100 protein-coding genes, 8 tRNA genes and 1 pseudogene (2 of these 109 only partly in view) are annotated in these 115,343 nt (G+C 60.3%); 31 read left to right on the forward strand and 78 right to left on the reverse strand.

Going from position 1 to position 115,343, the window contains the following annotated elements:
- From pepN to D3879_RS11180, 6 genes are all read right to left on the reverse strand, one after another.
- Nucleotides 1-2,056: the 5' portion of an aminopeptidase N gene (gene pepN / locus D3879_RS11155; protein ID WP_119954310.1), read on the reverse strand. 602 nt of this gene lie to the left of the window's left edge; 2,056 of the gene's 2,658 nt are visible here — the first part of the coding sequence; its start codon is at nucleotides 2,054-2,056; its stop codon lies off the left edge, out of view.
- A 19-nt stretch (nucleotides 2,057-2,075) separates the two neighbouring features.
- Entirely contained in the window at nucleotides 2,076-2,903 is an 828-nt protein-coding gene (locus tag D3879_RS11160; protein ID WP_119954311.1) for a DUF2797 domain-containing protein, read from the reverse strand.
- Nucleotides 2,900-3,160: a YeaC family protein gene (locus D3879_RS11165; protein ID WP_119954312.1), complete on the reverse strand. Its 261-nt coding sequence runs from the start codon at nucleotides 3,158-3,160 to the stop codon at nucleotides 2,900-2,902. The genes D3879_RS11160 and D3879_RS11165 overlap by 4 nt, the downstream gene beginning before the upstream one ends.
- Before the next feature lie 281 nt (nucleotides 3,161-3,441).
- Nucleotides 3,442-4,305: a rhomboid family intramembrane serine protease gene (locus D3879_RS11170; protein ID WP_119954313.1), complete on the reverse strand. Its 864-nt coding sequence runs from the start codon at nucleotides 4,303-4,305 to the stop codon at nucleotides 3,442-3,444.
- Nucleotides 4,302-5,273 (reverse strand): metallophosphoesterase, encoded by a 972-nt coding sequence (locus D3879_RS11175; protein ID WP_119954314.1) that lies wholly within the window; start codon nucleotides 5,271-5,273, stop codon nucleotides 4,302-4,304. Before D3879_RS11175 ends, D3879_RS11170 begins: the two co-directional genes overlap by 4 nt.
- Nucleotides 5,274-5,541: 268 nt before the next feature.
- A complete protein-coding gene (locus tag D3879_RS11180) occupies nucleotides 5,542-6,432 on the reverse strand; it encodes an NAD(+) kinase (RefSeq protein ID WP_119954315.1) in 891 nt (296 codons plus the stop codon).
- 213 nt (nucleotides 6,433-6,645) lie between these two features.
- Between D3879_RS11180 and D3879_RS11185 the strand changes: the two genes are divergently transcribed.
- Complete coding sequence (locus D3879_RS11185) at nucleotides 6,646-7,623, forward strand: DUF1853 family protein (RefSeq protein WP_119954316.1); 978 nt, start codon at nucleotides 6,646-6,648, stop codon at nucleotides 7,621-7,623.
- 152 nt (nucleotides 7,624-7,775) lie between these two features.
- Here D3879_RS11185 and D3879_RS11190 read toward each other — a convergent pair whose 3' ends face one another.
- The 5 genes from D3879_RS11190 to D3879_RS11210 form a co-directional block, all read right to left on the reverse strand.
- The gene (locus D3879_RS11190; protein ID WP_119954317.1) at nucleotides 7,776-8,885 is read right to left on the reverse strand and encodes a cyclic nucleotide-binding domain-containing protein; all 1,110 of its coding nucleotides are present in this window, start codon (nucleotides 8,883-8,885) and stop codon (nucleotides 7,776-7,778) included.
- Nucleotides 8,886-8,969: 84 nt separating this feature from the next.
- A complete protein-coding gene (locus D3879_RS11195; protein WP_119954318.1) occupies nucleotides 8,970-9,887 on the reverse strand; it encodes a 1-aminocyclopropane-1-carboxylate deaminase/D-cysteine desulfhydrase in 918 nt (305 codons plus the stop codon).
- 3 nt (nucleotides 9,888-9,890) lie between these two features.
- Complete coding sequence (locus D3879_RS11200) at nucleotides 9,891-11,258, reverse strand: chromosome partitioning protein ParA (RefSeq protein WP_119954319.1); 1,368 nt, start codon at nucleotides 11,256-11,258, stop codon at nucleotides 9,891-9,893.
- A gap of 216 nt (nucleotides 11,259-11,474) precedes the next feature.
- Entirely contained in the window at nucleotides 11,475-11,903 is a 429-nt protein-coding gene (locus D3879_RS11205) for a nuclear transport factor 2 family protein (RefSeq protein WP_119954320.1), read from the reverse strand.
- Between the two features lie 89 nt (nucleotides 11,904-11,992).
- Entirely contained in the window at nucleotides 11,993-14,029 is a 2,037-nt protein-coding gene (locus tag D3879_RS11210; RefSeq protein WP_119954321.1) for an NADPH-dependent 2,4-dienoyl-CoA reductase, read from the reverse strand.
- A gap of 221 nt (nucleotides 14,030-14,250) precedes the next feature.
- On the opposite strand from D3879_RS11210, the gene D3879_RS11215 reads away from it, so the two are divergent.
- Complete coding sequence (locus D3879_RS11215; protein ID WP_119954322.1) at nucleotides 14,251-15,381, forward strand: carbon-nitrogen hydrolase family protein; 1,131 nt, start codon at nucleotides 14,251-14,253, stop codon at nucleotides 15,379-15,381.
- A gap of 4 nt (nucleotides 15,382-15,385) precedes the next feature.
- Nucleotides 15,386-16,423, forward strand: coding sequence for an AraC family transcriptional regulator (locus D3879_RS11220; RefSeq protein ID WP_119954323.1), 1,038 nt, complete (start codon nucleotides 15,386-15,388; stop codon nucleotides 16,421-16,423).
- Between the two features lie 250 nt (nucleotides 16,424-16,673).
- Here D3879_RS11220 and D3879_RS11225 read toward each other — a convergent pair.
- The 12 genes from D3879_RS11225 to gspE all read right to left on the reverse strand — a co-directional run bounded on the left by D3879_RS11225 (nucleotide 16,674) and on the right by gspE (nucleotide 24,695).
- A tRNA-Asp gene (locus tag D3879_RS11225) sits at nucleotides 16,674-16,750 on the reverse strand.
- A 106-nt stretch (nucleotides 16,751-16,856) separates the two neighbouring features.
- Nucleotides 16,857-16,933: transfer RNA gene (locus D3879_RS11230), tRNA-Asp, on the reverse strand.
- 35 nt (nucleotides 16,934-16,968) lie between these two features.
- A tRNA-Val gene (locus D3879_RS11235) sits at nucleotides 16,969-17,044 on the reverse strand.
- Between the two features lie 270 nt (nucleotides 17,045-17,314).
- Nucleotides 17,315-17,839 (reverse strand): type II secretion system protein M, encoded by a 525-nt coding sequence (locus D3879_RS11240; RefSeq protein WP_119954324.1) that lies wholly within the window; start codon nucleotides 17,837-17,839, stop codon nucleotides 17,315-17,317.
- A 2-nt stretch (nucleotides 17,840-17,841) separates the two neighbouring features.
- Nucleotides 17,842-18,981, reverse strand: coding sequence for a type II secretion system protein GspL (gene gspL / locus D3879_RS11245; protein ID WP_119954325.1), 1,140 nt, complete (start codon nucleotides 18,979-18,981; stop codon nucleotides 17,842-17,844).
- Nucleotides 18,978-19,949, reverse strand: a complete 972-nt coding sequence (gspK, locus tag D3879_RS11250) for a type II secretion system minor pseudopilin GspK (RefSeq protein ID WP_119954326.1) — start codon at nucleotides 19,947-19,949, stop codon at nucleotides 18,978-18,980. The genes gspL and gspK overlap by 4 nt, the downstream gene beginning before the upstream one ends.
- Nucleotides 19,946-20,629 carry a type II secretion system minor pseudopilin GspJ gene (gene gspJ / locus D3879_RS11255; RefSeq protein ID WP_119954327.1) on the reverse strand — a complete coding sequence of 228 codons (684 nt, stop codon included), beginning with the start codon at nucleotides 20,627-20,629 and terminating at the stop codon, nucleotides 19,946-19,948. Before gspJ ends, gspK begins: the two co-directional genes overlap by 4 nt.
- A complete protein-coding gene (gspI, locus tag D3879_RS11260; protein ID WP_119954328.1) occupies nucleotides 20,626-21,015 on the reverse strand; it encodes a type II secretion system minor pseudopilin GspI in 390 nt (129 codons plus the stop codon). Before gspI ends, gspJ begins: the two co-directional genes overlap by 4 nt.
- Nucleotides 21,012-21,548: a type II secretion system minor pseudopilin GspH gene (gene gspH, locus D3879_RS11265; protein ID WP_119954329.1), complete on the reverse strand. Its 537-nt coding sequence runs from the start codon at nucleotides 21,546-21,548 to the stop codon at nucleotides 21,012-21,014. Before gspH ends, gspI begins: the two co-directional genes overlap by 4 nt.
- A gap of 6 nt (nucleotides 21,549-21,554) precedes the next feature.
- Complete coding sequence (gene gspG, locus D3879_RS11270; protein WP_238474244.1) at nucleotides 21,555-21,941, reverse strand: type II secretion system major pseudopilin GspG; 387 nt, start codon at nucleotides 21,939-21,941, stop codon at nucleotides 21,555-21,557.
- 49 nt (nucleotides 21,942-21,990) lie between these two features.
- Complete coding sequence (gene xcpS / locus D3879_RS11275; RefSeq protein ID WP_119954331.1) at nucleotides 21,991-23,208, reverse strand: GspF family T2SS innner membrane protein variant XcpS; 1,218 nt, start codon at nucleotides 23,206-23,208, stop codon at nucleotides 21,991-21,993.
- Entirely contained in the window at nucleotides 23,208-24,695 is a 1,488-nt protein-coding gene (gspE, locus tag D3879_RS11280) for a type II secretion system ATPase GspE (RefSeq protein ID WP_119954332.1), read from the reverse strand. The genes xcpS and gspE overlap by 1 nt, the downstream gene beginning before the upstream one ends.
- Before the next feature lie 322 nt (nucleotides 24,696-25,017).
- On the opposite strand from gspE, the gene D3879_RS11285 reads away from it, so the two are divergent.
- Together D3879_RS11285 and gspD are read left to right on the forward strand one after the other, a co-directional pair.
- Entirely contained in the window at nucleotides 25,018-25,590 is a 573-nt protein-coding gene (locus tag D3879_RS11285; protein WP_119954948.1) for a type II secretion system protein N, read from the forward strand.
- Nucleotides 25,591-25,594: 4 nt separating this feature from the next.
- On the forward strand, nucleotides 25,595-27,562 hold the full coding sequence (gene gspD / locus D3879_RS11290) for a type II secretion system secretin GspD (protein ID WP_119954333.1): 1,968 nt from the start codon (nucleotides 25,595-25,597) through the stop codon (nucleotides 27,560-27,562).
- Nucleotides 27,563-27,643: 81 nt separating this feature from the next.
- Here gspD and D3879_RS11295 read toward each other — a convergent pair whose 3' ends face one another.
- The 11 genes from D3879_RS11295 to D3879_RS11345 form a co-directional block, all read right to left on the reverse strand.
- On the reverse strand, nucleotides 27,644-27,889 hold the full coding sequence (locus D3879_RS11295) for a GlsB/YeaQ/YmgE family stress response membrane protein (protein ID WP_119954334.1): 246 nt from the start codon (nucleotides 27,887-27,889) through the stop codon (nucleotides 27,644-27,646).
- Between the two features lie 261 nt (nucleotides 27,890-28,150).
- Nucleotides 28,151-28,912, reverse strand: coding sequence for an SDR family oxidoreductase (locus D3879_RS11300; protein ID WP_238474222.1), 762 nt, complete (start codon nucleotides 28,910-28,912; stop codon nucleotides 28,151-28,153).
- Between the two features lie 11 nt (nucleotides 28,913-28,923).
- Complete coding sequence (locus D3879_RS11305; RefSeq protein WP_119954336.1) at nucleotides 28,924-30,135, reverse strand: O-succinylhomoserine sulfhydrylase; 1,212 nt, start codon at nucleotides 30,133-30,135, stop codon at nucleotides 28,924-28,926.
- Nucleotides 30,136-30,175: 40 nt separating this feature from the next.
- Nucleotides 30,176-31,681 (reverse strand): amidophosphoribosyltransferase, encoded by a 1,506-nt coding sequence (gene purF / locus D3879_RS11310; protein WP_119954337.1) that lies wholly within the window; start codon nucleotides 31,679-31,681, stop codon nucleotides 30,176-30,178.
- 47 nt (nucleotides 31,682-31,728) lie between these two features.
- Nucleotides 31,729-32,283, reverse strand: coding sequence for a CvpA family protein (locus D3879_RS11315; protein WP_119954338.1), 555 nt, complete (start codon nucleotides 32,281-32,283; stop codon nucleotides 31,729-31,731).
- A gap of 216 nt (nucleotides 32,284-32,499) precedes the next feature.
- Nucleotides 32,500-33,129: an SPOR domain-containing protein gene (locus D3879_RS11320; RefSeq protein WP_119954339.1), complete on the reverse strand. Its 630-nt coding sequence runs from the start codon at nucleotides 33,127-33,129 to the stop codon at nucleotides 32,500-32,502.
- The gene (gene folC / locus D3879_RS11325) at nucleotides 33,113-34,420 is read right to left on the reverse strand and encodes a bifunctional tetrahydrofolate synthase/dihydrofolate synthase (RefSeq protein WP_119954340.1); all 1,308 of its coding nucleotides are present in this window, start codon (nucleotides 34,418-34,420) and stop codon (nucleotides 33,113-33,115) included. Before folC ends, D3879_RS11320 begins: the two co-directional genes overlap by 17 nt.
- Nucleotides 34,417-35,289, reverse strand: coding sequence for an acetyl-CoA carboxylase, carboxyltransferase subunit beta (accD, locus tag D3879_RS11330; RefSeq protein ID WP_119954341.1), 873 nt, complete (start codon nucleotides 35,287-35,289; stop codon nucleotides 34,417-34,419). Before accD ends, folC begins: the two co-directional genes overlap by 4 nt.
- Nucleotides 35,290-35,778: 489 nt before the next feature.
- Nucleotides 35,779-36,399, reverse strand: coding sequence for a phosphoribosylanthranilate isomerase (locus tag D3879_RS11335; RefSeq protein WP_119954342.1), 621 nt, complete (start codon nucleotides 36,397-36,399; stop codon nucleotides 35,779-35,781).
- Nucleotides 36,400-36,446: 47 nt separating this feature from the next.
- Complete coding sequence (truA, locus tag D3879_RS11340; protein WP_119954343.1) at nucleotides 36,447-37,277, reverse strand: tRNA pseudouridine(38-40) synthase TruA; 831 nt, start codon at nucleotides 37,275-37,277, stop codon at nucleotides 36,447-36,449.
- 314 nt (nucleotides 37,278-37,591) lie between these two features.
- Nucleotides 37,592-37,774, reverse strand: a complete 183-nt coding sequence (locus tag D3879_RS11345) for a hypothetical protein (RefSeq protein ID WP_119954344.1) — start codon at nucleotides 37,772-37,774, stop codon at nucleotides 37,592-37,594.
- A 431-nt stretch (nucleotides 37,775-38,205) separates the two neighbouring features.
- On the opposite strand from D3879_RS11345, the gene D3879_RS11350 reads away from it, so the two are divergent.
- On the forward strand, nucleotides 38,206-39,057 hold the full coding sequence (locus tag D3879_RS11350; RefSeq protein WP_119954345.1) for an SPFH domain-containing protein: 852 nt from the start codon (nucleotides 38,206-38,208) through the stop codon (nucleotides 39,055-39,057).
- A 456-nt stretch (nucleotides 39,058-39,513) separates the two neighbouring features.
- Here the strand turns inward: D3879_RS11350 and D3879_RS11355 are convergent, their stop codons facing one another.
- The 7 genes from D3879_RS11355 to leuC form a co-directional block, all read right to left on the reverse strand.
- Nucleotides 39,514-42,375 (reverse strand): FimV/HubP family polar landmark protein, encoded by a 2,862-nt coding sequence (locus D3879_RS11355; RefSeq protein ID WP_119954346.1) that lies wholly within the window; start codon nucleotides 42,373-42,375, stop codon nucleotides 39,514-39,516.
- 165 nt (nucleotides 42,376-42,540) lie between these two features.
- Entirely contained in the window at nucleotides 42,541-43,551 is a 1,011-nt protein-coding gene (locus D3879_RS11360) for an aspartate-semialdehyde dehydrogenase (protein ID WP_119954347.1), read from the reverse strand.
- A gap of 96 nt (nucleotides 43,552-43,647) precedes the next feature.
- Nucleotides 43,648-44,760: an aspartate-semialdehyde dehydrogenase gene (gene asd / locus D3879_RS11365; RefSeq protein WP_119954348.1), complete on the reverse strand. Its 1,113-nt coding sequence runs from the start codon at nucleotides 44,758-44,760 to the stop codon at nucleotides 43,648-43,650.
- Nucleotides 44,761-44,831: 71 nt separating this feature from the next.
- Nucleotides 44,832-45,914 carry a 3-isopropylmalate dehydrogenase gene (gene leuB / locus D3879_RS11370; protein WP_119954349.1) on the reverse strand — a complete coding sequence of 361 codons (1,083 nt, stop codon included), beginning with the start codon at nucleotides 45,912-45,914 and terminating at the stop codon, nucleotides 44,832-44,834.
- A gap of 95 nt (nucleotides 45,915-46,009) precedes the next feature.
- A complete protein-coding gene (locus tag D3879_RS11375; protein WP_119954350.1) occupies nucleotides 46,010-46,774 on the reverse strand; it encodes a class I SAM-dependent methyltransferase in 765 nt (254 codons plus the stop codon).
- Nucleotides 46,775-46,829: 55 nt separating this feature from the next.
- Nucleotides 46,830-47,474 (reverse strand): 3-isopropylmalate dehydratase small subunit, encoded by a 645-nt coding sequence (gene leuD / locus D3879_RS11380; RefSeq protein ID WP_119954351.1) that lies wholly within the window; start codon nucleotides 47,472-47,474, stop codon nucleotides 46,830-46,832.
- 1 nt (nucleotide 47,475) lies between these two features.
- Complete coding sequence (gene leuC, locus D3879_RS11385) at nucleotides 47,476-48,924, reverse strand: 3-isopropylmalate dehydratase large subunit (RefSeq protein WP_119954352.1); 1,449 nt, start codon at nucleotides 48,922-48,924, stop codon at nucleotides 47,476-47,478.
- 138 nt (nucleotides 48,925-49,062) lie between these two features.
- Here leuC and D3879_RS11390 point away from each other — a divergent pair, with 138 nt between their 5' ends.
- Entirely contained in the window at nucleotides 49,063-49,944 is an 882-nt protein-coding gene (locus D3879_RS11390) for a LysR family transcriptional regulator (RefSeq protein WP_119954353.1), read from the forward strand.
- A gap of 117 nt (nucleotides 49,945-50,061) precedes the next feature.
- Entirely contained in the window at nucleotides 50,062-53,358 is a 3,297-nt protein-coding gene (locus D3879_RS11395; protein ID WP_119954354.1) for a sensor domain-containing protein, read from the forward strand.
- Between the two features lie 114 nt (nucleotides 53,359-53,472).
- On the opposite strand, the gene D3879_RS11400 is transcribed toward D3879_RS11395, so the two are convergent.
- The 13 genes from D3879_RS11400 to D3879_RS11460 form a co-directional block, all read right to left on the reverse strand.
- A complete protein-coding gene (locus D3879_RS11400) occupies nucleotides 53,473-53,919 on the reverse strand; it encodes an Hsp20 family protein (RefSeq protein WP_119954355.1) in 447 nt (148 codons plus the stop codon).
- Between the two features lie 119 nt (nucleotides 53,920-54,038).
- The gene (locus tag D3879_RS11405) at nucleotides 54,039-55,013 is read right to left on the reverse strand and encodes a tRNA dihydrouridine synthase (protein WP_119954356.1); all 975 of its coding nucleotides are present in this window, start codon (nucleotides 55,011-55,013) and stop codon (nucleotides 54,039-54,041) included.
- A 277-nt stretch (nucleotides 55,014-55,290) separates the two neighbouring features.
- Entirely contained in the window at nucleotides 55,291-55,740 is a 450-nt protein-coding gene (locus D3879_RS11410; protein WP_119954357.1) for an acyl-CoA thioesterase, read from the reverse strand.
- Nucleotides 55,737-56,387 carry a bifunctional 4-hydroxy-2-oxoglutarate aldolase/2-dehydro-3-deoxy-phosphogluconate aldolase gene (locus D3879_RS11415; protein WP_119954949.1) on the reverse strand — a complete coding sequence of 217 codons (651 nt, stop codon included), beginning with the start codon at nucleotides 56,385-56,387 and terminating at the stop codon, nucleotides 55,737-55,739. The genes D3879_RS11410 and D3879_RS11415 overlap by 4 nt, the downstream gene beginning before the upstream one ends.
- A gap of 33 nt (nucleotides 56,388-56,420) precedes the next feature.
- On the reverse strand, nucleotides 56,421-58,223 hold the full coding sequence (gene edd / locus D3879_RS11420; protein ID WP_338014882.1) for a phosphogluconate dehydratase: 1,803 nt from the start codon (nucleotides 58,221-58,223) through the stop codon (nucleotides 56,421-56,423).
- A gap of 48 nt (nucleotides 58,224-58,271) precedes the next feature.
- Nucleotides 58,272-58,955 carry a 6-phosphogluconolactonase gene (pgl, locus tag D3879_RS11425; protein ID WP_119954359.1) on the reverse strand — a complete coding sequence of 228 codons (684 nt, stop codon included), beginning with the start codon at nucleotides 58,953-58,955 and terminating at the stop codon, nucleotides 58,272-58,274.
- A gap of 117 nt (nucleotides 58,956-59,072) precedes the next feature.
- Entirely contained in the window at nucleotides 59,073-59,909 is an 837-nt protein-coding gene (locus D3879_RS11430; protein WP_119954360.1) for an alpha/beta fold hydrolase, read from the reverse strand.
- A gap of 11 nt (nucleotides 59,910-59,920) precedes the next feature.
- Nucleotides 59,921-60,460, reverse strand: coding sequence for a TetR/AcrR family transcriptional regulator (locus tag D3879_RS11435; RefSeq protein WP_119954361.1), 540 nt, complete (start codon nucleotides 60,458-60,460; stop codon nucleotides 59,921-59,923).
- Between the two features lie 184 nt (nucleotides 60,461-60,644).
- Nucleotides 60,645-60,720 (reverse strand) — tRNA-Glu (locus D3879_RS11440).
- A gap of 82 nt (nucleotides 60,721-60,802) precedes the next feature.
- Nucleotides 60,803-60,878 (reverse strand) — tRNA-Ala (locus D3879_RS11445).
- Between the two features lie 51 nt (nucleotides 60,879-60,929).
- Nucleotides 60,930-61,005, reverse strand: a tRNA-Glu gene (locus tag D3879_RS11450).
- 69 nt (nucleotides 61,006-61,074) lie between these two features.
- Nucleotides 61,075-61,150 (reverse strand) — tRNA-Ala (locus tag D3879_RS11455).
- Between the two features lie 122 nt (nucleotides 61,151-61,272).
- Nucleotides 61,273-62,016: a TrmB family transcriptional regulator gene (locus D3879_RS11460; RefSeq protein WP_119954950.1), complete on the reverse strand. Its 744-nt coding sequence runs from the start codon at nucleotides 62,014-62,016 to the stop codon at nucleotides 61,273-61,275.
- Between the two features lie 223 nt (nucleotides 62,017-62,239).
- Between D3879_RS11460 and D3879_RS11465 the strand changes: the two genes are divergently transcribed.
- Nucleotides 62,240-63,814, forward strand: coding sequence for an MFS transporter (locus D3879_RS11465; RefSeq protein WP_119954362.1), 1,575 nt, complete (start codon nucleotides 62,240-62,242; stop codon nucleotides 63,812-63,814).
- Nucleotides 63,815-63,828: 14 nt separating this feature from the next.
- The gene (locus D3879_RS11470; protein ID WP_119954363.1) at nucleotides 63,829-64,758 is read left to right on the forward strand and encodes a carbon-nitrogen hydrolase family protein; all 930 of its coding nucleotides are present in this window, start codon (nucleotides 63,829-63,831) and stop codon (nucleotides 64,756-64,758) included.
- Between the two features lie 228 nt (nucleotides 64,759-64,986).
- Here D3879_RS11470 and gltX read toward each other — a convergent pair whose 3' ends face one another.
- Both gltX and D3879_RS11480 read right to left on the reverse strand, forming a co-directional pair.
- Complete coding sequence (gene gltX, locus D3879_RS11475; RefSeq protein WP_119954364.1) at nucleotides 64,987-66,468, reverse strand: glutamate--tRNA ligase; 1,482 nt, start codon at nucleotides 66,466-66,468, stop codon at nucleotides 64,987-64,989.
- Nucleotides 66,469-66,546: 78 nt separating this feature from the next.
- The gene (locus D3879_RS11480) at nucleotides 66,547-67,467 is read right to left on the reverse strand and encodes a LysR family transcriptional regulator (RefSeq protein WP_119954365.1); all 921 of its coding nucleotides are present in this window, start codon (nucleotides 67,465-67,467) and stop codon (nucleotides 66,547-66,549) included.
- A 105-nt stretch (nucleotides 67,468-67,572) separates the two neighbouring features.
- On the opposite strand from D3879_RS11480, the gene D3879_RS11485 reads away from it, so the two are divergent.
- Genes D3879_RS11485 through D3879_RS11495 form a run of 3 tightly spaced genes read left to right on the forward strand, consistent with a single transcriptional unit; the run spans nucleotide 67,573 to nucleotide 71,101 of the window.
- The gene (locus D3879_RS11485; RefSeq protein WP_119954366.1) at nucleotides 67,573-68,619 is read left to right on the forward strand and encodes an HlyD family secretion protein; all 1,047 of its coding nucleotides are present in this window, start codon (nucleotides 67,573-67,575) and stop codon (nucleotides 68,617-68,619) included.
- Nucleotides 68,609-70,159, forward strand: coding sequence for an MDR family MFS transporter (locus D3879_RS11490; RefSeq protein ID WP_119954367.1), 1,551 nt, complete (start codon nucleotides 68,609-68,611; stop codon nucleotides 70,157-70,159). The genes D3879_RS11485 and D3879_RS11490 overlap by 11 nt, the downstream gene beginning before the upstream one ends.
- 42 nt (nucleotides 70,160-70,201) lie before the next feature.
- Entirely contained in the window at nucleotides 70,202-71,101 is a 900-nt protein-coding gene (locus D3879_RS11495) for an EamA family transporter (RefSeq protein ID WP_119954368.1), read from the forward strand.
- 204 nt (nucleotides 71,102-71,305) lie between these two features.
- Here the strand turns inward: D3879_RS11495 and uvrB are convergent, their stop codons facing one another.
- Complete coding sequence (gene uvrB / locus D3879_RS11500; RefSeq protein ID WP_119954369.1) at nucleotides 71,306-73,321, reverse strand: excinuclease ABC subunit UvrB; 2,016 nt, start codon at nucleotides 73,319-73,321, stop codon at nucleotides 71,306-71,308.
- 187 nt (nucleotides 73,322-73,508) lie between these two features.
- On the opposite strand from uvrB, the gene D3879_RS11505 reads away from it, so the two are divergent.
- Together D3879_RS11505 and D3879_RS11510 are read left to right on the forward strand one after the other, a co-directional pair.
- The gene (locus D3879_RS11505; protein WP_119954370.1) at nucleotides 73,509-74,705 is read left to right on the forward strand and encodes an amino acid aminotransferase; all 1,197 of its coding nucleotides are present in this window, start codon (nucleotides 73,509-73,511) and stop codon (nucleotides 74,703-74,705) included.
- A gap of 67 nt (nucleotides 74,706-74,772) precedes the next feature.
- Nucleotides 74,773-74,848 (forward strand) — tRNA-Asn (locus D3879_RS11510).
- A gap of 115 nt (nucleotides 74,849-74,963) precedes the next feature.
- Here D3879_RS11510 and ltrA read toward each other — a convergent pair.
- The 13 genes from ltrA to mtnA form a co-directional block, all read right to left on the reverse strand.
- Complete coding sequence (gene ltrA, locus D3879_RS11515) at nucleotides 74,964-76,385, reverse strand: group II intron reverse transcriptase/maturase (RefSeq protein WP_119954371.1); 1,422 nt, start codon at nucleotides 76,383-76,385, stop codon at nucleotides 74,964-74,966.
- A gap of 476 nt (nucleotides 76,386-76,861) precedes the next feature.
- Complete coding sequence (locus D3879_RS11520) at nucleotides 76,862-77,194, reverse strand: ComEA family DNA-binding protein (protein ID WP_119954372.1); 333 nt, start codon at nucleotides 77,192-77,194, stop codon at nucleotides 76,862-76,864.
- A gap of 96 nt (nucleotides 77,195-77,290) precedes the next feature.
- Nucleotides 77,291-79,279: a polysaccharide biosynthesis protein gene (locus D3879_RS11525; RefSeq protein ID WP_420800910.1), complete on the reverse strand. Its 1,989-nt coding sequence runs from the start codon at nucleotides 79,277-79,279 to the stop codon at nucleotides 77,291-77,293.
- Between the two features lie 180 nt (nucleotides 79,280-79,459).
- A complete protein-coding gene (locus D3879_RS11530) occupies nucleotides 79,460-80,083 on the reverse strand; it encodes an MraY family glycosyltransferase (RefSeq protein ID WP_119954373.1) in 624 nt (207 codons plus the stop codon).
- A gap of 491 nt (nucleotides 80,084-80,574) precedes the next feature.
- Nucleotides 80,575-80,859: an integration host factor subunit beta gene (gene ihfB / locus D3879_RS11535; RefSeq protein WP_119954374.1), complete on the reverse strand. Its 285-nt coding sequence runs from the start codon at nucleotides 80,857-80,859 to the stop codon at nucleotides 80,575-80,577.
- Nucleotides 80,860-81,010: 151 nt separating this feature from the next.
- Entirely contained in the window at nucleotides 81,011-82,690 is a 1,680-nt protein-coding gene (gene rpsA / locus D3879_RS11540; RefSeq protein WP_119954375.1) for a 30S ribosomal protein S1, read from the reverse strand.
- Between the two features lie 122 nt (nucleotides 82,691-82,812).
- Nucleotides 82,813-83,502 carry a (d)CMP kinase gene (gene cmk / locus D3879_RS11545; protein WP_119954376.1) on the reverse strand — a complete coding sequence of 230 codons (690 nt, stop codon included), beginning with the start codon at nucleotides 83,500-83,502 and terminating at the stop codon, nucleotides 82,813-82,815.
- Nucleotides 83,499-85,706 (reverse strand): bifunctional prephenate dehydrogenase/3-phosphoshikimate 1-carboxyvinyltransferase, encoded by a 2,208-nt coding sequence (locus tag D3879_RS11550; protein WP_238474245.1) that lies wholly within the window; start codon nucleotides 85,704-85,706, stop codon nucleotides 83,499-83,501. Before D3879_RS11550 ends, cmk begins: the two co-directional genes overlap by 4 nt.
- Before the next feature lie 28 nt (nucleotides 85,707-85,734).
- Complete coding sequence (hisC, locus tag D3879_RS11555; protein WP_119954378.1) at nucleotides 85,735-86,847, reverse strand: histidinol-phosphate transaminase; 1,113 nt, start codon at nucleotides 86,845-86,847, stop codon at nucleotides 85,735-85,737.
- A gap of 28 nt (nucleotides 86,848-86,875) precedes the next feature.
- The gene (gene pheA, locus D3879_RS11560) at nucleotides 86,876-87,970 is read right to left on the reverse strand and encodes a prephenate dehydratase (protein WP_119954379.1); all 1,095 of its coding nucleotides are present in this window, start codon (nucleotides 87,968-87,970) and stop codon (nucleotides 86,876-86,878) included.
- A complete protein-coding gene (serC, locus tag D3879_RS11565; RefSeq protein WP_119954380.1) occupies nucleotides 87,970-89,055 on the reverse strand; it encodes a 3-phosphoserine/phosphohydroxythreonine transaminase in 1,086 nt (361 codons plus the stop codon). Before serC ends, pheA begins: the two co-directional genes overlap by 1 nt.
- A gap of 97 nt (nucleotides 89,056-89,152) precedes the next feature.
- Nucleotides 89,153-91,831, reverse strand: coding sequence for a DNA gyrase subunit A (gene gyrA / locus D3879_RS11570; RefSeq protein WP_119954381.1), 2,679 nt, complete (start codon nucleotides 91,829-91,831; stop codon nucleotides 89,153-89,155).
- Nucleotides 91,832-92,077: 246 nt separating this feature from the next.
- Complete coding sequence (gene mtnA / locus D3879_RS11575) at nucleotides 92,078-93,154, reverse strand: S-methyl-5-thioribose-1-phosphate isomerase (RefSeq protein ID WP_119954382.1); 1,077 nt, start codon at nucleotides 93,152-93,154, stop codon at nucleotides 92,078-92,080.
- Nucleotides 93,155-93,261: 107 nt separating this feature from the next.
- Between mtnA and D3879_RS11580 the strand changes: the two genes are divergently transcribed.
- The 5 genes from D3879_RS11580 to D3879_RS11600 all read left to right on the forward strand — a co-directional run bounded on the left by D3879_RS11580 (nucleotide 93,262) and on the right by D3879_RS11600 (nucleotide 98,185).
- Nucleotides 93,262-94,593, forward strand: coding sequence for a TRZ/ATZ family hydrolase (locus tag D3879_RS11580; protein ID WP_119954383.1), 1,332 nt, complete (start codon nucleotides 93,262-93,264; stop codon nucleotides 94,591-94,593).
- Between the two features lie 101 nt (nucleotides 94,594-94,694).
- Complete coding sequence (gene ubiG / locus D3879_RS11585; protein WP_119954384.1) at nucleotides 94,695-95,393, forward strand: bifunctional 2-polyprenyl-6-hydroxyphenol methylase/3-demethylubiquinol 3-O-methyltransferase UbiG; 699 nt, start codon at nucleotides 94,695-94,697, stop codon at nucleotides 95,391-95,393.
- Nucleotides 95,393-96,064, forward strand: a complete 672-nt coding sequence (mupP, locus tag D3879_RS11590; RefSeq protein ID WP_119954385.1) for an N-acetylmuramic acid 6-phosphate phosphatase MupP — start codon at nucleotides 95,393-95,395, stop codon at nucleotides 96,062-96,064. Before ubiG ends, mupP begins: the two co-directional genes overlap by 1 nt.
- Nucleotides 96,065-96,192: 128 nt before the next feature.
- Entirely contained in the window at nucleotides 96,193-96,933 is a 741-nt protein-coding gene (locus D3879_RS11595) for a YciK family oxidoreductase (RefSeq protein ID WP_119954386.1), read from the forward strand.
- A gap of 325 nt (nucleotides 96,934-97,258) precedes the next feature.
- Nucleotides 97,259-98,185, forward strand: a complete 927-nt coding sequence (locus D3879_RS11600) for a GGDEF domain-containing protein (RefSeq protein ID WP_119954387.1) — start codon at nucleotides 97,259-97,261, stop codon at nucleotides 98,183-98,185.
- An 89-nt stretch (nucleotides 98,186-98,274) separates the two neighbouring features.
- Here the strand turns inward: D3879_RS11600 and rluB are convergent, their stop codons facing one another.
- From rluB to D3879_RS11615, 3 genes and pseudogenes are all read right to left on the reverse strand, one after another.
- Entirely contained in the window at nucleotides 98,275-99,672 is a 1,398-nt protein-coding gene (gene rluB, locus D3879_RS11605) for a 23S rRNA pseudouridine(2605) synthase RluB (protein WP_119954388.1), read from the reverse strand.
- A gap of 149 nt (nucleotides 99,673-99,821) precedes the next feature.
- A pseudogene (gene scpB / locus D3879_RS11610) lies at nucleotides 99,822-100,595 on the reverse strand (SMC-Scp complex subunit ScpB); the annotation flags it as partial.
- Nucleotides 100,596-100,606: 11 nt separating this feature from the next.
- Nucleotides 100,607-101,305, reverse strand: coding sequence for a segregation and condensation protein A (locus D3879_RS11615; protein WP_177412432.1), 699 nt, complete (start codon nucleotides 101,303-101,305; stop codon nucleotides 100,607-100,609).
- Nucleotides 101,306-101,572: 267 nt separating this feature from the next.
- Here D3879_RS11615 and D3879_RS11620 point away from each other — a divergent pair, with 267 nt between their 5' ends.
- Nucleotides 101,573-101,929, forward strand: coding sequence for a PA2779 family protein (locus D3879_RS11620; RefSeq protein WP_238474224.1), 357 nt, complete (start codon nucleotides 101,573-101,575; stop codon nucleotides 101,927-101,929).
- Between the two features lie 99 nt (nucleotides 101,930-102,028).
- Here the strand turns inward: D3879_RS11620 and D3879_RS11625 are convergent, their stop codons facing one another.
- The 3 genes from D3879_RS11625 to D3879_RS11635 are packed head-to-tail and all read right to left on the reverse strand — an operon-like array spanning nucleotide 102,029 to nucleotide 104,797.
- Nucleotides 102,029-103,243, reverse strand: coding sequence for a tryptophan--tRNA ligase (locus D3879_RS11625; protein ID WP_119954392.1), 1,215 nt, complete (start codon nucleotides 103,241-103,243; stop codon nucleotides 102,029-102,031).
- A gap of 47 nt (nucleotides 103,244-103,290) precedes the next feature.
- The gene (locus D3879_RS11630) at nucleotides 103,291-103,920 is read right to left on the reverse strand and encodes an L-threonylcarbamoyladenylate synthase (protein WP_119954952.1); all 630 of its coding nucleotides are present in this window, start codon (nucleotides 103,918-103,920) and stop codon (nucleotides 103,291-103,293) included.
- A gap of 13 nt (nucleotides 103,921-103,933) precedes the next feature.
- Entirely contained in the window at nucleotides 103,934-104,797 is an 864-nt protein-coding gene (locus D3879_RS11635) for a PHP domain-containing protein (protein WP_119954393.1), read from the reverse strand.
- A 214-nt stretch (nucleotides 104,798-105,011) separates the two neighbouring features.
- Between D3879_RS11635 and D3879_RS11640 the strand changes: the two genes are divergently transcribed.
- From D3879_RS11640 to D3879_RS11665, 6 genes are all read left to right on the forward strand, one after another.
- Entirely contained in the window at nucleotides 105,012-105,614 is a 603-nt protein-coding gene (locus D3879_RS11640; protein ID WP_218567824.1) for a septation protein A, read from the forward strand.
- 1 nt (nucleotide 105,615) lies between these two features.
- Nucleotides 105,616-105,915 (forward strand): YciI family protein, encoded by a 300-nt coding sequence (locus tag D3879_RS11645; protein WP_119954395.1) that lies wholly within the window; start codon nucleotides 105,616-105,618, stop codon nucleotides 105,913-105,915.
- 56 nt (nucleotides 105,916-105,971) lie between these two features.
- Nucleotides 105,972-106,391 carry an SH3 domain-containing protein gene (locus D3879_RS11650; RefSeq protein WP_119954396.1) on the forward strand — a complete coding sequence of 140 codons (420 nt, stop codon included), beginning with the start codon at nucleotides 105,972-105,974 and terminating at the stop codon, nucleotides 106,389-106,391.
- An 8-nt stretch (nucleotides 106,392-106,399) separates the two neighbouring features.
- The gene (locus D3879_RS11655; protein ID WP_119954953.1) at nucleotides 106,400-107,077 is read left to right on the forward strand and encodes a response regulator transcription factor; all 678 of its coding nucleotides are present in this window, start codon (nucleotides 106,400-106,402) and stop codon (nucleotides 107,075-107,077) included.
- Nucleotides 107,078-107,195: 118 nt separating this feature from the next.
- Nucleotides 107,196-107,606, forward strand: a complete 411-nt coding sequence (locus D3879_RS11660; RefSeq protein WP_119954397.1) for a Spy/CpxP family protein refolding chaperone — start codon at nucleotides 107,196-107,198, stop codon at nucleotides 107,604-107,606.
- Nucleotides 107,607-107,690: 84 nt separating this feature from the next.
- The gene (locus D3879_RS11665; RefSeq protein ID WP_119954398.1) at nucleotides 107,691-109,025 is read left to right on the forward strand and encodes a sensor histidine kinase; all 1,335 of its coding nucleotides are present in this window, start codon (nucleotides 107,691-107,693) and stop codon (nucleotides 109,023-109,025) included.
- A 111-nt stretch (nucleotides 109,026-109,136) separates the two neighbouring features.
- On the opposite strand, the gene D3879_RS11670 is transcribed toward D3879_RS11665, so the two are convergent.
- Nucleotides 109,137-109,697 (reverse strand): nitroreductase family protein, encoded by a 561-nt coding sequence (locus D3879_RS11670; protein WP_119954399.1) that lies wholly within the window; start codon nucleotides 109,695-109,697, stop codon nucleotides 109,137-109,139.
- A 249-nt stretch (nucleotides 109,698-109,946) separates the two neighbouring features.
- Between D3879_RS11670 and D3879_RS11675 the strand changes: the two genes are divergently transcribed.
- Together D3879_RS11675 and D3879_RS11680 are read left to right on the forward strand one after the other, a co-directional pair.
- A complete protein-coding gene (locus D3879_RS11675; protein WP_119954400.1) occupies nucleotides 109,947-111,401 on the forward strand; it encodes a TrkH family potassium uptake protein in 1,455 nt (484 codons plus the stop codon).
- Nucleotides 111,402-111,528: 127 nt separating this feature from the next.
- Nucleotides 111,529-112,983: a TrkH family potassium uptake protein gene (locus tag D3879_RS11680; RefSeq protein ID WP_119954401.1), complete on the forward strand. Its 1,455-nt coding sequence runs from the start codon at nucleotides 111,529-111,531 to the stop codon at nucleotides 112,981-112,983.
- 190 nt (nucleotides 112,984-113,173) lie between these two features.
- Here the strand turns inward: D3879_RS11680 and D3879_RS11685 are convergent, their stop codons facing one another.
- Nucleotides 113,174-114,205, reverse strand: a complete 1,032-nt coding sequence (locus tag D3879_RS11685; RefSeq protein WP_119954402.1) for an AraC family transcriptional regulator — start codon at nucleotides 114,203-114,205, stop codon at nucleotides 113,174-113,176.
- Between the two features lie 243 nt (nucleotides 114,206-114,448).
- Between D3879_RS11685 and D3879_RS11690 the strand changes: the two genes are divergently transcribed.
- On the forward strand, nucleotides 114,449-114,766 hold the full coding sequence (locus tag D3879_RS11690) for an Mpo1-like protein (protein WP_119954403.1): 318 nt from the start codon (nucleotides 114,449-114,451) through the stop codon (nucleotides 114,764-114,766).
- Nucleotides 114,767-114,877: 111 nt separating this feature from the next.
- Nucleotides 114,878-115,343: the 5' portion of an HD domain-containing protein gene (locus D3879_RS11695; RefSeq protein WP_119954404.1), read on the forward strand. 122 nt of this gene lie beyond the right edge of the window; the window shows 466 of its 588 coding nt (coding positions 1-466); its start codon is at nucleotides 114,878-114,880; the stop codon falls past the right edge of the window.

Genomic DNA, 115,343 nt, shown 5'->3' on the forward strand with positions numbered 1-115,343 from the left:
CTTCGGCGACATATTCACTGTGTCGAGACAACTCGCGATTGGCCTGATAACGCTGCCATAGAGGTGCGAACAAGGCTTCGGCCAGTTGCTGCCGAGCAAACTCGCGGGCGGTATGGATGGCATCGACGTCCGCGCTCTCGCTGATTTCGGTCAGGTAGGCCTCGCTCGGCAACGACAGCATCTCAGCCACCATCGCCTGATCCAGCTGCTGGTCTGCCAGCACGGTGCGTAACGCAGCCACCAGCCGCTGATCGAGCAGCAGTTTCTCGCCACGCTGATGCTGACCGATCAGCTCTTGCAGCACCTGCACAGCCAGCTGCTGGCCCGCCTCCCAACGGTTAAAACCGTCGGAGTCGTGCTGCATGAGGAACATCAGTTGATCACGGTCGTAGGGGAAGCCCAGTTTGACCGGTGCAGACAGGCCGCGCAGTAACGACGGCAATGGCTTCTCGGCCAGATCAACGAAGCTAAACGACTGCTCGGCCTCGGTAACGGCAAGCACTCGAGTCTCGCCCGGCGCCTTGGCTTCACCCGCCAACCGCAGCGGCAGAGCCCGACCCTTGCCATCCAGCAGACCCAACTCGACCGGAATCACGAACGGCAACTTCTGCGCCTGCCCGGGAGTCGCCGGGCAGCTCTGGCGGAAGCTCAGGGTGTAGGTCTTGCTTGCCGCATCATAGGCCTCGCTGACTTGCAGGCGCGGCGTGCCCCCCTGGCTGTACCAGCGCTTGAACTGGGTCAGCTCGACGCCATTGGCGTCTTCCATGGCCTTGATGAAGTCATCGCAGGTCACCGCCTGGCCATCGTGCCGCTGGAAATACAGGTCGGTGCCTTTGCGGAAACCCTCGGCGCCGAGCAGGGTGTGAATCATCCGCACCACTTCCGAACCCTTCTCATACACCGTCAGGGTGTAGAAGTTGGAGATCTCTATGAAGCTGTCCGGGCGCACCGCGTGGGCCATCGGGCCGGCATCTTCGGCGAATTGATGGGTGCGCAGGTAGGCCACGTCCTCGATCCGCTTGACCGTGCGCGAGTTCATGTCCGCAGAGAACTCGGCATCACGGAACACCGTAAAGCCCTCCTTCAAGGACAACTGGAACCAGTCACGGCAGGTCACCCGGTTGCCCGACCAGTTGTGGAAATACTCGTGCGCGACCACCGCTTCAACACGTTGATGCGCGGCATCGGTGGCTGTCTCGGCCTTGGCCAGCACGCAACTGGAGTTGAAGATGTTGAGGCCCTTGTTTTCCATGGCGCCCATGTTGAAGTCGTTCACCGCGACGATCATGAAGATGTCCAAGTCGTACTCGCGACCATAAACCTCTTCATCCCAGCGCATGGACTTCTTCAAGCTGTCCATGGCGTGCTGGCACTTGTCGATATTTTCCGGCTCGACATAGATACGCAGCGCTACTTCGCGCTGGCTCATGGTGTTGAAGGTGTCTTCGATGCACCACAGATCACCGGCGACTAACGCGAACAGGTAGGCCGGTTTCATGAACGGGTCTTCCCAGGTCGCCCAGTGCCGCCCCCCCTCCTCCGGCCCGCTGGCAATCGGGTTGCCGTTGGACAACAGCACCGGGTAGCTGTGCTGCTCGGCGCTCAGGGTGGTGGTGAAACGACTCATCACGTCCGGGCGATCGAGGTAATAGGTGATCTTGCGAAAGCCCTCGGCCTCGCACTGGGTGCAGAACATGCTGCCGGATTTGTACAAGCCCTCCAGGGCGGTGTTGCTTTCCGGGTGGATGCGCACGCTGCTGTCGAGGGTGAAGTTCGCCGCCAATGGCTGCAAGGTCAGGTGGCTGTCGCTCAACTGGTAGTCACCAGCCAACAGCTCACGGCCATCCATGCTCAGCGCCAACAGTTCAAGCTGCTGGCCATCCAGCACCAGCGGCGGCAGACCGGCGCCACGCTCAGGATTGCGGCGCATCAGCAGTTGCGCATGAACCAGGGTGTGGTCCTCGAACAACTCGAAGGTCAGATGGGTCTCATCGATCAGGTACTCCGGTGCCTGATAGTCCTTCAGGTAAATCATCTTCGGTTGTTCGGTGCGCATGGCTTATGGCCCTTTACGTTCAGGAATGCACGGCGAGTTGGTAAGCCGTGTATTTGCGGATATTGATGACGCCGGTATCGAACAGCAGGTATTGGCCCTTGATGCCAAGCAGCGTGCCCTCTGCGATTGGGTCTTTGTCCAGGTTGAAGCTGGTGATCTTGGCCGGGTAAGCCTCGATCGGGTAACGAATCTCGATGGGTTCCAGATCGCTTAGCTGCTGAATCGCCTGCAAACCAAAACGCTGCTGCAACGCCTGCAAACCTTCGCCACAGCTCGCGAACAACTGCTCGCGTATCGCCGGCAGATCCACCGGCGGCGCATCACCTTTAAGCAAAGCCCGCCAGTTGGTCTTGTCCGCCACCTGGCTACGCAGCAGGTCTTCGACGAAGCCGGACTGCTGCCGGGTCGCCACCCGCAAGATCGGTAGCGCCTGAGTCGCACCCTGATCCAGCCAGCGGGTAGGCACCTGAGTCGCGCGGGTAATGCCGACCTTGACCCCTGAAGAGTTGGCCAAATAGACCACGTGATCGGTCATGCAGAACTGCTCGCCCCAGCTCGGCTCACGACAGGTACCAGCATCGTAGTGGCATCTTTCCGGACTCATGATGCAGATATCGCACTGCGCCAGCTTGCTCATGCAAGGGTAGCAATAACCCTGGCCGAAGCTGGTTTTGGTCTTGCGTCCGCAATGACTGCAGTAAATCGCGCCGAGGTACTCCAGACGCAGGGTTTTACCGATCAGCGGATTGACCGGCAGCTCTTCATCACCCAAGCGAAACGCGTACTGCACCGGCGTCTCCAGACGCGCCGACATTTTGCTCAACGCGCCGCGACCAAGCTCGCTCAATGGATTGCTTCCGATTTGAACAGGATATTTGGCACTGGGGCGGATTTCGAGCTGCACTCCTGCGGGCCCATGTAACCGGTGCGCTGTTCCTCGGGCAGGTTTTGCAGCTCCCAGGCGATGACGGCCTGCAAACTCAGTTCTTTCTGCTCCTGGCTCAGCTTGCGGCCATCCGACCATTTGCCGATTTCCACCGCCAGCTTGAGGCTCTGGTAAATCTCGGGGGTGATGTTTTCAATCATTTCAGCAAAAGACGACATGAACGCCTCCAAACATAAAGCGGCAGTTTAACAGGCCGTTGAAAAAGGTAGCGAGCGAAGGCTAGGGCCGCACCCGTTCCCTACGGGTAGCGGCATTCCCCACATCCATGTGGGTCACAAGGCGCAACGCAGCGAAGCGGAGTAACAGCCAAAGGCTGGCCCGCCAGGGCGAGCGCAGCGAGTCAATCAGCCGAAAAAGCGCAGTTTACGAGCTGTAAATGAGCATTTTTAGGCTGATTTCAACGCCGCATAGCCGAGTGCAGTAGTTTTTCAATGGCCTGTTAGCGGCGTAGGCGCGCCAGCGCACCTCCTAGCAGCCCTGTGGCACAACCCACCAGCAAGCCACCGACATGTGCACCGTTGGCAATCGCCCCAAAGCCCAAGGTCTCGGTCACACCGGACAGGCAGACCAGCAACCAGATCAGCATCATCACCACTACACCCTTGGGCAAGCGATAAGCCGCGTTAGGCGCAAGCCACTGGAAAATCCAGCAGTGCCCGAGCAGGCCATACAGCACGCCGGACAGTCCGCCGAACAACCCAGGTCCGGCAGAGACATACTGGACACAGTTGGAGACCAGACCGAACAGCAGCGTCAGCCCCAGCAGCATCACGCCGCCTTGGCGCGCCTCGATCCGTCGCCCCAGCTCCCAGAACCACATGGCATTCATCGCCAGGTGCAACACGCCGAAATGGATCAGTATCGGCGTGATCAGCCGCCACCACTGCCCGGCGGCCAGGCTCTCGGCCAGCGGCGTGAAAACGATGTACTCGCCTTGAATCTGGAAGTCCTGAAAGCTCAGCCAGCGGATGGTGGCGAAGTTATCGCCGAGCAAGGTCACTCCAGCCACCAGCAAGGTCAGCAGCAACACCAAGGTGGTGAGCGGGCTGTCGCGTAGTTGCTGGACAAAGCCGCCCGCCCTCTCCGACACCGGCGCCGGCACCAGTTGGAAATCAGGGTCACCCTCGGGAAACCGCTGATAAAGGCCGCGCACATCCTCAGCCAACTGCTCGCCCGGCACCCACAGTACCTGCTCGCCGGACTCCTCACTGACGCGATGCGGTACTTGCAAGCGCTGCAACAGCGCCACAAAGCCGCCCAGATTGACGCTCAGCGGCAGACGTAAGACCTCAACAGCACTCATTGCATTAACTCCGGCCGCTCAACTTCAACCCAGGCGAACTTGCGTGGGTCGAGGCGGGTTTCTTGATCCAGGCGATAGGCCACCAACTTGCCAGACAGCACTGCGCTGTAATCCAGACAGGCCAGGTTCGGCCGAATCGGCGCCGGCTTGCCACTTCGCCAGTAATGGCCGACAAACAACAGTGGCTCCTTCGGTCCATAGCGCAGCAGTTCGGTTTTTTCCGCGGCGGACAGCGGCGTCTGCGCGACCTGCTCAGGCAAGGCGTCCGGCTGAAACACAATGTCACCGTAGGTCTGCGGATTCTCCTCCCAGAACTTGGTGCGAAAGAACGCGCGGGTAAAGCCATCATCGCTGGTCAGCGTCAACCCGTGAGGCAAGCGCATGTCCGTACCGCGTAGCAGACGGTTAAACACCGTGTCGGCGAAACTGCCTGGCACGGCGGCGGCTTGCAGGAACGGCTCATCCACCCGGCCGTCGGCATACAGCGCGCGCAACGACTCGATCAAGCCGGCATCCCAGCAGGCATGCACGACGCGGAAGCGGCCGGCATCGATAAACAGTGGCAGTTGATAAAACCAGCCAAGAAAATCACGCCACTCGCCCGGATAAGCCTCGAACTGCTGCAGACTTTCTTTGATCAGCCGCGCATGCCGCGGCGTGTGCTCACGGACATAGTGCCGACCGCTCCCCGGCAGCGCCGGGGTGCTCCAGCCAAGCGCATTGAACTCATGGTTACCCATGATGCACAGCGCTTGGCCCGCTTCGACCATGCCGTGCACGATATGCAGCGCCTCACGGATGCGCGGCCCGCGGTCGATGATATCGCCGAGAAATAGCGCCATGCGCCGTGGGTGGCGCCAGCTGCCGGCCTGCCGACGATAGCCAAGCGTATCCAACAGGCGCGCGAGGGTGTGGGCGCAGCCGTGCACGTCACCAATCAAGTCGTAGCTGCGTGCCGGGTCGAACATATAGGGCGTGCTCACAGTAAATGGTGAGCCGCGTTGGCATTGCGCGCGTGCCAGGCAAGGCGCGGAACGCAGGCGATGGTCATTCCCTCGGCAAGGTCCGCAACGCAGTATGGCGCGCGCGCAACGCCCACCCGCAGGGCCGCGCCCCGAAAGGCGCAATTCGGCGTCATTCGTCGTTCATTTGGAGTAACCAAACCTCTCTCCTCATTCCTGGTCTTGCGCCTTTCGGGGCGGCGGCGCGGCCACCATTTACTCTGAGCACGCCCTATCAATCCCCTCCGCCACCAAGCCTGCTGCCCCAGCCCAGTTTGGTCCGGCAGACCTCGTAATAATTGTGTTCCAGCGGGTGAATCAGGCAGAGCTTCTGTGGCTTCTTGCTGACGGTGATGGTGTCGCCGGGTGCACAGGTGAAGTGGTTTTGCGCATCGCAGGAAACCTGCGGGTAGATCTGCATGTCCTTGGAGACGACGATTTTCAGCTCACTGTTGCCATCCACCACAATCGGCCGGCTGGACAGGGTGTGCGGGTACATCGGCACGATGACGATGGCGTCCAGTTTAGGGTGCATGATCGGCCCGCCGGCCGACAGCGCATAGGCGGTCGAGCCGGTGGGCGTGGCGACGATCAGGCCGTCGGCCTTCTGGCTGCAGACGAACTGGCCGTCGATATGCAGTTCGAACTCGATCATCCGCGTGGATTTACCGGGGTGCAGCACCACATCGTTGAGAGCGTCGCCCTGACCTATCGTTTCGGTATGCCGACGCACCTCGGCCTCCAGCAAGAAGCGGTTTTCCACCAGGTACTGGCCATCGAGCACCCCTGCAACCTTCACCTCCAGCTCATCCGGGCGAATATCGGTGAGAAAGCCCAGGCTGCCGCGGTTGATCCCCAACACCGGGACTTTAAATTGGGCCAGCGCCCGCGCGGCGCCGAGCAGGCTACCGTCGCCGCCGACGACAATCACCAGATCGCAGGCCTCACCCAGGCTCTTGCGCGAGGAGGTTTGCAACCCGTGGCCTGGCAACACCTCGGCGATGGTGTCCTCGAGGATCACGTGCAGATGGCGATCGAGCAGGAATTTCTTCAGTCGGCGAATGGTGTCGAGCACCTGCGAACTGCCCAAGCGACCGATGATGCCGATATTGCGAAATTGCTCCATGGGGCTCCTACGGGGCTCTGGGACAGTCAAGATAGGCCGATTATGGGCGAAAGCCGCCGACAGGCAAACCAGAGCCTCGACGTATGAGTGCGGTGAAGCGCTGGCGAGTGGATTTTGTCGCAGCGTGGCAAAAGGTGCAGCCAGGATTCGTTTGAAACAGGTGTATCGAGGCAGCAATGCCTTTTTTGTAAAGACAGGCGCTATGCTCGCAGAATGATGCCTTTCAACGCGCTTGCCGACCTGCCCCGCCAGTTGCACCACCCCCAAGTGCGCGACCTGGCCTGGGTGCTGCTCGCCCCACCGATACTCAGCACCACCCCTTGGCCGCAGCGCCACCCGCTCAGCGCCAGTGCCTGGGTCGCTGCACCGGAAAAACTGGCCGACTGGCTGCAGACCCTCGACCGCAATAGCGCAGCGCTCGAGGGGTGGTTAGCCCAACACTCGGTGCGACGGCTCGGCCTGTACTACGAGCGGCTTTGGCAGTTCGCCCTGTATGCAGCACCCGGCATCGAGCTGATGGCGGCTAACCTGCCGATCCGCCAAGCCGGGCATACCTTGGGTGAACTGGATCTGATACTGCGCGATGACGAGGGCGTGCATCACCTGGAGCTGGCGATCAAACTCTACCTCGGCCCCCAGCACGGCGATGGCACTGCCGCCGCTTGCTGGCTCGGCCCCGGCAGCCATGATCGCCTGGATCTCAAGCTGAACCATTTGAGCCGGCATCAGCTGCCCCTCTCCGCTCGCCCCGAAGCGCAGGCAGTTCTGGCCGAGTTCGGCATAACGCAGATTCAGGCCGAACTCTGGCTCGGCGGCTACCTGTTCTACCCCTGGCCCGGCAGCAGTGAAGCTCCGCACGGTGCTCAACCGCAGCATTTGCGCGGCCGCTGGCTGCACCGTCGCGACTGGCCAGCCTTTCTCGACGCAAGTGCCGCGGGGCGCTGGCAACCCATACCTCGACATACCTGGCTGGCGCCGGCGCGCGTGGTCGCAGAGGACACCTGGACGCCGTTACAACTGGCGCAGTGGCTGACTCAACTGGACGAGCATGCGCCGGCACAACTGCTGGTCAGATTTAAGGAAAACTCAGCAGGGAGCTGGGAAGAAGCCGAACGCTTATTCCTGGTCGCCGATCAATGGCCACAACGGGGTGGCGATGGGAAAGTCTCTGTAACAGCTAATGCCTCGTAGGTTGGTGCTGAGCCAAAGGCGATGCCCAACAACCGGCCTCCAAGGCCGGGCTTCCAATCACCAGACCGGGCATTGGGAGTCGCTAAGCGACTCCTTGTTGGGCATCACTGCGTTCAGCACCAACGGGATCGTCTCTGTACTTAAGTGCGCTGCTAACGGCTACGCTCGGTACGCCCGCCGGAGCGAGCCAGATAGCCCGAACCACTTTCGCAGAGCAACCCATCACGCAGCACCGCCGGCAAGGCGTCCAAACCATCGCGTAGGACATACACCGTGAACCCCAACTGCGACAGTAGAAACACTGCACTGGCGCTGCGTTTACCGCTATCGCAATAACACAGGTAAGTGCGCGCCTTATCCAATAGCCGAGCCTTCAGGCGCAGCAGCTGCAACGGCATATTCAGCGATTCAAGGGCATGGGCGCGTTCGTATTCCTCCTGCAGCCGCACATCCAGCCACTGCGCGCCACCTGACTGCAGCCGCGCTGCCTCACCGAAAGACACCTCGTCGACCACCGGCGCCTTGAGCAAGGCGAAGAAGTCCTGACGATCCAGACGCAAAACCACGCCAGCGTCCAGCATGGTCACGGTGGCATTACGCGGCCGGTCGGCCAGCAGCGCCTCCTCACCGAAACACGCGCCGACTTCCAGTTCGGCCAGCACCTGATGCTCGCTACCCGCACCGCGAATCACCTCCGCGCGTCCACTGTTCAAGAAGAAGCAGCAATCGCCCGCCTCCCCCTCGCGCAGCACCGTGCTACCGGCTGGCAGCTCGATGCGCTGCATACGCTCGAGCATGGCACGCACATTCGGCGGCGGTACTTTGGCGAAGAGTGGGTTTTCCAGCAGCCGCTCGAGCCACTCCACGTCCTCGCCGGCCTGCCCCAACTCCAACAACAGATCCTGGTAGGCCAGGCGCCAGATCAATAACCGCGTCAGGGTCGCGCTATCCAGCGTCAGCAGGCTGGCATCGGTCAGCGCCCGAACTTCATGCAAGCGCGGCAGGCTGGGAGACAGCGGATGGCAGCTGGCTTCACTGCCCGCGAGTAAATGCTCTTCTTGACCCTCGACAGAGCGCAGCAGCAGTTCGCCCGCCAAAAGGTAATGGGTCAGCTGCGCCTGATCACCCTGGCGGAACAGCAATTGACCGGCCAGCAAGGGTTGCGGCACTAGTTGACCGCGCAGCTCGCGCCACTGCTGCTCAGAGAGCACGTTGAGCGGCGTCAGACTGCGCAACTGTTCGGGATTCAGGGGGGCACTCATAAGGGTATTCAGACTCCACCGGTCGAAGCTCTGCACCACCGACCACAGGTTCAGCCAGATCGCGTCAGCGCATCGGCTCGTTGTTCATACGGCGCCCCTGCGACCCTGCAAGCCCCCCGTATGGACGAAGAGCAGGCGCGAGCCCGGGGCAAAGTAACCGGCCTCGACCTGCTGGCGCAATGCCATTAATGCTTTCGCGGTATATAGCGGCTCTAGCGGGACACCGCTGCACGCCTCAAGCTCAAGAATAAAGCGCTCCAACTCTGCATCGACCTTGGCAAAGCCACCGCGACAAGCGTCCAGCAAGTGATAACCACGATCTGCCACGTTGGCCTGGCGCAGAATCATCTGTACCTGCTGCGCCACGCCATGATCGCCCGGCACCGCCACAGCGCCGAACACCGGATGCGCACCCGCCTCCGCCAGCACCAAGCCAGCCAGGGTAGTCCCCGTGCCAACGGCCAGCCACCAGCCGTCATAGTCAGCCCAACCGAGCGCAGCCAACTGTTCACGCGCCTGCATCACCAGCACCGCACAGCCCAACGCACCCGGCAAACCACCACCGCCCTCCGGCACTGCGTGCAGTTTGGGGTAGCGTGCCTGCCATTCCGCCCAGAAATCCGGCCGATGCCGCGCTCGATAACCGCCGTAGCCGAGCCAGTGCAATTGCATGCCCCATGCCTGCAAATCACGCACAGTCGGCGTGTATTGCGGTTCTCCGCGCAGCAAGCCAGCGGTGGGGAAGCTAAAGCGCTTTCCCGCCGCTGCCAGCGCATGCAGATGATTGGAATGCGCCCCGCCCAGGCTGATCAAGCCATCGGCACCCTCAACGGCAGCGGTAACCAAATGCTGGGTCAGCTTGAACCACTTATTGCCGGAGATCAGCGAGTCGATCAGGTCGAGGCGCAACACCGCCAGCTCGACGCCAGCCTGTGCCAGCCAATCGAGATGCAAAGGCTCAAGTGGTGCCCTTGGCGCCCACTGAGGAACAACGAGAGACAAGGCTTAGCTGACAGTGCGCAGGCGGCTGCTGGCCTTATGCCGCGCACAGCAATTGGAATCGCCTGCGACAAACCGACTGGGGCTGTCGACCCGATCGATCGGCATGGCGCAGCGCCCACCGCTGGGCAAGTCCGCCTCGCAGTCCGGCTTCTGGTAATGCGCCAGCCAGTGGCGATATTGCGCTTCGGAAACGAAGCACTTGGCCGCGGCGTAGGCCATTGGATTGTCCTGATAACGGGCGATATCCTGCAGCGGGATAGTCAAGTGGCCGGCACCCGGGTGATAGACGACGAACACCACGCCGAGCTTGGCTAGCCGCTCGAGAATCTGCTCACTGCCCTGGCTGGCAAACGCGTCACGCTCAACCTTGAGGCGCTCGACTTCTTGTTGCAGTTGCGCGTCCAGCTCGTTGCGGTAGGCCAGCTCAACGTCACGAATGGCGATCTGCTCTTTGTACTCCACAACCGCAGACGCGATCTTGGCCTGCAACTCAGCGTCAAACTGCGTGCGCAGGATATCGCTCTCGGTGCGGCCATGCTGCTCCAAAGCCCGCAATTGCTGAGTCATTTCTTCGCGATTTTTCTGGATGCCATCGGCTTGCACGGCTAATTGCGCCTTGAGGCTCGCATTGAGATCCTCCTGCTGGCGCAAAGCCAGGTGCAGGCCATGGATTTGCACCTGCAGCGTTTTATTTTCCTCAGCACTGGCCAATTTGAGTTTGGCCAACTCCTCTTCGTGTTGCTGGCTCAGGCTGCTGATCCGCAGCCGCTGCTGCCTGATCAGTTGTGCGGCTTTCAGGCGGTGCTCCTGATTGATTTTCTCAGCCTGTTTCTCCGCCACTTCCTTGGCAGGATCTGGCGCATGCCATTTATCCTCGGAAGCCATTTGCAAACGTTCGGGAGCGACTATCTGTGCCGAGTCATCCTCGACCAGCAAGCCCAACTGATTACGCTTGGCCGCATCGCGCAGCAGGACGAGGTCGTTCTGCCCCGGTGCCAGGCTGGGGTCCCACAGGTGCATCTGATGCCAGGACACCGGGCACTGGCTGCGGCAGGCCAAACGAATCGGCCCCGCGCCGAGGTCTGGGCCACGCCCGGAGCGCTCGGCCAGATGCCGCAGGGGGATATTCCAACCGCTATCGGGCGAGCCGTTCTCGTCGAAATCCAGATAGAAGAACACCGCCGCCCGCACCAGCAACCGCGGGTTGATCAACACAAAAGCGACGCGCACCTGCTGATCGGCGAACTCCGGCATATTCACGATGCCGTCGAGCAAAGCCTCGAATTCAGGAAAGAGCATTTCCTTGCAGATGCCGCGCTCACTGAAGAACATCACGGCTTCCACCATCTGCGGCTTGTTCTGCATGCTCATCGGTTTCCCTCTAGGCCAACACGGTGATATTCCGCTCGGGCGGGTGACGCTCCTGGCAGATTATGCAGAATCTGCACAAACAGGCGCTATCCCGTGGTTTCGACAAGTCTAGGGGAAAAAGTACCGCGGGCAATGTGACTGGGTTGGCAGTCGCCCGCCGTGGCGCTCAGGCAAACCAGCGGCAGGGCGAAATTGTGATGGGTTTGGTGCAACGACTCAGGCTTTGGCGGCCGCCAGGAAAGGCGCCAGACGACGCCCCATTTCTTCACCGAGGGCTTGCAGACCACTCAGGGGACGAATCATCACTTCGAATTCGACGATTTTGCCGTCTTCATCGAATTGAATCAGGTCGATGCCTTTGAGCTGACGGTCACCGACGCAGGCACTGAACTCCAACACCACGCTCAAACCATCTTCGCTGAACAGCTGCCGATGGTAAGCAAAATCCTCAAACACCTGCGAGACGGTGTTCAGGATCAGCGTCACCAGCGGCGCACCGCTATAAGGTTTGAACGCCATCGGTGAACGAAACACCGCCTGCGGATGCAGTAAGGCAGGCAGAGCACGCAGATCCTGCTTTTCGAGCATGGCATGCCATTGTTCGAGCGTGACGGCAACAGCTGGGTTGGGCGATAAAGCTTGCATGTGCTGCGTACCCCTGATGAAAAGCCTGAAGACCAACAATTAAGCCGTCATACCCACTTTCGCGGGCATGACGGTTTATGCAGAAAGTCTTAGAGTTCAGCCGCTAGACGCGAACCCTGATTGATCGCCCGCTTGGCATCCAATTCAGCCGCTACATCGGCGCCGCCGATCAAGTGCACGCGCTGTCCTGCCGCCACCAGACCGTCCTGCAGCTCACGCAGTGGATCCTGGCCGGCGCAGATGATCACGGTATCCACCGGCAGCACTTGTGGCTCACCCTCGGCGATACGGATATGCAGGCCAGCGGCATCGATCTTCAGGTACTCGACGCTATTGAGCATCTGCACGTTCTTGTTTTTCAGACCGGCGCGATGAATCCAGCCAGTGGTTTTACCCAAGCCGTCGCCGACCTTGGATTTTTTCCGTTGCAGCAGAAACACCTGGCGCGCCGGTGCATGTGGTTCGGCCTTGATGCCCGCAACCCCACCACGGGCCTCCAAATCGGCGTCGATCCCCCACTCCTTCCAGAAGGCTTCGCGGTTCTGACTGGTGGCTTCGCCTTGGTGCACGATGAACTCGGAAACGTCGAAGCCGATGCCGCCTGCCCCGATCACCGCAACGTTCTGCCCGACTGGTTTGCGTTCGAGGATGGCATCCAGGTAGCTAATCACTTTCGGGCTGTCGACACCGGGAATGTCCGGAGTGCGCGGCGCGATACCAGTCGCCAGGATGATCTCGTCATAGCCACCCTTCGCCAGTTCAGCGGCATTTACCCGAGTGTTCAAACGCAGGTCGACTCCGGTGGTTTCCAACTTGCGCTTGAAGTAGCGCAGGGTCTCGAAGAACTCTTCCTTGCCCGGCACACGCTTGGCCACGTTGAACTGACCACCGATCTCGCTAGCGGAATCGAACAAGGTCACCTGATGACCACGCTCAGCCGCTACGGTGGCAGCGGACAATCCGGCCGGGCCGGCGCCGACCACGGCAATTTTCTTCACCGCCTGGGTAGGGATGTAGTTAAGTTCGGTTTCATGGCAGGCCCGTGGGTTGACCAGGCAACTGGTCAGCTTGCCGCCAAAGGTGTGATCCAGACAGGCCTGGTTGCAACCGATGCAGGTGTTGATCTCATCGCTGCGACCTTCGGCAGCCTTGTTGACGAAGTCTGGGTCGGCAAGGAACGGACGGGCCATGGAAACCATGTCGGCGTCGCCTTCGGCCAGCACCTGCTCGGCGACTTCCGGGGTATTGATGCGGTTGGTGGTGATCAGCGGGATGCTGATTTCGCCACGTAGTTTGGCGGTGACCTTGGTGAACGCGGCGCGCGGCACCTTGGTGGCGATGGTCGGAATACGCGCTTCGTGCCAGCCGATGCCGGTATTGATCAAGGTCGCGCCAGCCTTCTCGATGGCTTTGGCGAGCAGAACGATCTCGTCCCAGGTGCTGCCGCCTTCCACCAGATCGAGCATCGACAGGCGATAAATGATGATGAAGTTCGCCCCAACCGCCTCACGCACGCGGCGGACGATTTCCACCGGCAGGCGCATGCGGTTCTCGTAGCTGCCGCCCCAGCGGTCAGTGCGCTGGTTGGTGTGCGCGGCGAGGAATTGGTTAATGAAATAACCTTCCGAGCCCATGATTTCGACGCCGTCGTAGCCGGCCACCTGGGCCAGACTGGAACAGCTGACAAAATCCTTGATCTGCTGCTCGATGCCTTCCTCGTCCAGCTCTTTCGGCTTGAACGGATTGATCGGCGCCTGGATGGCGCTGGGTGCCACTGATTTCGGGCTATAGGCATAACGGCCAGCGTGGAGAATCTGCATGCAGATCTTGCCGCCCGCCTCGTGCACCGCCCGGGTGACGATCTTGTGCTTATCCGCCTCTTCCTGAGTGGTCAATTTGGCCGCACCGGAATACACCCCGCCTTCGACGTTCGGGCCAATACCGCCGGTGACCATTAGGCCGACGCCACCACGGGCACGCTCGGCGAAATAGGCGGCCATGCGTTCAAAGCCACCCGGTTTCTCTTCCAGGCCGGTGTGCATGGAGCCCATCAGGGTACGGTTGCGCAAGGTGGTGAAACCCAGGTCAAGCGGGGCCAACAGGTGCGGATAGTGAGCGGCGGTCATAGGAGCTCCACGACAAGCAGTGTGTTCACGGGATGCCGCGGCCTCAGTACCGATTGTTTTCGGCGCAGGGCAGCGATCAGTTATGCAGCAGACGATAAAGAGCTACCGAACCCCGCTCAATGATCCAAAGTTACAAGTTATTGATCGAAACGAGCAGCACGACTTGGCAAGCGCAGCCCACCGCCCTACCCTAGACATTGAATCCCGCACACGTTTTCCTCATGCGCAAACTACTCAGCCTCGCCGTCATCACCCTCCTGATCGCCGCCATCAGCGTTTATGCCGTGTGGACCGAGCTACGTCCGAGCGGCCATTACCTGTCTGACCTGCGCAGCCAGGTCGCGCTCAACCAGGGTCAGCCTAGCGAGCGAGGCAACCTGCTCGGCATCCAGCCAGAACTGTTCTCCGGCGATTACCAGAGTGTCGAACTGCTGCACCTGAAACTCGCCGCCTACCTGGAAAAGGCCCGCAACGAAGGCCTACTCAACCGCAAAACCATCGCCGTTCTACCGGAACACATTGGCACCTGGCTGATCGCGAGTGGCGAAAAGGCCGAGGTTTATCAGGCCAACACGGTGAGGGAAGCCATGGTATGGCTAGCCGCCAGCCATCCATTGCAACTCGCCCGCGCCCTGCTCGCCGCGCAAGGCGAGGATCGTCTGACTGACGCACTGTTCCGTATGAAGGGCAAGGCCATGGCTCGTGACTACCAAACCTTGTTTGGCGGCCTGGCCAAGGAGTTCGGCATCACCCTCGTAGCCGGCTCGATTGTGCTGCCCGAGCCGCGCGTGGAGAACGGCGCCCTGATGGTCGGCACTGGCCCGCTGTACAACATCAGCCTGGTGTTCGGTAGCGATGGCACGCCACTCGGCCAGCCACAGCGCAAAATCTTCCCTATTCGCGACGAACAAGACTTTACCGCCGCCGCCCCGACTGCTGCGCTGCAGGTGGTGGATACTCCAGCCGGGCGCCTGGGTGTGCTGATCTGCACCGACAGCTGGTACCCGGCCAGTTACGCCGAACTGGCCCGCAGCGGTGTTGAGCTGTTGGCCGTACCGGCGTTTCTCACCGGCAATGGCAATTGGTCGAAGCCTTGGGCCGGCTACAACGGGGCCTCGGCGCCAGCCGACGTCAGCCTGAAACCCGGCGAATTGAGCGAAGGGGAAGCCTGGCAGCGGCTGGCCATGGCCACTCGCCTCTCCAGCAGCGGCGCCCAGGCGGGCATCACCGTCTTTCTGCGCGGTCAGTTGTGGGATTTGGGCAGCGACGGCCAAAGTTTGCTCGCCACCCCCAGCCAACACAGCCTGGCCAGCGACGGCCGCGGCGCCCGTTTGATCAACCTCTGGCTGTAGGCCGATGAAACCCACGCGAGTACGACTTGGCGACCTCTCAGTCGGTTTCGTCCACAGCCTGGCCGAGGCCGTACGCACGCTTGAGCAAGACCCCGCGCCGCTGCTCGACCAATATGGCCTGGATGCAGCGCGCCTGGCCGAGCCACGCGCCAGGCTGTCGATCCCGCGTTATATGCGCCTGGGGCACGCCGCGATTCAGTTGACTGGCGACCCCAGCCTAGGCTTGTTGATGGGTCAACTGAACCGACTCAGCCAAGTTGGCCTGGCCGGCGTCACTGCCGCCCAAGCCCCGACTGTGCGGGAGGCCGCCCGCGCACTGATTCGCTTTGAACCGTTGTACGCCTACAACTATCGCGGCCAGTCGAGCTTGCACGAGGATGCGCAAGGCGCCTGGCTACGCTTTTACTCGATCAACCCGTACAACGCCTACAACCGCTTTGTCGTGGACTCGGTGCTGGCCAGTTGGACCTGCCAACTGAGCAGCTTGGCCGGGCAAAAACTGAACGTCGAAAAGGTCGAAATCGAATTCCCTGCCCCCAGCTACACCGAGCGCTACGCCGAAGTGTTCGGCTGTCCGCTGGAATTTGGTGCCAGCGTTAATCAGCTGCGCCTGAACCAGGCCAACCTGGCATTGCGCAACCCCGAACACTGTCCGAGCACTTGGCGCCATCTGCTGGAAATCTGCGAGCGCGAACTGGAACAACTGACCCGCACCCGCAGCCTGCGCGAGCGCATCAGCCAACTGCTCGGCCCACTGCTGCATGGGCGTGAGCCCGATCTGGAAGAGGTTGCGACACGCCTACAGCTCCCCACCTGGACGCTGCGACGCAAGTTGGCGGAAGAAGGCACGCAGTACCGCGCGATTCTCAACGACACCCGCCGCGATCTGGCGATGGCCTATATCCGCGACACCGAATTGGCCTTTGGCGAGATTGCCTATCTACTCGGCTTCGCCTCGGCGGAAGCCTTTCAGCGCGCGTTCAAACGCTGGAGCGGGCAGACCCCTGGCGAATTCCGCCGTGCTCAACGGCAAACAGGTTAACCGCCCCTGGTCACAACTCCGTGGCGTCTTCCACAGGTTCAGCGGGATCTTCTTGCTCGCCAGCACGGTATTCGAGGAGCTCTTCTTGATACTCGTCCATTGGGTTTATCTCTCGATCTGAAGATATGAGCCTAACAAAGACCATAGCAAACAGCTTAAAGATCCCAGATGAACAACAAATGAAACAAAATCCGAAATATCGCAGGCAATAAAAAGCCCCTAGGCTTTTCAACCTAAGGGCTTTCTAAGATGGCGCAGCGGACGGGACTCGAACCCGCGACCCCCGGCGTGACAGGCCGGTATTCTAACCGACTGAACTACCGCTGCGTGTCGGTTGGACTTGCGTCCAATAGAACTCTTCAAAGCGTCTGACCAGCTAAACCCTGTAGGGCTTTACCAATCTCAGGCCGACCGTAATCGAACCTGGAAAATATGGCGCAGCGGACGGGACTCGAACCCGCGACCCCCGGCGTGACAGGCCGGTATTCTAACCGACTGAACTACCGCTGCGCGTCGGTCGGACTTGCGTCCGAAATTCACAAGAGTGGTGGGTGATGACGGGATCGAACCGCCGACCCTCTGCTTGTAAGGCAGATGCTCTCCCAGCTGAGCTAATCACCCGCTGCTTGCGAGGCGCGAAATCTACGCGTGAGGCGCACCTAAGTCAACACCCTACATAGAGTTTTTCTTCAAAGAGGGTTTTCTATCGGCAGCCTTCGACTTTACCCCGGACTGCCCGCATGCCGGCTCAAGGCCAGGCTGTGGAATTGAAAAACTCCCGGCATCCCCCGGCAGAGACCGCACTCTGCTTGTCGCTCACGGGGATAGCATCGATGAAGATGCCCAGGACTGCGACACCAACGCGGCGCCAGCGACACTGACCCAGCTCAGTCAATGCGCCACGCGCAACATCAGGCGCGCGGCGACCCGACCATCTTCGTCACGATCCAAACCCGCCTCATCAATCCGCACCCCCTGCCCTTCGAGCAAGGCAAACCAGCGCAACAGCTGGGCAAAAGGTGCCGGCTGCAGGCTAACCTGTAGGCCGCCATCGCCCTCAGTATCCAAACGCTCCACCGCCAAGTTCTGCTGCGCTGCACTGGCGGTAATCAGACCTTGCAGATTTGCTGGATCCAGGCTGACTTTGGGTTTGCTGTGCAGCTCACGAGCCAAAGGTGCCCGCGCCTGCAGGTAGGCACTCAGCTCGCGCTGCTGCTCGTAAGCACTGCGCGCGGCAATCAGGCGTTGCTCGGCTGGGCGCCAGAGACTCAGATACAGCAGCAGCGCCAGCAAAAACAACACCAGCAGACTCAACGCCAGACGCTCGCGAGGAATAAGCGCGCGCCAGCGTTGTAACAGCACGGAACGCTCCAGTTGCGCCGAGAAAAGATTTTTCAATGCACTCAAACCGCTCATCCTTAGCCTCCAATCACCAAGCGAGCACTAACCCCAGTCGCTTCACGGCTGGCTGAACCCAACTGCACCACCAGCCCAGCTGCGATCAAGCGCTCACGCAACCGCTCCAGTGCATCGAAACCCGGCGCCTGCACCTGCAGCGCCAAGTCGCCGCGGCTGTCACTGAAGTCCAACTGCTGCACACGCACCTGCGCGCCTTCGGCAATCAGCGCTCCGGTTGCCTGACCGAGCAGATTGAGCAGGCGACTCTGACCACCAGCAGCACCTTCGGCCAAGTGCTGGTCGAACTGGGTACGCAGGTTGACCAGCTTATTGTCCTCAGGAAACAGCTCGCGATAGAGCGCCACATTGGACGCGGCATAAGCCTCGCTCTCGTGCTGCAATTGCCAGCTCTGCGCCAAATTGAAGCCCCATTGCAGCACCAGCCACAGGCCAACCAAGCCCAGCACCGGACGCCAGCGCAGCCAATCCTCCGCCGACTCAGGCGGTGCGAACTCGCCTTGGGCCAGGTTGCAGCCAGCGGACTGACTGGCCAGCCATAGATGGAGATCCGGCTCGCGCTGACACTCGACAATCCCTGCCGGCAGCGCCTGCTCCGGCGGGGCAAAGGCCATGTGCGGTAGTGGACAGACCGGCGCCAATGACGGCCAATCCTCACTTACCAGCGCCATGCGCGTCAGCGTGGCGCCGCCGAGCAACCAACGCTCATCCAGCCAGAGCAATTGCGTGCCCTGCACCGGTAGCAGATCCGCGTCGACCTGAATCGTCGCCGGCCGGGCTTCCGCGCACAGCGTCAACCAGTCCGCCAGCCAGCTACGGCGCACGGCGAACACCCGATGCCGACCGTCCGCCAACTGCTCGCCCAGGGCCAGATGCAGGTGCTCGACCTCTTCAGCCAGCAACTCCTCCACCGCAAACGGTAAGGCCTGACGTAACCAACGGGACTTCTGCGTCGGCAGTTGCACAACACAGCTGGTCACCGCCTCCACCGGCAGCACCAGGCGCCAGGGCGCGCTCAACTCCGCCACGGCAGCGGCAAAGGCTAGCTGCGTGCGGACGCCCGCCTGCACGCGGCACACTTCCAGTTCAGGATCAGCCCCCACACAGGCGGCCGGCGGCAGAAAGATACACACCTGACTCATTGATCGGACTCCTCAATCGGCGCTGGCGCCAAACCAGCCTGCCCTAAATCACGGGCCAGTATCCGTACGCGACCATCTTCACCACGGTGCAAACTGCTCACCAGGACCTGACGACGATCAGCTACTCGAACCTCGCTGACCACCTGAAAATATTGGCTGCCTACGGCCAAACCCTGCCCCGTCACACCGAGCCCGGCCAATGCCGGCTGCCCGAGAAAGCTCTCCAGGCTGCGAAAACCCTCGCTGCCCCGCGCCGCCAGCAGACCTTGCGCAACGCTTGGCGTCAAACCATCTGCCAGGCTAGAAAGTACCAAGGCACTGGCGGTATTGACGTTTAGCGTAGCGTCTTCGGGTAACGCGCTGACATAGGGCAACAGCCGCCGGTAATCGGTCTCACTCATCCCCAATAACAGACGCAGTTCAGAGACATCGCTCAGCAGTTGATTAGCCGCTCGGTAGGCGGGCTTTGCCAGCAGATATTGATTGTCCTCCGCGCCATAGGCACCACTCGGCTCCTGATCGATATCCAGCCAGTCCTGCAAGCGCTCGGCATAGGGCTGCTCAATCTCCAGGCGGAGCAATAAGCGGCTAAACTGTGCCACCGCAGCTTCATCGACCTGACGCTGGCGCACCAGACTGTTGAGATTAAACCGCCCACTCGGGTCCTCGATACGCACCCGCAACTCACCCCCTTCATCCAGCTTAAAGGGCGCCTGGGTTCGCGCCCATGCCTCACCCAAGTAATCCACCGGCTGGCGCGGATCACCCTGGCGCAAGTCGCGCAGCAGGAGCGCTTTGGCTAACGTTTCGCCACCCAAGGCGTAATGCCAGGCCTGACGCGCACTCAACAAGTTGGCACTGCTACGAATAGCCAACTGCTGGCGCGCGATCAGTCCGGCACAGACCACCGTCACTACGGCCACCACCAGCAGCACCGTGATCAAGGCGACCCCCCTTTGGCGCTTCATGAACCGGCCTCCGGCTCAGCTTCGGGGGCTTGTTCTCCACCACCGCCAGCGTCGTTCTGGTCCGCGTCTTTAGGCATGTCCGGCAAGCGCAAGACACGCCGTAGCTGACCATAACGACGATGCGCCAGCACCAACTCGACAGCCTTAGGCAGCTGCTGCAGACGCTTATCGTCAGCGCCTTCGGCCGGCGGCCAGCTCTCCAGCCAGCGCCCCTCGCGATCCATATAACGCACTGCAAAGTGGGTGACACCGTCCAGCGCCTGCTGCACACGCGGCTGGCTGTCCTGGGCCTGATCCAACACCGTCCAGTAGCGTCGCTGCCACTGCTCGCCACTCAACTCCCAGCGGACCCGCTGTAAGCGCGAACGTGGCGCGCCCATGGGGTTGCGCCAGCCATTACGGGTGAACTCCAGTGCCGGGTGATCACCATCCTCTCCGAGCAGGGCGGCACGTGGCTCACCAAACGGATCACGCACCGGCCGCGCCACTACCTGCAGCACGTCGCGCTCTAAAGCCGCCATGGCGCGGATCAACTCGCGTAATTGCTGCTCTTGAACTCGTGTCGCAGTGTCGGTGCGCAGCACGCTGTTGAGCATGCGGTAAGTACCCAACCCCAGCAGGGCAAAGATCGCGATGGCAATCAGCAATTCCAACAGTGTGAAACCCGCGGAGCGCCTCATGGCTCAGCTCCGAGGAATCCGGTCAGGCTCAATACCGCACGCTCTTTTAGCTCGCCACGGGCGCCGCGCTCACCGCTCAGCGCCACCCAGAGCGTGACCCGGCGCATCGTCGGCTCACTGGTTGACTCAATCAGGCTAAGCCATTCCCAGTGTCGCCCGGCGTAGTCCAGCTTACCTTGCGCGCGACCATCGGCCGGCGGCGTTTCTGCCAGTTGCAGCTCGCTCAAACGATTATCGGCAATCCACATGGCCAGGGTCTTGTCTTCCAGGCGCGCGGCCGTTTGCAAGCTACGCGAACTGGCGGTCAGCACGCTGGCCGCGACCAAGGCGAAAATGGCCAGCGCCACCAACACCTCAAGCAAGGTGAAACCCCGTGCGGGCTTCATCCTGGTCGCCCTTTGAGCAATTCAACCTCGACTTTGGGCAGACGAAAGCCATCGCTGGACATTTGCAGTTGCAAGCCATCTTTGCGCCGCTCAGCCAGGCGCAGGCGAAAAGGACTGAGCTCGCCGCTCGAGAGGATCAGTAGCTGCGGGACAGCGGTTTTTGCTTTTTTATCGTCATCAGCAGCAGCGGGGGCCGGCAAGCTCAAGGCTTCGCCATCCAACTCAAAGCTCAGCACCGCCCAACTCGGCAAGCGGTGAGGCGCCTTATCCACCGCCAGCCATTTGCCCTTGATTTCGTCGTAGCGCAGCACTTGATAGGCCTCGGGGCTGAGCAGTAGACCGTATTCGTGGTTGTCCAACACTGCTTCGTCGGCCAACACACCGATCAAGCCGGTCAGACGCTCCGCCTCGTTGCTCAGCTCCCGCGCGGGCCCCGCAATACCGCTGCTGAGCACGGCCAACCCGACCAAGCTGCCGAGGATCACCAGCACGACGAGCAGCTCGATCAGCGTGAATCCCCGCGAGCGGCGCATCGCGACTCACAGATCCCAGTTGCCGATATCGGCATCGTGGTCGCTGCCGCCTTCCTTACCGTCGCCCCCCAGGGAATACAGATCGAAAGGACCTTTGGTGCCCGGCGCCAGGTATTGATAGGGATTGCCCCAAGGATCGACCGGCATCCGCTTGAGGTAGCCGTCTTTATTCCAATTCTTCGCCGGAGGGCTGCCCGAAGGTTTTGTCACCAGGGCTTCGAGTCCTTGCTGGGTGTTCGGATAGGCATAATTGTCCAGCTTGTACATATCCAGCGCGGCGGAGATTGCCTTGATATCGCCCTTGGCCACAGTAACCTTGGCCTGATCCGGGCGGCTCATTACCTGCGGGACGATCAGGGCCGCGAGGATCCCGAGGATCACCACCACCACCATGATTTCGATCAGGGTAAAACCCTGTTGCTTGCGCACGTACTCCACTTGTTTACCCCACCAGTTGGTTCAACGACAAAATCGGCAGGAGGATGGCCAGTACGATCAACAGCACCACCACCCCCATGAATACCAGCATGAACGGCTCGAACAGGCCGACCAGCAAGGCGACCTGGGCGCCCAGATCATTCTCCTGATTGCGCGCGGTACGCGCGAGCATCTGATCCAGCTCGCCAGAGCGCTCACCACTGGCAATCATATGCAACATCATCGGCGGAAACTGTCCACTGGCCTCCAGTGCGCGAGTCAGGCTGCCGCCTTCACGAACCTTCTGCGCGGCCAACACCACTTCGGCACGAATCACTCGGTTGGCAATCACCTGTGCGCCGATGCCGAGGGCTTCGACCAAAGGCACGCCACTCTGGGTGAGGATCGCCAGGGTCGAGGCGAAACGCGCGCAGTCGGTCGCTCGCACCAATCGTCCGGCTAAAGGCACGCGCAGCAGAAAGCCATGCCAACGCTGCTTGACCTGCTCATCGCGCAACGCCCAGCGCAGCCCAAAGCCACCAGCGAGCAGCAGCAATATCATCAGCCAGCCCCAGGTTTTAACCACGTCACTGAGCGCAATCAAACCGCGTGTCAACACTGGCAAGGTCTGCCCGGAGTCGACAAACACTCGCACCACATCCGGCACCACATAGCCCAGGAGAAAGCCGACGATGGCCAGCGAGGTGACCATCAGGATCAGCGGATACAGCAAGGCCAGCTGAATCTTCTGCCGCGACTGTTGGCGCTGCTCGGTGTAATCCGCCAGTTGCTCCAATACCGGGCCCAAATGGCCGGCGTGCTCACCGGCAGCCACGGTGGCGCGGTACAACTCAGGAAAGGCCGCTGGGAACTCTTTCAGGCTAGCGGCCAGACTATGGCCCTCCAGCACTCTGGCGCGCACGGCGAGCAGCATCGCCTCGATACGTGGCGCGGTGGATTGCGCAGCGGCGGCGCGCAAGGCCTCTTCAATCGGCAACCCAGCCTGAATCAGGGTCGCCAGCTGCCGGGTCACTAGCGCCAGATCGCGTGCGGAAAGCCCGCGAACGAAGCTGAAATGCCCATCGTTACTGGCTTGCTCGCGAGTGCGGGTAGCCTTCACATGCAATGGCGCCAACTGCCGCTCACGCAGCAACTGCCGCACTTGGCGTGCGCTGTCGGCCTCCAGAACGCCTTTCTGCTGACGCCCTTTGCCGTCAAGGGCGAGGTACTCGAAAGCAGCCATTACTCTTCCCGTGTCACACGCAGTACTTCTTCCAGGGTAGTAGTCCCCTCCAGCACCTTACGCCGACCATCCTCACGAATGCTCGGCCCAAAGCTGCGCGCATGCCGGGTCATCTCCTGTTCGGAAGCGGCGTTATGCACCAAGGTGCGCAGGTGATCATCGAACACCACCAATTCATAAATACCGGTACGCCCGCGGTAGCCCTGCTGTTTGCACTCGGCGCAGCCACGAGCATGCTCGATCAGCGGCGGTTGCGCACTATCGACCCCCAGCAGCGCACACTCCGCGGCATCCGCTGGGTAGGCCTCTTTGCAGTGTGGACAGAGCACACGCACCAGACGCTGGGCGAGTACCCCCAACAGCGAAGACGACAACAGGAACGGCTCGACGCCCATATCTACCAACCGGGTAATGGCGCCGATGGCGCTGTTGGTATGCAGGGTGGAAAGCACCAAGTGACCGGTCAGCGAGGCCTGCACGGCGATCTCCGCGGTTTCCTTGTCGCGAATTTCGCCGACCATCACCACGTCCGGGTCCTGACGCAAAATAGCGCGCAAGCCGCGAGCGAAGGTCATATCGACCTTGGGATTGACCTGGGTTTGGCCAATGCCTTCCAGGTGATATTCGATCGGGTCTTCGACCGTGAGAATGTTCCGCGTACGGTCGTTGAGGCTGACCAAGCTGGCGTACAGCGTGGTGGTCTTACCTGAGCCTGTGGGGCCGGTGACCAGCAGAATACCGTGAGGTTTGCGCACGGTTTCTTCCATCAGCTTGCGGTCACGCGCGCACATGCCCAGATGCTGCAGCGACAGGCGCCCCGCCTGTTTATCGAGCAAGCGCAGTACCACCCGCTCGCCATTCGCCGAAGGCAGGGTGGACACTCGGATATCCACTTCGCGCCCACCCACTCGCAGAGAAATTCGCCCGTCCTGCGGTACACGTTTCTCGGCGATATCCAGCCGCGCCATGACCTTGATCCGCGACACCAGCAGCGCCGCCAGCTCGCGCTTGGGCTCCAACACTTCACGCAAAATGCCGTCGACCCGGAAGCGTACGACCAAGCGTTTCTCGAAGGTTTCCAGGTGGATATCGGAAGCGTTTTCCTTGATTGCCTCACCGAGGATGGCGTTGATCAGGCGGATGATCGGTGCGTCATCCTCCTGCTCCATCAAATCCTCGGTTTCTGGAATCTGCTCGGCCAGAGCAGCCAGATCCATGCTGCCACCGATATCTTCGGCAAGCTGCATCGAGGCGGAATCGTGTTGGTAGGCATTGGCCAGTGCCAACTCAAAGGCATCGGTCGAAAGCGCTCGTAAGGGCAAACGCCGCCCGGCGAAACGCTGCGCCTCGACCAAAGCTGTCAATTCAACCGTGGGACGGTGCCCCAGGCAAGCCTGACCAAGCTCGACCATCAGCACTACACCGTGGCGCCTGGCGAAACTGAATGGCAACCGGCGCAGCGGCGCCTCGGCAGGGAGAGCGTTCATATTGATCGGGCCTTCAAACGGTAATCTTGAGCGAGTATCACAGGCAAATTTGACTGCTGTACGTCACGACTCCGCATTTTTTGTTGTTATAAATGTTCCCACTACGGGAGAGATCACAGCAATCTATCTTTAGCACATCAGGCTACGACTCATACACCCAAATTGGATGCGGAGCCAGGCCTGCTAACTGCTATGATCGAGCCGCGCTCAACACCACCAATAACAACAAGTTAACGGAGTGACGCCCTTGCCCTTCCTTGGATCTCAGCGCTGGCTGCAATTGCATGCCCCGACCTTAGTCGGTGCAGCGCTGGTCCTTGCCATGAGTGTCAGTTTAGCGTGGCAAACTACCGACTGGTTGCGCCTGCTGCGTGCTCCGGCCCACTCCGCCAGCACTAATACCCCTGCCATGCTCGCAGCACCTGCGCTGGAACGCCTGGAACCCTTGTTCGGCCCCAGCAGCGTGGCCAGCGATGCAGCTCCACCGGCCACCAATCTGCGCCTGAGCCTGCATGGCAGCTTCGTGCACGCCGATCCGCAACGCTCTAGCGCGATCATCCAGCGCGAAGGCAGCAAACCACAGCGTTATGCCGTCGGCGCCGAATTGAACAAAGGGGTGCGCCTGCACGCTGTCTATCGCGACCGCGTGGAGCTTGAACGCAATGGCCGCCTGGAAAGCCTGCCCTTCCCCACCCGCAAGAGCAGTGCAAACAGTGTTAGCGACATCGAGTCCGCACCAGCAGAAGACCCGACCAATCAATTGTCTACGCTGCAGGAAGACAACGCCGCACAGCTGCGCGAACGCATGGACGCTCTCCGACAACAAATGGATGCAGCCGGCACACTGCCTGCTATCGAACCCAACTCAACCGAACAGCCAACGGAAAGCGACTGACACGATGCCTCCGATCCTCTCTCGCCTAACTTTCGCCCTGCTCGCCACCGGCCTGTTTGCCATTGCACTGCCGTCGAGTGCGGCGATAACACCCGCTGCAGCAAGCGCCAACCAACAGGAGGAGCGCTGGACGATCAACCTGCGGGACGCTGAAATCCGCGAGTTCATCGACCAGATCGCCGAGATCACCGGCGAGACTTTCGTCGTCGACCCTCGGGTCAAGGGTCAGGTCAGCGTGGTGTCTAAGGCGCCACTGTCGCTGAGCGAAATCTATCAGCTGTTCCTCTCGGTGATGGCCACTCACGGTTTTAGCGTGATCACTCAAGGCGATCAGGCTCGCATCGTGCCCAACGCCGAAGCCAAGGCCGAAGCCGATGGCGGCCGCGCAGCGCCAAATCGCCTGGAAACCCGCCTGATCCAGGTGCAGCACGGCTCGGCGACGGAGCTGATTCCGCTGATCCGCCCACTCGTACCGCAATACGGTCATCTGGCCGCAGTGACCTCGGCCAACGCCCTGATCATCAGCGATCGCAGCGCCAATATCGCGCGGATCGAAGACCTGATACATCAGCTCGACCAAAAGAGCGATCGCGACTACAGCGTGCTCAACTTGCAGCACGCCTGGGTGATGGATGCCGCCGAAGCACTCAATGCAACCCTCGCCCGCGGCCAGGCCAAAGGCGTCTCAGGTACTCAGGTAATCGCCGATGCACGTACCAACCGCCTGATTCTACTGGGCCCACCAGCCGCCCGCGCCAAGCTGGTGGCGCTAGCACAGTCTCTCGACACCCCCACCACGCGCTCAGCCAACACCCGTGTGATCCGCCTGCGCTATAACGATGCCAAGGCGCTGGCGCAGACCCTCGGGGAAATTTCCGAAGGGTTGAATGCTCCAGCCGCCAGCGGTGAGGGCGCCAGCCAAGCAGTCGGCAAACCGCAAAACCTCATGATTCGGGCCGACGAGAGCTTGAATGCTTTGATTCTACTGGCCGAGCCAGACGTGGTGGCGACGCTGGAAGACATCGTCCGCCAACTCGATGTGCCGCGCGCGCAAGTGTTGGTAGAAGCGGCCATCGTCGAAGTATCCGGCGATATCACCGAAGCCCTCGGCGTGCAGTGGGCAGTGGATGCCCGCGGCAACACCGGCGGGCTCGGCGCGGTCAACTTCCGCGGGACCGGACTGTCAGTCGGCTCCGTGCTGCAAGCCATACAGGACAGCAAGAATGACGTGGATAACACCATTCTGGATACCTTGCCGGACGGCGCGATCATCGGCATCGGCACCGACCACTTCGGCGCGCTGATCACCGCGTTGTCGGCCAACAGCAACAGCAACCTGCTGTCCACTCCGAGCCTTCTGACCCTGGACAACCAAAAGGCGGAAATCCTGGTCGGGCAAAACGTGCCCTTCCAGACCGGCTCCTTCACCACCGATACATCCGGGGCTGACAACCCTTTCACCACCATCGAGCGCCAGGATATCGGTGTCACCCTCAAGGTCACCCCGCATATCAACGAAGGCGCCTCCCTGCGCCTGGAGATCGAGCAGGAGATCTCCTCCATCGCCCCCGCCGCCACCCTTACCGCTCAGGCGGTGGACCTAATCACCAACAAGCGTTCGATCAAGAGCACCATCCTCGCCGATGACGGCCAGGTCATAGTGCTCGGCGGACTGATTCAGGACGACATCACCAAGACCGACTCAAAAGTCCCGCTGCTGGGCGATATCCCCTTCCTGGGCCGGCTGTTCCGCTCGACCAGAGACCAGCACGTCAAGCGCAACCTGATGGTCTTTCTACGCCCCAGCGTGATCCGCGACGGTGCCGGCCTGGCGGCCCTGTCCGGGAAGAAATACAGCGACATTCGCGTGCTCGGCGACCAAACCAACACGGCTCGCCCGGGGCTTCTGCCGCGCAACCCCGGAAAGCTGTTCGACGGCCATGGCGACTCGGCGATCGACCTGCGCCCATAATCGAGCCGCGCCAACAACAGGCGCATAAAAAACGGGCGGCGTGCCTTTCAGCTACGTCGCCCGTTTTTTTTAGGGTCCAGCTCAAGCTTTTTTGATCAAGCCAACGATAAACAACAGCACGACCGCACCAATCACCGCAGTGAGCAGTGAGCCAATCACCCCACCGCCTGCCGAAACACCGAGATAACGGAACAAGTGACCACCGATTACCGCGCCGACGATCCCCACCACCAGATTGCCGACCAGACCAAAACCGCCACCTTGCATCAACTTACCGGCAATCCAGCCGGCGATCGCGCCAATAATCAAGAACAGTATCAGGCTCATATGCGCCCCTTCATGTGTGGCTAGCCCTACAAGGCTAGACCTTACTGAAGCAGGTGCGCCGATGACATACATGGTATGGACACAAGGGTGCCACTAGTGGACTGAGCGGTTGATACCTATCCGGCACCTGTAGGCTGGCGTAAAGCGAAGCGACAAAATGGCAGGCAAGCCGTTTTGCACGGCTTTAGCTGCCCATAGGGCGAGTTGCATGGATGCGCCTCATGAAACCCAGCGCGGTCTGAGCGGTTGATTCGTTGACCTTCAGAGATAAATCATCTTGCGCGTCATCCCACCGTCGACCACAAACTCCTGCCCAGTGACAAAGCCGGCGTTACCCGACAAGAGCCAGGCAACCAACCCGGCGACGTCCTCGACCGTGCCCACCCGGCCGGCCGGATGCTGTGCATGCTCGAGATTGGACAACGGTGCGGTACGGCGCTCGGCAAGATCGCGCGCGTCGATCCAACCAGGGCTGACCGCGTTAACCCGAACATCTGGGCCGAGACTGGCCGCCAACGCGTGCGTCAGAGCCAGCAGGCCTCCCTTGCTGGCGGCGTAAGCTTCCGAATTCGGCTCGGACTGCTGAGTGCGGGTAGAGGTGAGATTGACGATAGAACCGTAATGCGCGCGCAGATAAGGCGCGCAATACTTGGCCAACAGTAGCGGACCGCTGAGATTGACCGCCAACACCCGATTCCACTGATTTAGCTCGAGGCTTTCCAGCGGCGGGTTATGCGGATCGGCGATGGCCGCGTTATTGATCAACGCATCAAGGCGACCGAACTGACCGAGCACTTCGGCCACCCCGACCACCACCTGGCTTTCCTGGGAGATGTCCATCGCGACGAACCAGGCGTTGTCACCCAAGGCTTTGGCCACCTTGGAACCACGCACGCGGTCGGTATCGGCCAACACCACCTGCCAACCTTCAGCGATCAGCCAAGCCGCGATGCCGAGACCTATGCCGCGCGCTGCACCGGTGACTAGCGCAACCTTGCCGTTATTCGGGGTCGCGCGCTCCACTCCCCACTCAATCACAAGGCTGCAAGACCACGCACCAAATCAGCTTTGAGGTCGGCCACATCTTCCAGACCTACGGCAACGCGGATCAGGCTGTCACGAATACCTGCAGCCGCGCGCTCTTCCGGCGATAAACGCCCATGCGAGGTGGTACTCGGGTGGGTAATGGTGGATTTGCTATCGCCCAGGTTGGCTGTGATGGAAAGCAGGCGGGTGGCATCGATAAAGCGCCAGGCACCGTCCTTGCCACCCTTCACTTCGAAACTAACCACCGCACCGAAGCCGCTCTGCTGGCGCTTGGCCAACTCGTGCTGCGGATGGCTGGGTAAACCGGCGTAGTGCACCTTCTCAATGCCGGGCTGTTGCTCCAACCACTCGGCCAAAGCTTGGGCGCCGGCACAATGGGCTTGCATCCGCAGGCGCAGGGTTTCCAGGCCTTTGAGGAACACCCAGGCATTGAACGGGCTGAGCGTCGGCCCAGCGGTACGCAGGAAACCCACGACTTCTTTCATTTGCTCACTACGGCCCGCCACTACCCCGCCCAGGCAACGCCCTTGGCCGTCGATAAACTTAGTCGCCGAGTGCACAACGATGTCCGCACCCAGGGCCAACGGCTTTTGCAGCACCGGCGTGCAGAAACAGTTGTCCACGACTAACGAGGCCCCATGGCCATGCGCCAACTCGGCCAAGGCCGCGATATCCACCAGCTCGGCTAGCGGATTGGACGGTGACTCGACGAACAGCAGCTTGGTATTGGGTTTGCAGGCTTTTTCCCAGGCCGACAGATCCGCGAGCGGCACGTAGTCGACTTGCACAGCGAAACGCTTCAGGTACTTTTCAAACAAGCTGATGGTCGAGCCAAACACACTGCGCGAAACCAGCACATGATCGCCCGCACTGCAAAGGGCCATCACCGTGGCCAGTATGGCCGACATACCGGAGGCCGTCGCGACAGCCTGTTCAGCACCTTCCAGCGCGGCGATGCGCTCTTCAAAAGCGCGCACCGTCGGGTTGGTGTAACGCGAGTAGACGTTGCCCGGCACCTCGCCAGCAAATCGCGCCGCCGCGTCCGCGGCGGTGCGAAATACATAGCTGGACGTGAAGAACAATGGCTCACCGTGTTCGCCTTCCGGCGTGCGGCGTTGACCGGCGCGTACCGCCAGGGTGTCGAAACCTACACCTTCGAGATCGCTGTCCAGCCGGCCGGCATCCCAGTCCTGTGTCATGCCGCTACTCCGTCAATTGTTTTATTGAGCACTCGTTTGATCAATTGTTATACAGGTCGATGATACCGCTGACCGCATGAGCCTTGACCTTGGACGAGTCGTTACGTGCCTGTTCGATCTTGTTCAGATAGGCCTCGTTAACGTCGCCGGTGACATATTTGCCGTCAAAAACCGAGCAGTCGAAGTGCTCGATTTTGACCTTGCCGCCACCCACTGCGTCGATCAGGTCACTAAGATCCTGATAAATCAGCCAGTCAGCGCCTATCAGTTCTGCCACTTCTTCGGTCGTACGGCTGTGCGCGATCAGTTCATGCGCGCTCGGCATGTCGATGCCATACACGTTCGGGTAACGCACTGCCGGCGCGGCCGAACAGAAGTAGACGTTTTTCGCCCCGGCTTCGCGAGCCATCTGAATGATCTGTTTGCAGGTGGTGCCACGGACGATGGAGTCATCGACCAGCATGACGTTCTTACCACGGAACTCCAGCTCGATGGCGTTGAGCTTCTGGCGTACGGACTTCTTGCGCGCCGCTTGCCCTGGCATGATGAAGGTCCGGCCGATATAACGGTTCTTCACGAAGCCTTCGCGGAACTTCACGCCCAGGTGGTTCGCCAACTCCAGCGCAGCCGTGCGGCTGGTGTCCGGAATCGGGATGACCACGTCGATATCGTGCTGCGGACGCTCGCGGAGGATCTTCTCCGCCAGCTTCTCGCCCATGCGCAGGCGCGCCTTGTACACCGAGACACCGTCCATAATCGAGTCCGGACGCGCCAGGTAGACGTGTTCGAAGATGCACGGCGAGTAATGGGGGTTAGTCGCGCACTGACGGGTAAACAGCTTGCCGTCCTCGGTGATGTACACCGCTTCGCCCGGCGCCAGATCGCGGATCAGGGTGAAGCCGAGGACATCCAGCGAGACGCTTTCCGAGGCGATCATGTACTCCACGCCTTCGTCGGTGTGACGCTGACCGAAGACGATCGGGCGGATCCCGTTCGGATCGCGGAAACCGACAATGCCGTAACCGGTAATCATCGCCACCACCGCATAACCACCGCGGCAACGCTTGTGCACATCGCTCACCGCGGCGAACACATCATCTTCGGTTGGCTGCAGCTTGCCGCGTACGGCCAGCTCGTGGGCAAACACGTTGAGCAGCACTTCCGAGTCGGAGTTGGTATTGACGTGGCGCAGGTCGGATTCGTAAATCTCCTTGGCCAGTTGCTCGACGTTGGTCAGATTACCGTTGTGCGCCAGCGTGATGCCGTACGGCGAGTTGACGTAGAACGGCTGCGCCTCGGCAGAACTGGAGCTGCCGGCAGTCGGGTAACGCACATGGCCGATGCCCATGTGGCCGACCAGGCGCTGCATATGGCGCTGCTGGAACACATCGCGCACCAGACCGTTGTCTTTGCGCAAAAATAACCGGCCGTCATGGCTAGTCACGATACCGGCAGCGTCCTGGCCGCGGTGCTGGAGGACGGTTAGCGCGTCATACAGCGCCTGATTGACGTTCGACTTACCGACGATACCGACGATGCCACACATGCGACGCAACCCCTACTCAGTGAATCAGGCTAATTCTGAAAGCTCTATTACGGCAGTTTAGGCTGCAAGAGAGCTTCTTTAAACGGCAGCTCAGCAGGTGCGCTGATACCGCTGGCAAGCCACTGACTGGTAAGCCCCAAAATGAGGTTTTTCGACCAGTCGGCGACCATCAAGAAATGCGGTACCAGGCTCGACTGCTGCCACCAAGAATCCTGTTGTACCGGCGCTAGGCTTAGTAAGCCGACCAACACTACCACCAGCAAAGCTCCGCGCGCAGCGCCGAAGGCCATACCGAGGACACGATCGGTGCCCGAAAGGCCAGTGACACGAACCAACTCGCCAATGAGGAAATTGAGCAAGGCGCCGACCAACAAGGTGGCGACAAAAAGAATGGCGCAGCCAGCAATGACGCGGGCCGAGGGTGTTTCGATAAATTCGACGAGGTGCTGTGAGAGCGCGCCACCGAACATCCAGGCGACGACCCCAGCAATGATCCAGGTTACCAGCGACAAAGCCTCTTTGACGAAGCCACGCTTTAAGCTGATTAAGCTGGAGACGGCGATGACGGCGATAATCGCCCAATCGACCCAGGTGAATGGCACGGTGCAGCCTACGAACGGAAAAGGCGCTGCATTTTAGCAGAGCCCTTCCCATGGGGTAAGCCGGGGATTCAACCGACTCGGATTTATTCAGAGCCTCTGCGCTAAAAACATCCGATACCGGCACGACAAAGCGTCTGATTTAGCACCTTCAGAACTGAGCTAGCGCAACAGGCGCGGCCATCAGAGGCACCTTCTACTCTGCTCGAGAAGCTTTTCTTAGCTGTTCTCTGGTTGGAAGCGAACGATGAACCCCTTGAGCTTTTGTTGGCGAGTCAACTGATCACGCAAACGATCAGCCTCCGCGCGCTCGATCAGCGGACCGACAAATACCCGGTTCATCCCGTCAACACTACGGATATAGGCGTTGTAACCTTGGCTACGCAGGGTTTTCTGCAGACTCTCCGCGCTGGCACGGTTAGACAGACTGGCCAACTGGATCGACCAGCTAACCGGCAGACTGTTCGCATCTAGACGACTCGGCGTCGGAGCAGGAGCAGGAGCAGGAGCAGAAGTCGGCGCCACTGGTGCGCTGGCTTTAACCGGCGGCTGGCTCGGCGCTACAGCGGCCGGCGCTGCTGGCAGCGCTGACGGCGTCTGCTGTGGTGCGGTTGCGACGGGCTCAACCGGCACAGGCTCCTCCGGCAACAACTGCGGCTCCGGCACCGCAACCGGCTCGACCACCACCTGCGGCATAGCCGGTGCTTGCGGCATAGCCGGCGCCTCGACCACCACGCGGCGCAACTCGTCCTCGCGGGACAACAGCATCGGCAGAAAGATCACCGCCAACGCGACCAGCACTAAGGCGCCGACTATCCGTTGCTTGAGTCCTTTATCCAGCAAAGCCATCCCCTACTTCCCCCTTGGCATGGCGGGCCAGCCAGTCCAGGGCCTCGGCCACGCAATAAAAAGATCCAAACAGTAGAATTTCATCATCCACCGAAGCCCGAGCCCACTGCCCCTCCAGAGCTGCCGCCACATCGGCGTAAGCCTTGACCGTCGCGCCCTGATTGAGCAAGGCCGCTTCCAGTTCGGCGGCAGGGCGCGTGCGCGAAGTCGGCAGCGGCGCTACCGCCCAATCCTGCACCTCGTTCAGCAGCGGAGCCAAAACCCCCAGCAGATCCTTATCAGCCAACAAACCAAAGACGGCCAGACGCTTACCAGCTACTGGTCGGCTCGCTAAGCGCTGCGCAAGATATTCAGCGGCATGGGGATTATGCCCAACATCCAGCATCAGCGTGAGTGACTTACCCTGCCAATTCAGCGTTCGTCGATCTAAACGGCCGGTTACCCGAGTACGCAGCAGCGCAGCGGCAATCCGCTCAACCTGCCAAGGCAGATCAAGCAAGGCATAAGCTTGCAGCGCCAAGGCGGCGTTTTCCATGGGTAGATCGAGTAACGGCAGGTCATGCAACTCAAGCACTGCCCCCGCCAGAGTCAGACCACGCCAATGCCAAGCCTGTTCAGCAATGGCCAAGTCGTAATCACGCCCTCGCAAGAAAAACGGGCAATCCAACGCTGCCACTTGCGCCAACAACGGCCGCGGCGGATCAAGATCGCCACACAGAGCAGGCACCCCGGCGCGGAAAATACCAGCCTTCTCAACAGCCACCGACTCTCGGCTATCGCCCAGCCAATCGGCATGATCCAGGCCAATACTGGTAACCAGAGCAAGATCGGCGTCTATCAGATTGACCGCATCGAGCCGACCACCCAGGCCAACCTCCAGCACCACCGCATCCAGACCGCTGCGCTCGAACAGCCAGAAGGCTGCTAAGGTGCCCATTTCGAAATAGGTCAGGGATATCTCGCCGCGCGCGGCCTCAACGGCAGCAAAGGCTTCGCATAGCTCCGCATCCGTGGCATCAACGCCCGCAACCTGCACACGCTCGTTGTAACGAAGGAGATGTGGCGAGCTGTAGACGCCGACTTTTAGCCCCTGCTCTTGCAGCAGAGAGGCCAAAAAAGCGCAGGTGGAGCCTTTCCCATTGGTCCCGGTAACCGTAATGACCTTTGCCGCCGGCTTACCCAGGCCAAGCCGGCGCGCCACTTCGCGCGAGCGCTCCAGCCCCATATCAATTGCCGAGGGGTGCAACTGCTCCAGATAAGCGAGCCAGTCGGCCAGGGTACGTTCAGTCATGCTGTTACAGGTGACGGCAAACGCATCAGTTGCGCCAACAACCTAGCCAGGCGTGGGCGTAGCTCCTCGCGGTGAATGATCATGTCGATCGCACCATGCTCCAGCAGGAACTCGCTGCGCTGGAAGCCTTCCGGCAGCTTCTCACGCACGGTCTGCTCGATTACTCGCGGGCCGGCGAAACCGATCAGTGCGCGCGGTTCAGCGACAATCACGTCACCGAGCATGGCCAGACTGGCCGAAACGCCGCCGTAGACCGGATCGGTCAGCACGGAGATGAACGGTACGCCCTCCTCACGCAGACGCGCCAATACCGCCGAAGTCTTGGCCATCTGCATCAGCGAAATCAGCGCTTCCTGCATCCGCGCACCGCCGGAAGCCGCAAAGCAGACCAACGGGCAACGCTGTTCCAGCGCCACGTTGGCGGCGCGAACAAAGCGCTCGCCGACAATGGCACCCATCGAGCCGCCCATAAAGGAGAACTCAAAGGCGCAGGCCACCACAGGCATTTTTTCGAGGGTGCCACGCATGGCGATCAACGCATCCTTCTCGCCCGTCTGCTTCTGCGCGGCAGTCAGGCGATCCTTGTACTTCTTGCTGTCGCGGAACTTCAAACGGTCAACCGGTTCCAGTTCGGCACCGATTTCTTCGCGCCCGTCCGTATCAAGGAAGATATCCAGCCGGGCACGCGCATCGATCCGCATGTGGTGGTTGCATTTGGGGCAGACATCCAGGGTCTTTTCCAACTCGGGGCGATACAGCACCGCCTCACAAGATGGGCATTTATGCCAGAGCCCCTCGGGTACCGAGCTTTTCTTTACCTCGGAACGCATGATCGAGGGGATCAGCTTGTCTACCAGCCAGTTACTCATGCACTTATTCTCCAAAGCTGTTGGCCCGGACGCGCTAACGAGCGATTGCCGCGCGCATGTCCTTGAGCAAATTCACGATTGCAGTCTTAGTCAGGGCCGACTCTGCGCATTCAGCAAGTCGTTTGAGCGGCGCAAAGCCCACCACCCTACCATCGACTATCCGGGCGACAAGTCCAGTAGAACCGCCTAACCCTCTGCCGCTGGCCTGACTCTCAGCATGGCCGAACTCGCCATACACTTTTGTTCATCGTCATACAGTTAACCGCGCGATACCTTGCGAAGCTCAGCGCAGCCCTAAGACCCACCTGCAACTCCAGCAGCGGCAAGCTAATGGACGGCCAAGAATCTTCGCCCGTCACATGGAGAATCAAGCTTCAGCCAACCAGCAGCACCCTCCGCAAACGACTACGAGTAAAACTCACAAGTAACTACCCGACTGCAGCGTCCACTCGCGCCTGCCTTAAAGCCACCCCTGCAAGGCCATCGAAGTCAGGCACAACCGACCTCACGGATAAAGGCACGAATCTTTTCCGCATCCTTGATGCCCTTGCTCGCCTCTACGCCACCGCTGACATCTACCGCATAAGGACGCACTTGCTGGATCGCTGCGCGGACATTCTCCGCACAGAGCCCGCCGGCCAGGATAATCGGCTTGGACAGAGCATGCGGCACCAGCGACCAATCAAAGGACTCGCCGGTACCGCCCGGCACGCCAGCTACGTAAGTGTCCAGCAGGATACCGGAAGCTTGGGAGTATTGAGCCGCTTGCGCAGCAATATCGTCACCAGGTTTGACCCGTAGCGCCTTGATATAGGGGCGATGGTAGCCAGCGCAGTCGGCCGGTGTTTCGTCGCCATGAAACTGCAACAGATCCAGCGGCACAGCATCGAGAATCTCGTTCAGATCGCAGCGGCTGGCATTCACAAAGAGCCCAACCGTGGTCACGAACGGTGGCAAGGCCGCGATAATCGCTCGTGCTTGCTGAACACTGACCGCCCGTGGGCTCTTGGCGTAAAACACCAGCCCAATGGCATCCGCGCCGGCTTCAGCGGCGACGAGCGCATCCTCGATTCGAGTAATGCCACAAATTTTGCTGCGAACGGCTGACAAGATGCGACACCCTGATGGAAATGCTATGAATGGTAGCAAATGCCTTTTTAGGCGTCAGCCGCGAGTTCCGGCAAGCCCGAAAGGAAATGTGGCCCGATGTAACGCTCTGGCAAGACAAATTCTACTGGGTACTCGACCTGCACCAGATAGAGCCCGAAAGGATGCGCGGTAACGCCACCGGAACGACGTACACGAGCCTCCAGCACTTCCTTCGCCCACTCGACCGGCCGCTCGCCAGCACCAATTGTCATCAGCACCCCGGCGATATTACGCACCATATGATGAAGAAAAGCGTTGGCCCGGACATCCAGCACGATCATCTTGCCGTGCTGGGTAACGCGCAGGTGGTGCATTTTCTTGATCGGCGATTTCGCCTGGCACTGCCCAGCACGAAACGCACTGAAGTCGTGGGTGCCCACCAACGCCTGCGCCGCCTCACGCATGCGCTGGACATCCAACGGACGGTGATTCCAGGTGATCTCCTCGGCCAGATGCGCCGGGCGAATCTGGTCGTTGTAGATCACGTAGCGATACCGCCGAGCGACAGCCTTGAAGCGCGCATGAAAGTGCGCCGGCATCACTTTCGCCCAAGTCACGCTGATGTCCGGCGGTAGATTGATATTGGCACCCATCACCCAGGCTTTGAGCGAACGCTCGGCCTGCGTATCAAAGTGAACAACCTGACCACAGGCATGCACACCGGCATCCGTGCGGCCTGCACACATCAACGAGACTGGGGAGTCCGCCACCCGGGACAGCGCCGTTTCAAGCACTTCCTGAACGGTCGGCACACCAGAGGCCTGGCGCTGCCAGCCACGATAACGCGAGCCTTTATATTCGACGCCAAGGGCAATTCTGGTAAAGCCAGCGGCAGCCATTTCGTCTGCCGCAGTTGCTATATTTTTCAAAGACTACGCCGATATCGTTTCCACAACAGCGCTCATTATACGGGCGCGCAGCCTTAGTGCCACGCGGGGTGCATTTTTAGTTGCGGAAACGATCCTGACGACATATCGGCCACACCCCAATGATGCAGCAGTATGGGGTGTGATTCTCTGCAGACACCGCCGCAGCTAGCCCCAGCCGCCACCATTTCCAAAAAACAGCAGATAGCGCCTCTGGAGGCCCGATGACACAGGATAGGCAGAGATCGCTTTAGAAAGACAAAGCTCACACCTACTCAGCTGCAACCTCACGTTTCAGCGGCGCACTGGTCGGCCTGTCCATGCCGAAAGCCAGGCGATACAGCGATACAGCCCAGTAAATAGTGCAGCGTTTTGCCCTGCCCCACCCAGAGTACGGTCATTGCTTCCAGCACGATCAAGGGGAGCATGTCGAAAATGGCGCGCACGTTTTCGCCACTGGCATCACTCACATCAACAGCAGAAATTCGATCTATAGGGTTTCTCCAAGCATGAAAAAGCCAGCTCAGAGCGAACTTTTTTGATAGTCAGGCGGTGACGGCTACAGAAGCAAACTCAGGATCAGCAGCATTCGGGGCCGTGGCGAAAGATTGCATCGAGGTCGAGTTTCAGTACCAAAACATCATTTTTCGAATCGACTATCATGGCTGCCCTAGGCCATTGGCGAGCTCAGCGGAAAATGCCGAAGACGATCCAGTAGCCGGGCGGCGAGAACATCAGCATCGGCTAGACGCCGGCCAGCAGCGTAACCAAGCAACGGAATGAGGCGACACTATGAAAACACTGCTGCTGTTGATCGGCGCGGCCGTCCTGGCTGCGCTTGTAGTTCGTGGCATCTATACCGCTCACAACGATGTGAAAAAGGAAGAAAAGGATGACTCAAATGCTTAACGTGAAATTCATTGGCGGCACCATCGCCGGCCTGGTCCTGATTGGCGTGTTCTTTGGCGCCTGGTACACCGTGGATGAGACTGAGCGAGGGGTACTGCTTCGCAATGGTGCTCTTGTTGGAGTGGTTGAACCGGGGCTGTCATTCAAAACCCCTTTCATTGAAACGGTGAAATTTATTTCCGTGCAGAGCCAGGCAACGTCATACCAAGGGCTCCAGGCATACAGCAAGGATCAGCAGACCGCCACGCTGAACGTCTCCGTTTCGTGGCATGTGGTGCCCGGCGAAGTCGCCAAGGTTTATACCCAGTATCGGGACCTGGATGGCCTCGTTGCCAGGCTGATCAGCCGGCAGGTTCCGACGCAGGTTGAAAATGTCTTCGGGCAATACAACGCAGTCACCGCCGTGCAGCAGCGCGGAAAATTTGTGGCGGATGTAACCAAGGCGATCAAGGATTCCATCACCGGCCCTGTCGTTATTGATGGCGTGCAGGTTGAAAATATCGACTTCAGTGACGACTACGAACGCTCTATCGCGCTACGCATGAAGGCAGAGGTTGAGGTGAAAACGCGGGAGCAAATGCTGGCTACCGAACAGGTTCAGGCACAAATCCGCGTTACCCAGGCGCAGGCCGAAGCCGACTCGAAAGTGGCTCAGGCAAAAGCTGATGCCGAGGCGACCCGCCTGCGCGGCGAGGCTGAGGCAGATGCGATCAAGGCACGAGCCCAAGCGCTGGCAAGTAATCAGAATCTCGTGGAACTGACCAAGGCCGAGCGCTGGAATGGTGTATTGCCGACTACGGTCCTGCCGAACAACGCGGTGCCTTTCATTGACGCCGGCAAGTAGTGCCGCCACCGGGCAACGCGGAGTCTGATCACCTGCAACTCACCACCAGCACCACGACTTGCCGCCGTTAGCGGCTACTCCTTCCCAGTTTCCTTCATCCTGAACATTCCCCAGCATCCCGCCGGAGCTAGAGCCGTGCGTACGCCCGTGCATGCCTAGTAACAAGCAGGCGACCAACCAACAGACCAACACAGTGAATGCGACTCAGATTTACAGTGCCGATTGGCAGCTGAAACTCGATGGCCGGGTAGTTGCTGGGCCAGTTATCCTTCAGAGACCAAGGCCAAACTCGACCACTTCGGCAAGGTGGCCAACTCGGTGACCTAGCCATGGGTTGCGAAAATGATCTGTTTAGCCACGGGAGTGACGCGGCGCAAAGCCCCGTAAATACTGAGAGCCAGAAACGCCAACGGCAGCCATTTCGGCTGCCGTTGGCGGTAATGCTTCAGTCATGGATCAGACGAGACGAGCGATCAATTCTCGCGCTTCCTGCTGCTGCCCATTACTACCTTCTGTAATCACTTCGTCGAGAATATCGCGCGCACCTTCAGTGTCACCCATATCGATGTAGGCCCGCGCCAAATCCAGCTTAGTTGCCGTCTCGTCAGTACCAGAGAGGAAGTCAAAATCGTCATCGGCATCCAGATTTGCCGATTGCGGCGCGCTGGCCGCCGGAGCGAGGAACTCAACAAACCCGGCAGGCTGATCCAAGCTTTCACTCAACTGATCGAGTTCGGCAGTCACTTCATCAAGCTGCGCAGCAAAGCTATCCGCAGCAGGTGCAGCCGGAGCCTCTTCAGCCAGGGACAGATCGAAATCGGCCGGCAGTTCCAGGTCCGCACCCAAACTTTCTTCCGACAGATCCAGACTCAGATCGGCAAACTCATTCGTGGTCGAAGCGGCGCTCAGGTCGTCATCCAGACTCAGCAGGAAATCATTTTCCTCTGAAATAGTGGATTTGCTGTCCTCAGCCAGATCCAGGCTGAAATCGGCCAAATCATCACTCAGCGCCAAGCTGTCGGCAGCGGTTTCGCTATCCAAACTCAGATCAAAGTCCAAGCCATCTGCTGCAGATACGGCCGATGGGCTTGGGGAAGTCAGATCCAAATCGCTATCCAGGCTCAGCTCAGCAAAATCGCTCAACGAATCATTGCGGTTAGAGGCAGGCAGATCACGATCGAGCTCAGCCTCAAGTTCGTCCAAGCTCAAATCGAAAGTATCGTCCTGATCGACAGCATGGGCGGCGGGCTCATCCAGCGTCAGATCGTCGAGGCTAAAGCTACCCAGATCATCGGCAGCTGCCGCACCAGCCAAACCGACGGCTGCAAAAGCAGCCATGCCCGGATACCTGGACTTCAGCTGTTCGGCTTCAGCGGTGGCACCACCGATTTCGCGCAATTCACTTTCCTGACGTGCAAAACCTTCGCGATCGCCCAGCTCAGCCTGTACTTCCATCAGTTTCAGGCGCAGATCGCTGCGCTGCGGCTCATCGTTGATGGCGTCCTGCAGCAACTCGGCAGCTTGAGTAAAGCGACCATAGGCGATGTAAATATCGGCTTCACCAAGCACATCGCCGGTTTGTGCGGTAACACGATCATCTTGGGCCGGCGCCACCGCTTCGACGATAGCCTCATCACTATCCAGCCCAGCAAAACTGCTGCCAGGCAACTCCTGATCGGTATCAAAGGGGCTTTCTTCATCCGTAGCAGCCTGGCTGTTCTGCAGTTCAGCCTCTTTCAGGGCATTGCGGCGCGACAGCACCATCAGGCCAACCAGAAGCGCCAGCAACGCACCACCACCCGCCAACCCCAACAACATGGGGTTAGCCATCAGCGTATCGACAAAGCTGGTTGACGGTTTCTCTTCTGCCACTGGAGCAGGTGTCGGCGCGCTCTCAACGGCTTGAGCCGGCGCTTCGGCAGCAGGAGCAACTGGTTGAACGGCAGTAGCCTCGGCTGGCGGTTGAGCAACGGCCTCAGGCGCGGCTTCAGGTTTAGCGGCTGGCTCCTCGCTGGAGTTGTAGTCTGGAGCCGCCGCTGGCGGCGTTGTCGGCGCAGGTGCAGCCGACTCTACTACAGGAGCCGGCTGCACCGGCGCTGCAACGACTGGGGTGGCCGGCGCAGAAACAGCAGCCTCAGTACTGGGTTGCTCGGCTTGAGTAGCCAGATCGGCCTGCAGCTTGGCGAGTTGACTGTCTTTCAGCTGAATCAGACGTTGCAGCTTATCCAATTGGCTCTGCAAATCGCCCATACGACTTTTCAACTCGTCATTCTCACGACGGGTAGAGTCGAGGCTTTCCTTGGTTACAGCCAGCTTGTCATTCAGCGCCTTGCTATCACCGCTCGCGCCTTTATCGCTGCCGGCAGTGGCTTTACCCGCTTCGGCAGAAACCAGTTTCAGACTGTCTTTGCTTTCGGCTTGAGCAGGAGCGGCGCCCGCGGCGCTACGTTTGGTTGCATCCAACTGACGCGCACCGGCAACGGCCGAGCTACGACCTTCGCGCCAAGCAGCGTTTTGCTCAGCGACCTGGGCAATCGCCTCACTCTGCACGCGACTTTTGATCTGTTGTTCATCGGGCAGACGGAGCACCTGGCCACTTTTCAGGCGGTTGATGTTGCCATCGACGAAGGCATTCGGATTAAGGTCCTGAATAGCCAACATGGCTTGGTGCACCGAACCACCGGCACGCTCGCGCTGGGCGATGTCCCACAACGTGTCACTGGCGGTGGTCTTGTATTGGTCACCTTCCAACTTGCCGGCCGTAGCAGGAGCAGGCGCTGCAACTGGGGCCGCAGGACGGCTAACCGGTGCAGTGGCGACCGGTGCCGCAGGCCGCGGAGCAGGAGCAGCCAGCGGACGTGGCGCCGGAGCGGCAACCGGAAGCTTAGGTGCCGCGGCTGCCGCGGTTTGCGGGGAGTACAGCGGCGGGTCAAGCAGCAGGGTGTACTCACGCAGCACACGACCACTTGGCCACAGAACTTCAACCAGGAAATTCAGGTAGGGCTCACGCACTGGCTTGCTCGAGGTCACACGAATGACGCTCTTGCCATTTGGCTTGAGAACCGGAGTGAACTTGAGGTCAGTGAGGAAATACTGGCGATCAACGCCAGCTTTGTTGAACTCTTCAGGAGAAGCCAGATTCGGAATCAGCTCGTTAGAGGTCAGATCTCGCACCTCCACCAATTCGATTTCGGCTACCAACGGCTGATTCAGTGCAGACTTCAGGGTGACTTCCCCAAGCCCCAGCGCCTGTGCCACACCGGAGGTCAGCGCCGAAGCAGCCGCGATTGCCAGCACCAGTTTGCGAACCCGAGCCATAGCGTTATCCCTTGTTTTATCTTTTTTTCTCGACGGGCGAGAGGGTCTTATAGTTGCTGCCTGTTCCGCCTTGCAGCGGTTCCCCACCAGCAAACAGCTCAGCCCCGAGCATCACCAAGATAGGCCAAGCTAGAATGATCCTTCAAATTTCCAGGTAAGTATCTTTTACAGATAGTGTTTTATCAACAACTCACCTATTTGCACAGCGTTCAGAGCCGCGCCTTTGCGCACATTATCAGACGCAATCCACAAATTGAGTTCAGTCGGATCATCCAACCCGTTACGTACTCGCCCGACGTACACAACATCCTGGCCAACCGCATCACCCACCGCCGTCGGATAGTCACCCGGCTCTACCCGCTCGATACCCGGCGCGCTGTCCAGAGCCGCACAAACGGCCTTCAAATCAACTTTGGTCGCCGACTGTAGCGACAAGCTCAGGCTGTCGCCAAAAAATACCGGGGCCTGCACACAGGTCGCGGCCACCTTTAACGCTGGATCGGCGAGGATCTGCTTCAGCTCATCAGCCAGGCGCTTTTCCAGAAGCGTATGCCCAGCGTCATCTGCTGGCCCAACCTGACCCAGTAGATTGAAAGCGATCTGCCGATCAAAAAACCGCGGTTCGAGCGGCCGCACATTAAGTAGTTCGGCAGTTTGCCGCGCCAGCTCTACCACACCTTCACGTCCCTGGCTGGAGACCGCCAGGCAGGCCGTGACACTCAGGCGTTGCAGCGTCAGCAGACCGTGCAACGGCGCCAGCACCACGGCCAAAGCAGTTACCGAGGCGCTCGGGCTACTCAACTGATAAGGCGCTGACAGCGACTTGAGCAGTTCAGCATTGGCCTCGGGCACCACTCGCGGAGCCTGCTCCGCAGGCAAAGCACCGGACAAGTCGATCAGCGCGCAACCAGCCGCATGGGCGCGCGGCGCATAGGCAAGGGTCACCTGCTCACCAGCGGCAAAGAAAACCAGGCGCACTTTGCTGAAGTCGAACTCATCGACCTCCCGCACCCGCACGTTTTTGCCGCGAAACGGCACGGACTGGCCTGCCGACTCAATACTGGCCAGCAAATGCAGGGTGCCTACAGGGAAGTCGCGCTCTTCGAGGATCTGGACGAGGGTTTCGCCGACGGTGCCGGTGGCGCCAATCACGGCGATATCGAAGGGCTGGCTCATGGAACTACCTCAGGCGAAACGGGGGAGCGGCACTTTAACCGCCACCCCGCGCCCAGGCAATCAAGCGCCGACGAGCCAGTCGGCGCCTTGTCTGAATTAACGCTCGAGCAGAATACGCAGCATGCGCCGCAACGGTTCGGCAGCCCCCCACAGCAGTTGGTCACCGACAGTGAAGGCGCCCAGATACTGCGACCCCATGTTGAGCTTGCGCAGACGACCGACCGGAACGCTCAAGGTGCCCGTCACCGCAGTCGGAGTCAGCTCCTTGATGCTGACTTCGCGCTGGTTCGGCACTAGCTTCACCCACGGGTTGTGCTGGCTGATCAACCCTTCGATATCACTCAGCGGCACATCTTTGTTCAGTTTCAGGGTCAACGCCTGGCTGTGGCAACGCATGGCGCCGATGCGCACGCAGATGCCGTCGACCGGGATCGGGCTCTTGAAGCGACCGAGGATCTTGTTGGTCTCGGCCTGGCCTTTCCACTCTTCGCGGCTCTGGCCGTTCGGCAATTCCTTGTCGATCCAGGGAATCAAGCTGCCAGCCAGCGGCACGCCGAAGCTCTCGGTCGGAAAAGCTTCGCTGCGCATGGCTTCTGCCACTTTGCGGTCGATGTCGAGGATCGCGCTCGCCGGGTTGGCCAAGTCATCCGCCACCGCCGCGTGGGTCGCGCCCATCTGCTTGATCAGTTCACGCATGTTCTGCGCGCCGGCACCCGAGGCCGCCTGATAGGTCATGGCGTTCATCCACTCGACCAGACCGGCCTCGAACAGGCCGCCCAAGGCCATCAGCATCAAGCTGACGGTGCAGTTGCCGCCGATGTAGTTCTTGGTGCCCGCGTCCAGCGACTGGTCGATCACCTTGCGGTTAACCGGGTCGAGCACGATCACCGAGTTGTCGTCCATCCGCAACGACGAGGCCGCGTCGATCCAGTAACCCTGCCAGCCCGCTTCGCGCAGCTTAGGGAACACTTCACTGGTGTAGTCGCCGCCCTGGCAGGTAAGAATCACGTCGAGGCTTTTCAGCTCGTCGATGCTGTAAGCGTCCTTCAGCGGAGCAATGTCCTTGCCCACGGCCGGGCCTTGGCCGCCAACATTGGAAGTGGTGAAGAACACCGGCTCGATCAGATCGAAATCCCGCTCTTCCAGCATCCGCTGCATGAGTACGGAACCGACCATCCCGCGCCAACCGATCAGACCTACACGTTTCATCGCAACTGCACCTTCATAAAAAGTGGGCCGCTGCCTCGGCAGCGGACCCGAGAGATTACCTGACTTGCAAACTAGAGTGCACTCAGAGCTGCGACCACCGCATCGCCCATTTCACGAGTACCGACCTTAGTGCAACCTTGCGACCAGATATCACCGGTACGCAGACCTTGATCCAGCACCAGACTCACGGCTTTTTCGATGGCTTGCGCCGCGGCGCTCTGGTTGAAGCTGTAGCGCAACAACATCGACACGGAGAGGATGGTCGCCAGCGGATTAGCAATGCCCAAGCCAGCGATATCCGGCGCCGAACCGTGGCACGGCTCGTACATACCTTTGTTGTTGGCATCCAAGGATGCGGACGGCAACATACCGATGGAACCGGTGAGCATCGAAGCCTCGTCCGACAGAATATCGCCGAACATGTTGTCGGTCACCATCACGTCGAACTGCTTGGGCGCCCGTACCAGCTGCATCGCCGCGTTATCGACATACATGTGGCTGAGTTCGACGTCGGCGTAATCCTTGGCCACTTCCTCGACCACTTCACGCCACAGTTGGCTGGACTCCATGACGTTGGCCTTGTCCACCGAGCAAAGCTTCTTGCCACGCACACGGGCCATGTCGAAACCGACCTTGGCGATCCGGCGGATCTCGCTTTCGCTGTACGGCAAGGTGTTGTAGCCCTGACGTTCGCCATTCTCCAGGGTACGGATACCGCGCGGGCCGCCAAAATAGATGCCGCCGGTCAGTTCGCGAACGATGAGGATATCCAGACCGGAAACCACCTCCGGCTTCAGTGTCGAGGCATCCGCCAGCTGCGGATAGAGGATGGCCGGCCGCAGGTTGGCGAACAGGCCCAACTCGGCACGAATTTTCAGCAGGCCTTTTTCCGGACGGATGGCGCGATCCAGCTTGTCCCACTTCGGCCCGCCAACGGCGCCGAGCAATACCGCGTCCGCCGCACGCGCACGCGCCAGGGTTTCGTCGGCCAGCGGCACGCCGTGCTTGTCGATGGCAGCGCCGCCGATGACGTCCTCGCTCAGCTCAAACCCGAGCTGGAACTTGTCATTCGCCAGCTCCAGCACCTTGACCGCTTCGGCCATGATTTCCGGGCCGATACCGTCACCGGGGAGAATCAGAATCTGCTTGCTCATAACTTCCTCATTTATTGGTGGCGGCATCGCCAAATTCTTATTCAGGAGCGAGCAGCGCTAATCGTTCGCGATGCTCGCTCCTACGAAACAAAAGCTCAACGCTCAGCCCAGAGCACCAGCACATCGGTACTGAAGGAGCCGTCGTCGGTTATTTCGAAATACTCGCGCACCTCTTCACCCACCGCAGCCTGCAAGGCCCGGATGGCCGCACGGAACACCTCGGGGGTGCGCATGCGCTCAACCCATGAGCCGAACTCCAGGCGCAAACGCTGCCGCGTATGGCTGCGCGTGTAGAGACCAGCGTCGCTGACCTGCTGGAGCCACTCGGCCGCCGAATAGTCGCGCACGTGGCTGGTGTCGCGCAGCACTTCCACCGTTTGCAGATGGGTATCCAGCAGCGGGCTGCCCGGCGACATCACATCGATAAAGGCCGCCACGCCTCCCGGTTTGAGCACGCGCCGCACTTCCCGCAGGGCCAAACCAAGATCACTCCAGTGGTGCGCCGAATAACGACTGAAGACGAAATCGAACTCGCCATCGGCAAACGGCAGCTTCTCGGCTGCACCGCGCTCGGTGCACACATTGCCCAGCCCACGCTGCTCGGCAGCCGCAGCGACCACCTCGAGCATTTGCGCCGACAGGTCATAGGCCACCACCTCACCTACCAATGGTGCCACCTGGAAGCTGACATGCCCGGCGCCACAGCCGAGATCAAGCACGCGCGCATCCGCACGCCCTGCGACCGCTGCCTGCAGTAGCGCGAACTCAGCCCCTTGAGCATGCACTTGGCTGCTCAGGTAAGCGCTGGCCTGCTCGCCAAACTGGCGCTGGACGTTTTCTTCATGGGTCTTGTCGCTCACGGCCACCTTCCTTTAACTCGGACTAGAACTCGCTCCTACAGAAAGCGTGAAAGCTTCAGGCGTCGCGGAACAACCAAGGCTGGCTTTGCCGATGCTTAACCTCGAAGGCACTAATGGCCTCGCGGTCTTGCAGGGTCAGGCCGATATCGTCCAAACCATTCAACAAGCAATGCTTACGGAAATCATCGACCTCAAAACTCAACACCTTGCCATCGGCGCGCGTCACGGTCTGCACCGCCAGATCCACGCTCAGCTGATAGCCCTCATTGGCCTCGACCAACTGGAACAGCTCGTCGACCTCAGCTTCCGGCAAGATGATCGGCAGCAGGCCGTTCTTGAAACTGTTGTTGAAGAAGATGTCGGCATAACTCGGCGCGATGATGGCGCGGAAGCCGTACTCCTCCAGCGCCCACGGTGCGTGCTCGCGACTGGAGCCACAGCCGAAGTTCTCGCGGGCCAGCAGCACGCTGGCACCCTGGTAACGCGCTTGGTTGAGCACGAAATCCTGGTTCAGCGGGCGATTGGAGTTATCCCGGCCCGGCTGGCCGACATCCAGGTAACGCCACTCATCGAACAGGTTCGGGCCGAAGCCCGAGCGCTTGATCGACTTCAAAAATTGCTTGGGGATGATCTGGTCGGTGTCGACGTTGGCACGATCGAGCGGAGCGACGAGACCGGTGTGCTGGGTAAAAGGCTTCATCTCAGGCTCCTGTGCTCGGCGCAGTTTCTTTAGAGAGTGTGCGTACATCGATAAACCGACCAGTCACCGCGGCCGCGGCGGCCATTGCCGGGCTGACCAAGTGGGTACGCCCGCCGGCGCCCTGGCGACCTTCGAAGTTGCGGTTGGAGGTGGATGCGCAATGCTCGCCACTACCCAACTTGTCCGGGTTCATCGCCAGGCACATCGAACAGCCCGGTTCACGCCACTCAAAACCGGCTTCGATAAAGATGGTGTGCAGACCTTCCTGCTCGGCCTGCGCCTTGACCAGACCGGAGCCCGGCACCACCATCGCTTGCTTGACCGTTGAGGCAACCTTGCGGCCTTTGGCGATAGCCGCGGCAGCGCGCAGATCCTCGATCCGCGAGTTGGTGCAGGAGCCGATGAACACGCGATCCAGGTGGATATCGGTAATCGCCTGATTCGCCGCCAAGCCCATGTACTTCAAGGCCCGTTCGATCGAGTCTTTTTTAACCGGGTCGGCCTCTTTGCTCGGGTCAGGCACATACGCATCCACCGGCAAGACCATCTCCGGCGAGGTGCCCCAGGTCACTTGCGGCTTGATCTGCGCGGCGTCCAACTCAACCACGGTGTCGAATACCGCATCGGCGTCGGAAACCAGATCTTTCCAGGCCTCTACCGCTGCGTCCCAATCCGCGCCTTTCGGCGCAAACGGACGGCCCTCGATGTAAGCGACGGTTTTCTCATCCGCAGCCACCAGGCCCACGCGCGCACCGGCCTCAATGGCCATGTTGCAGATGGTCATGCGGCCTTCTATCGACAAATCGCGAATCGCGCTGCCGGCGAACTCCAGAGCATGGCCGTTGCCACCCGCAGTGCCGATCTTGCCAATGATGGCCAGCACGATGTCCTTGGCGGTGACGCCGAAAGACAACTGCCCTTCGACCTTGACCAGCATGTTCTTCATCTTCTTCGCGACCAGGCACTGAGTCGCCAGCACATGCTCAACTTCAGAAGTACCGATACCGTGAGCCAGCGCACCGAAAGCACCATGGGTCGAGGTATGGGAGTCGCCGCACACCACGGTCATGCCCGGCAAAGTCGCGCCCTGCTCCGGGCCGATCACGTGAACGATGCCCTGACGCACGTCGTTCATCTTGAATTCGAGGATGCCGAACTCATCGCAGTTATCGTCAAGGGTCTGCACCTGGATGCGCGAAACTTCGTCGGCGATGGCAGCGATACCACCTTTACGCTCGGCGAGCGTGGTTGGCACGTTGTGGTCCGGGGTGGCGATGTTGGCATCGATGCGCCACGGCTTGCGCCCAGCCAAACGCAGACCCTCGAAGGCTTGCGGCGAGGTCACTTCGTGGAGGATGTGGCGGTCGATATAAATCAGCGACGAACCGTCATCCCGACGTTTAACCTCATGCGCGTCCCAGAGCTTGTCGTAGAGCGTTTTGCCGGCCATCAGAAAATCCTCATCAGCGTGTTTCTCTGCCGCAGCTATTAAATAGCCCTTTGGCTTATGTGGATGATCCTAGGGACTTGCATTAAATAACTCAAATTCATATTTTTCATACTTTGGATAACCCACAGGAATTCGAGCATGGATCTGGCCAGCCTCAACGCCTTCATCGCCATCGCCGAAACCGGCAGTTTTTCTGGGGCGGGAGAACGTCTGCATCTAACCCAGCCCGCGATCAGCAAACGCATCGCCAGTCTCGAGCAACAGCTGAATGTGCGCCTATTCGATCGCCTGGGCCGCGAAGTCAGCCTGACTGAGGCCGGCCGCGCTCTGCTGCCGCGCGCCTATCAGATTCTCAATGTACTGGATGACACCCGCCGCGCCCTGACCAACCTCAACGGCGAGGTGAGCGGCCGACTGACGCTCGCCACCAGCCACCACATCGGCCTGCACCGCCTGCCACCGCTGCTGCGCGCCTTTACCCGGGCGCATCCGCAGGTGGCGTTGGATATCCAGTTTCTCGACTCGGAAGTCGCCTATGAGGAAATCCTCCATGGTCGCGCGGAGTTGGCGGTGATCACCCTGGCGCCGGAAACCCACGCACCGGTCAGAGCGGTGGTGGTGTGGGACGATCCGCTCGACTTCGTCGCCGCCCCCGAGCATCCGCTGGCGCGCAGCGGTGCCATCACCCTGGCTGACGTGGCGCGGTATCCGGCGGTGTTCCCCGGCGGCAATACCTTTACCCATCACATCGTCAGCAAGCTGTTCGCCGCCGAAGGGCTGACGCCAAACATTGGCATGAGCACCAACTACCTGGAGACGATCAAGATGATGGTGTCCATCGGCCTGGCCTGGAGCGTGCTGCCGCGCACCATGCTCGATGAGCAGGTGGTTCGCCTACCCATATCGGGTGTTCAGCTAAGCCGGCAACTGGGGTACATTTTGCATACCGAACGCACGCTGTCGAACGCCGCCAAGGCGTTCATGCAGTTGCTCGATGGCCAGCGCCGCGCTATTGCCTAGCCGGCCTCGCTGTGGCTAAGGTGCGCACCTATAACAACAAGAAAAAAGGTTATCGCATGAACCCGCTTCGCCAGCATTGCGCGGGCGGCGCCGCTTCCGTCTCCGGAGAGTGCGCCCATGACCGCGCCGGGTAATCCCAGACTGCCTTCGCTTGCCATCCCGAACTTTAACGCCACCCCGGTCGAGCAACCATTGCATGACGCCCCGAGCTTGCTCGCCGCACTCGACAGCGCCGGACTGGGCACCTTCTCCTGGAGCATCAGCGGCGGGCGGTTCAGTTTGTCGAACGGCGCCAAGGCCCTGCTCGGCCTGGACCCCGCACACCCGCTGCCAGCGCGGTTCGATTATCTCGATCTGATCCCCTCCGAGGACCGCGACGCGCTCCGCGAAACAGCCCGCGCCGTACTCGCGGCACCCGGCACCAGCCACCTCCTGCAACACCGCATGCGCTGGCCGGATGGCAGCCTACATTGGCTGGAGGCGAGTCTCACCGTGCAACTGCAAGCGGACGGCGATACCCGCCTGGTGGGCGTGCTGCGCGACATCACCACACGCAAGGCGCGCAGCGAGGCGTTACGCAGCAGCGAGGAGACATTCAGCAGAACCTTCTACAACAGCCCGGACGCGGTGGTCATCACCGAACGCGACACGGGCCGCTTCCTCGAACTCAACCCCAGTTTCGAGCGGCGCTTCGGCTGGAGCCGCGCCGAGGCCCTGCAGCAGACTTCGCAGAGCCTGAGCATCTGGGTCGATCCTCAAGATCGCCAGCGTATGCTCGAGTTGCTGCAGCACGACGGCCAATTGCGCGAACTGGAAGTTCGCCTGCGTGCTCGCGACGGCAGCATCAGCCTCAACCTGCTCTATGGCAGCGAAATAGAAGCGCATGACCAAACCTGCCTGGCGCTGACCGTGCGCGACGTTACCCAGTTGCGTGCGCAGGAGCAGGCACTCAAGGACAGCCAGGAGCAACTGACCCTGGCCCTGACGGCCGCGCACCTGGGTACCTGGGATCTGGACATTCCGACGCAGAACCTCGAACTCTCGGCCCACTCCGCGGAGCTCCACGGCATGCCGCCCGGCCCCTTCGTCGGCCATATCGAACGGTTCTTTTCCTACCTGCCGGACGATGATCGCCAGGCCATGCGGCGCGTCTTTCGCGAACTGCTGCAAGGCCTGCGCAGCGACTTTCGCATCATCTACCGCTCACAGCAGGCCAGCGGCACAATCCGCCACCTGGAAACCACCGGCAAGATCTATCACGACGCCTGCGGCCAACCCCAGCGGCTGGTCGGCACGCTTGCCGACATCAGCGAACAGGTACAGCACGAGCAGCGCCTGAGCGCCTCCGAAGAAAAGTTCGCCAGCCTGTTCCAGACCAGCCCTTATCCGGTCTGCCTGCTGCGGGTGCACGACGCCACATTCTTGGAGATCAACCCCAGCTTCACGGAAACCTTCGGCTGGCGGCCCGAGGAGATCACCGGCAAAGACAGCGATGCGATTCAGCTGATCGCCGATCCCGAGCGGCGCCACGCGCTGCATCAGCGCATGATCGCCGAGCTCCAACTGGACAACGTCGAGGTGCAGCTGCAGACCAAGGACGGCCGGGCGCTAGTCTGCATGCTGTCCTGCCGCTATATCCGCATCGACGGCGCGACCTGCATCAGCACCACGATCTTCAATATCACCGAGCAGCAGCGCGCCGAGGCCGCGCTGCGCGCCAGCGAGGAGAAGTTCGCCAAGGCGTTCCACACCAGCCCGGACGCCATCTCCATCACCGAGTACGCGAGCGGCCGCTACCTCGAAGTCAACGAAGGCTTCTGCCGCCTGACCGGCTACCAGATGGAGGAGGTACTTGGGCGCACGCCCGTCGAGCTGAGAATCTGGGATCACAGCTTCAATCGCCAGATCATGCTCGAGCGTCTCGAGCATGACGGCCATATCCGCCATCACGAAGTGTCCTTGCGTCACCATGACGGCTCGACCCGGCTGGTCGATGCCTCCATCGAGCCACTCGATCTCAATGGCCAGCGCTGCCTGCTCTTGACTGCCCGGGATATCGGCGACCTGAAGGACGCCCAGGCGCAGATCCAGCATCTGGCCTACCACGACTCGCTGACCAACCTGCCCAATCGCGCCCTGCTGATGGATCGTTTGACCCAGCAGATAGCTCTGCTCAAGCGCCACGAGTTGCGCGGCGCCCTGCTGTTCCTTGACCTTGACCATTTCAAACACATCAACGACTCGCTCGGCCACCCGGTTGGCGACTCGGTGTTGAAGATGGTCACCGCGCGCCTGGAAGCCAGCGTCCGTCAGGAGGACACAGTGGCCCGCCTCGGTGGAGACGAGTTCGTCGTGCTGCTTTCCGGCCTGGAAGGTAAGCGTTCGGTAGTCACCCGTCAGGTGCGCCAAATTGCAGAGAAGCTGCGCAAGCTGTTGGCCGAACCCATGCTGCTCGATGGCCATCGCCTGCAAGTCACGCCCAGCATGGGCATCGCCCTGATCCCCGATCATGGCAGCACCCCAGCCGACCTGCTTAAACGCGCCGACATCGCTCTGTATCGAGCCAAAGACTCCGGGCGCAACGCCATCCAACTGTTCCGCACGACCATGCAAGAGGCGGCCAGCGAACGCCTGCGCCTGGAAAACGACCTACGCCAAGCCCTGGTGCGCGGCGAGTTCGAGTTGAGTTTCCAGCCGCAAGTGGATGCTCGCAATGGCCGTGTAGTGGGCGCCGAAGCCTTGCTCCGCTGGCAGCACCCGACCCGCGGCGCGCAGTCGCCGGCGCACTTTATCCAGGTACTGGAGGAAAGCGGGTTGATTCTCGAAGTCGGCGGCTGGGTACTGGCCGAAGCCTGTTACGCCTGCGCCCAACTGCTCGAGGAACACTTGGTCGAGGCCAATCACTTCAGCCTGTGCGTCAACATCAGCCCGCTGCAGTTCCGCCAGAACAACTTTGTCGAACGGGTAGCGAGCAGCCTGCGCGACAGTAACCTGCCCCACTCCATGCTCAAATTGGAGATCACCGAAGGCATCGTCATCCAGAATATCGACGACACCATCGCCAAGATGCACCGACTGAAGAAGCTCGGCGTCAGCTTCGCCATGGACGACTTCGGCACCGGCTATTCATCGCTGACGTACCTCAAGCGCTTACCGGTGGATGTACTGAAGATCGACCAATCCTTCGTCCGCGACGCCACCAATGACCCCAACGACGCAGAAATCATCCGCGCCATTGTCGCCATGGCCCGCAGCCTGGGCCTGGAAATGATTGCCGAAGGGGTCGAGCAGCAGGAGCAACTGGACTTCCTGCAACAACAGGGCTGCCATTTGTACCAGGGCTACCTGTATAGCAAGCCGTTACCGCTGCCGGAGTTTCGTGCCCTGCTCGCCCATGCAGCGCAACGGCCATGAGACTAGGAAAGCCGGGCGAGCACTGCAGGCGTAAGGGCGAATCACCCCATAGGAATTGCATGAAGCAGAAATGAACAAGGGCGCCTCTCGGCGCCCTTGTTCTTACGGCAAAGATTAACTTTCCAGCGCAGGGCCCACGCCGTTGATCGGGATGCGCTTGGCCTTCGCCTCTTCCGGCACGATCCGCTCCAGATCGATATTCAGCAGGCCGTTGGACAGTGCCGCAGACTTGACCTCGATATGGTCAGCCAGACGGAAAGACAACTTAAAGGCACGCTGAGCGATGCCATGGTGCAGATAGGTGACGTTCTGCGCGCTGTCGGCGCGCTTGCCGCCACTCACCGTCAACACGCCACGCTCGACCTGCAGTTCCAGGTCATCATCCTGGAAACCGGCGGCGGCAATGACAATGCGGTACTGGTCGTCCGCGTGTTTTTCGACGTTATAGGGCGGGTAGGAACTACCGGGCTCATTGCGCATGGCCGATTCGAACAGATCGTTAAAGCGATCGAAACCGATGGAATGGCGAAACAGCGGTGCCCAGGAACATGCAGTGCTCATATAAATCTCCTGATTTCAGCGAGTAATTGACCCGGGACCCGCTTGCGGCATCCCGGTACTCTTAGAAATAGGGACTGACGGAGCGATTTCAAGGCCGCGCTGATTGCGCCGAAAAAACCTCAGACCGCCGCCAACAGTTGCTCTTGATTCAGCTCAACACCCAACATGACATCGATCCGCTCACAGCAGCTCTCCCGCCGCACGGCATTGAACAGCTGCACCGCTTCCGGGTAATTGCGCGTCAGCAGGCCTAGCCACTGCTTCAGTCGACCCGGCGCATAGCGCGGGGAAAGCTTGCGCCGCGCCTGTAGCCAGAACTCCTGCAACAAGGGCATGAACTCGGCCCAGCGCATTTCCAGTACTTCATGGCCGGCCCGCGCCGCCGCGATCTGCCGCGCCAAGTCCGGGCGCGAAACCAGCCCACGGCCGAGCATGATGTCCTCGACCCCGCTGACCTCGCGGCAACGGCGCCAGTCGTCGATGCTCCAGATTTCGCCATTGGCGAACACCGGCACCTTGACCACCTCCTGTACCCGCGCCACCCACTCCCAATGCGCCGGCGGCTTATAGCCGTCGACCTTGGTTCGCGCGTGCACCACGATCTGTGCCGCCCCACCCTCGGCCAGCGCCCGCGCGCAATCCAAAGCACCATCGGGGCTGTCGAAACCCAGGCGCATCTTCGCCGTGACTGGAATCGCCGCCGGCACTGCACGGCGTACCTCGCGGAGGATGGCATGCAGCAGCTCCGGCTCTTTGAGCAGGACCGCGCCGCCGCGGGACTTGTTGACGGTTTTGGCCGGGCAGCCGAAGTTCAGGTCGATCACCGGCGCGCCCAGCTCGCAGGCGAAGGCGGCGTTATCGCCCAGGCAAATGGGATCGGAACCGAGCAATTGCAACCGCAGTGGCGTACCGGCGACGGTTCGCGCACCGGCCTCCAGCTCAGGCGCCAACTGCTGATAGGTCGTCGCCGGCAACAAGCGTTCAGACACACGGATAAACTCGGTGACGCACCAGTCGATACCGCCGACACGCGTCAGCACATCCCGCAGGATCTCGTCGACCAGGCCTTCCATAGGCGCCAGGGCGATTTGCATACACAAGGTTCTCAAGGAAAAGGCGCGCAGTTTACGGGCAACTCCCGCGTAGGAGAAATCCTGCGCAAAGCTGTTGGCGCTGAACTGTTGGCGCTGAAGCAGGTCGGTGCTGAAGTAGGTTGGTGCTGAACGCAGTGATGCCCAACAAGGAGTCGCCCCGCGACTCCCGATACTCGGCCCCACACACATACAAGCCCGGCCTTATAGGCCGGTTGTTGGGCATCGCCTTCGGCTCAGCGCCAACCTACACAACGCTTAACCAGGCATTAACGACCTGCTAGAGCTCCAATGGAAAAGGCTCGACCAGCGCCGGACCATAGCCATCAAGGAACTCTTGCGGCATGCGCTTTGGTTTACCGCTGGAGAGCTCGATACAGACGAAAGTGGTCTGCGCGCGCAGCAAGGTGGTGGCATCCGACGGGCGGATTAGCTGAAAACGGCGGGTCATTCTCAAACGGTGGTCCGACTCGACAATCCAGGTCGCCACCTGCAGTTCATCCTCTTCATAGGCGCTAGCCAGGTAATCGATCTCATGGCGCAACACCGCCATGGCGCGATCCAGGCGGCGGTACTCGGTCAAATCCAACCCCAAGCTCTGCGAGTGACGCCAAGCACAGCGCTCCAGCCAGCTGACATACACCGCGTTGTTGGCATGCCCGAGGCCGTCGATATCCTCAGCGGCAACCTGCAGATCGATAGTGAACGGCGTCGGCAAATCCCAGCTCATGCGTGGTGCTCCAGGCTACTGGCGAGGTCGCGCGCCTCGGCTGCCAGTTGGGTGATCTGATCCCAGGCGCGCGCGCGCACCAGATTGCTCGGCGCGATCCAGGTGCCGCCGACACAGGCGACATTAGGCAAACGCAGAAAGCTCAGCAAGTTGTCTGGCGTCACCCCACCGGTCGGACAAAACTGAATGCCGGTGAACGGGCCTTTGAAGCTTTTCAGCATTTTCACGCTGGTCGCGCCGTTGGCCGGAAACAGCTTCAGCGAGCGGTAGCCGTACTCCAGCGCCAGCAATACTTCCGAGGGCGTCATCACCCCGGGTAGGTAAGGCAGGCCGGAATCTTCCGCCGCAGCGGCCAGGCGCTCGGTGCAACCGGGGCTGACGGCGAAGTGGGCACCCGCCTCGCGCGCCTCGAGAAATTGTTCGGTGTGGATCAAGGTGCCGGCGCCAACCAGCAGATCTGGCAGCTCCTTGCGGATCGCTGCCAGCGCGTCCAGCGCCCGCGGTGTGCGCAGGGTCACTTCCAGCACGCGGATGCCCCCGGCGTGCAACGCGCGGGCCAAGTCGAGCGCCAGACTAATGTCCTCGATCACCAGCACCGGCAGCACCGGGCGGGCCTGTTGCAGCACCACATCCATCGTCAGGCTCATGCTCTCGCTTCCCATCCCAATAGTCCTAAAACCCTAAAACAACGTCGTCGCACCTTGGTCGGCCGGGCCAACCAAGCGGCGCTGGGCGGCAAACAGTCCCAGGCCAAAGCCTGGGGTCAATTCTTCAGGCGCACTAGCCGGCTCGCGCGCCGCCAACTCGGCCTCGCTCAACTCCACCCGCAGCACACCTTGCAGCGCATCCAGCTCGATCCAGTCGCCATTGCGCACCTTCGCCAAACTGCCACCAACCGCCGCTTCCGGGGTCAGGTGCAACGCCCCCGGCACTTGACCGGAAGCACCGGACAAACGTCCATCGGTGACCAATGCCACCTGCTGCCCGGCCTCCTGCAAGTTCGCCAGCAGTGGCATCAGTTTGTGCAGTTCCGGCATGCCATTGGCACGCGGACCTTGGAAGCGCACCACCAACACCAGGTCACCCACCAGCTCGCCGCGCGCATAGGCGGCCTGCACCGCCTCTTGGCTCTCGAACACTAGCGCCTGCGCCCGCACGTGCCAATGCGCTGGATCGACCGCCGAGGTCTTGAGCATGGCCCGCCCCAGATTACCGCTGAGCAGCGCCAGCCCCGCTTGCGCATCGAAGGGCTGCTGTGCCGTGCGGACGATATCCGGAGCCGGGCTTTGCTTCGGCAGTTCGCGCCAAGCCAAGCGATCACCATCCAACCAGGGCTCGCGGGCATAGGCCTGCAAACCCTCATCCGCGACTGTCTGGGCATCGGCGTGCATCAACCCGGCGTCGAGCAGCTCGCGAATGATCCACCCCGGCCCACCAGCCGCCTGGAACTGGTTCACATCGGCCGCACCATTCGGATAGACCCGCGCCAGCAGCGGCACCACTTTCGACAGCGCAGCAAAATCTTCCCAAATCAACTCATAGCCGGCGGCTCGGGCGATGGCCGGCAGGTGCATACCATGGTTGGTCGAACCGCCGCTGGCCAACAACGCCACCACGGCGTTAACCAGCGCCCGTGCGTCGATCTGCTTGCCCAGCGGCAGATAGCGCTCGCCCTGGCGACTGTTGCGCGCCACCAGGCGTGCCGCCTCGTCGGTCAATGCATCGCGCAGTGGCGTATGCGGATGGACAAAGGCGCTGCCCGGCACATGCAGTCCCATGGCCTCCATCAGCATTTGGTTGGTATTGGCGGTGCCGTAGAAGGTGCAGGTGCCTTCCTGGTGATAAGCCGCCTGCTCAGCGGCGAGCAGCTCATCGCGGCTGACCTCGCCACGCACATAACGCTGCCGCACGGCCGCTTTGTCCTTGTTGGCCAAACCGGAGTGCATCGGCCCGGCCGGCACGAACACTGCCGGCAGGTGCCCGAAGTGCAAGGCACCGATCAGCAGGCCCGGGACAATCTTGTCACAGACCCCAAGGTAGAGCCCGCCGTCGAAGATCGCGTGGGTCAGGCCGATGGCGGTGGCCTGGGCGATCAGATCACGAGAAAACAAGGACAGTTGCATGCCCGCCTCGCCCTGGGTGATGCCATCGCACATGGCCGGCACCCCGGCGGCGAACTGCGAAGTCGCACCGGCCTTAGCCAGGGCCAGCTTGAGCCGATCCGGATAATCCTTGAGCGGCGCATGCGCAGAAAGCAGGTCGTTGTAACTGGAAACAATAGCGATATGCGGCGCCCCGCCCTGCTTCATGATCAGCCGCGCATCATCTGCCTGTGCAGCCAAAGCATGGGCCAGGTTGGAGCAACCGAGCTTGTGCCGCGGATCGCGCGTAGCGGCGATCTCCAGCCGTGCCAAATACTGCGCACGGCGCGCAGCGGAGCGCTGCTCCAACTCGGCGGTAACCTGTTCGACAACGACCTGCAGCATGGCAATACCCGATTTTCAACAAGTACTCACTCACAGTGTACCGGCTCAGGGCGCCCAATAAATCCTCACCGGCAGTGGACTGCGCCAGAGCAATGCATATAGCGGCAGCGTGCGGCTGACCGGTTCGTCGGCAAGCACTGAGTCGATCATGCGCCTTTTAACCGGCCCGAAAGCCAGCAAGCCTATCCACTTGCCCTGCAGCAGCATCGGCAAATTCAGTGACAGACGGGTATATGGCTCGCTCGGGGCAATGCCCACCAGCCCAGCAGGCGCGGCGGCAGGATCGAGTGCCGCCACCAGCCCAGGCATACTGGGAAACAACGAGGCGATATGCGCGTCCTCGCCCATGCCCAGCAGCACCGCGTCGAACGGCAACCAGTCACTCAACTGCGCCGCCCAGGCGCTGGCAGACTGCTGAGGGCTTGCAGCCTGGCGCGGATCGAGGCAAGCCGCCTGGGGCAGCCCCCTATGCAGCAGACCCCAATTGCTCTGCGCATCGTCCGCGGGCACCCAACGTTCGTCGGTGGGGCTCAGGTCGATGCGCGACCACTCCACAGGCTGCGCCGCCAACAAGGGCAACAACGCCTGCGGACTACTGCCACCCGGCAATAACAGGCTAGCGCGTGATTGCTCGGCCAGCGCTTCTTGCAGTTGCGCAGCCAGGTCGGCACTCAGTTGCGCGATGCAGGTTTCACGCTGCGAATGTTGCAGGAAAACAGTCTGATTCATGACAGAGGGCTGGCACGCTAGCGATCGAAATAGACACCGCAATCATGCGCTATTCCAGACAGGCTCGCAGCCTGTCTGGAGCTGAACCGGCTGCAGCTCAGTTCCAGACAGCAACTTTCAAGCGACTGCACCCGCAGACGCCTGACGCACTCCCGCGAGCAACTCCAACACACCCTCGGTCAACCGCGGATCGGCCAGCACGCGCTGATGCCCGCCCTGCGCCAAGCGCAGTAACCGGCTATCGAACCAAGCCGTATGGATGATCTCGGCCTCACTCACCGGCACTATCGGATCATCTTCCGCATGCACGACCAAGCCAGGAAGATCCAACTGATAGCGCGCCACATCGAGATGTGCCGCAGGCATCCCGGCATACTGTTCAACCAGACGAACAAAGTGCGCCCGCGCCAACTCGGGTAATGCCATAAAACGCGCGAAACGCCATAGCATGCCGAGAATCCGACTAGGTGCCGAAATGCTCACCAATGCCTTGGTGCGCAAACCCAATTGGGTGGCCAACAGCGCACTGGCACCGCCCATAGAATGACCAATCACCGCTTGCAACGGCGGCAACTCACTAGCAGCCTCGAGCAAGGCGCGAGCGAACAACACCACGTTGGCCTCATGACCTGGCGAGCGGCCATGGGCGGGTGCATCCAGCGCTATCACGCCATAACCGGCATTAACCAGCGCCTCGATGAGTGCGGCGAACTGCGTCGGCCGACCTTCCCAGCCGTGCAGCAACAGCACCGTCGGGCCACTGCCCCAGCGCAACGCCGAGAGCCCAAACCGCAGCGTGATGCGCTCAGCCCGCCCGAGCAAAGGCAACTCCCAGTCGCGCGGCGGCAATTCGCGCGGCGTCATAAACTCGCGGCGCATCTTGCTCGCCACTACCCGCGGGGCAAGTTTACCGACGGTGGCATTGAAGCCACGCACCCAGCTCAAGTTGTTCATCGCACACCTCCTCAGACCACCGCCGACTTGGCGGCACGCAGCACTCGGTCGGACAGCTCGCCTGGGCCCAATGCCCGAGCCAAAGCCAGCCCGCCCACCATCAAGGCAAGATCGGCAAGTACGTTGTTGGCGTCTTCCGGGCTGCCAGCCAGCTCCGCCGTCATCAGCTCCAGATGTTCAGCCAAGGTCGTGCGAAACGCTTGCGGCAGACGCGTTAACTCACCCAGCGAACTAGGTAACGGACAGCCATCGGTTTGCGCATCCCGATGTTTACGGGACAGGTAAAACGCGGCCAGCAATGCCCGCCGCTCGGCTGCCGGCAGGCTCTGATCAAGCTCACTCAGCAAGCTGCGGCGACGCCCAAGCAACTGGCTAAAGGCCTCCAGCATCAGCGCATCCTTGCTCTCGAAATGCGCATAAAAGCCGCCAACGGTAAGCCCTGCTGCGCCCATCACTTCGCCCACACTGGGATCGGCCGGGCCACGCTGGAATAACGCCGCACTGGCAGCGCTGAGGATGCGTTCGCGGGTTTGCGCCTTCTTGTCGTTCATACTTGCCTCCAAAATATTACGATAATAATATTATGCTTGTAATAATTTTAAGCAAGCCGAAACCCACACCGCTGGTCGGCAAGACCGGAGAAAGACAGGAAGGGCAAGAGGAAAAATCAGCAGGCAAACAAAAGGGCCATTCCGTGAAGAATGACCCTCTAAAATCCCGCCAGGCGGGTAAAAATGGCGTCCCCTAGGGGACTCGAACCCCTGTTACCGCCGTGAAAGGGCGGTGTCCTAGGCCACTAGACGAAGGGGACAAAACCTTCGAAAAACAAGGCCAGCTTTACGCTGGCCTGTGGCAGTCTTTACAACTAGACATTTGAGTTGCAACTGCAGAATTGGTGGAGATAAACGGGATCGAACCGTTGACCTCTTGCATGCCATGCAAGCGCTCTCCCAGCTGAGCTATACCCCCAGATTTATCGCCTCTCGGCTCACAGCACCTTGCGGAACTGCTTTTTAATAATGGCGTCCCCTAGGGGACTCGAACCCCTGTTACCGCCGTGAAAGGGCGGTGTCCTAGGCCACTAGACGAAGGGGACGCAAAACCCTTCTAACAACTCGACCAGTTCAACGAACTGACCGTGGCAAGCCTTTCGGCTTAAAGAGATTGGTGGAGCTAGACGGGATCGAACCGTCGACCTCTTGCATGCCATGCAAGCGCTCTCCCAGCTGAGCTATAGCCCCATCTCAAGGACGGGGCGCATATTAAGTGCGCATTCGCGAGCTGTCAACAGTATTTTTCCTACAACTTGGCTTTTTTATGCTCACATAACAAACACTTACCATCACTGCAGGCAGCTAACCAGTCACTCCTGCGGCGGCACCTCGCTGGAAATCGCCCACAGACTTTCAAATAAAGTCTCCTGCAAGGCATAGAACTCTTCGCTCTGTATGACGAGCGCATAATGTTCTCGCTTGGATGAAATGAAAGACACCGTGTCATCGCACAGGTAGGCCGTCATATTCAGATCCACCCCTTGCGGGGCATAACGCAGAGCGCGCCGCTCCTGCGTCGAACTTGGCCAGATATTCTCGATATCGTGAATGCGCGAGCGAATCACCCTCAACGACAAGCCCTGCCGGTGGCGCTCGGCGATGTAGCGATCCATGACCGCCCTGCCCGGCGTTTCCAGCAACTCCGCCATTGCCAGAATGCCACGCAACTCTCCTGATCGGCACTTCAGGGTTTCCCATAGCACCGTCTTGATCCCCTCCACGCCCTCGAAGTAGCGAATACGCGGCTTGCTTTGCGAGCGGTTGTAAAGCGAACGCAGGTCCGGCAGCACCTCTTCAGCCAAGCGGCGCAACTCCTCGGCCCGCCGCACAAGCGCCCCCGGCTCCTCCGCGATGACCCGCAGCTTGCCATCCTTCTCGACCTGCGAAACCAAGCCTTCCTCAACCAGCCGCCCCAGCACGTCATACGCCGTAGTTCGCCCAATTCCTGCCTTACTGGCAATCGCTTGAACTGTCGCCTCACCCAACTCAAGAGCTGCCAGGTAAAAAGCTGCTTTATTGCCTTCTAGCCCCAGAGCCAGTAACGCCTTATCCATCCCCTCGCCCTCTCGCCGAATCATCCGTCAAGCCTACTCGACCCGCGTCATCGTTACGAGTTCAGCCAGAAAGAGGCCAAACCAAATCATCAAGTCGAAGTATTCCGTCTAAATAAAATATGTAATTTCAACAACTTAAAAAACGTTAAGAAATTAATGTCGACAATTTTCGACAAGCCATGCAATGCTCAAACTCCAAAACAGACAATACAGGGCAGTCAGCATGTCGACGCAAACCGACAATACACCCGAGCGCACACGCCTGGTAGTGGTAGCAGCTTCACTGGGGACTGTTTTCGAGTGGTATGACTTTTATCTCTACGGCAGCCTTGCCGTATTTTTCAGCGCCCTGTTCTTCCCGCCCGGCAACGACACCGCCGCCTTCCTCGCCAGCCTGGCAACTTTCGGCGCCGGCTTTGCCGTGCGCCCTCTTGGAGCACTGATATTTGGCAGGCTGGGAGATCGCATCGGACGCAAACACACATTCCTGATCACCATGGTTCTGATGGGGATTTCAACCACTGTTGTCGGCCTTCTGCCGAGCTATGCACAAATCGGCCTTTGGGCCCCTGCTCTATTGGTAGCCATGCGCCTGGTGCAGGGACTGGCGGTTGGCGGGGAATATGGCGGAGCTGCCACTTACGTTGCCGAGTACGCGCCCGCCAAAAAACGCGGTTATGCCACGAGCTGGATCCAGACCACCGCGACCGGCGGGTTCCTCATCTCTCTGGTAGTCATCCTTGGCTGCCGCCTGGCTGTCGGAGAGGAGAACTTCCGCGACTGGGGCTGGCGCATCCCCTTCCTGATCTCACTGGTGCTATTGGGGGTTTCCGTCTTCATCCGCCTGAAATTGGCCGAATCACCAGTGTTCCAACATATGAAGGACTCAGGAGAACTCTCCGAAGCCCCTATCAGCGAAAGCTTCGGTAACTGGAAAAACCTCAAGCAGGTTCTGATCGTTCTGTTCGGTATTACTTCGGGCATGACTGTGATCTGGTACAGCGCACAGTTCTATGCGCTGTTCTTCCTGCAGAACACGCTGCACGTGGATTTCCAGAACGCCTCACTGATCTTCAGCGTGGGCCTACTACTCGGCACGCCAATGATCGTTTTGTTCGGCTGGCTTTCCGACCGCGTGGGCCGCAAGCGAATCATGCTGGCTGGCATGCTATTGGGCGCGCTGACCCTTATCCCAATCTTCAAAGGCATCGCTTTCTACGCCAATCCACAGCAACACCAGTTCGCCGAACGCTATCCGATTGTGCTCAACGGCGGGATCTGTCACTTCAGCCTATTTGCAAAACCACAAAGCGACTGTGACCGTGCCAGCCAGTTCTTTGCCAAGGCCGGCCTGTCTTATCAGACCAACCCTGGAAATACTGAGCAACTGGAAGTGCGCATTGGAGAGAAAAAGCTCATAGGCTTCGACGAAACGGCTTATCGGGAAATATTGAAGAACGCTGGGTATCGAGAAAAAGCCAATCCCGAGGAGATCAATCACAGCATGGTGATCCTTTTGATCATCCTGCTGATGACCTATGTCGGAATGGTTTACGGGCCCATGGCGGCATTCATGGTGGAGATGTTCCCGGCACGCATCCGCTATACCTCGCTATCCCTGCCCTACCACATCGGAATTGGCATTCTTGGCGGCTTCCTGCCCTTCCTTGCTGCAGCGCTGGTGGTCTACTCCGGAAATATCTTTGCCGGCCTCTATTACCCGGTAGCTGTCGCCCTGATCAGCGCAGTCATTGGCGTGATCTGGGTTCCCGAAACTTACCAGCGAGACATCACCTGATGAGAGGCGAATCCATGAACTCAAACATTAGGGCAGCCGTCGTTCAGGCCGGCTCAGTTCCTTTTGACGCGGATGCGACCCTGCAATGCTTGGCAGAAAAAGCAGTCGAAGCCGCAGCCCAAGGGGCAAAACTCGCCGTCTTTCCCGAGGCATTTATTGGCGGCTACCCCAAAGGCTGCACATTCAGCACCCCCGTTGGCTTTCGCACGCCAGAGGCTCGCGAAGCCTATCGGCAATATTTCGAAGCTGCCATTGAGGTGCCCGGAACGCATACAACACGCCTAGAGGAAATTGCTCGAGAAAACGACCTATTCATCGTGGTCGGTGTCATCGAGCGAGAGCTGGGCACCCTCTATTGCACAGTGCTATTCATCGACCCTCAGCAGGGATTGATCGGCAAGCATCGCAAACTGATGCCCACGGCAGCCGAGAGGCTCATCTGGGGATTCGGCGACGGCTCCACCCTACCAGTGCTCGAGACCCCTCTAGGACGCATCGGCGCGGTGATCTGCTGGGAAAACTACATGCCGATGCTGCGCATGGCCATGTACGCCAAGGGCATTCAGCTTTACTGCGCCCCCACCGCCGACGACCGCGACAGCTGGGTCGCGTCCATGCAGCACATCGCGCTCGAAGGGCGCTGCTTCGTCCTCAGTAGTTGCCAGTACATTACCCGTGGCGCCTACCCTACGGACTACAAATGTGAACTCGGCGACGAGCCCGAAACCGTGCTGCTTAGAGGAGGCAGCCTTATCATCGACCCGCTCGGCAACATTCTTGCTGGTCCACTCTATGGAACGGAAGGCATCCTCTACGCCGACCTCGACATGGCGCAGATCAGCCGAGGCAAGTACGACTTCGATGTAGCAGGCCATTACGCCAGACCTGATATTTTCCGCCTACTTCTGGATGAAAACCCTAAAACACCAATCATCCAAGCCTGACTTCACAAATGAAAAGCCCCGCAAGTGCGCAAGCCGTTCAGTAAAAGTGTTGATGGACTGAGCTGAAAGGCATGCCCTACCTGGGCCGAAGAACAGAAAACCCTCGGAAGATAATTTCTCCGAGGGTTTTCTGTTTCTAGGCCCCGTGTTAGACAGGCTCAGCCACTCACTTTCAACACCTTAAGCGAACGGCTTGGCAAGTGCGGGGCTTTTCACGACAGCAAGCGATCAAGCAATCGCCTGTAGCACCTTCTCCCATTCCTTGGTTTCTTTCTTCGACACGCCACCCAACAGCTCGATCGCCTGACGCAGGCGGAAGCGCGTGAGGTCGGGGCCGAGAATCTCCATGGCATCCAATACCGATACCGAGCTGGCCTGACCGCTGATCGCCACGAACATCAGCGGCATCGCATCACGCAGCTTCAGTTCCAGATGCTCGACCACCGCCTGGATGCAGCCCGTAATGTTGTCTTTTTCCCACTGACGCAAGGCCTCCAGCTTCCACAGGATCAGTTGCATGACCTGCCGCACCTGCTCGGGCGTGAGCTTCTTGTGCTCGAACAGCTTGACATCCAGCGGCAACGCACCGGCAAAGAAGAAGCTGGCCAACGGCGCGATCTGGCTGAGCGTCTCCACCCGTCCCTGCACATGCGGAGCAATCTTCATCAAGTATTCAGGGTTGAGCGCCCACTTCTGCACTTCCGCCGCGAACGCCTCGACGCTCAACTCGCGCATCCATTGGCCGTTCAGCCAAGAGAGCTTCTCCAGATCGAAAATCGGCCCACCGAGGGAAACCCGCTGAATGTCGAAGTGCTCGACCATCTCATCGAGGGTGAACTTCTCGCGCTCGTCCGGCATCGACCAGCCCATGCGGCCGAGGTAGTTGAGCATCGCCTGCGGCAGAAAGCCCATGCGTTCGTAGAACGTGATCGAGGTGGGGTTCTTGCGCTTGGACAGCTTGCTCTTGTCCGGGTTGCGCAGCAGCGGCATGTAGCAGAGTTGCGGCTGCTCCCAACCGAAGTATTCGTACAGCTTGATCAGCTTGGGCGCTGACGGCAGCCACTCTTCACCACGCAGCACATGGGTGATACCCATCAAATGGTCATCCACCACGTTGGCGAGGAAGTAGGTCGGCAGACCGTCGGTCTTCATCAGCACCTGCATGTCCATGCGATCCCAAGGAATCTCGACCTCGCCACGGAGCATATCCGGTACCACGCAGACGCCTTCGGTCGGCATCATCATGCGGGTCACATTCGGCTCGCCTGCCGCCAGACGCTGCCCCACTTCGTCTTTCGACAGGTGCATGCAAAGACCATCGTAGCGCGGGGTTTCCTTACGGTCGGTCTGCTCCGCACGCAGCTTGTCCAAACGCTCGGCAGTGCAGAAGCAATGGAAGGCATGGCCTTTTTCCACCAACTCGGCGTTGTATTTCTGGTAGATCGGGCCTCGCTCGCTCTGCCGATACGGGCCATGTGGGCCGCCCACATCCGGGCCTTCGCTCCACTCGATACCCAGCCAGCGCAACGCGTCGTAAATCTGTTGTTCGGACTCGCGAGTCGAACGTACCTGGTCGGTATCTTCGATACGCAGGATGAACTCACCGCCGTGCTGGCGAGCGAAGCACAGGTTGAACAGGGCAATGTAGGCGGTGCCAACATGCGGGTCGCCAGTAGGTGACGGCGCAATACGGGTACGGACGGTGGTCATGGAGAGTCTCGAATAACGGATCAATTAAGGAGCCTCCGATTGACTCAAAGGCTCTCCGGCGCATGGCTGCGCCGTTTATTAAAGCTGCAATGTTAACAGGCGCGCTGCCGTGGGCTCCAGCAACTGGCCGTCTTCGAGCGGCAGACTGCGCATCAGGAAATCCAAGAAGGCTTTCACCTTCATCGCCTGGAAGCGTCGAGACGGATAGACCGCGTAGAGTTCACTGATCGGTAGCCGCGCCCCGGGCAGCAGCTCAATCAGCTGACCACTCTGCACCATCGCCTCACTGATCATCACTGGCAACCCGGCGATCCCCGCTCCGGCCAATGCCGCCTCGCGGGCGAAGGTGATGTTGTTGCAGGACAGCACGCGCTGGCAGGGGATGCTTTCGCCGAGCAGCGGCCAGTACCGCGGCGAATCTTGCGGCAAGAGGATAGCGCGATGAGTGGCCAACTGCTCGGCCGTTACCGGCACACCATGGGCCGCCAGGTACGCAGGGCTGGCACACAGGCGCCGACTGCTGGCAAAGAGTTTGCGCGCGATCAGCGTGGAGTCCTGCGGCTGTCCGAGCAAAATGGCGATGTCTACGCCCTCTTCCACCGGGTCAACGTGACGCGAGGTGATCTCGGCCTCCGCCGTAATCTGCGGGTATTGACGCATGAACGCGCCGAGCACCCGGCCGAGAAGCAACTGGCCGAACTCGATCGGCGCGGTGATCCGCAGCAATCCCGAAGGTTCCTGCTGGAGCTGCATGACGGCCTGCTCGGCCTCGGCAAAGTCCAGCATGATCTGCCGGCAACGCTCGTAGTACGCCTGACCGACCTCGGTCAGGCGCAATTTGCGCGTGGTGCGGTTCAGCAGACGCACACCGAGGCGCTCCTCCAACAGGGCGATACGGCGGCTGACCGTGGACTTCTGCATTCCCAAACCCAAGGCGGCCTGGGTGAAGCTGTGGCATTCCACCACCCGGGTAAAGATCAGCGCATCATCCAGCCCCATGATTGTTCCTCATAAGCAACAAAGTTTCTGAATTGTAGCGGCTACATACTTAGAGGGAACACTGTTAGATTCGCTTACACTTTTGCCCGCACTTCGAGCACTCGCATGCCTGCCCAACTGCAACGCCGCTTATTTATCTTCCTTGCCGCGCTCGGCCTGATCGTGCTCGCCTTCTTCGCTCACTGGTTCTTTATTGGCCGGTTTGTCGAAAGCACCGACAACGCCTACGTGCAGGGCGAGATCACACGCATCTCCAGTCAGCTCAGCGCGCGCATCGAAAAGGTTCTGGTGCAGGACAATCAGCATGTGCAAAAAGGTGAGTTGCTGGCGGTTCTGGAGGCCGACGACTTTCGTCTTGCCGTCGAGCGCGCACATGCCAACCTGGCGACCCGCGAAGCCGAACTGGCTCAGGCGCAGAGCAAACTGACCCAACAAGCCAGCATGATCGCCTCTAGTCAGGCCGACGTGTCGGCAACCCAGGCCACTCTTGGCCGTACCCAGATCGACCTATCCCGCGCCCAGACCCTGCGCAAACCTGGCTATGTCTCCGAAGAGCGCGTTACCACCCTGGCCGCCGATAGCCGCGTGGCCCGTTCGCAAGTGAGCAAGGCCGAAGCCGACCTGCAAGCTCAACGCCAGCAGATCAGCTCGCTTAACGCCGAGATCAAACGCCTCGACGCGCAGATCGCCAATGCCCGCGCCGAACTCACCCAAGCCGAGCTGAACCTCAGCCGTACCGAAATCCGCGCCCCTATCAGCGGCTTGGTTGGCCAGCGTGCCTCACGCACCGGTCAGTACGTACAAATAGGCGCCTACCTGATGTCTCTGGTCCCGGATGAAGACATCTGGATTCAGGCTAACTTCAAGGAAACCCAGATCGGCCCAATGCTAGCCGGGCAAAAGGCTGAACTGGTGTTCGACGCCTATCCGGATACGCCAATTGACGGCACGGTCGAAAGCCTGTTCGCTGCCTCCGGCGCGCAGTTCAGCTTACTGCCGCCAGACAACGCCACCGGCAACTTCACCAAGGTGGTGCAGCGCATTCCAGTGAAACTGACCTTTGCCGCGGACAACCTATTGAAGGGCAAGATTCGTCCAGGCATGTCCGTGACGGTCAAGGTCGACATCAAGGCCGGCAACAGTGGCAGCTGATGCGCTGATTCGCCCTACCGCGGAGCCGAGCCGACGCGACTGGATTGCGGTAATGAGCGCCATGCTCGGTGCTTTTATGGCGGTGTTGGATATCCAGATCACCAACTCATCGCTGAAGGACATCCAGGGCGCACTCTCCGCCACCCTGGAAGAAGGCTCGTGGATCTCCACTTCCTACCTGGTGGCCGAGATCATCATGATCCCGCTCACTGCCTGGCTGGTGCAGTTGCTTTCTGCACGGCGCTTGGCGGTCTATGTCTCCATTGGCTTCCTGATCGCCTCTCTGCTCTGCTCGATGGCTTGGAGCCTGGAGAGCATGATCGTCTTCCGAGCCCTGCAGGGCTTTACCGGCGGCGCGCTGATCCCACTGGCGTTCACCTTGACGCTGATTAAACTACCGGAACACCACCGCGCCAAAGGCATGGCGCTGTTCGCGCTAACAGCCACGTTCGCCCCCTCCATCGGCCCCACGCTCGGCGGCTGGCTGACGGAAAACTTCGGCTGGGAATACATCTTCTACATCAACGTGCCGCCTGGGCTATTGATGATTGCCGGGCTGCTCTATGGCCTGGAAAAGAAGGCGCCACACTGGGAGCTACTAAAAAGCACCGACTACGCGGGTATCGTCACGCTAGGGGTAGGTCTTGGCTGCCTGCAGGTTTTTCTCGAGGAAGGCCATCGTAAGGATTGGCTGGAGTCCAACCTGATCGTCAGCCTCGGCAGCATTGCCCTGGCCAGCCTGATTTGCTTCGTGATCTTGCAGCTGTCCAAGCCCAACCCGCTGATCAACCTGGGCATCTTGCGCAACCGCAACTTCGGCCTCTCGAGTATTTCTAGCCTGGGCCTGGGCGCCGGATTGTACGGTTCGATCTACCTGTTGCCGCTCTATCTGGCGCAGATCCAAAACTACAACGCCATGCAAATCGGCGAAGTGATCATGTGGATGGGCATTCCGCAGCTGTTCTTGATTCCGCTGGTGCCGAAGCTGATGAAGATCATTTCACCGAAATGGCTTTGCGCGCTGGGCTTTGGCTTGTTCGGCTTCGCCAGTTATGCTTCTGGCGTGCTGAACCTGGACTTTGCCGGCCCGCAGTTCAACCAGATCCAGCTACTGCGCGCGCTCGGCCAGCCGCTGATCATGGTGACTATCTCGCTGATCGCCACGGCCTACATCCTGCCGCAGGATGCCGGCTCGGCCTCAAGCCTGTTCAACATTTTGCGCAACCTCGGCGGCGCCATCGGCATCGCGCTGCTTGCCACCCTGCTGGACAGTCGCGCCAAGACCTATTTCGATTATCTGCGTGAAGCCATCGTCCCGAGCAACCCGCAAGTGGCCGAACGCCTGACATTGCTGGCGGAAAAGCTCGGCAATGAACAGGCTGCACTGGGCAAGCTGAGCGAGATCGCGCATCAGCAGGCGGCGATCATGGCTTACAATGACGCCTTCCATTTTGTCGGCATCGCTCTCGGCATCAGCATGCTCGCCGTGCTGCTGACTCGTTCGCTGCCAGCTGGCGCCCAAGGCGGCGCTGCTCATTGACCACACGCCGGCTTGCGCCGGCGTTGTTATTCCAGGCTTGCCATGTCCGCAACCGCATCCCGTACCCGTTCGCTTCTGCTGATTGGCGCGTTCGCCGCTATCTATATCGGTTGGGGTACCACGTACCTGGCCAACCACTTCCTGCTGCGCGAATTGCCACCCTTCGTCATCGCCACCTTGCGCTTCTTCTTCGCCGGCAGCCTGGCCTTGGCCTGGGTACTGCTCAGTGGCCAGGCGCGCATGCAACGCAGCGACTGGGGCGGCGCCTTTATTGGCGGCTTGCTGTTGATCACGGTCGGCCAGGGCGCGCTGCTTTACGCCAACCAATACCTGCCCACCGGCTTGCTGGCGATGCTCTACACCACCCTGCCACTGTGGAGTGTGGCGCTGGAGTGGCTGCTCGGCGACCGCCCGCCGCTCTGGGTACTCTGCGGCCTAGCATTGGCCTCGGGCGGCATTGTGTTGCTGATGAGTAATGGCCTGGGCAGTGCGGCGACCGCACAGCAGTGGTTTGCCGGCAGCCTGGTGGTGATCGCCACCCTGCTCTGGGCAGTCGGCGCCTGGTGGCTGCGCAGTCGCCCGTCGTTTCGCTCTAATTGGCTGGGAATGAGCCTGCAAATGCTGATCGGTGCGGCACTGCTCGCGCTCTTCGGGCTGCGGCGCGGGGAGTGGCAGGGCGTGCAGTTTGCCGAGCTATCCCAACAGGGCTGGCTGTGGCTGGCGTACTTAGTAATACCGGTAAGTCTCGGCGTGTATCCGGCGTATTTTTGGCTGCTTCGCGAAGTAAGGCCGAGCCTGGTGTCGACCTTTGCCTTCGTCAACCCGCTGATTGCCCTGCTGCTCGGCTATCTGCTGCTGGATGAAAGCCTGAGCCTCACAGCCCTGCTGGCTTGTCTCGCGACGCTCGGCGGGGTGATGCTGATCATTTTCGGTCGCCGTTGAGGCTACGCCGCTTTTGTAGGAGCGGCCCATGGCCGCGATATGCGCTGAGCGGATGTCAAGAGTGTTTCGCGGGGCGGCAGCCGTTCCATACGGCTTGCCGCATTTCCCACATCCATGTGGGTCACAGGCCCGCTCCTACGGAGGGCTTTGCCGGCAGGGGCGCTTGCCTCACCCCACAAGCCTGGAACCCGATAACAGCTCTAATTACACCTGCAGCAAACGCTCGCGCAGCTTCTGAATCTCATCGCGCATTTGCGCGGCGGCCTCGAACTCCAAATCGCGCGCCAACTGATACATCTTTTCCTCCAGCTGGCGGATGCGTTTAGTGATTTCGCTCGGCGAGCGCAGTTCGTTTTCGTAGCGGGCGCTCTCCTCCGCCGCCTTCGCCATCCCCTTGCGCTTGGTGCTACGTGAGCCGGGGACATTGGCACCTTCGAGGATGTCCTGAACATCCTTTTTCACGCCTTTCGGCGTGATCCCGTGCAACTCGTTATAAGCAATTTGTTTGTTGCGCCGCCGCTCGGTCTCGCCTATTGCCCGCTCCATCGAACCGGTGATGCGATCGGCGTAGAGAATCGCCCGACCGTTGAGGTTCCGCGCGGCACGGCCGATAGTCTGGATCAGCGAACGCTCGGAACGCAGAAAACCCTCTTTGTCCGCATCGAGTATCGCTACCAGCGACACCTCGGGCATATCCAAGCCTTCGCGCAGCAAGTTGATGCCAACCAGTACATCGAAGGCGCCGATGCGCAGGTCGCGGATGATCTCCACGCGTTCAACGGTATCGATATCCGAGTGCAGGTAGCGCACGCGCACACCATGATCGGCCAGGTAGTCAGTCAAATCCTCGGCCATGCGCTTGGTCAGCGTGGTGACCAACACCCGCTCTTCTATCGCGACGCGCTTTTTGATTTCCGACAGCAAGTCGTCCACCTGGGTGGTGGCTGGGCGCACTTCGATCTGCGGATCGACCAGACCGGTTGGCCGCACCAGTTGCTCGATTACCCGGCCGGCATGCTCGGCCTCGTAGTTGCCAGGCGTCGCGGAGACGAAGATGGTTTGCGGGCTGATCGCCTCCCACTCATCGAAGCGCATCGGCCGATTGTCCAACGCCGAGGGCAGGCGGAAACCGTACTCGACCAGCGTTTCCTTGCGCGAACGGTCGCCTTTATACATGGCACCGACCTGCGGCACGCTGACGTGAGACTCGTCGATCACCAGCAGCGCGTTAGCCGGCAAATAGTCATACAGGGTCGGCGGCGCCTCCCCCGAACCGCGGCCGGAGAGGTAGCGCGAGTAGTTTTCGATGCCGTTGCAGTAACCCAGCTCGAGGATCATCTCCAGATCGAAGCGGGTACGCTGCTCCAAACGCTGCGCCTCCACCAGTTTGTTGGTGCTGCGCAGGTATTCCAGGCGCTCCTTCAACTCCACTTTGATATTTTCCACCGCCTCCAGCAGCTTCTCCCGCGGAGTCACGTAGTGGCTCTTGGGATAGAGGGTGTAGCGCGGCAACTTGCGCAGCACCTCGCCGGTCAGCGGATCGAACGAGGCAATATTCTCCACCTCCTCGTCGAACAGCTCGATGCGGATGGCCTCCAGATCCGATTCGGCTGGGAATACATCGATCACATCGCCGCGCACGCGAAAGGTCGCACGAGCGAAGTCCATGTCATTGCGGGTGTACTGCAGATCGGCCAAACGTCGCAGCAACGCGCGCTGATCCATTTTGTCGCCGCGATCGATGTGCAGCACCATTTTCAGGTACGACTCGGGATCGCCCAAACCGTAGATGCACGACACCGTGGTAACGATGATCGCGTCCGGCCGCTCCAGCAGCGCCTTGGTCGCCGAGAGGCGCATCTGTTCGATATGATCGTTGATCGAGGCGTCCTTCTCGATAAAGGTATCGGAGGATGGCACGTAGGCTTCCGGCTGGTAGTAGTCGTAATAGGATACGAAGTACTCCACCGAGTTATTCGGGAAGAAACCCTTGAACTCACCATAGAGCTGCGCCGCCAAGGTTTTATTCGGCGCCAGCACCAAGGTCGGGCGCTGCACCTGAGCAATCACGTTGGCGATGCTGAAGGTCTTGCCGGAGCCGGTCACCCCCAGCAATGTCTGGTGCGAAAGCCCTGCCTCCAGACCTTCCACCATCTGTCGAATAGCCTCGGGCTGATCACCGGCCGGCTGAAAACGGGTCACGAGTTGAAACTGCGACATAACCTACCTCGACAAATGGTTGTGACGCGGCCATAGAGCTTGCGTCAAACCTGGCGTAAAGCGTGCCTGCGATATCGCCGCACGCAACCTTGGCCGCTATAATAGCGGCCCACTTGCGCAACCCCCTAGCATCAGTCGTAGCGGGGTGTTGCTTGGCTTCCCACCCTCCTCTTCGAGCTGCCGCATAATGAGTTTGTTCTCTGCCGTCGAAATGGCTCCGCGCGACCCTATCCTGGGCCTAAACGAAGCGTTCAACGCCGACACCCGCACGACCAAGGTCAACCTGGGCGTAGGCGTTTACTACAACGAAGAGGGCCGAATTCCGCTGCTACGCGCAGTGGCGGAAGCTGAGCAAGCCCGCATCGCAGCCCATGCACCGCGCGGCTACCTACCGATCGAGGGCATTGCCGCCTACGACCAGGCCGTGCAAAAACTGATCTTCGGTACCGACTCCAACCTGCTGGCCGAAGGCCGCGTGGTCACCACCCAGGCAATCGGTGGCACTGGCGCACTGAAAATCGGCGCCGACTTTCTCAAGCGCCTGCTGCCGGACGCAGTTGTCGCCATCAGTGACCCAAGCTGGGAAAACCACCGCGCACTGTTCGAATCAGCCGGCTTTCCCGTCCAGAATTATCGCTACTACGACGCCAGCAGCAATGGCGTAAACCGCGCTGGCCTGCTGGAAGACCTGAAGGCCCTACCACCACGCTCGATCGTGGTGCTGCACGCTTGCTGCCACAACCCGACCGGTGTCGATCTGAACCTTGAGGACTGGGGAAAAATTCTCGAAGTGCTGAAGGCGCAGAACCACGTGCCGTTCCTCGACATCGCTTACCAAGGCTTTGGCGATGGCATCGAGGAAGACGCCGCCGCCGTGCGCCTGTTCGCCAAATCCGGGCTGACCTTCTTCGTCTCCAGCTCCTTCTCCAAATCCTTCTCGCTGTATGGCGAGCGGGTTGGCGCGCTGTCCATCGTCACCGAGTCGAAAGAACAAGCGGCTAAGGTGCTCTCGCAGGTCAAACGGGTGATCCGCACCAATTACTCCAACCCGCCGACCCATGGCGCCACCGTGGTCGCCGCAGTCCTGAACAGCCCCGAGCTGCGCGCCCTCTGGGAAGAGGAACTGGGCGAAATGCGCACTCGCATTCGTGCCATGCGTGTGGCCATGGTTGAGCAACTCACCGCACAAGGCGCTAAACGCGACTTCAGCTTCGTCGCCCGCCAACGCGGCATGTTCTCTTACTCCGGCCTGACTGCCGAGCAAGTCGAGCGCCTGAAGAATGAGTTCGGTATCTACGCTGTGAGCACTGGCCGCATCTGCGTTGCCGCGTTAAACAACAACAATTTGAGTGCCGTCACCAGCGCCATCGCCAAGGTACTGTGAAACACCTAAAGGGAAGTTAGCGAAAGCTTGACTTCCCCTTCATAATCAGTAGGATACGAATCGTTGTTCCGCGATAGCTCAGTTGGTAGAGCAAGTGACTGTTAATCACTGGGTCCCTGGTTCGAGTCCAGGTCGTGGAGCCAAATTCAAAACCCAGCCAATGGCTGGGTTTTTTTATTCCTGCAGAATCGAGTAGGAGGCGGCTTCACAGCCGCCGTCCTCTCACACCACCGTACGTACGGTTCCGTATACGGCGGTTCAAGTTATGCGGCTAAGCCCGTTTATCGTATCCAGTATCGAGACCACTCCGAGTTGATCCCACAGCTTCTTCGGTAACGCCTGATTCATATGTGGCGCTCCCGAGTTCCACCATGGGCCTCGACCGCTGCCCGCTGATGTATAGGCCCGCGCTTCGCTGAGTCCTAGGTGCAACAGGTTGCGCGCCCTCGTAGAGGGCCGTTTCCATTGGCGCCAAATGACACAACGAAGTTTATGGCGAACCCAGCCATCAAGCTCCTCAAGTGGCCGCTTGCTCTGGCTCAGCTTGAAGTAGCCGGCCCAGCCGCGCAGCACTGGGTTTATCCGCTCGATGACAGTCGCCATCTTGCAGCCCCGCGCGCGGCGCAGCAGCCCCCTGAGTCGGTCGCGCAAGCGACGCAGGCTCAGGGGGGCCACTCTCAGTCTTGGTTGTTGATGCCAGCTCATCCCATAGCCCAGGTAGTCGCAAACCCACGAGCGTGCCACTCGGCTCTTATCCCGGTTCAGCACCAGTTTCAGTCGCTGACTCAGGAAGCGCTCAACGCTGGCCATCACTCGTTCGCCAGACCGCTGACTGCGCACGTAAATGTTCGCGTCATCGGCATAACGCACGAAGCGATGGCCCCGCCGCGTCAGCTCTTGGTCGAGCTCGTTGAGCAGAATGTTCGACAGCAACGGCGAGAGCGGGCCGCCTTGCGGCGTCCCTTCCTGCCGTCGACTGGCGATCCCGCCCGACATCACTCCGGCCTCGAGATAACGGCGAATAAGCCTGAGCACCCGTTTGTCTTCAACTTGACGCTGCACATGGGCCATCAACACATCGTGGCTGACCCGATCAAAGAACTTCTCCAGATCGAGTTCCACGCACCAGCGGTGACCCGCCGCCACATGGGCACGGGCTGTTTCGATAGCTTGGTGAGCGCTTCTGCCCGGACGGAAGCCGTAGCTGTAATCTGAGAACAGTGGGTCGAAGATCGGCGTGAGCTGTTGCAGCAGTGCCTGTTGGATCAAGCGGTCCACGACGCTGGGGATACCCAGCTGTCTTGTGCCGCCTTTGGGCTTGGGAATTTCGACGGCGCGTACACCTTGTGGGTGATACTCGCCGGCCAGCAGCCTTGCCTTGAGGGTTGGCCAATACTGTTTCACGTAGCCCGCTAATTCGTCGACCGTCATGCCATCGGCACCCGGCGCGCCCTTGTTGCTGACCACGCGGTGATACGCACGCTTGAGGTTGGCCGGTGCAAGTACCCGCGCCATCAGCGGGTCCGGCTTCGCTTTCGTCCACGCCACAGACGCCGTCGATACCTGCACGCTGTCAGTCGTTGCCCTCGGATTCTGTCCGGGACTCGGAGTAACAGTCTTCTCTGGGAGAAATTTCTGCATTTCGGTATTCAACGAGACTCTGACGCCTACTGGCGGCATAACCTGTTCGGCCCTTGGTGGCGCGGTTATTCGCCACTTACTACGGCCTCGGCTGACTTCTGCACGCTCATCCCGGCGCCTCGCGGCGCGAGGTAGCACAGTGGCAAACGTACAGATCTCCCAGGGTAATTCGCGCGACCTTCCTGCTTATGCCTGTCGGATCTACGTCGTAGCGTTCCGTGCAAGTATTGGGCTTTAGTGATCTTTGCCACCTCACCCCACCACGCCGCCTCTATCCGCTTCCTGTTCGTCAGGCCAGCATTTTGCCTAGGGCTTCCTTCAGATTCGCAGTCGCCCGCGACACCCTTGCCTTCGACTAACACTTCCCCTTGCCGGGTGTGCAGAGGACTTTCACCTCCAAGTCACCAGCGTGGCCACCACAGCCAAGCTGGCTGCGCTTACGCGCAACGCGCCATGCCTGGCGCACAAACAAAAAGACCGGTCAATGACCGGCCTTAGTTACCGCGCCTCGTGGCTTAGTTGAGGCTCAACTTATCGCGATTTTTCTCCAGCGTCGCAGCACCAATCCCCTTCACCTCTAGCAACTCATCCACCGAAGCGAATGGCCCGTTAGTTTCGCGATGATCAATGATGGCCTTCGCCTTGACCTCACCAATGCCAATCAACTCACGCTGCAGCGTGGCAGCATCGGCAGTATTGAGATTAACCTTACCCACCTCCGCCACTGCAGCCGCTTGAGTGACAGCAGGTTTAGCCACATCGACCTTGGGAGGGGTTGCCGCAAAAGCCGTGACAGAAAGGCTGGTGAGAACAGCAAACAAGAGAGAAGAAACTTGTCCTTTAAACATAATGAAGCTCCTTTTATTTAGATTTTGACGCGGTACTTCCTTGAGCCGCGCCCAACAACTTACCTCCTGCCTGGCGATTGTCAACTCCTCTCCTGCCTATGGCCTCACCCGGCGCTGCTGATGAATCAAATCGACGATCTCACATTCCGGCGTATAGCCACTGACAGTATCTCGCAATAACTCACGCACACGGACATAGTCGTCCTGCTCGACTGCCTCAAGCAACGCCGAGAGCACCGACTTGAATGCCTCCCAAGACAGATGTTCTTCATTGGCCCGCATGATCATCGGATGCTCGGTAGGACTGACATTGTCGCCAATCAATAGCTCCTCGTAGAGCTTCTCGCCAGGCCGCAAACCAGTGAACTCAATGGCGATATCACCATGTGGGTTCTGTCTGCTGCGCACCGTCAGGCCGGACAGATGGACCATCTTCTCGGCCAGCTCGGCAATCTTCACCGGTTGCCCCATATCCAGGACGAACACATCCCCACCCTGCCCCATCGAGCCAGCCTGGATCACCAACTGAGCAGCTTCGGGGATGGTCATGAAGTATCGGGTGATATTTGGATGCGTGACCGTCACCGGCCCGCCCCGCTTGATCTGCTCGCGAAATAGCGGAATCACTGAGCCAGACGAACCCAGCACGTTACCGAAACGCACCATGGTGAAACGGGTTTTGTTGACCTGATGCACGGTAAACTTCTCACCCAGCAACAGTGGAGCCGGTTCACAACTGAGTGCTTGCAAGGTCATTTCAGCGAGTCGCTTGGTACTGCCCATGACATTGGTTGGACGAACAGCCTTATCCGTGGAGATCAAAACAAAATGCTCAACTCCTGCCTGCACTGCAGACTGAGCCGTCTGTAACGTACCCAAGACGTTGTTCAACACGCCCTCGGCGACATTGTGCTCGACGATAGGCACATGCTTGTAAGCTGCCGCGTGATAAACGGTTTTGACACCCCAGGTGCGCATAACATCCAGCAAGCGCCCGGGATTGCGGATCGAGCCCAGGATAGGCACCAACTTGAGCGGTAGCGATTCACACTGGATGCGGTTCTCCAACTCAGTCTGAATGCTGTAAAGGTTGTACTCGCTGTGCTCAAACAGCAACAAGGTCGTCGGGCCGCGACTAAGGATCTGCCGGCATAGCTCAGAGCCGATGGACCCCCCGGCCCCGGTAACCATCACCACCTGCCCCCTAATGCAGCGCTCGAACAGCGCTTGCTGCGGCGCGACCGCATCACGCCCGAGCAAGTCGGCGATATCTACCTCTTGAATGTCATCGACCTTGACCCGGCCGCTGGCCAGATCCATGAAGCCCGGCACACTACGCACATGCAGAGGAAATGGTTCTAGAAACTCCAGAACTTCCCGCCGGCGTGCCCGGGACGAGGAAGGAATCGCCAGGAGAATCTCCTGCGCACCCGTTTCATCGATCATTTGCTGGATATGCTTCGGCTTGTAGACCTGCAAGCCTGCAATCACACGGGTCGCAATACTGTCATCATCATCGATAAAGGCCACCGGGCGCATCGCCCGCCCCATCCGCAATGCCGCCACCAGCTGATTGCCCGCCGCACCGGCGCCATAGACAGCGACTTTGGGTAGACCGTTATCAGCATTCACAAAGGGTACCTGCTGCGCAGCTGTAAACCAGTCCCCCATAAAGTACTGGCGCATAACCAGGCGCAAGCCGCCAATCAACACCAGGCTCAGCCACCAGTAATTGAACACCAGTGACCTAGGCACTACCTCCGGAGCATCGCGATACCAGTAGACAACCAACGCGAGAAGCAAAGCTGACAGCGTTACCGCCTTGACGATAGTGATAAGCGCATCGTTACCGAAATAACGCATCACCGCCCGATACATCCCAAACCGAATGAACAGCGGAATCGAAAGCAAAGGAGCCACGGCGAATAACCAGGCATGCCCCCCAAATGGATGCACGAGCTCCTCAGAGCCCAGGCGCACGACAAACGCCAACCACAAGGCGCCCCATACGAGCAGCACATCAGTGGCTACTTGCAACAAACGTTTATATCTACGAGGTAGCCGCAACAACCAATTACGCAACATCTCAGCAATCCTTATCCTGACAACGCACAACGCTCGCCTCAAGCTAATCCAGCCAAAAACTCGCGTCCCTACAACACGAGTCTGGCTAGATGATTCTTAGCCCCGGACATAATTAGAAAGGCACCATAACCCCAAAAACACAGAACGCATACAGGCCTCATAGCAAACAAACGGCTGCTTTTACCCGGCAGTCGCCACCTCTTGCTGACCAGCCCTGAACCTAATCGCTAATAGCACGAGGGGCACATAAGCCAACAGCAGCCCGGTAAAACCATCCAGACTACCCAGCCCCACCCAAAGAGCCACAGGTAACAACCAGAACAGATCGATAGCGCCAACCACCAAAGTCACTGGCAAATGACACCCCAAAAGCCGTGAAGCATATTGATAAGCATGGCTACGATGCGCTTCGTACACCTTGTCCCCTCGCAATAAGCGACGCCCAAGTGTCCAGGTAGCATCCACAACGAACACACTAAGCAGAATCAACCAGTTCCACTGCAATTGCGGCTCAACCCAGGCCGCCTGAAGTGACAACAAGCCCAGTGCTATCCCAAGGAACCCACTCCCAGCATCCCCCATGAAGATACGCGCCGGCGGGAAATTCCAATAATGAAGCCAGCCACCGCCATCGCCAGCAGCAACGGCGCTAGTGCCAACTCCGCATGCCCTGTCAGCCAATTGAGCAGACCGCCCCAGGCACACGCAAAGAGCCTCGACACTGGCAATACCATCGATGCCATCCATGAAGTTGTAGAGATTAAGCAACCAGACCAGGTATACGGCTGCCAGCGCATGGCCAATCCAGCCTTGCGTCCTCTCCCTTCTGCCAGATGGCGGATTATTTCGGTTGCAGGAACATCAATGCCATCAGGGCAGCCACACGGCATGCAGCGTCGCCCTCAGCCACCAGCGCAACTATCAGCCAACCTTCACTATCTGTGCACGAAGCTTTTCTAATTCCTTACTGTAGCGTTCAAGTTACGCCCGGTAGCCGAAAGCCTCAGGTGCAGCCTGGAAGGCAGCAGCCAACCCAGCACCACAACTATCAGGCCACGTGCGACAAAGGCGAATACAACAAAGAAGGAGAATGACAACTCGGAGGACTTCAAGCCGAGAAAAGCGAGCGTAGCTTGATTCTTATTTTTCCAGAGCCAAGCTTGTGGTGGAGAGCGCTACCAGCAACACAACCGGCAGTAGCGAGGAGTGCTTAAGCCGAAGCATATGAAGCCTTCCTCAACACCCCAGTTAACAAGCCCATCAAGACCTCCGAGCCCGATCCAAGCCTTTGCGCCTCATTCTTCATCGTTTACCCGATCACGCAACTCTTTCCCTGGCTTGAAGTGCGGCACGAACTTGCCATCCAAACGCACCGACTGCCCCGTCTTCGGGTTACGGCCGACACGAGGCGCGCGGTAGTGCAAGGAAAAACTGCCAAAGCCGCGAATTTCTATGCGATCGCCCGTCGCCAAGGCCTGGGACATTTGTTCCAGCATGGTCTTGATCGCCAGCTCCACATCTCTGGATGAAAGCAATCCCTGATGGGTGACGATTCGTTCGATCAACTCCGACTTGGTCATGGTTTTCCCTTCGTTTTCAAGCGGCTAGATCAGCTCTAGGAAGGTTTTAGCATGACCACCAAGCTTTGAACAGCCCCCAAACCACCTCCAGAGCATTGATCTAAAAACAAAAAGGGCGACCGAAGTCGCCCTTTTTATGAGAGGTCAGAACTTAGTTCTGATTCTCCATTTGCGCACGAATCAGGTCGCCAATAGTGGTCGGACCAGCGCTCTCAGGTTCCTGCTTACGCATTTCCTTGATCGCTTCTTTCTCGTCGTCTACGTCTTTCGACTTGACCGACAAGCTGATTACGCGGCTCTTACGGTCAACGCTAATGATCTTAGCTTCGACTTCTTCGCCTTCTTTCAGCACGTTGCGCGCGTCTTCAACACGGTCACGGCTGATTTCGGAGGCTTTCAGTACAGCTTCGATGCCTTCGGCCAGAGTGATTACAGCGCCTTTGGCGTCAACTTCCTTAACGATACCGCGCACGATGGTGCCTTTATCGTTAACAGACACGTAGTTGGAGAACGGATCGTCTTCCAGCTGCTTGATGCCCAGGGAGATGCGCTCACGCTCTGGATCAACCGACAGGATCACGGTATCAAGCTCGTCGCCCTTCTTGAAGCGACGTACGGCTTCTTCGCCCACTTCGTTCCAGGAGATGTCGGACAGGTGAACCAGGCCGTCGATGCCGCCATCCAGACCAATGAAGATACCGAAATCGGTGATCGACTTGATGGTGCCGGAGATTTTGTCGCCCTTGTTGAACTGACCGGAGAAATCTTCCCACGGGTTAGTTTTGCACTGCTTGATGCCGAGGGAGATACGACGACGCTCTTCGTCGATATCCAGAACCATAACTTCCACTTCGTCGCCAACTTGTACGACTTTGGACGGGTGGATGTTTTTGTTGGTCCAATCCATCTCGGACACGTGCACCAGGCCTTCTACGCCTTCTTCCAGCTCTGCGAAGCAGCCGTAGTCGGTCAGGTTGGTTACACGCGCGGTAACGCGAGTGCTTTCTGGGTAACGAGCCTTGATAGCAACCCATGGGTCTTCGCCCAGTTGCTTCAGACCCAGGGAAACACGATTGCGCTCGCGATCGTACTTCAGCACTTTTACATCGATCTCATCGCCAACATTGACGATTTCGGACGGATGCTTGATGCGCTTCCAAGCCATGTCGGTGATGTGCAGCAGGCCATCGACGCCACCCAGATCGACGAATGCGCCGTAATCCGTGAGGTTCTTGACGATACCTTTGACTTGCTGGCCTTCCTGCAGGGATTCCAGCAGAGCTTCGCGCTCGGCGCTGTTCTCGGCTTCCAATACGCTGCGACGGGAAACGACAACGTTGTTGCGCTTCTGGTCAAGCTTGATAACTTTGAATTCGAGCTCTTTGCCTTCCAGGTGCGTAGTGTCGCGCACCGGACGAACGTCAACCAAAGAACCTGGCAGGAACGCACGGATGCCGTTAACGTCGACTGTGAAGCCGCCTTTAACCTTACCGTTGATAACGCCCTTAACCACTTCTTCAGCTGCGAAAGCCGCTTCCAGAACGATCCAGCACTCGGCGCGCTTGGCTTTTTCACGGGACAGCTTGGTTTCGCCAAAGCCATCTTCTACCGCGTCCAGCGCAACGTGCACTTCGTCACCGACCTTGATGGTCAGCTCGCCAGCATCGTTATAGAACTGCTCGAGCGGGATGACACCCTCGGACTTCAGACCAGCATGGACAGTAACCCAGTCACCGTCGATGTCGACCACGATACCGGTGATGATGGCACCCGGCTGCATGTCGAGGGTTTTTAGGCTTTCTTCAAAGAGTTCCGCAAAGCTTTCGCTCATGTTGATTCCTGATTGATCTAGGGCGAAAAATACGCCCAGCTTCCACATTCCAGACAATGTGGGTTTCGTTTATTTAAAAGCAGACTGCGGGACTAAGACTGGTTTCCCACATACCTACTTGGTCATCCGGCGAGGTCGCGATTGGCGACTTCACTCAGAATGCGTTCCAGCACCTGCTCGATCGAGAGCTCCGTGGAGTCCAGCTGAATGGCGTCAGGCGCCGGTTTCAGCGGTGCGACCGCTCGCTGGGTGTCACGCTCATCGCGCGCACGAATCTCGTCTAGCAGACTCGTAAGACTAACATCATCCCCTTTGGCCTTCAACTGCAAGTAGCGGCGACGGGCACGCTCCTCGGCACTGGCGGTCAGGAAGATTTTCAGCGGCGCCTCGGGGAAAACCACGGTCCCCATATCGCGCCCATCGGCCACCAGCCCCGGCGCCTCCAGAAAAGCACGCTGCCGCTGCAGCAGGGCATCACGGACCGCCGGCAGGGCTGCGACTTGCGAAGCACCGGCACCAACCTGCTCATTGCGGATGGCGTCGGTCACTTCGTCACCTTCGAGAATGATGCGCTGCGGCTGACCATTGGTCGCCGCAATGAACTGCACATCCAGATGAGCGGCAAGCACCTTCATCGCTTCTTCGTTGGTCAGATCGACGCCATGGTTACGCGCAGCGAAGGCCAGCAAACGATAGAGAGCACCAGAGTCCAGCAGACTCCAACCCAGCTTTTTCGCTAGCAGCCCCGCAACTGTGCCCTTGCCGGAACCGCTCGGACCATCAATCGCAATTACTGGAGCTTGGGCGCTCATAACTTAGCCTCTTCACTCACGCGAATACCAACTTGTGCAGCCAAGCCGAGAAAGTTTGGGAAAGAGGTCGCGACGTTGGCGCAATCGTGAATACGGATGGGAGCAGTCGCGCGCAGCGAGGCAACACTGAAGGACATGGCAATACGGTGATCGCCATGGCTGTGCACTTCACCGCCGCCGATGGGGCCACCATCGATGATGATGCCATCTGGTGTCGGCTCGACTTTGACGCCCAGCGCCAGGAGGCCATCCGCCATGACCTGGATTCGATCGGATTCCTTCACCCGCAGCTCTTCGGCACCGCGCAGCACGGTACGGCCCTCGGCGCAGGCCGCGGCAACGAACAACACCGGGAATTCATCGATAGCCAAGGGCACCAGATCTTCCGGGATCTCGATACCCTTCAGCTTGGCCGAACGCACGCGCAGATCCGCAACCGGTTCACCGCCAACCTCACGCTGGTTCTCGAGGCTGATATCCGCCCCCATCAGACGCAGGATATCGATCACACCGGTACGAGTCGGGTTGATGCCGACGTGCTCCAAAACCAGCTCAGACTCTTCGGCAATGCTACCGGCGACCAGGAAGAAAGCTGCCGAGGAGATATCTGCCGGCACTTCGATATGCGTCGCGGTCAGTTTGTGGCCAGACTCCACGGTAGCCGTACTGCCATCAACCGAAATCGGGTAACCGAAGCCACGCAGCATGCGCTCGGTATGATCACGGGTTGGCGCCGGTTCAGTGACGGCAGTTTCACCGGCAGCATAGAGGCCCGCCAGCAGCAGGCAGGATTTAACCTGGGCGCTGGCCATCGGCATCTCGTAATTCATCCCGGACAGACGCTGGCCACCGCGAATAGTCATGGGCGGACGACCTTCCGGGGCGGTTTCGATAACCGCACCCATCTCACGCAGCGGTTTGGCTACGCGATTCATCGGCCTCTTGGACAGCGAGGCATCGCCAGTCAAAGTGGTATCAAAGGACTGCGCAGCCAGCAGACCCGAGAGCAAGCGCATCGAAGTGCCGGAGTTGCCCAGATAGATCGGGCCAGGCGGCGCTTTCAAACCACGCAGACCAACCCCATGAATGGTCACACGACCATGGTGCGGACCTTCGATGACCACGCCCATGTCGCGAAACGCCTGCAAGGTTGCCAGCGCGTCTTCACCCTCAAGGAAACCCTCTACCTCGGTCGTGCCTTCGGCCAAAGCGCCAAGCATGATCGAGCGGTGAGAGATGGATTTGTCACCTGGTACACGAATCCGCCCAGACAGGCGACCACCAGGATTGGCCAGGAAAATCAGGTCGTTGGTGTTCATAGCATCCACATAGGCCCGACGGGCCAAAATTTTGCTGAAATGCTCGCGGGCCACCCGGGCGCGGGTAAATACGCCCAAGAGCTGGTGCCCATCCCCTGCGTCGACCGCGTCGCGCAAAGCGTCGAGGTCGCTGCGAAATGCATCCAGAGTGCGCAATACCGCCTCGCGATTGGCGAGGAAGATGTCATGCCACATCACTGGGTCACTGCCGGCGATCCGCGTGAAATCACGGAAACCGCCCGCGGCGTATCGAAAAATCTCTAAATTCTCACTGCGCTTGGCCAGCGAATCCACCAGGCCAAACGCCAGCAAGTGCGGCAGATGACTGGTGGCAGCAAGCACCTCATCGTGATACTCGACAGCCATATGCTCGACATCTGCACCCAACTCGCGCCAGAGTCGATCGACCAGCGCCAGCGCTGCAGCATCGGTCTGCTCCAGCGGTGTCAGGATTACCTTGTGGCGGCGGAACAGCTCTGCATTGGAGGCTTCCACCCCACTCTCTTCAGAGCCCGCAATCGGATGACCAGGGACAAAGCGTGACGGCAAACCGGCAAAAGCCTGACGCGCAGCGCGCACCACACTGCCTTTGGCACTGCCGACATCCGTCAGCACCGCATCCCCCAGGTCGAGCTTGGCCAGTTCGACCAACAGCTTCTCCATGGCCAGGATAGGCACTGCCAGCTGGATCACCTCTGCGCCCTGACAAGCGGCCGCGAGCTGCTCTTCGCAGCGGTCGACCACACCCAGTTCGACCGCCAATCGGCGCGATTCCGGGTCGAGATCGACACCCACCACCTCGCGACAAAGTCCACGCTCGCGCAAGCCCTTGGCGAAGGAACCGCCGATCAAGCCAAGCCCTACCACCACCAGGCGGCCGATCATAGGCTCGGTCTGTTGCGCAGGCATGACATCAGACACTAGCCAAAACCTTGCTCAGCGCCTCGAGGAAGCGGGCATTTTCCGCTGGCAGGCCGATGGAAATGCGCAGGTAGGTCGGCATGCCATAGCTGGCCACCGGACGCACAATCACGCCTTCGCGGAGCAGGGCCTGAAATAGCGGCGCAGATTCACGACCGAGGTCGACAGCAATAAAATTGCCTTTGGACGGAATCCAGCTCAGACCCAGCTGGCGGAAACCTTCTTCCAGTTGCGCCATGCCGGCATCGTTGAGCTGCCGACTTTGCGCCAGATAGTCTGCATCCTCCAGCGCCGCGCAGGCAGCGGCCAGAGCCAGGCTATTGACGTTGAAGGGCTGGCGCACGCGATTAAGCACGTCGGCAATCGCTGCCGAGGACAAGCCATAGCCAACCCGCAACGCCGCCAAGCCGTAGGCTTTGGAGAAGGTGCGAGAAACCAGCAGATTGGGGTGGCCAGCTAGATAATCGAGACCATCCGGCATCTCACCGCCTTCGGCGTATTCGATATAAGCCTCGTCCAATACCACCAACACATGCCCAGGCACACAAGCCAGGAAGTCGGCCAGCGCAGCCGGACCGAACCAGGTACCGGTCGGGTTATTCGGGTTGGCGATAAAGACTACGCGGGTATTGGCATCGATCGCCGCCAGCATGGCATCAAGGTCATGCCCCCAATCCTTGGCCGGCACCACGCGACCTTCCGCACCCACTGCCTGGGTGGCGATGGGATACACGGCAAAGGCGTGCTCGCTGAACACGGCATTCAAACCCGGCGCGAGATAGGCACGGGCAACCAGTTCGAGGATGTCGTTGGAGCCATTGCCCAAGGTGACCTGATTGGCCCGTACGCCACAGCGAGCAGCAAGCAGGCTTTTCAGCGCAAAGCCATTGCCGTCCGGATAACGGGTCAGCTCGGCCACAGCCTCGCGAATTGCCGCGAGGGCTTTCGGGCTGGGCCCGAGCGGGTTTTCGTTGCTGGCCAACTTGACGATGGTGGCTGGATCGAGATCCAACTCACGCGCCAGCTCGTCAACCGGCTTTCCCGGGACGTAAGGCGAGAGTTTCTGCACGCCAGGCTGGGCCAAGGCGAGGAAGTCGCTGTTCATGGGCTCTCCTCAGAGAATCGCTTTGGGGTCAGAGAACGGCTTTCGGGTAAGAGCCCAGCACCTTCAGCGCGACAGCTTCCTGGCTGATCTTCTCCAGCACATCCTTGATCAGCGGATCGCGGTGATGGCCGGCAAAGTCGATGAAGAACACATAGGTCCACTTGCCGCTGCGCGACGGGCGAGTCTCGATCCGAGTCAGATCGATGCCGTTGGCATGGAACGGCACCAGCAGCTCATGCAGTGCACCCGGTTTGTTGCGCATGGACGCAATGATCGAGGTCTTGTCGTCACCGGTAGGCGGCACTTCCTGGCTACCGATGATCAAAAAGCGCGTGGAGTTATCCGGACGGTCTTCGATCTTCTCGGCCAGCTTGCTCAGGCCATACAGGCTCGCCGCCATATCGCCGGCAATCGCCGCCGAGTTCCACTCGCTCTTCACCCGTTTGGCCGCATCGGCATTGCTGGAAACCGCCACGCGCTCGACATTCGGGTAATGCGCGTCCAGCCACTTGCGGCACTGCGCCAGGGACTGGGCATGGGAATAGATGCGGGTAATGCGGTCGGTCTTGGTGGTATCGCCAACCAGCAGGTGATGGTGAATACGCAGCTCGACTTCGCCACAAATCACCATGTCATGCTCGAGGAAGCTGTCCAACGTGTTGTTGACCGCACCCTCGGTGGAGTTCTCCACTGGCACCACGCCAAAATTGACCGCACCCGCGGCCACTTCACGGAACACTTCGTCGATCGCCGCCATTGGCACACTGATCACCGCGTGGCCGAAATGCTTCAGTGCGGCCGCCTGGGTAAAGGTGCCTTCAGGCCCGAGGTAGGCAACCTTGAGCGGCTGCTCCAATGCCAGGCAGGAGGACATGATTTCGCGGAACAGGCGCGCCACCTCCTCATTGTCCAGCGGCCCCTTGTTGCGATCCATGATGTGCTTGAGCACCCAGGCTTCACGCTCGGGACGATAGAACACCGGCTTCTCGCCTTCCGGCAACGCCAGCATCTTCACCCGCGCCACTTCCTGGGCGCAGCTGGCGCGATCACTGATCAGGTCGAGAATCTTCTCATCGAGACTGTCAATGCGCACCCGCAGGGCTTTCAGCTCTTGCTCGGACATCAGCCGTGCTCCTTCTCGAACTCCGCCATGTAGGCCACCAAAGCCTCCACCGCATCGAGACCGACGGCGTTATAAATAGAGGCACGCATGCCGCCCACCGAACGGTGACCTTTCAGGTTGAGCAGGCCACGGGCATCGGCGCCAGCGAGAAATGGCTTGTCCAGCCGCTCGTCAGCCAGGCGGAACGGCACGTTCATCCAGGAACGGGCGTTTTTCGCGATCGGGTTGCTGTACAGCTCACTGGTATCGATGACGCCGTAAAGCAGGTCTTTCTTGGCGCGGTTGCGCTGCTCCATCGCCTCGACCCCGCCCTGCTCCTTCAGCCACTCGAACACCAGGCCCGAGAGATACCAGGAGAAGGTCGCCGGAGTGTTGTACATGGAGCCGTTATCCGCAGCGACCTTGTAGTTGAGCATGGTCGGGCAGCTGGAACGGGCACGCCCCAGCAGGTCTTCGCGAACGATGACCACCACCAGGCCGGACGGGCCGATGTTCTTCTGCGCACCCGCATAGATCAGGCCGAATTTCGACACATCGATGGGACGCGAGAGGATGTCCGAGGACATATCCACCACCAGCGGCACATCACCGACCTCGGGAATCCAGTCGAATTCCAGACCACCGATAGTTTCGTTGGAGGCGTAATGCAGATAGGCGGCATCTTTACTCAGCTGCCACTCGTTCTGCCCGGGAATGGCAAAGTAGTCGTAAGCCTTAGCGCTGGCAGCCACGTTGACGTTGCCAAAGCGGCGCGCCTCTTCGAGGCTTTTCTTCGACCAGATGCCGGTGTCGATATAGTCCGCAACGCCCTCTTCCGGCAGCAGGTTCAACGGAATCTCGGCGAACTGCTGGCTGGCACCGCCCTGCAGGAACAGCACTTTATAGTTCGAGGGGATGGCGAGCAGGTCACGCAGGTCCTGCTCGGCTTTTTCGGCAATCGCAACGTACTCGTCGCTGCGATGACTCATCTCCATCACCGACAGACCTTTACCCTGCCAATCGAGGAGTTCCGCCTGGGCGCGTTGCAGTACAGCTTCAGGCAGCGCCGCCGGGCCGGCGCAGAAGTTATAGGCTCGCTTGCTCACATCCACTCTCACTTGTAGGGCGAATAACGCGCAGCGTTACCCGCCGATATGGCCTGGGGCGGATAAATCGCTACGCGACCTATCCACCCTACAGTTCTTACTCTTCTGCGTCCTGCGGAACGTCGTCCACAGCGCCTTCAGCCGCCTCAGCGATGACATCAACAGCTTCTTCGCCACCCAGTTCAGCTTCGTCAGACGCCTCACCTTCCAGCTCTTCGCCCTCGCCCGCCTCCTCGTCAAGAGCCGATGGCTCCTGCACGCGCTCGAGACCCACCAGCGTCTCGTCGCTGGCCAGCTTGATCAGGGTTACGCCCTGAGTGTTACGCGACAGGCTGGACACTTCGTCGACCCGAGTACGCACCAGGGTGCCCTGATCGGAAATCAGCATGATTTCCTCGCCGTCCAGCACTTGCACTGCGCCAACCAGCTTGCCGTTACGCTCGTTGCTGACCATGGCGATCACGCCCTGACCGCCACGCTTGTACTCGGGGAATTCGGCGATAGCGGTGCGCTTGCCGTAGCCACGAGCAGATGCGGTCAAAATTTGACTGCCCTCCTCCGGAATCAGCATGGAAATCAGCTTCTGCCCTTCCGGCAGACGCATGCCACGCACACCACGAGCGGTACGACCCATGGCACGCACGTCGGTTTCCTTGAAGCGAGTGACCTTGCCACCATCAGAGAACAGCATGACTTCACGTGAGCCATCGGTGATGGCGGCGGAGATCAGGATGTCGTCTTCGTCCAGTTCCAGCGCGATCAGACCGACGCTGCGCTGGCGGCTGAACTGCTCCAACGGGGTCTTCTTCACGGTACCACCAGCGGTGGCCATAAAGATGAAGTGGCCTTCCGTGTACTCTTCCACCGGCAACATCGTGGTGATGCTCTCGCCCTCACTCAGCGGCAGCAGGTTGACCAGCGGCCGACCCCGCGCAGCCCGCGAGGCTTCTGGAATTTCGTACGTCTTCAGCCAATACACCTTGCCCTTGCTGGAGAACAGCAGCAGCGTGGTATGGCTGTTAGCGACCAACAGGTGCTCGATGTAGTCCTCGTCCTTCACCCCAGTTGCGGACTTGCCTTTACCGCCCCGACGCTGCGCCTGATAGGCCGTCAGCGGCTGGGATTTGGCATAACCACCGTGGGAGATGGTCACCACGCGATCTTCCTCGGTGATCAGGTCACCCAGGGTCAGATCGAGGCGGGCATCGAGAATCTCGGTGCGACGGGCATCGCCGAACTCAGCCTTGACGCCTTCCAGCTCTTCACGAATGACTTCCATCAGACGCGTGGCACTGGTGAGGATGCGGATCAGCTCGCCGATCTGGGTCAGGATTTCCTGATACTCAGCCAGCAGCTTCTCGTGCTCCAGACCGGTCAGACGGTGCAGACGCAGCTCGAGAATGGCTTGCGCCTGTTCTGGCGAGAGGAAGTATTTGCCGTCGCGCAGACCGTATTGCGGATCGAGATCATCCGGACGGCAGGAATCGGCGCCGGCACGCTCGACCATGGACTGCACCGCCGTGGATTCCCAAGGCGTAGAGACCAAAGCCTCTTTGGCTTCGGCAGGGGTCGGCGAGGCTTTGATCAGCGCGATCACCGGATCGATGTTGGACAGCGCGACCGCCTGCCCTTCAAGGATGTGCCCACGCTCACGGGCCTTGCGCAACAGATAAACGGTACGACGGGTTACCACTTCACGGCGGTGAAGGATAAAGGCTTCGAGCAGATCCTTGAGGTTGAGGATCTTCGGCTGGCCGTCGATCAGGGCCACCACGTTGATGCCGAACACGCTCTGCAGCTGGGTTTGGGCATAGAGGTTGTTGAGGATCACCTCCGGCACTTCGCCGCGACGCAGCTCGATCACTACGCGCATACCGTCCTTGTCGGACTCGTCACGCAGCTCGGTGATGCCCTCGAGCTTCTTCTCTTTCACCAGCTCGGCGATCTTCTCGATCAGCCGCGCCTTGTTCAGTTGATACGGCAGCTCGGTGATGACGATCTGCTGGCGCCCACCGACCTTGTCGATGTCTTCGATCTCGGCACGGGCACGGATCTGAATCCGCCCACGACCGGTCCGATACGCCTCGATGATACCGGCGCGACCATTGATGATGGCGCCAGTCGGGAAGTCTGGGCCCGGGATGTACTGCATCAGATCGTCGATCGTCAGCTCCGGGTTGTCGATCAGCGCCAGGCAACCGTCGATGACTTCGCCGAGGTTGTGCGGTGGAATATTGGTCGCCATGCCCACGGCGATACCGCTGGAACCGTTGACCAGCAGGTTGGGAATCTTGGTCGGCATGACCGCCGGGATAATCTCGGTGCCGTCATAGTTAGGCACCCAGTCGACAGTTTCTTTGTCCAGATCCGCCAGCAGCTCATGGGCCAGCTTGGTCATGCGCACTTCGGTGTATCGCATGGCGGCGGCGTTATCGCCGTCCACCGAACCGAAGTTACCCTGACCATCGACCAGCAGATAACGCAGCGAGAACGGCTGCGCCATACGTACGATGGTGTCGTACACCGCCGTATCACCGTGTGGGTGATACTTACCGATCACGTCACCGACCACACGGGCGGATTTCTTGTACGCCTTATTCCAGTCGTTACCCAGCTCGCTCATCGCGAACAGCACTCGACGATGCACGGGCTTGAGACCATCGCGCGCATCCGGCAAGGCACGTCCGACGATTACGCTCATCGCGTAGTCGAGGTAGGACTGCTTCAGTTCGTCTTCGATATTGACCGGTAGAATTTCTTTGGCCAGTTCGCCCATGAGAAGCCTGGTTCCTTTTTCTGGTGAAACTCCGCCACATCCATCCTGAACGGGGCGAAGCTCGCCGTTGCGGGCTTAGGCCCGGCAACGACTCACGACAAATCAACGAGTTATGACATGGATCTGCGCAGCGAAGGCAACCCTTGTCGACCCCCTTGAAAACTGACGGAGAGTACCACAATCAGCGCCCTGCACCTATCCCCAGCCAGCAGACAAACGGGCTGCCGCGCCATATAGATGCCATTATCAATGCAGGCGTTTGCGACACATCAATTGCGCCATTTTGGCCGTATCCGGACGCTCGACGATGCCCTTTTCGGTAACGATGAAATCAATCAGATCGGCCGGCGTGACATCGAACACCGGATTGACCGCATCCACATCCGCCGCCATTCTCCGCCCCGCCAACTCCAACAGCTCACGACCGTCGCGCTCTTCGATCGGGATGTCGTCGCCACTTTCCAGAGTCATATCAATAGTTGAGCTCGGCGCCACCACCATGAAACGCACACCATGGTGCATGGCGTTGACTGCCAACTGGTAAGTGCCGATCTTATTGGCCACATCGCCATTAGCCGTAATACGATCGGCACCAACGATCACCCAGGTGATGCCCTTGGTTTTCATCAGATGCGCCGCCGCCGAGTCGGCATTCAGGCTGACCGGAATACCCTCATTTGCCAGCTCCCAGGCCGTCAGCCGCGAACCTTGCAGCCAGGGCCGGGTTTCATCGGCGTAGACCCGCTCGACCAACCCATCCAGATAAGCCGCCCGAATCACCCCCAACGCCGTACCGAAACCGCCAGTCGCCAGTGCACCGGTATTGCAGTGGGTCAGTACGGTCTGCAGGTTGCCTTGGTGTTTGCGAATCAGTTCGACGCCGAGCTGCGCCATGGTCAGGTTGGCTTCGCGATCGCTCAGATGGATAGCCACCGCCTCTGCCTCCAGCGCCACGAGCGGGTTCTCCGCCTCTTTCAGACGCGCCAAGCGCTCACGCATACGGTTTAGCGCCCAGAACAAGTTAACCGCCGTCGGCCGCGAGTCGGCCAGCACACGGAAATCCTCCTCCAGCGCAGCCTTCCAGTCGCCGCCTGCGGCCAATCGCTCCTGCGCACCCAACACCAGTCCATAGGCTGCCGTGATGCCAATGGCCGGTGCGCCGCGCACCACCATCGTTCGAATCGCCTCGGCCACCGCGACCGCGGAGTCATAGCGCAACCAGGTTTCCTCGAACGGCAGCAGCCGCTGATCGAGCAGATACAGCGCGCCATCCCGCCAATCGATGGCTTTAACCTTCTCCGCCGCCAACAATTGCTCGCGCATGACCAACCTCGCACTCAGAAACGAAAAGCCGCGGATTATAGCGAGCCCCCTGCCAAGGCGCTCGGGTATACTTCGGCGACCTCAGGATACGCCCTTGGAAGCCGATCATGCCCGACCACGTTGCCCCGCTCGACTTGCTGCTCCTGCCAACCTGGCTGGTGCCTGTCGAGCCCGCCGGCGTGGTGTTGCAAGAGCATGGCCTGGGTATCCGTGATGGCCGTATCGCCCTGATCGCGCCCCGCGCCGAAGCACTCCTAAAGCCCGCTCGCGAAGTGCGCGAACTGCCAGGCATGCTGCTTACCCCGGGCCTGATCAACGCCCACGGCCACGCCGCGATGACGCTTTTCCGCGGCCTGGCCGATGATCTGCCGCTGATGAACTGGCTGGAACAGCACATCTGGCCGGCGGAAGCCAAATGGGTCGATGAGGCGTTCATCCGCGACGGCACCGAGCTGGCCATCGCCGAACAACTGAAAGGCGGCATCACCTGCTTCTCCGACATGTACTTCTTCCCGGAAGTGGCCAGCGAACTGGTGCACAAGAGCGGCATCCGTGCGCAGATCACCATTCCGGTACTGGATTTCCCGATTCCTGGCGCCCGCGATGCCGACGAGGCACTGCGCAAGGGTCTGGCATTGTTCGACGATCTTAGAGTGCACCCGCGGATCAAGGTCGCCTTCGGCCCCCACGCCCCTTACACGGTGAGCGACGACAAGCTGGAAAACATCCGCATGCTGGCCGAGGAGCTGGACGCCGGCATTCATATGCACGTGCACGAGACCGCTTTCGAGGTGCAACAGAGCTTGGAACAGCGCGGCGAACGCCCGCTCGCCCGCCTCGCGCGCCTGGGCCTGCTCGGCCCACGCTTTCAGGCCGTGCATATGACCCAAGTCAGCGATGACGACCTGCTGTTGCTGGTCGAAAGCAATAGCAACGTCATCCATTGCCCGGAGTCCAACCTCAAGCTGGCCAGCGGCTTCTGCCCAGTGGAGCGCTTGTGGCAAGCCGGGGTGAATGTGGCGATCGGCACCGACGGCGCCGCCAGCAATAATGATCTGGATCTGCTCGGTGAAACCCGCACCGCCGCGCTGCTAGCCAAGGCCGTTGCCGGTTCGGCCCTGGCCCTGGGTGTGCACCGCGCGTTGCGCCTGGCCACGCTGAACGGCGCCCGCGCCCTCGGCCTGGACGACCAAATCGGCTCACTGGAAGTCGGCAAATCCGCCGATGTGGTGGCCTTCGACCTGTCCGGCCTAGCCCAGCAACCGATTTATGACCCGGTGTCGCAATTGATTTATGCCAGCAATCGGGACTGCGTGAGACACGTCTGGGTTGGCGGCAAGCAACTGCTCGATGACCGTCGACTGACGCGCCTGGACGAAGAAAGACTGATCGCCAGAGCGCAAGGGTGGGGAAAAAAGATCGCTGGAAGCCGGTTGTAGAGTGGAGATATCGCAGCGCGACTTTTCCACCGCCCGGCGCAATGGTGGATGGATACAGCACTATCCACCCTACGAGCCGAATGTGATTTGAGGGAAACACCATGAGCAACGTCGACCACGCCGAAATCGCCAAATTCTCAGCCCTGGCCCACCGCTGGTGGGATCGTGAGAGCGAGTTCAAGCCGCTGCACGACATCAACCCGCTGCGGCTCAACTGGATCGACGAGCGCGCCAACCTGGCCGGCAAGAAGGTGCTGGACATCGGTTGCGGCGGCGGCATTTTGAGCGAGGCGATGGCCCAGCGCGGCGCAACCGTCACCGGCATCGACATGGGTGAAGCTCCGCTGGCCGTGGCCCAACTGCATCAGCTCGAGTCAGGCGTCTCGGTGGAATACCGGCAGATCACCGCCGAAGCCCTGGCCGAGGAAATGCCCGAGCAGTTCGACGTGATCACCTGCCTGGAGATGCTCGAGCACGTGCCCGACCCAGCCTCGGTCATCCGTGCCTGTTTCGCCATGGTCAAGCCGGGCGGCCAAGTGTTCTTCTCTACCATCAACCGCAACCCCAAGGCCTATCTGTTCGCCATCATCGGCGCGGAATATATGATGCGCCTGCTGCCGCGCGGCACGCATGACTTCAAGAAGTTTATCCGTCCGTCGGAGTTGGGCGCGTGGAGCCGGGAGGCTGGACTGGAGGTCAAAGACATCATCGGCCTGACCTACAATCCACTGACCAAGCACTACAAGCTGGCCGCCGATGTGGACGTCAACTACATGATCCAGACATTGAAGGAAGCCTGATGCGCCTGCGAGCGGTTCTTTTCGACATGGACGGCACCCTGCTCGACAGCGCGCCGGACTTCATTGCCATCACCCAGGCCATGCGCGTCGCCCACGGCTTAGCACCCCTGACTGAGAAACTGATCCGCGATCAGGTCTCCGGTGGCGCCCGCGCCATGGTCGCCGCCGCCTTCGCCGCGGATCCGCAATCGGCCGAGTTCGAGGCGCTGCGCCTGGAGTTCCTCGACCGCTACCAGGATCACTGCGCTGTCCTGACCCGGCCTTTCGGCGGCATCCTCGAACTGCTGGCTGACATCGAGCAGGCCAAGCTGATCTGGGGCGTGGTGACCAACAAACCCGTGCGCTATGCCGCGCCGATCATGCAACAGCTCGGCCTGGCTGAACGCTCAGCCGTGCTGATCTGCCCGGATCATGTGAAAAACAGCAAGCCCGACCCGGAGCCGTTGCTCCTCGCCTGCACACAACTCGGGCTGGACCCGGCTACCGTGCTGTTTGTCGGTGATGACCTGCGCGATATCGAATCCGGTCGTGCGGCCGGCACCAAGACCGCCGCGGTCACTTACGGCTATATCCACCCGGACGATAACCCGACGCACTGGGGCGCCGACGTGGTGGTCGATCACCCGCTGGAGCTGCGCGCCGTACTCGACCGGGCGCTAGGCAACTGCTGAACGACCGACGTAGGGTGGATTAGCCGCGCAGCGGCGTAACCCACCATCGGCACCGCAAGATGCCGCCTGTGGCGGCATTGGTGGATTACGCTGCGCTAATCCACCCTACGAATGAGAGAGCCTTTACGATGTTTCAATATTCTGCCCGCCCCGACCTGCTGAAAGATCGCGTGATCCTGGTCACCGGCGCCGGTCGCGGCATTGGCGCCGCTGCCGCCAAGACCTTCGCCGCCCACGGCGCTACCGTACTACTGCTGGGCAAGACCGAAGCAAATCTGACCCAGGTGTATGACGAGATCGAAGCAGCTGGCCACCCGCGACCGGCGCTCATTCCATTCAACTTGGAAACTGCCCTGCCGCATCAGTACGACGAGCTGGCCGCGATGGTCGAGAACGAGTTCGGGCGCCTGGATGGCCTGCTGCACAATGCCTCGATCATTGGCCCACGCACCCCACTCGAACAACTCTCCGGCGATAACTTCATGCGCGTCATGCACGTCAACGTGAACGCCATGTTTATGCTGACCAGCACCATGCTGCCACTACTGAAACTCTCGCAAGACGCCTCCGTGGTGTTCACCTCCAGCAGTGTCGGTCGCAAGGGCCGCGCTTATTGGGGCGCGTATGGCGTCTCCAAGTTCGCCACCGAAGGCCTGATGCAGACCCTCGCCGACGAGCTCGAGGGCACCAGCGCCGCGCGCGCCAACAGCATCAACCCGGGCGCCACCCGCACCGACATGCGCGCCCAGGCCTACCCTGGCGAGAAGCCGACGAATAATCCGCTGCCTGAAGAGATCATGCCGATCTACCTCTACCTGATGGGGCCGGACAGCCTAGGGGTCAACGGCCAAGCCTTCGACGCGCAATAACCCAACTCTGTGCCTCCCCTCTCGGCAAAATCATCGGCAGGCCAAGCCCACAACCACCCGGGCTTAGCCTGCCAACAGTCATCCTCGCTGGCGAACACCACCATCTCCCACAAGCAGCCAAGCTAGCGCCGGAAAACCGGCGACTCACTTATGTGATCGACATCACATTGCCGCCTTTCGCCAAACAACCGGCAAAAGATGGCCGATAGCCACCACTCATCAACTGCAAGATATTGAATTTATTCAATTTTAATAAAAATGAACCCAATGGCACGAAATTCGCTCTAACAGCACTGTTGCCGCGTTTCGCGCCAGAGGTTTCTTCATGGTTCCCCCCAGCAAGACCAACACCATCGATTTCGACGCTGCCAAGCTGCAGCGCTTGGGTTTTTCCAGCAACCGCACGCACTCTTTGCGCCCGGTCAGCTTGGCCCAGCTGCGCCAACAGCTGAACCTACAGCTGCAGACCAGCCTGGAAGTCGAACGCATCCTCAGCCTGTTTTTCCGTGAAGTTCAGCGCCTGGTACCACTGGACGCACTGGCCTACCAACAACCGGCCAGCGATCTGCGCCTTGAGCTTGGCGAACGCGCCAACCACTCCGCTGGCTACCGCTTGAGCCATGAAGGCGAGTACCTCGGCGAATTGGTGTTCCGCCGCAACCAGCGCTTCACTGAAGAGGAGCTCGGCCAACTCGAATCACTGCTGGCCAGCCTGCTCTTTCCATTGCGTAACGCGCTGCTCTATCGCGCGGCAGTTCGGTGCGCGCTGCGCGACCCACTGACCGACACCGGCAACCGAATCGCCATGGATCAGGCCCTGCACCGCGAAGTCGACTTAGCCCGACGCAACCTGCAGCCACTGTCGCTACTGATGCTGGATGTCGATCACTTCAAACGGATCAATGACAGCTACGGCCATAGCGCCGGCGACGAAGTGCTCAGAGCACTGGCGACGACCCTGAAAGCCCAGTTACGCAACATCGACATGATCTTTCGCTACGGCGGCGAAGAGTTTCTGATTCTGCTCTCCAACACCGGCCGGGAAGCGGCCGCCATGATCGGAGAGCGTCTGCGCCACGCGGTGCAGGAGCTGCAATGCCTGGCCCAAGGGCAGGCTATTGAGCTCTCCGCCAGCCTTGGCTGCGCCAATCTACTACCCGGGGAATCGGTAGACAGCCTGCTGCGCCGCGCGGACAGCGCGCTCTACATCGCCAAACGCGATGGCCGTAATAGGCTGACCATGGCCGGCTGAGCATGATTTGCTGAAAAACCGCCGCGCGCGACAAACCGCACACAATAAAAAAGGGGCTCAATGAGCCCCTTTTTTACTAGCCAGGATTATTACTCCGGCTTACGACCGCGACCGAAACCCGGTCGCTGACCTTCGCCAGCCGGCGGGCCACGGCGCTTGGCCGGTGCACCAGCGGGTTTACGCGCCGGCCGATCAGCCAGCTCAATGCCTGGCCGCCCCGACTTACCGGCGCTCGGACGCTTTTTGTTGACATCGCTCGGGCGCTCGGCCACTGGTGTGCCTCGGTTCTGCTCACCACGCCCAGCGGCTGGCCGCGGCGTACGCGGACCGCGCTCAGCGGACTCAGAACGCGGACCACTGCGCTGCGGACGCTCACCACCCTCAGGGCGCGGGTTACGACGCTCGCTCGAATCTGAGCGCGGGCCGCTACGCTGCGGACGCTCGCCGCCTTCAGGACGCGGGCTGCGCACCGGCCGCTCGCCACTACGCTGCGGACGCTCATTACCCTCGCCACGCGGAGCCCGAACTGGGCGCTCGCCTGCCTCGGGACGCGGAGCACGGGACGGACGCTCGCCACCTTCGCTGTTCGCTACGGGGCCACCGTGGGCCGGACGCAGGGTTCTCGCCGGGCGCTCGCCACGCCCCACAGGCTTAGCCGATTTACGCTGCATGCGGTCGAGCTTCTCGCGGATCTTGGCCTTCATCCCCTGCTGAACAATAGGCGCCAAGCCTACTTCGGCACTGAGGATGTCCACTTCACCCTGGCTCATTTCGCGCCAGCGCCCCATGGTCAAGTCGGAAGTCAGGAACACCGGCCCGAAACGCACGCGCTTCAACCGACTGACCACCAAGCCCTGAGATTCCCACAGGCGCCGCACTTCACGGTTACGACCTTCCATCACCACGCAGTGGTACCAATGGTTGAAGCCTTCACCGCCGGGCGCTTCCTTGATATCGGTAAAGCGCGCCGGGCCGTCTTCCAACAGCACGCCGTTCTTCAAGCGCAAGAGCATGTCTTCATCGACTTCGCCACGCACCCGCACGGCGTATTCGCGGTCCATCTGGTACGACGGGTGCATCAAGCGGTTGGCCAGCTCACCGTCGGTGGTGAACATCAGCAGACCGGTGGTGTTGATGTCGAGGCGGCCGATATTGATCCAGCGCCCCTCTTTCGGCCGTGGCAGGCGATCGAATACGGTGGGGCGGCCTTCTGGATCGTCGCGGGTGCAGATTTCACCGTCAGGCTTGTTGTAGATCAGCACGCGGCGCGTTGCTTCCGCGGCCTCTTCGCGCTTGAGCAGGCGACCATCGATGGCGATGGCATCATGCAGATCAACACGCTGACCAAGGGTGGCAGCGTTGCCGTTGACCTTGACCCGGCCTTCGCCGATCCAGGCTTCAACGTCGCGGCGCGAGCCAAGGCCCATGCGCGCCAGGACTTTCTGCAGTTTTTCCCCGGCGGGACTGTATTCTTCGGACTCACTCATTCTGGGCACCTCCCGGTGTAACAATCTGGTCACCTGCGGCGAGGACTCGCCGAGGGGCGCGCATCATACGCTGCGCAGCCTATCAAGCCTAGCGCATCTCCCCGCCTTAGCTGGCACCACCCGATGAAAGATCAGTCGCGGGTAGCCTCTTCCTCGTCCGGCAAGGCTTCCTCGTGCTTGTCGCCGTGCTCCGCTTCGGCATCGGCCAGGTCATCGAAATCGGTTTTCAGGCCCTGCTCCATCGAATCCAACTCCGCCAACAAGCTGCTGAAACTGGTTTCATCCCGCGGAGGCACCACCACCTCAGCCAAATCGGCCAGGTCGGCGCGGGCCTGCAAACCCTCCGGCACCGGCAGATCGTCGTCAAAGGCCAGCACCGGTTCCGGCTCCAACTCGCGCAGCGCGGCCAGCGGCGGCAGCTCATCGAGGTTCTTCAGGTTGAAGTGATCGAGAAACAGCTTGGTGGTGGCGAACATCGCCGGCTTACCTGGCACATCGCGATAACCGACGACGCGAATCCACTCACGCTCGAGCAAGGTCTTGACGATATGGCTATTCACCGCCACGCCGCGAATATCCTCGATCTCGCCGCGCGTAATCGGCTGGCGGTAGGCGATCAGCGCCAGGGTTTCCAGCATGGCGCGGGAATAGCGCTGCGGCCGCTCCTCCCAGAGTCGGCCGACCCAAGGCGCGTACTGCTCACGCACCTGCAGGCGGTAACCCGAAGCCACTTCCTTCAGCTCGAAGGCCCGTCCTTCACAGGACTTACCCAGTAGCACCAAGGCCTTTTTAAACACGGCCGGCTCGGGCCGCTCAGCTTCTTCAAACAGCTCAAAAAAGCGTTCAAGCGACTGCGGCTTGCCGGAAGCCAGGAGGAAAGCTTCGAGTAGCGAGGCCAGCTCGCGGGGGTCGGTCAGGTTCATCTTTCGACTCTTTATTCTGCTCGCGCACGCACATGGATAGGCCCAAAGGCTTCATTTTGCACCAGCTCGACCAGGGATTCCTTGATCAATTCGAGCACCGCCATAAAGGTCACCACCACGCCGAGGCGCCCCTCTTCGGCGCGGAACAAGGCCACGAACGGCACAAACGCTCCGCCCTTGAGGCGTTCCAGCACCTCGCTCATCCGCTCGCGGGTCGACAGCGCCTCTCGTGTCACCTGGTGGCTCTCGAACATATCGGCACGGCGCAACACCTCGGCCATCGACAGCAGCAGCTCTTCCAGGCTTACGTCGGGTAACAGCTTGCGCGCCCGCGCTTGCGGTGCATCCAGGCACGGAACCGTATGATCACGACCAACCCGCGGCAATTGATCGATGCCTTCCGCTGCAGCCTTATAGCGTTCGTACTCCTGCAGCCGACGAATCAGTTCGGCGCGCGGGTCATCCTCCTCTTCCTCCGCCTCGCTGGAGCGCGGTAACAACATGCGCGACTTGATTTCGGCGAGCATCGCTGCCATCACCAGGTACTCGGCGGCCAACTCCAGGCGCACGGACTGCATCAACTCGACATAACCCATGTACTGACGGGTAATTTCCGCCACCGGGATATCCAGCACGTCTATGTTCTGTTTGCGAATCAGGTACAGCAGCAGGTCAAGCGGGCCTTCGAAGGCTTCGAGGAACACCTCCAGCGCATCCGGCGGAATATACAAATCCAGCGGCAACTCGGTGACGGCCTTGCCATATACCAGAGCGAACGGTAGCTCCTGCTGCGCGCCGGCTTGGCTGTCTGAAGGATCTACTGGCGATTTGTCCTGCATATATTCCTCTGGATCGGGCATAAGTCGCGCAATTTCGGCCAAGGCCAGAAAGTTGCCACGTCCACATGCTGTGCCAAACTTAAATAGTTAGGAACGTTCACTTCAATGGGTTCTAACAGAACCCTTGGGAGGCGCGCCGTGAAAACATTAACAATGGTCTTCAGTGTTGTTTTGATGTTCGCATGCCTGGCTTTAGTCCAATCGTCTACGTCGCAAGCTGGGATGATCTCGACGCAAGAAGTCGTAGCCGCACAACAGGCCGAGGTCGACCGCGACAAAGTCCGCGAATTTTTGAACCGCGCTAGCGTGCAGGAAAAAATGCAGGCTCTGGGCGTCCAAGCGACGTTTGCCGAAGACCGTGTCGATGCCTTGACGGTGCAGGAAGTCACCCTTCTTGCCCAACGGATCGATGCTCTGCCTGCCGGTGGCGCCCTCAGCACCACCGATATCATGATCATCTTGCTGATCGCCATTCTGATCGCCATAGCCGTCTGAGCTCGGCGTTACCCTAGCCGAGGGGGTAACTCATCGACAGCCACAGGTGCCACTCGGCGTATTCCGGCACCTGCGACTGAATAAGCCGGGGGCGCCGAGTTATCGGTAATTCAAACCCAAGGCCAAACGAACCTCGGTGAGGGTTTCACGCGCTTCATCACGAGCCCGCTCAGCGCCCTCAGCGAGAATGCTGCGCACGAGATCTGGACTGTCCTGGTAATCGATGGCGCGCGCCTGCAAGGGCTTCAGTTCAGCCTGAACCGCCTCGATCAACGGCGCCTTGCAGTCTAGGCAGCCAATTCCGGCGCTTTTGCAGCCCTGCTGCACCCACTCCCGAGTCTCGCTACTGGAGTAAACCTCATGCAACAGCCACACCGGGCAGCGCGCCGGATCACCCGGATCGGTGCGATGAACCCGCGCGGGGTCGGTCGGCATGCGTTTTAGCTTGTCCTCCACCTCCTCGGTTGTATCGCGCAGGTAGATGGCATTGCTATTCGACTTGGACATCCTTCTGCCGTCCAGCCCGGTCATCTTCGGCGTGTCGCTGAGCAGCGCCTGCGGTTCCGGCAGCAAGACCTTACCGCCGCCCTCCAGATAGCCGAACAATCGCTCTTTATCCCCGAGGGTCACGCTCTGCAGCTCTTTGAGCAGCGCGCGTGCGGTCTCCAGCGCCTCGATATCGCCCTGCTCCTGAAAGGCTTTGCGCAGGCTGTTGTAGAGTTTGGCGGTTTTCTTGCCGAGCTTGAGGATCGCCGCCTCGGCCTTGTCCTCGAAGCCCGGTTCGCGGCCGTACAGATGATTGAAACGCCGCGCGACGTCGCGGGCGAACTCGATGTGCGGCAACTGGTCAGCACCAACCGGCACCAGACCGGCGCGATACAACAGGATGTCGGCCGTCTGCAACAAGGGGTAGCCGAGAAAGCCATAGGTGCTGAGGTCTTTGTGGTGCAGTTGATCCTGTTGCTCTTTATAGGAGGGTACCCGCTCCAGCCAACTGAGAGGGCAGATCATCGACAGCAGCAAGTGCAGCTCGGCGTGTTCCGGCACTTGTGACTGGATGAACAAGGTCGCCGAACTGGGGCTGACGCCTGCGGCCAGCCAGTCCACCGCCATCTCCATGACATGCTGGGATATCTGCCCGACCTCATCGTAATCAGTGGTCAGCGCATGCCAGTCGACGATGCAGAAAAAGCATTCGTACTCGTGCTGCAACTTGACCCAGTTCTTCAGCACGCCATGGTAGTGACCGAGGTGTAAACGGCCGCTGGGGCACATGCCCGATAGCACGCGCCGCTGAGAATCAACGAGGCTCAAACAGATTTCCTTTACCGAACCAACAGAAAGCCAATTATAGCCAGCACCTATGCGCCGCCAACAAAAGGCGTCGGATCGCCACAACCAACACGGACAATTTCTGGTTCATCGTCGACCAGGTTGACCACGGTAGAAGCTTCCAGGCCGCCAAAACCGCCATCCAGGATCAGGTCGACCTGATGCTCCAGCACCTGACGCATCTCGTGCGGATCGCTCATCGGTACATCCTCGCCGGGCAGGATCAGGCTGACACTCATCAGCGGCCCACCAAGCGCCTCCAGCAGTGCCTGGGCAATCGGATGGCTTGGCACCCGCAAGCCAATGGTACGGCGCTTGGGATGCAACAGCATGCGCGGCACTTCGCGGGTGGCGCTCAGAATGAAGGTGTAGGGCCCCGGCGTATGGCCTTTGAGCAAGCGGAAAGCGCCGGTATCGACCTTGGCGAACAGCCCCAACTGCGACAGGTCACGGCAGACCAGGGTGAAGTTGTGCTTATCGTCCAACTGGCGCAGGCGGCGGATCCGCTCCACCGCACTCTTATCGCCGATATGACAGCCCAGCGCATAGGAGGAATCCGTTGGGTAGATGATCACCCCGCCGGCTTTGATGATTTCCACCGCCTGTTTAATCAGGCGCGCCTGGGGATTTTCCGGGTGAACCTGGAAGAATTGACTCACGGAAACTCCCTGTTCAGAGGGCAGCAGATTGCTGGACATGGTCGAAACGCAACCAGAGCGGTGGAAGATCATCTGGCAATGGGCGGTACATGCCCAGTTCAGACCAGTCTCCCGGTGCATGGAAATCACTGCCGACACTGGCCAGTAAGCCAAATTCACGCGCCAGAATGGCCAGGCTGCCGACTTGTTCCGCCGGCTGCATACCATTGACCACCTCAAGCGCATGACCGCCAGCCTGGATGAAGGCGGCGATCAGTTTGCGCCTCTTGCTGCGGGTGAAGTCGTACTGCCAGGCGTGCGCCAGACTGACCCAGGCGCCCGCCTCACGCAGGGTACCGACCGCCTGCTCGAGGGTCGGCCAATGCTGTTTGACGTCACCCAATTTGCCGGAGCCCAACCACTTGCGAAACGCCTCGGCGCGATCGCGCACATGCCCCGCACGCACCAGGAACTCGGCAAAGTGCGGCCGCGCCGGCGCATTACCACTGTCACCTAACTCTTGCTGGATAGCCCGCGCGCCTTCGAGTGCGCCCGGCATACCCTTGGCTTCCAGGCGCTTGTCGATTTCTTCGGCGCGCAACCAGCGGCCATCGCGCAACTCAGCAATCGCCTGCAGCAGCGCCGGCGAAGTGGCCGCAAAGCCGTAGCCGAGCACATGAATGGTCGCACCACCCCAGGTACAGGACAGTTCCACGCCATTGATCAGCTGCATATCCAGCGCAGTGGCGGCAACACGAGCCTCGTCGAGGCCCTCCAGGGTGTCGTGATCGGTCAATGCCAGCATGCGCACACCGCGTTCATGGGCGCGCGCGACCACTACGGCGGGCGCTAAGGCACCGTCGGAGGCCGTGCTGTGGCAATGCAGATCAACGTTCATCTGGGTGGTTCTCTCAGTTCTGAAAAAGTCTTCCCGACTGTTTCAGAAAACGCCGAACCCGCTACAGGCCCGGACTCGGCTCTCGACAATTGCAGGCTAGCGTCTGCGATTGCGGGCGGCACATCCTGTACCGCGGGAAACTCTGACGCGTTCGGAGTTTCCCTACTGGTTTGGTTTGTTATTATGCCGGCACATCCTGCTTCTGGCTGCCACTGTGAAACAATTCATCGACTTCATCCCGCTTATCCTGTTCTTTATCGTTTACAAGCTCGAACCACGCGCGGTTGAACTGGCCGGCAATACCTACATGCTAGGCGGTATTTTCAGTGCCACCGCGATGTTGATCGTCAGTTCTGTGGTGGTCTACGGCATTTTTTTCCTGTTGCAGCGCAAACTGGAGAAAAGCCAGTGGCTGACCCTGATCGCCTGCTTGGTATTCGGTAGCCTGACGCTGGCCTTCCACAGTGAGACTTTCCTCAAATGGAAGGCACCAGTGGTCAGCTGGCTGTTCGCCTTGGGTTTTGCCGGCAGCCACTTTATCGGTGAGCAGCCGCTGATCCAGCGCATCATGGGTCATGCCATGAGCCTGCCCCAGCCTATCTGGACCCGTCTGAATATTGCCTGGATTGCGTTCTTTCTCGTCAGTGGCGCTGCCAACCTGTTTGTCGCGTTCACCTTCCAGAGCATCTGGGTCGATTTCAAGGTATTCGGCAGCCTAGGCATGACCCTGCTGTTCTTGATCGGCCAAGGCTTGTTCCTCGCTCGCCATATCCATGATGTCGAACCCGACCCGTCTGCCACTAAAAGCAAGGACTGACATGCTCTACGCGATCATTGCCACCGATGTAGCCAACTCGCTGGAAAACCGTCTAGCCGCCCGCCCCGCCCACCTGGCTCGGCTAGAACAACTGAAGAATGAAGGCCGCCTGGTGCTCGCCGGCCCGCACCCGGCGGTAGATAGCAATGATCCTGGCGCCGCCGGCTTCACCGGCAGCCTGATCGTCGCCGAATTTGAATCCCTCGGCGCCGCCCAGAACTGGGCCGACGCAGATCCCTACCGGGCTGCCGGGGTCTATGCCAGCGTACTGGTGAAACCCTTCAAGCTCGTACTCCCCTGAGCGCAACTAAAGCCGCAGGCCGCAACACATATAACAACTAGGAAATAGGAGTTCCGATGCGCCAAGGTCCGCTGTCTCTGCTGTGCGCTGTGTTGCTGATGACTGCCCAACTGCATGCCGAAGAAATATCGACTGCGCCCGACAGCAATCAACCGTTGGTCGCTGCCACTGCGGCGGAAACACAAATTGACGCTCTGGAACAACGCCTGGCTGTAAGTGAACAGCAGCGCGCCGAACTGGCCGCTCAATTGCAAAGCACCAGCAGCGAACGCGAGAACGCCCACCTGACGCGGCTGCGCCAGGACAACCAGCGGCTCAAGCTGCAGCTCAAGGAAGCCCAAGCCGAACAGCCGGCACGTCTGCTGAGCGAGCAACAGCTGTGGTTTGCGATTGGCGCGGGGGTGGCACTCGTCGCCATGCTCTGCGGCGCCATGCTGCGTGGCCGCCGCAGAATCCGACGCGAATGGATCAACTAAACGCCGCCATGCCCGCCTTACTGCTGATCGACGATGACCGAGAACTGTGTGAGCTGCTCGCCAGTTGGCTGAGCCAGGAAGGCTTTCAGGTCAGTGCCTGTCATGACGGCCATAGCGCCCGTGCGGCGCTGGCCGCACAGGCGCCCGCTGCCGTTGTGCTGGATGTCATGCTGCCCGACGGCAGCGGCCTGGAGCTGCTCAAGCAGCTACGCAGCGACCACCCCGAACTGCCGGTACTGATGCTCTCGGCCCGTGGCGAACCGTTGGATCGCATCCTCGGCCTGGAACTCGGCGCCGACGACTACCTGGCCAAACCTTGCGATCCTCGTGAACTGACGGCCCGTCTACGCGCCGTACTGCGCCGTAGCCTGCCCGTGGCCGTCTCCAGCCAGTTGGAACTGGGTGACTTGTGCTTCAGTCCGGCTCGCGGCGTGGTCAATATCGGCGGCCATGAGGTCATCCTCACCATCTCCGAAAGCCGCCTGCTCGAAGCCCTGCTGCGTCAACCCGGCGAGCCGGTGGATAAGCAAGAATTGGCGCAACTGGCCCTCGGTCGTAAGTTGACCCTGTACGACCGCAGCCTGGACATGCACGTCAGCAACCTGCGGAAAAAAATCGGCCCACATCCCGATGGCCGACCGCGCATCCTCGCGCTGCGTAGCCGCGGTTACTACTACAGCGCCTAAGCCCGACAGATCCCTAGCCTTTACCTAAGCTTTACCCTTGCCTGACCGCCCTTGACCTTGCCTTGCCTAGACTGGGCACATCCGGCAACTGGCCGGAATCGAGACAAGGAGACACCTCATGCGCAAGACCCTCATCGCCGTCCTGTTCGCCGCAGCCCTGCCGACGTTCGCCATGGCCATGCCCGAAGGCGCCCCGCGCCACGATGGTGAGCACGGCTCGCACTTGTTCAAAGAGCTGGATCTGAGCAAGGAGCAACGCCAAGCCATCCGCAAGCTGATGGGCGAGCAAATGCACAGCCGCCACGAGATCACCAAACGCTACCTGGACAAGCTGCCCGCCGCTGAACAGAAAGCCATGCAGGACGAACTCAAGGCCAAACAAGACAAGACCCAGAGCGAGATCCGCGCCCTGCTCAAGCCTGAACAACAGAAACAGTTCGACGAACTACAGAAGAAGCTGCAAGAGCGCCGCGCTGAACGCGCTGAGTTCGAGGCCTGGAAAGCCCAGAAAGAGCAAAAAGCCCAGTAAGCTTGCCGCGGCGTAAAAGCCGAAGGCTACCCGCCCATCCAACACTCCGCTGCTGGATGGGCTTTGTTCGTTGAAGGAGTTTCCGTGCGTTCACTGTTTTGGCGCATCTTCGCCAGCTTCTGGCTGGCCATCGCCCTGGTCGCCGGGTTGTCCATGCTGCTTGGCCACGCGCTGAATCAGGACGCCTGGATTCTCAGCCGCCACCCAGGCCTACAGGGTTTGGCAGAGCGCTGGACGCAGATCTATGAGGCAGAAGGCGAACAGGCCGCGCAGAACTATCTGGAGCAGCGCAAGCGCAGTTACCACATCGACATCCAAGTCCTCGACGATAATGGCGACGCACTGGTCAGGGGCACCTTCCCACCACGTGCGGCGGCCTTCGAGGCGCGTCGGCACAATGACCAGCGGCGCTTGCCCTGGCGCCGCCTGACCAGCGAATACACCAGCCCAACGAGCGGCGAGACCTACCTGCTGATCTACCGCATTCCCCACCCGGAGCTGGATGCCTGGCACCGCGGCAGCCTGCTCTGGCCGCTGAGTGCGCTGGGCATCGCACTGGTGGTGCTAAGCCTGTTCAGCCTGTTGCTGACACTCTCCATCACCCGTCCGCTGAGCCGCCTGCGCGGCGCCGTGCATGACCTCGGGCAGACCACCTATCAACAGCACAGCCTGGCGCGCCTAGCCAACCGACGCGATGAATTTGGCGTACTGGCCAGCGACTTCAACCGCATGGGCGCACGCCTGCAAGGCCTGATCAGCAGCCAGCGCCAGCTATTGCGCGATGTTTCCCACGAACTGCGCTCACCGCTGGCGCGCTTGCGCATCGCCCTGGCCCTAGCCGAACGCGCCGGCCCGACCGAACGCGGACAACTGTGGCCACGCCTGTCCCGCGAATGCGACCGCCTGGAAGCTTTGATCAGTGAGATTCTCGCCCTCGCCCGCCTGGATGCCGAGCCTGGCGCCGCACAGCCGATCGACCTGCCGGCGCTGCTCGAGAGTCGGCGGCAAGAGGCACAACTGAGCGCCCCAGAGCAGGAGATTCACATCGAAATAGAACCGGGGCTGAGCCTGCAAGGCTGGCCGGACATGCTCGAGCGCGCACTGGACAATCTGCTGCGCAATGCCTTGCGTTTCAATCCGCCCGGCCAGCCGATCGAGCTACGGGCGCAGCGTCAGACTGAACGCTTGTTGCTCAGCGTGCGCGATCATGGCACCGGCGTGATGACCGAGCATTTGCCGCGACTCGGCGAACCATTCTTCCGCGCCCCGGAGCAAAGCGCGGCGGGGCATGGCTTGGGCTTGGCGATTGCCCGCCGCGCAGCCGAGCGGCACGGCGGTAGGCTGAGCCTGGCGAACCATCCGGACGGTGGCTTCGTGGCCGCGCTGGAACTACCGCTGACGGTGAGCGCAGCCAGCTAGCAGGTAGGGTGGATTAGCCGCGCAGCGGCGTAACCCACCGAATCGGGCAGCTAGTGGCCAGCGGGTTCGCCGCAGACGGTGGAAGCCCCTCTGGGGATTCCACCCTACCAATCAAGCCGGCCAGGCGCTGACGAAGTCGCTGACCGCCAGTTCTTGCGGGGTACGCAACTCACGTTCCGGCGTCCCCAGATAAAGAAAGCCGATGATCTTCTCAGCCCCGCTCAAGCCCAGGCCCTGGGCCACCCTGGCGTTGTAGGCCAACTCGCCGGTACGCCAGACCGCACCAATCCCTTGAGCGTGAGCGGCCAGCAGAATGCCGTGCGCCGCACAGCCAGCCGCCAGCAGTTGCTCCTGCTGCGGGATTTTGAAGTGATCTTGCAAACGGGCGATCACCACGATCAGTAGCGGTGCGCGCAGCGGCATCGCCCGGGCCTTGCTCAACGCCTCTTGCGTGACTGGCGCCGAGTCCGCGGTCAGCGCCGCGGCAAACAGTTCACCGAGTTGCTCGCGCGCAGCCCCCTCCACCGTGAGAAAACGCCAGGGCCGCAGTTGGCCATGATCCGGCGCCCGCAAAGCCGCGCGAAACAACACCTCGCGTTGCGCAGCATCAGGGGCTGGTTCGCGCAAGCGCGGCGCGGAAACACGGTTAAGCAGAGCGTCGAGAGCCTCCATCGGCCACCTCCAGAAGAAAGACAGCCGGCATTCTAGCCGATCCAGCCACTGCGCCCGCGCCCGAACTAAAGCCTCGCGCAGTACGCTGCAGTTGATTGCGCTAAACGTCGTAACACTCAAGCATCGGCTACGCTGCGCAAGCCAAGGACAGCCGAAGGCAGAAAGCGCGAACCAGTGTGCCCAAAAGGCTGATTTACAGGCCCGGCGGCGCGCGTAGAATGGCGCCACGCCTTCTCTGAGCCCGACCACATGGCCCTGCCGACCCTGCGCATCATTGGTTTTATCCTCGGCATCTTCCTTATCACCCTCGCCGTCAGCATGGTCATCCCGATGCTGACGTTGCTGCTCTTCGAGCGCACCGACGATCTCAACGCCTTTCTCTGGTCGAGCCTGATCACCATACTCGCCGGCCTCGCGCTACTTGCCCCCGGACGTCCGGAGCATGCGCAGCTACGGCCACGCGACATGTATTTTCTCACCACCGCCAGTTGGGTCGTGGTGTGCTGCTTCGCGGCGCTGCCGATGGTGATCATTCAGAACATCAGCTACACCGACGCCTTTTTCGAAACCATGTCCGGCATTACCACCACCGGCTCGACCGTGATCACCGGGCTGGACAGTGCCTCGCCGGGCCTGCTGATCTGGCGCTCGATGCTGCATTGGCTGGGCGGCATCGGTTTTATCGGCATGGCGGTGGCGATTCTGCCGCTGCTGCGGGTCGGCGGCATGCGCCTGTTCCAGACTGAATCCTCGGACTGGGGCGAGAAAGTCATGCCGCGTTCGCACATGGCCGCCAAGTACATTCTGCTGGTCTACGTAGGCATTACCGCGCTGGGCACCTTGTGCTTCTGGCTGGCCGGAATGAACGGTTTCGAGGCCATCAATCATTCGATGTCGATGATCTCCACTGGCGGTTTCTCCACCTCCGACTCATCCCTGGCCCATTGGTCACAACCGGCGGTGCACTGGGTCGCAGTGCTGTTCATGATGCTCGGCAGCCTGCCCTTTACCCTCTACATTGCGACCCTGCGCGGTAATCGCCAAGCCCTGTTCAAGGATCACCAGGTGCGCGGCTTCGTCGGTTTCCTGGTCCTCACCTGGCTGGTGTTCGGCACCTGGCTGTGGCTCAACTCCGACTACAGCTGGCTGGACGCCTTCCGTATCGTCGCGGTGAACGTCACCTCGGTCGTCACCACCACCGGCGTGGCGCTCGGCGACTACACCCTGTGGGGCAGCTTCTCGGTGCTGCTGTTCTTCTATCTGACCTTCATCGGCGGCTGCTCCGGCTCCACCGCCGGTGGCCTGAAGATCTTCCGCTTTCAGGTTGCCTATGTGCTGCTCAGGGCCAACCTGCAGCAGCTGGTACATCCGCGCGCGGTGATCAAACAGCAGTACAACAACCACAACCTCGATGAAGATATCGTTCGCTCGCTGATTACCTTCTCGTTCTTCTTCACCATCACCATCGGCGTGATCGCCCTCGGTCTGGCGCTGATTGGTCTGGACTGGATCACCGCGATAACGGGCGCCGCCACTGCCGTGTGCAACGTCGGCCCAGGCCTTGGCCCGATCATTGGCCCAGTGGGCAACTTCTCCAGCCTGCCGGATTCGGCCAAGTGGCTGCTGACGCTCGGCATGTTGCTCGGACGCCTGGAGATTCTCACCGTATTAGTGCTGTTCACCCGCGCGTTCTGGAAACACTGAGGCCCAACAGCGCGCTTGCGGAGCCAACGGCGTTGCGAGCAAAGCCTTGGCGCAGCCGCAGACAAGGCCGATTCATCGCGCTATAAGCCGCTAGAATTGCGCCCTTTCATCTTCTGAGCCTGTCTGCATGGCCTCGCCGACTCTGCGCATCATCGGTTTCATCATCGGTATTTTCCTGATTACCCTGGCCATCAGCATGGTCATCCCAATGCTGACCCTGCTGATTTTCGAGCGCGCCGCCGAGCTCAACACGTTCCTCTGGTCGAGCCTGATCACCTTTGTCGCCGGCCTGATCCTGGTGCTGCCCGGTAAGCCGGAGCATGTGCAGTTGCGTCCGCGTGACATGTACATGCTCACCGTCAGCAGCTGGGTCGCGGTGTGCATTTTCGCCGCCTTACCGTTTTTGCTGACCCAGCGCATCAGTTACACCGACTCGTTCTTCGAGAGCATGTCCGGCATCACCGCCACCGGAGCCACGGTACTCAGCGGGCTGGACAGCATGTCGCCAGGCATCCTGATCTGGCGCTCGCTGCTGCACTGGCTGGGCGGTATCGGTTTTATCGGCATGGCGGTGGCGATCCTGCCGCTGCTGCGCATCGGTGGCATGCGCCTGTTCCAGACCGAGTCGTCGGACCGCTCGGAAAAGGTCATGCCGCGCTCGCACATGGTCGCCAAGTTCATCGTGCTGACCTATGTTGGCATCACCCTGTTCGGCACCCTGGCGTTTTGGCTGGCCGGCATGGGCCCGTTCGATGCAATCAACCACGCCATGTCGGCCATCTCCACCGGCGGCTTCTCCACTTCCGACCAATCGCTGGCCAAGTGGTCGCAACCGGCGGTGCACTGGGTCGCAGTGGTGGTGATGATCCTCGGCAGCTTGCCCTTCGCATTGTATGTGGCAACGTTACGCGGCAACCGTTGGACGCTGTTCAAGGACGAGCAGGTACGCGGCTTTCTTGGTCTGCTACTGGTCACCTGGCTGGTTATGGGCGCTTGGTACTGGCTGACCACCGACCTGCACTGGCTGGACGCGCTACGGCATGTGGCGGTCAACGTCACCTCGGTGATGACCACCACCGGCTTCGCCCTGGGTGACTACAGCCTCTGGGGCGATTTCTCGCTGATGATCTTTTTCTACCTCGGTTTCATCGGCGGCTGCTCGGGCTCGACCGCCGGCGGGATCAAGATTTTCCGCTTTCAGGTCGCTTACATCCTGCTCCGGGCCAACCTGCATCAGCTGATTCACCCGCGCGCGGTGATCAAACAGAAATACAACGGCCATCGTCTGGACGAAGACGTGGTCCGCTCGATTCTGACCTTCTCGTTCTTCTTCACCATCACCATCTGTGTGATCGCCCTCGGCCTGTCGCTGCTCGGTCTGGATTGGATGACCGCGCTGACCGGCGCGGCCAGCTCGGTAGCCGGCGTCGGCCCCGGTTTAGGTGAAGTGATCGGCCCATCGGGCAACTTCGCCGGGCTGCCGGATGCGGCCAAGTGGTTGTTGGCGCTGGGCATGCTGTTGGGACGGCTGGAAATTCTCACCGTGCTGGTGTTGTGTGTCCCAGCGTTCTGGCGGCACTGACACCGGTTACCGGTCCTCGCATTAACGAGAGTGCCGAAAGGGCCCTGCACCGCCATACCGCCCGCAGGCGGGAATCCAGAAAATCTGCCAGATAACGCGGTTTGCCAAGAGAGCCGTGTCCGCCGCCACTGGGCCCCCGCGTTCGCAAACGACGGGGTTTAACCGAAAACCCTCGTCAATCCCATCACCGTCATTCTCTCAAGGGCGCGAGCCCAGCAGACAGATTCTGCGCGCGGTACTCCCCCGGGGTCGCGTCGAACCAGCGGCGGAAGGCGCGAAAGAAGTTGCTCGGGTCGGCGAAGCCCAGCAAATAGGCGGTTTCCAGCAGTGTCAGATTAGGTTGCGCGAGATACTGCACGGCCAACTCGCGGCGAGTGTCGTCGAGCAACTGCTGAAAACTGGTGCCCTCCTCCTGTAAACGCCGTTGCAAGGTGCGCTGCGACAGATGCAGCGCCTGCGCCACCGTGTCGCGCTTGGGTTCGCCCTGGGGCAACAGCCGGCAGAGCACCTGGCGCGCCTGATGGGTCACCCGGCTTTCCGAAAAACGCGCCAGGTACTCACCGGCAAAGCGGTCGTGCAGCTGGGCCAGCGACGCATTGGCGCTGGGCAAGGGTGTTTCCAGATCAGCGCGCTCGAACAGCACGGCATAATGCGCGGCATTGAACTTGAGCGGCGCCTGGAACACTTGCTGGTAAGGCTCCAGATCGGCCGGCGGCTCACCCTGAAAACGGATTTCCAGCGGCCGGATCGGCTTGCCGGTCATCCAGCGGCAAAAGGCCAGGGTGTAGGCCAATGAGGCCTCGGCGCTCTGCCTTGCCGGCGCCAGACGGTCGCCATGAATCGCCAGGACCAGGGCATAGCCTTCCGGCAACTGACGAAAACTCAGATCAGCCCCTTCGGCGATGATCCGTTGATAACGTACCAGCCGCGCAAAACCTTCCTTCAGTGTCCGGCTGGACATCAGCGCATAACCGACCACATGGAAGGACGCCGGGCGCACCACCTTGGCCATGTTCAGGCCAATCGCCGGGTTGCCCGAGAGCTGCACCGCCCGCTGCCACAGCCGCGTCATACCGTCCTGCGGGAAACGCGCATCCGGGTTATCCAGCGCGGCGTAATCCAGCCCCAGTTCAGGAAACAGCCGACGGCAGTCGACACCGCCCATTTCCAGCGCCTGCACTATGCCCAGAGCCCAGCTTGAGGAAGTCGTACGTTCGCTCATGGCGTCTTCTTATTCTATCCACGGTGGCCGCAAGAGCGCGGCCTGGCGGCACAAGGATACTAAACTGGCACCTAATGTCACTGGCCCGCGAAGACACTCGCCCTACACTTCAAACACCACGAGCACTGGGATGTATCGCCCGCCCGGTGAGGGGTGAGCACAGTCTGGACTTGTGCCGGGCTCGCAGTGCCCTAGTTTGCCAGGACAACCAACCAGCGCCTTAACAATGACAGGAGGTGTGCCGTGAGCACGCAAACCGCCGAGCGCTACACCCGTTTTGCCGATTTCTACCCGTATTACCTACAGGAACACAGCAACGCAACCTGTCGCCGCCTGCATTATGTCGGCAGCCTACTGGTGCTGAGCATTCTCGCTTACGCCATCGTCAGCCAGCAGTGGCTCTGGCTGCTGGCTATGCCGCTGGCCGGTTATGGCTTCGCCTGGGTCGGCCACTTCGTCTTCGAAAAGAACCGCCCTGCCACCTTCAAGTACCCGCTTTACAGCTTTATGGGCGACTGGGTGATGCTCAAGGACGCCTTGACTGGGCGCATCAAGTTCTAAACGTGCCAGTACCAGCTCTATGCCAAACCGTAGGCTGGGTAGAGTGCCAAACAACGGCTCTACCCAGCCTACATTGCAAAAGTCCGACAAAACCCAATTAGAGGACTCCTGATGAACACCCACGCCCGCTTTACCCATATGCAAGACGGCACCGCCGAGGACTGGAGCATCATCGCCCAGGACTTTGCCGCCTACGCCAAACAACTGCCGGATCGCATCCTGACCCATCTAAAACTGCTCGATGGCGACTTCGGTGGCTTCCCGGTCGATCGCCTGACGCACTCACTGCAAACCGCGACCCGCGCCCACAATGATGGGCGCGACGAGGAATACGTGGTCTGCGCCTTGCTTCACGATATTGGCGACACGCTCGGTTCCTACAACCACCCGGATATCGCCGCAGCCATCCTCAAACCCTTCGTCAGCCCGGAAAACCTCTGGATGGTGGAGAAGCATGGGATCTTTCAGGGCTACTACTTTTTCCACTACCTGGGCATGGATCGGCACCTGCGCGAACAGTTCAAGGAACACCCGCTGTACCAGCAGACCATCGAGTTCTGTGCCAAGTACGATGCGG

This window comes from Pseudomonas cavernicola, assembly GCF_003596405.1.
In the GTDB taxonomy this organism is placed as follows: Bacteria; Pseudomonadota; Gammaproteobacteria; order Pseudomonadales; family Pseudomonadaceae; genus Aquipseudomonas; species Aquipseudomonas cavernicola.

What these genes read in the sequence shown, in the direction of transcription:
- D3879_RS11660 (WP_119954397.1), top strand. Translation starts at nt 107,196, where the DNA reads ATGCGCAAGACCCTCATCGCCGTCCTGTTCGCCGCAGCCCTGCCGACG.
- D3879_RS11520 (WP_119954372.1), bottom strand. Translation starts at nt 77,194, where the DNA reads ATGTTTAAAGGACAAGTTTCTTCTCTCTTGTTTGCTGTTCTCACCAGC.
- D3879_RS11210 (WP_119954321.1), bottom strand. Translation starts at nt 14,029, where the DNA reads ATGACCGCCGCTCACTATCCGCACCTGTTGGCCCCGCTTGACCTGGGT.
- D3879_RS11645 (WP_119954395.1), top strand. Translation starts at nt 105,616, where the DNA reads ATGCTCTACGCGATCATTGCCACCGATGTAGCCAACTCGCTGGAAAAC.
- D3879_RS11180 (WP_119954315.1), bottom strand. Translation starts at nt 6,432, where the DNA reads ATGGAGCAATTTCGCAATATCGGCATCATCGGTCGCTTGGGCAGTTCG.
- D3879_RS11305 (WP_119954336.1), bottom strand. Translation starts at nt 30,135, where the DNA reads ATGACACAGGACTGGGATGCCGGCCGGCTGGACAGCGATCTCGAAGGT.
- D3879_RS11600 (WP_119954387.1), top strand. Translation starts at nt 97,259, where the DNA reads ATGGTTCCCCCCAGCAAGACCAACACCATCGATTTCGACGCTGCCAAG.
- pgl (WP_119954359.1), bottom strand. Translation starts at nt 58,955, where the DNA reads ATGAATCAGACTGTTTTCCTGCAACATTCGCAGCGTGAAACCTGCATC.
- purF (WP_119954337.1), bottom strand. Translation starts at nt 31,681, where the DNA reads ATGTGTGGCATCGTCGGTATCGTCGGTAAGTCGAACGTCAATCAGGCG.
- D3879_RS11460 (WP_119954950.1), bottom strand. Translation starts at nt 62,016, where the DNA reads ATGGATAAGGCGTTACTGGCTCTGGGGCTAGAAGGCAATAAAGCAGCT.
- D3879_RS11430 (WP_119954360.1), bottom strand. Translation starts at nt 59,909, where the DNA reads ATGAACAACTTGAGCTGGGTGCGTGGCTTCAATGCCACCGTCGGTAAA.
- gspK (WP_119954326.1), bottom strand. Translation starts at nt 19,949, where the DNA reads ATGAAGCGCCAAAGGGGGGTCGCCTTGATCACGGTGCTGCTGGTGGTG.
- D3879_RS11465 (WP_119954362.1), top strand. Translation starts at nt 62,240, where the DNA reads ATGTCGACGCAAACCGACAATACACCCGAGCGCACACGCCTGGTAGTG.
- D3879_RS11470 (WP_119954363.1), top strand. Translation starts at nt 63,829, where the DNA reads ATGAACTCAAACATTAGGGCAGCCGTCGTTCAGGCCGGCTCAGTTCCT.
- D3879_RS11220 (WP_119954323.1), top strand. Translation starts at nt 15,386, where the DNA reads ATGAAACCCACGCGAGTACGACTTGGCGACCTCTCAGTCGGTTTCGTC.
- D3879_RS11655 (WP_119954953.1), top strand. Translation starts at nt 106,400, where the DNA reads ATGCCCGCCTTACTGCTGATCGACGATGACCGAGAACTGTGTGAGCTG.
- folC (WP_119954340.1), bottom strand. Translation starts at nt 34,420, where the DNA reads ATGACTGAACGTACCCTGGCCGACTGGCTCGCTTATCTGGAGCAGTTG.
- hisC (WP_119954378.1), bottom strand. Translation starts at nt 86,847, where the DNA reads ATGAACAGCGACTTCCTCGCCTTGGCCCAGCCTGGCGTGCAGAAACTC.
- D3879_RS11495 (WP_119954368.1), top strand. Translation starts at nt 70,202, where the DNA reads ATGTCCGCAACCGCATCCCGTACCCGTTCGCTTCTGCTGATTGGCGCG.
- gspI (WP_119954328.1), bottom strand. Translation starts at nt 21,015, where the DNA reads ATGAAGCCCGCACGGGGTTTCACCTTGCTTGAGGTGTTGGTGGCGCTG.
- ubiG (WP_119954384.1), top strand. Translation starts at nt 94,695, where the DNA reads ATGAGCAACGTCGACCACGCCGAAATCGCCAAATTCTCAGCCCTGGCC.
- D3879_RS11285 (WP_119954948.1), top strand. Translation starts at nt 25,018, where the DNA reads ATGAGTGTCAGTTTAGCGTGGCAAACTACCGACTGGTTGCGCCTGCTG.
- D3879_RS11680 (WP_119954401.1), top strand. Translation starts at nt 111,529, where the DNA reads ATGGCCTCGCCGACTCTGCGCATCATCGGTTTCATCATCGGTATTTTC.
- D3879_RS11435 (WP_119954361.1), bottom strand. Translation starts at nt 60,460, where the DNA reads ATGAACGACAAGAAGGCGCAAACCCGCGAACGCATCCTCAGCGCTGCC.
- leuC (WP_119954352.1), bottom strand. Translation starts at nt 48,924, where the DNA reads ATGGCCGGCAAAACGCTCTACGACAAGCTCTGGGACGCGCATGAGGTT.
- D3879_RS11200 (WP_119954319.1), bottom strand. Translation starts at nt 11,258, where the DNA reads ATGAGCATGCAGAACAAGCCGCAGATGGTGGAAGCCGTGATGTTCTTC.
- asd (WP_119954348.1), bottom strand. Translation starts at nt 44,760, where the DNA reads ATGAAACGTGTAGGTCTGATCGGTTGGCGCGGGATGGTCGGTTCCGTA.
- gyrA (WP_119954381.1), bottom strand. Translation starts at nt 91,831, where the DNA reads ATGGGCGAACTGGCCAAAGAAATTCTACCGGTCAATATCGAAGACGAA.
- D3879_RS11595 (WP_119954386.1), top strand. Translation starts at nt 96,193, where the DNA reads ATGTTTCAATATTCTGCCCGCCCCGACCTGCTGAAAGATCGCGTGATC.
- D3879_RS11405 (WP_119954356.1), bottom strand. Translation starts at nt 55,013, where the DNA reads ATGCAAATCGCCCTGGCGCCTATGGAAGGCCTGGTCGACGAGATCCTG.
- D3879_RS11320 (WP_119954339.1), bottom strand. Translation starts at nt 33,129, where the DNA reads ATGGCTTTGCTGGATAAAGGACTCAAGCAACGGATAGTCGGCGCCTTA.
- rluB (WP_119954388.1), bottom strand. Translation starts at nt 99,672, where the DNA reads ATGAGTGAGTCCGAAGAATACAGTCCCGCCGGGGAAAAACTGCAGAAA.
- D3879_RS11240 (WP_119954324.1), bottom strand. Translation starts at nt 17,839, where the DNA reads ATGAGCGGTTTGAGTGCATTGAAAAATCTTTTCTCGGCGCAACTGGAG.
- accD (WP_119954341.1), bottom strand. Translation starts at nt 35,289, where the DNA reads ATGAGTAACTGGCTGGTAGACAAGCTGATCCCCTCGATCATGCGTTCC.
- gspG (WP_238474244.1), bottom strand. Translation starts at nt 21,941, where the DNA reads ATGGTGGTGGTGGTGATCCTCGGGATCCTCGCGGCCCTGATCGTCCCG.
- D3879_RS11395 (WP_119954354.1), top strand. Translation starts at nt 50,062, where the DNA reads ATGACCGCGCCGGGTAATCCCAGACTGCCTTCGCTTGCCATCCCGAAC.
- D3879_RS11525 (WP_420800910.1), bottom strand. Translation starts at nt 79,279, where the DNA reads ATGTTGCGTAATTGGTTGTTGCGGCTACCTCGTAGATATAAACGTTTG.
- D3879_RS11480 (WP_119954365.1), bottom strand. Translation starts at nt 67,467, where the DNA reads ATGGGGCTGGATGATGCGCTGATCTTTACCCGGGTGGTGGAATGCCAC.
- mupP (WP_119954385.1), top strand. Translation starts at nt 95,393, where the DNA reads ATGCGCCTGCGAGCGGTTCTTTTCGACATGGACGGCACCCTGCTCGAC.
- D3879_RS11485 (WP_119954366.1), top strand. Translation starts at nt 67,573, where the DNA reads ATGCCTGCCCAACTGCAACGCCGCTTATTTATCTTCCTTGCCGCGCTC.
- D3879_RS11295 (WP_119954334.1), bottom strand. Translation starts at nt 27,889, where the DNA reads ATGAGCCTGATACTGTTCTTGATTATTGGCGCGATCGCCGGCTGGATT.
- cmk (WP_119954376.1), bottom strand. Translation starts at nt 83,502, where the DNA reads ATGAGCGCCCAAGCTCCAGTAATTGCGATTGATGGTCCGAGCGGTTCC.
- gltX (WP_119954364.1), bottom strand. Translation starts at nt 66,468, where the DNA reads ATGACCACCGTCCGTACCCGTATTGCGCCGTCACCTACTGGCGACCCG.
- uvrB (WP_119954369.1), bottom strand. Translation starts at nt 73,321, where the DNA reads ATGTCGCAGTTTCAACTCGTGACCCGTTTTCAGCCGGCCGGTGATCAG.
- D3879_RS11410 (WP_119954357.1), bottom strand. Translation starts at nt 55,740, where the DNA reads ATGAGCTGGGATTTGCCGACGCCGTTCACTATCGATCTGCAGGTTGCC.
- D3879_RS11350 (WP_119954345.1), top strand. Translation starts at nt 38,206, where the DNA reads ATGCTTAACGTGAAATTCATTGGCGGCACCATCGCCGGCCTGGTCCTG.
- D3879_RS11650 (WP_119954396.1), top strand. Translation starts at nt 105,972, where the DNA reads ATGCGCCAAGGTCCGCTGTCTCTGCTGTGCGCTGTGTTGCTGATGACT.
- gspE (WP_119954332.1), bottom strand. Translation starts at nt 24,695, where the DNA reads ATGAACGCTCTCCCTGCCGAGGCGCCGCTGCGCCGGTTGCCATTCAGT.
- gspH (WP_119954329.1), bottom strand. Translation starts at nt 21,548, where the DNA reads ATGCGCCGCTCGCGGGGATTCACGCTGATCGAGCTGCTCGTCGTGCTG.
- pheA (WP_119954379.1), bottom strand. Translation starts at nt 87,970, where the DNA reads ATGTCCGAGCAAGAGCTGAAAGCCCTGCGGGTGCGCATTGACAGTCTC.
- truA (WP_119954343.1), bottom strand. Translation starts at nt 37,277, where the DNA reads ATGGCTGCCGCTGGCTTTACCAGAATTGCCCTTGGCGTCGAATATAAA.
- D3879_RS11675 (WP_119954400.1), top strand. Translation starts at nt 109,947, where the DNA reads ATGGCCCTGCCGACCCTGCGCATCATTGGTTTTATCCTCGGCATCTTC.
- leuB (WP_119954349.1), bottom strand. Translation starts at nt 45,914, where the DNA reads ATGAGCAAGCAGATTCTGATTCTCCCCGGTGACGGTATCGGCCCGGAA.
- D3879_RS11400 (WP_119954355.1), bottom strand. Translation starts at nt 53,919, where the DNA reads ATGAGCACTGCATGTTCCTGGGCACCGCTGTTTCGCCATTCCATCGGT.
- rpsA (WP_119954375.1), bottom strand. Translation starts at nt 82,690, where the DNA reads ATGAGCGAAAGCTTTGCGGAACTCTTTGAAGAAAGCCTAAAAACCCTC.
- ltrA (WP_119954371.1), bottom strand. Translation starts at nt 76,385, where the DNA reads ATGCCGCCAGTAGGCGTCAGAGTCTCGTTGAATACCGAAATGCAGAAA.
- D3879_RS11165 (WP_119954312.1), bottom strand. Translation starts at nt 3,160, where the DNA reads ATGTCGTCTTTTGCTGAAATGATTGAAAACATCACCCCCGAGATTTAC.
- gspL (WP_119954325.1), bottom strand. Translation starts at nt 18,981, where the DNA reads ATGAGTCAGGTGTGTATCTTTCTGCCGCCGGCCGCCTGTGTGGGGGCT.
- D3879_RS11670 (WP_119954399.1), bottom strand. Translation starts at nt 109,697, where the DNA reads ATGGAGGCTCTCGACGCTCTGCTTAACCGTGTTTCCGCGCCGCGCTTG.
- D3879_RS11170 (WP_119954313.1), bottom strand. Translation starts at nt 4,305, where the DNA reads ATGAGTGCTGTTGAGGTCTTACGTCTGCCGCTGAGCGTCAATCTGGGC.
- gspD (WP_119954333.1), top strand. Translation starts at nt 25,595, where the DNA reads ATGCCTCCGATCCTCTCTCGCCTAACTTTCGCCCTGCTCGCCACCGGC.
- D3879_RS11355 (WP_119954346.1), bottom strand. Translation starts at nt 42,375, where the DNA reads ATGGCTCGGGTTCGCAAACTGGTGCTGGCAATCGCGGCTGCTTCGGCG.
- D3879_RS11190 (WP_119954317.1), bottom strand. Translation starts at nt 8,885, where the DNA reads ATGAGTGCCCCCCTGAATCCCGAACAGTTGCGCAGTCTGACGCCGCTC.
- xcpS (WP_119954331.1), bottom strand. Translation starts at nt 23,208, where the DNA reads ATGGCTGCTTTCGAGTACCTCGCCCTTGACGGCAAAGGGCGTCAGCAG.
- D3879_RS11390 (WP_119954353.1), top strand. Translation starts at nt 49,063, where the DNA reads ATGGATCTGGCCAGCCTCAACGCCTTCATCGCCATCGCCGAAACCGGC.
- mtnA (WP_119954382.1), bottom strand. Translation starts at nt 93,154, where the DNA reads ATGCGCGAGCAATTGTTGGCGGCGGAGAAGGTTAAAGCCATCGATTGG.
- D3879_RS11505 (WP_119954370.1), top strand. Translation starts at nt 73,509, where the DNA reads ATGAGTTTGTTCTCTGCCGTCGAAATGGCTCCGCGCGACCCTATCCTG.
- D3879_RS11635 (WP_119954393.1), bottom strand. Translation starts at nt 104,797, where the DNA reads ATGAACGTTGATCTGCATTGCCACAGCACGGCCTCCGACGGTGCCTTA.
- D3879_RS11415 (WP_119954949.1), bottom strand. Translation starts at nt 56,387, where the DNA reads ATGAGCCTGACGATGGATGTGGTGCTGCAACAGGCCCGCCCGGTGCTG.
- D3879_RS11685 (WP_119954402.1), bottom strand. Translation starts at nt 114,205, where the DNA reads ATGAGCGAACGTACGACTTCCTCAAGCTGGGCTCTGGGCATAGTGCAG.
- D3879_RS11175 (WP_119954314.1), bottom strand. Translation starts at nt 5,273, where the DNA reads ATGTTCGACCCGGCACGCAGCTACGACTTGATTGGTGACGTGCACGGC.
- D3879_RS11215 (WP_119954322.1), top strand. Translation starts at nt 14,251, where the DNA reads ATGCGCAAACTACTCAGCCTCGCCGTCATCACCCTCCTGATCGCCGCC.
- gspJ (WP_119954327.1), bottom strand. Translation starts at nt 20,629, where the DNA reads ATGAGGCGCTCCGCGGGTTTCACACTGTTGGAATTGCTGATTGCCATC.
- D3879_RS11580 (WP_119954383.1), top strand. Translation starts at nt 93,262, where the DNA reads ATGCCCGACCACGTTGCCCCGCTCGACTTGCTGCTCCTGCCAACCTGG.
- D3879_RS11185 (WP_119954316.1), top strand. Translation starts at nt 6,646, where the DNA reads ATGATGCCTTTCAACGCGCTTGCCGACCTGCCCCGCCAGTTGCACCAC.
- D3879_RS11205 (WP_119954320.1), bottom strand. Translation starts at nt 11,903, where the DNA reads ATGCAAGCTTTATCGCCCAACCCAGCTGTTGCCGTCACGCTCGAACAA.
- D3879_RS11360 (WP_119954347.1), bottom strand. Translation starts at nt 43,551, where the DNA reads ATGAGCCAGCCCTTCGATATCGCCGTGATTGGCGCCACCGGCACCGTC.
- leuD (WP_119954351.1), bottom strand. Translation starts at nt 47,474, where the DNA reads ATGAAGCCTTTTACCCAGCACACCGGTCTCGTCGCTCCGCTCGATCGT.
- ihfB (WP_119954374.1), bottom strand. Translation starts at nt 80,859, where the DNA reads ATGACCAAGTCGGAGTTGATCGAACGAATCGTCACCCATCAGGGATTG.
- D3879_RS11550 (WP_238474245.1), bottom strand. Translation starts at nt 85,706, where the DNA reads ATGATCGGCCGCCTGGTGGTGGTAGGGCTTGGCTTGATCGGCGGTTCC.